This window comes from Bacillota bacterium, from assembly GCA_040754315.1.
Classification (GTDB): domain Bacteria; phylum Bacillota; class Sulfobacillia; order DUSP01; family JBFMCS01; genus JBFMCS01.
Genome location: JBFMCS010000062.1, coordinates 12,081 through 96,227, shown reverse-complemented (window position 1 = coordinate 96,227; position 84,147 = coordinate 12,081). Strand labels below are relative to the sequence as shown.

Here is an 84,147-nt window from a genome sequence, read left to right as displayed (position 1 = left end):
CTCCTGGTGATGTTTGGTTTACTCACCTTTCCATCTACCAGGGAGAGGGTGGCCTTTCCTCCTCACCTTCCTCTCTAGGCCCTTCTACCTCTGATTCCCTTTTTACACCATTCTACCGGACACTACTTTAGCTTTTGTGATCAAAACCACATCACCTTCACCCGGGCAAGGCCCTCTAGGGAAGAATGACAGCTGCTATGTAGAGCAAAAGAACTGGTCCGTTGTGAGAAAGACATTAGGTTATAGCCGCACATCTTCCGCACCCATGATGCCCATCACACGTGAATTCCGACCCATATTCTGTCATCTACTTCAGATAGATATCTTCACTGAACCCGGCCAACCTCAGTGCCTTGAGGACTTCGGGGTTGGTGTTGCTGGGCAGCACCCGGAGTGTACCGTTGCCGGTGTCTACGAGTATCACCTGGAATGACCTGAGCAACTCCAGCAGGGAGGCCACTGTGGGTTTGTTGACCACCCTCTTCCCGGGCAACTTGATGGTGTCATTCCGGGCGGCCAGTGTGACCCTCACCCTGCGTTCCAGGTAGGTGGCGATGAGAAGCGCCAGAAGAAAGACGTAGGCAAGTGCGTATGCCCAGTTCACCGACTTCAGATAGATGCCGTCCACATACGTGGGGTCTTGAGAAAGCGAAACTTGGTTTCTACGGTCCGACCCTGCGACTTGTACTCCGATAGTACCTCCCTGTCGTTCATTTCTTCCCGGGGCACGTTGGTGATCAGTACGAACGTGGATAGTCTCTCATGTGTGCGCTGTACGACTTCTTGCCTTGCCGTGCCCACTGAAAGCACCACCCGGTAGTGGGTCTCAGTCACAGGCTCTATTCCCTTCCTGGGCCTACCCCTGCCGCGTATGATCGTGACCTCGGGCTTTACCTGAAAACCCATTGAGAAGTGCCCGCCATGTTCCTTCTGAAACTCGACCGCCGCCTGTTCAGCGTCGGCCTGACAGTAAAACCCCTTCTTTCCCAGTTCCCTTGCCGCCTTCTCGATCTCCAGCCTCTCCGCTGCAAGCCTCTTTGTCAGCGTCTTCTCCTTCTGGCGGTCAAGACTAGTTGACCCTACCGCTATGAACCTGTACCTTCTCCCGTTTATCTCCTGCTCAAAGGATTGGGCCCTGTATGCTGCCGCATTATATCTCTCGGAAAAGGTACCCATCTCGACCCAGTCGTCCTTTTCCCATGCAATGTCCTTGATGGCCTCCTCCACTCCAAACGTTCCCGGGACCCTGGAAATGAAACGGATACCCTCTTGGGCCATCAGTTCAAGATTCTCCTTGCCTACCAGCGCCGAGTCGGCAACGCACACGATGTCCTTCCCGTGTTTCCTAAAAAGTGCCTCGAGTTCCGTGATGACCTTCCCGTTCCACGTCTTGTCGCTGGTATTGCCGCTGAGCACATCACCCGCCAGGGGTATCCCTTCGGTGTTCACCAGAAGTCCGCATACAAACTGCTGTAAGTCCGGCCTCTTGTCCTTGCTGTGGCCGTGGTTTATCTCGATTATCGCACTGTCATCCTCGTACTCCCCATATACCGAAATCGACGTCGTATCTGCGTGTACGCTCTTTACCTCTATGTCGTCCTTGAGAACACACGAAAGGCTCACACTGGAAAACAGCCCTTTCAGGTCCACCTGAGCCATCCTGTCCAACGTTCGCCCCAAGGCGTCGTCGTTGATGTCCTCCGCCCTGACCCCTTCCCCGAGAACCTTCTCCACGTCCTGCTCCGCATAGAATTCCTCCACCTTGTACAGCGGCTTTCTCCCCGCAGCATTGATAGGTGATTGGACCCGAAAACCCGGGAGCCCTCCGCCGGTTGAGAGGGGGGGAAGCCAGAAGAGCATTGGTGTAATTGTTGCTTGTCTACCCGGAATACGATGAACCTCAAGTCCCACTATCCAGTCTCCGTCCCCTCCGGGTGCGGCATGATCGATGTGTCGAAAGACTGCCGCCGAGCAGGTGGGATATCAAGCCTTAGAGAACGACGCCGCTCGATGCACCGGGAACCCACAAAGTGACCCACCACAAGACTCAGGGGGCGTGGCAGGATCTCCTGGCTACGAGCCTGGGGAGGATGTCAACTGCCCAAGCCTTTATCAAGGCTGCCGGCCTGAGGAGATACGCCGGCTGACCCCATCCAGGTGACGGTAATTGCAGGCTGCCACCAAAGCTAGCGTAGTACTCGGCGGCCTGAACATGGTGCTTCGCTAGCTTAGGCCACGCATTCCTCCCGGCTTTGGCTCCATCAAGAACTGGGCATTGACAAGGGGCGATGGGAAGTGCCTGGGCAGGCGTGATCAGAGAGGTTCCGCGGCCGTAGTCACCGAGGTGTGTTGACACCGGTGACCCGGCCTTGTCGTCTCATCCTTTCCTCTTGGTTGTAGGACAGGGGTTTCTCCAGGCCCTCACCGCTTTAGTCCTTCTTAACCCTCTCCAGTGAGAGTCTCGGGCCTCGTTCTCCCTTCCCGGGCTGCCACAAAGAGCGACAGCCTGCCGGGATCACATGCCAATTCGCGGTGTTCCTTCGTCTGTAACCGGAGGGATAGGGAAGGCGTTGGTGTTGGAGTAGTTTTTAGAGCCAATTTAAAAAATATAAATAGGCGGGAGGAAATTTTAGTTCCATGATGAATACTCAAGCGCAGAATTATATATATGTAAAAAACCTTGATCTGGCGAGGGCATTCACGTCCCTGTTGCTGGCTAAAGTGCCTGGCTGCCCCTGTAGCGGCAGCAATTGGCGAACCTGATTGAGAGGATGCAAGGATCTGGACTGTGAATCCCCATCTTGGCATCCGAGGTTTTTGTCATGGAGCGGAAGGTGAAAAAAATGGGCAGGTACATTGCCAAGAGACTGTTGATCCTGATACCTACCCTGCTTGCCATCATCTTCGTCGTCTTCAGCATTATGAGCCTTACGCCTGGCAACCCGGCACAGGTCATGCTCGGGCAGCAGGCCACACCTGAGGCCATCGCCAAGCTCAACCGGGAGCTGGGATTTGACCGGCCGTTCCTTATCAGGTACGGGGACTATGTGCTAAAGCTCGTCGGCGGAGACATGGGGAAATCGTATACCACCGGCAGGTCGGTGTTCGGCGAGATCATCACCCGCTTCCCGACCACCGTGAAGCTGGCCTCCTTTGCCATCCTGGTATCTGTGATGATTGGCATTCCCCTCGGGATCCTTGCCGCGGTGAAGCAGTACAGCCTGTACGACGTCATGGGTACTGCCGCCGCCATGTTCATGGCGGCTATGCCAGGATTCTGGTTTGGACTAATGGCTATCCTGCTCTTTGCGCTGAAGCTTGGCTGGCTTCCATCCAACGGGAATGATACGTGGATACACTACATACTCCCGGCATTTACGCTGGCGATCCCAGTATCGGCGTCGCTTCTGCGGCTTACCCGCACAACGATGCTGGAGACCGTGAGACAGGACTACGTGCGCACCGCCCGGGCCAAGGGACAGGCAGAGAGGAAGGTCATCTTCCACCACGCCCTGAAAAACGCGCTCTTGCCCGTTATCACCGTAGCAGGAATGGAATTCGGATGGCTTCTCGGTGGCGCGGTGGTCATCGAAACAGTTTTTTCTATCAACGGCATCGGCAAGCTCATCATCGATGCCATCAGGATGAAGGACGTTCCTCAGGTAACCGGCTGTGCCTTGTTCTTGGCCCTCTTCTTCACGATGGTCATGTTGGTTGTGGATATTCTCTACGCCTACATAGATCCGAGGATCAGGGCTCGATACCAACGAGGATAGGCGAGGGGACACGGGATCATGGGCAGCGTGACTAGCGTCTTACCTGTGAAGAGGTGCAAACGGAGGAGCCGGTCCAAAGAGATCTGGACGCGGATGAAAAAGAACAGGATCGCCATGTTCGGAATGGCGATCTTCATTGTGATCCTCTTTTGCACGATCTTTGCCGACCTCATCGTTCCCTACCAGGTAGCATTGGAACAGAACATCGAGATTCGGCTACAGCCCCCCTCGGCTGATCACTGGTTTGGCGCCGACGTGTACGGCAGGGACATCTTCGCCCGCATTATCCACGGCACGCGAAACTCCCTGGTCATGGGGATCGGAGCTGTAATCGTGGGCATCTCCCTCGGCGGCGTCTTCGGCGCGACAGCGGGATACTATGGCGGCAGGATGGATGCGTTGATAATGAGGGTCATGGACACGATAATGTGCATGCCCTTCATGCTCCTGGCCCTCGCTATTGTGGCTGCCCTCGGGCCAGGGCTGATAAACGTGCTGATCGCCCTGATGCTGTCCATGGTCCCGTACTACACCAGGGTGATCCGCGCGGCGATCCTAACGGTCACCGGGCAGGACTTCATCGAAGCTGCCAAGGCATGCGGCACGCCCGACTACTTCATCATTCTGAAGCATATCCTGCCCAACGCCATCGGCCCAATAATCGTCCAGGCTACGATGTCGGTGGGTAGCATGATTATCTGGGCGGCGGCGATGAGCTTCCTCGGCATGGGAATACAGCCGCCCACACCGGAATGGGGCTCAATGCTCTCCGAAGGCAAGGACTACATGCTATACTCACCCCATCTCGTGGTATTTCCAGGGATGGCAATCGTCCTGACCGCCCTCTCAATGAACCTCATGGGTGACGGGCTCAGAGACGCTCTTGACCCAAGGCTAAAGGACTGAGGTGAATGCCATGAGGCTCCTGGTTATAAAGAACCTCAGTGTAGTCTACAAGACGGATGAAGCGATCGTTCATGCCGTCAACAGGATCGGCTTCGATATCAGGCGCGGGGAGACCGTTGGGCTGGTTGGCGAGACTGGAGCCGGAAAGACGACAACCGCCCTGGCCATAATGCAGCTACTACCCGAGAGGACAGGGCGCATCACTGAGGGAGAGATCTATTTTGACGGAGAAAACCTCCTAGACAAGCCCAAGAACGAGATGAGACTGATACGCGGCGCCCGTATAGCTATGGTCTTCCAGGATCCCATGACATCGCTCAACCCCATCGTGACCGTGGGTGATCAGATCAGGGAATCACTGGAGATCCACAATCCCAAGAGCACCAGGAGCGAGATAGAGGCACAGGTGGATGAGCTGCTCATGCTCGTCGGCATACAGCCAAGAAGAAAGGGCGAATATCCTCACCAGTTCTCAGGCGGAATGAAGCAGCGCGTTGTGATAGCGATGTCCCTTGCGTGCAATCCCGAGCTACTCATTGCCGATGAGCCGACCACCGCCCTGGACGTTACGATCCAGGCCCAGGTGCTGGCCCTGATTGAGGAGCTCAGGGAAAAGATGGGAACCTCAATGATCATGATCACTCACGACCTGGGTGTTGTCGCCCAGACCTGCGACAGGGTGGCCATCATGTATGCCGGGGAGATCGTGGAGAAGGGAACCGCCCGCGATGTGTTCGAAGGGCCCAGGCACCACCCCTATACCCTGGGCCTCTTTGGCTCGATACCCGATCTTGAGGTCGAGACCCGCAGGTTGAGCCCCATTGACGGGCTGATGCCCGATCCCACCAACCTGCCCCCAGGCTGCAGGTTTCACCCCAGGTGCAGGTCATCCCTGGAGATATGCAGGCAACAACAACCCGAGCCACGCTGCTTTGGCGAGCACGTGATCGCTTGTCATCTTTGTTGAAGGGAGGTACGAGCCCTGGAGCCATTGGTAAAGACCATTGACCTAAGGAAGTACTTCAAGGTCAACACTGGCCTTCTTCGCGCCGTGGATGGCGTTAGCATTGAGATCAAGAAGGGACAGACCCTCGGCGTTGTCGGGGAGTCCGGTTGCGGCAAGTCGACCCTGGGAAGACTGGTGCTTCGCCTCCTTGAGCCGACCTCCGGCAAGGTGCTGTTTGAAGGACGTGACATATTGAAATACAGCTGGCAGGAGATGAAAAAGGCCAGGCGTCAGATGCAGATTATCTTCCAGGACCCGTTCTCCAGCCTGAACCCCCGAATGTCCGTTTTCGACCTCATCGCGGAGCCGCTGATCATGAATCACGCCTGCAAAAGCAGGCGAGAAATGACGGAAAGGACGCTTGACCTTATGAACACGGTCGGGCTTGCGGAGCGCTTCGTCAACGCCTATCCCCACGAGATGGACGGTGGACGCCGCCAGCGCATTGGGATCGCCCGGGCCCTGGCGTTGAAGCCGCCGTTCATCGTGTGCGATGAACCGGTGTCCGCCTTGGACGTATCGATCCAGGCGCAGATACTGAACCTGGTCATGGACCTGCAGGAGGAAATGGGGCTTACCTACATGTTCATTACCCATGATCTCTCTGTGGTAAAACACATCTCCAATGAGATTGCCGTCATGTACCTGGGGCAGTGCGTTGAGCGGGCCGGAGCCAAAGAGCTCTTCAAGAACCCGCTGCATCCATACACCAAAGCGCTCCTCTCGGCAATCCCAGTTCCGAGGCTCACGGGCACAAGGAACAGGCAGATCATCAGGGGCGAGGTATCGGACCCGATCAATCCCAAGCCGGGCTGCCGATTCGCGTCAAGATGCGACTACTGTGAAAGGAAATGCCTTGGGCAGGACATCCATCTGGAGGATCTAGGCAACGGGCATTTTGTGGCCTGCCGCCTCTATCAAGGTTCTTAACAGCCGCCAGGCTGTGGGATTAGGAAGAGAGACGCAAGAAGCATGAGGGTGAAGGTGGGGGTACTTGTCCGCTATTACGATTGCCGCACTCCTGGCAGGCTGCGGCAAGAAGTAGATGAACCTGCTGCACCAGAGTCACGGCGGGGGATGGTTGTGGCTGTGTCGCAGGTCAATAATAGCTTCGAACCCTATGGATCCTATGCCGAGGATACCCTCGGGCCCATGCAGGTCTATGACACCCTGGTTATCAAGGATGAAGACGGGAAGATCGCCTTATCCATCGCGGAACGATGAGAGACTTTCCCGGAAGGCATGACTTTATACTGGGTATGGATGTTGTAGGCGGATGGAGGCGGGTGAGCCTAAGATCGTCTCCCAGATCAGGATCCTGTCCATCATGGGGGACGGAGATGACCAGCGTGTTTCACCAGGGTCTGAACAGCCGCAAGGCTGCTAGATTAAAAGGGGAGGTTGGGGTCATGAAAAGGAGCATGGTATTATTGCTGTGCCTCGTCACAATCGCGGCTCTTCTCACAGGGTGTGGGCAGAAAAGCGGTGGCACGCCAAGCCAGCCCGATTCCGGTGCGGATGTGGATAGGGAGATGGTTGTAGGCATTCCCAAGATTACGGAGAGCTTTGATTTCTACAACACCACAAACGGTTTTGAGAGTATCAGCATGTCCCAGGTCTACGACACCCTCGTAGTCAAGGACAGTGGTGGAAAGACAGTACCCTCTCTGGCTGAAAGCTATGAGATCTCCCCGGACGGCAAGACCTATACCTTCTATCTCAGAAAGGGCGTCAAGTTCACAAACGGCATCGAGTTTACGGCATCTGACGCCAAGTACTCGATCGAGCAGGCCATGGAATCGCCTTGGACCTCTTGGGCATATGCCTCCGTCGACAGCTGTGAAATTGTCGATGGCTACACGATCAGGATCAACATGAAGACACCCAGTGTGGGATTCCTGGAATACCTGAGCAATATCTACTACAGCGCCATGCTCAGTGAAGAGACCGTCAAGAATTGTGGTGAAGACTACGGCAAAAGCGTCGAAAACACGGTGGGGACGGGCCCCTATATCCTCAAAGAGTGGAAACCCGGGGAGCTGTGCGTGTATGAGGCCAATCCTGACTACTTCAAGGGCGAGCCGGCTGTCAAGAAGGTAAGGCTCAAGACGATAACAGACGTGAACACCGCCGTCATAGCCCTTCAGACGGGGGAGATACACGCCTATTTCAACGATATTCCCGGTATCAGCTATGACGCCGTTGCGAAATCAGAGAAGCTCAACCTGGTATCCTTCCCATCGACCATATTCTTCGAGTGTATCATGAACACCCAGACCGGACCGTTCTCCGATGTGCGTCTGCGCCAGGCTGTGGCTTACGCCGTAGACCGCCAGCAGATGCTCATCGTCGGTGCTGAGGGCCATGGTGCGGTAGCGGACTACCCGGGCAACCGCCAGGGCTATACCGAGGGTGACCCAGGCCTTAAAACATGGTATTCCGTGGACATAGAAAAGGCCAAGGGGTTTGTTAAGGAGGCAGGCATGGAAGGCAAGACCGTCATCATCAAGACCTACGCGACGGACCCCTACCCCAAGCTTGCCACTGTGCTCCAGGACGCCCTCACCAAGATAGGCCTCAAGGCGGAGGTGCAACAGATGGAGAGGGGCGCCTTCATCGACGAGGCGCTGACGAAGGGGCAGTATGAGATCGGTGTCTGCCGCTGGGCCGCCGGCACGAAGGACATGGACGAGATCATGTATGGCAGCCTCGCTACCGCCAGCATTGGCTCCGCTGGCAACTGGAGCTGGTACTCCAACCCCGCCATGGATGAGATCCTGGCCAAGGCTGGGGCCGAGACGGACCCCGAAGTCAGAAAGCGGCTCTACGCCGACGCCATCAGGATCTATACCGAGGACGTGCCCCAGATCCCCTTGTACTACCCGGACGGGAGCCGTGCCTATTCCAGGGACTTGGCAATTCACGAGGGCAACGTTGAGTATGACAGGTTCTTTGACTATGCGTGGAAGAACTAATCTCCTGTAACCCCGGCGCGCTGCATCAGAAGGGCGGGAGGGGGTGACTCGATTGGGACGCAAGGAGGCGAGGCTCCCGCCGTAGAAGAGACAACCTGACCCTTCGTGCGGCCGGGCCCTATCGTGCCATGTTCCCCTGGAGGTCTTGCGCTCACGTGATACCGGACCCCTGCCGGCGGTCAACCGGCGGCCGGCAGGGGGCGGAGGGACTGCCTATCTTCCGCCCGGACGCGAGGCGCATGTTATAGGCTTCGCCACGGAGAGAGGCCAGGACGCGTGACGGCGGCCAAGGCTTGCCCAGAACCCCAATTACCTGCTCCGTCTGCCAAGAAAGCACTCACCGATCGTGAGCTTGACCGGAGCAGCTTCAAGGAAGGGAAGAGATGCAAAAAGAACTGGGTAACAGGATAAAGGAGCTCAGGAAATCCAAGGGGCTGGTATTGAAGGACCTGAGCAAGAAGACCAACCTGTCCATCGGCTTCCTTTCGCTAGTTGAAAGAGGCTTGGCGTCCGCGGGCCTGGCCTCACTGCAGAACATCGCCGAGGCCCTTGAGGTAGACCTGGGTTACCTGTTGAACCCATCCCAGGGCAGCCAAAAGAAGCGGATGGTCATACGCAGTTTCGAACACGAGCATTTCTGCCCGGAAAACTCAAAGTACATATACTTCAGCCTGGCCGGGAGCATAGAGGACAAGAAGATCGACCCCATGATGGTGCTCTTCTTGCCGGGGGAGACACGAGACACAGTGGCACCCTTCATACACAAGGGCGAGGAGTTCATCTACGTGTTGGAGGGTATACTCACCTTCTTCATTGAGGACAAGGAGTACGAACTGTATCCGGGGGATTGCATCCATATCCAGTCGACGGTTCCCCACAACTGGGGCAACTTCACAAACAGACTCGTCAAGGCGCTGTGTGTGGTAACGCCGAGAATCCTCTAGGTGAGGAACATACCTGAGCCCCGGTGATCCGGGAGCTGGCAAGGAGATTGCTTGATTGCCTGTACAATGCGACGATCCGTGTTCCGTGAGTGGAGGTATGTGGGTTCAGATGCAGCCGGCCTATTGCACTAGAAGAGAGAGGCTACTGGAGCGATTGGATTGCCAAGGGATAAAGAGAGCGGTAATAACTGACCCCTTGAACATCCTTTATTTCACTGGCATAAGAGTTGTGCCCTATGAGAGGCTGTACGCCCTTGTCCTGTATCAATCAGGAGACATCTGCCATTTCGTCCTCCCTGTGCTTGACCGGGGCGTTACCGAAGAACCGGGCATCGAGAAGGTCTTATACGAGGATACGATGGACCCGGTCAGGGTACTGGCGGACCTGGTAGGCACGGGTACCGCGTTAGGGGTTGATACGGACTACTTCCCGTTGTCACTGGGCGAGAGGATCAGGGATTTCACTGGACCGGTCCATCTTAAGGACATCAGCGCCGCCATCAGAAGCCTGCGCCTTTACAAGGATGATACGGAGATCCAGCTAATCCGCACGGCTGTCAGCTATGGTGATATGATCTTCGATGAGATACGCCAGGAGATCGTCGCGGGCCGGACAGAAAGGGAGCTACTGTGCGATATCTTCAGGGCAATGTGCAATAAGAAGGGCGTTATCAGCGACACTTACGTCATCCAGATCCTAAGCGGGGAGAGATCCGCAAACCCGCATGGGCATAGCGGGGATAGGCGATTCATAAAGGGCGATACGGTTACCATAGACTTCGGCGTCTGCTACTCTCACTACTGGTCCGACTTGACGAGAACCTTCTTTTTGGGAAACGCCAATTCCCGTCTTGATACGATCTACAAGACCGTGCTGGAGGCTCAGGTCGTGGCAATCGAGAGGGTGAAGCCCGGGGTGCCGGTCCGGGAGGTCGACCTGGCGGCCCGGAACGTGATCAGGAAAGCGGGTTACGGAGACTCTTTCCTTCACCGGACGGGCCATGGGATCGGGCTTGACATACACGAGTACCCCAAGGTTCACAGCGAAAACAACGAAGTGTTGCAGGAGGGTATGGTATTCACTGTGGAGCCCGGGATATACCTGCCTGGGCTGGGCGGGGTGCGCATAGAAGACGACGTAGTGGTCACCAGAAACGGAGCGGCCGTGCTGAGCGGTTTTTCCAAGGGGTATCAAGAGATGGTCATCAGCCCCTAGGAAGTGCAGTGCCGTAGCTGGCCCCTAGCTCGAAGAGCCGCTCAAACGGGCATGCCGTCACTTGACCGCGGTTTTCTGCTGGGGCTTCCAGGGCCCGTCTCGCGCGGCACAGCTAGGCCTGGGGTTTTACGGGAAGGGAGCAACGCTGGTGTGCGTTAGCCAAAGGCCTTTCAGGGTCATCAGTGACAGTGACGTTATGAGGATACACGAGGCCAGCGTCTCGATACTGGCACGATTGGGCGTCAGGGTTGATGACGAGGGCCTGAGAGAGGACCTCCAGAACCACGGCTGCGGCGTAACGAAGGACAGGGTGACCATCCCTTCGGGCTTGATCGACCGGGTGCTGGCTGCGGTCAAGGGCGAGGTCTCTCTGAGAAGCCACACAGGCAGGAGCATATGCATCCGGCAGGGCGGGGTCTGGTCGCACTCCACCGGCGGGATCCCCAGCGTCATCGACCTTGAAACGGGACAGAAACGAAGTGCCACGCTCAAGGATTTCGCCGATGCCGTACGCCTGATGAACAAGCTGGACTGTGACATGCCTTGCGCGCTTTTGTACCCGGTTGATGTCCCTGCTCCCATCAGCCAGGTTGTCCAGTTCGAGTGCCTGCTGCGTTATAGCGAAAAACCGGTCTACGGGCCGGGTGTCTCGTCCCCAGGTGAGGCCAAGTACATTGTGGAGTTGTTCAATGCCTGTGCCTCCGGTGACGGGTTCCTTGGGGTAGTAGGCATCTCTCCGGAAAGCCCCTTGTACTATCCCAAGGTGATCACGGACACAATGAGGATCATCATCTCTGCCCGAATACCTACCGTGATGCTGGTAGCACCACTTGCGGGGATTTCATCCCCCATGACCGTTGCGGGCAGCCTGGCCCAGCTGAACGCCAACATGCTGGCGTTCGCTACCATCTCCCATATCATCAACCCTAAGACACCCCTCATCTACGGGGCACGCATGAACTTCCCCAACATGAAAACCGGGCAGTCGATCTGGGGGCTCCCTGAAGTCGGCGTCGCAGGCGCGATTGCCGTTCAGCTGGCGTCTTCCTACGGCTTTCTCTCCGATGTCTACGGGCTGTCCTGCACATCGTGCACCTTCGATGCCCAGGCCGGCTACGAGAAGGCGACCAATTGCCTGACAGCCATGCTGGCCGGCGCGAACCTCATCTCCGGTCTCGGGAGCCTTGCGAGCCTGACTGTGGCTTCGTATGAACAACTCGTTATCGATGACGAGATCTTCTCTGCCCAAAAGAGGGTAAGACGCGGGGTCGCCGTCAACGAGGACACCCTGGCGCTGGATGTCATCGAAGATGTGATCAAGGGTGGGTCCTTTCTGGAACAGGAGCATACGATAAGGCACTTGAGGGGAGGGGAGGTGTTCATCCCCCGGCTGGGGTTCGACCGGACGTGGACCGAGTGGGATGCTGCCGGCCAGAAGGACATCAGGGAGGTCGCCAGGGAATTCGCCAGGAGGCACCTGGCTGGTAGTGACTGCCAACCCATAGGCGAGCATCTTGACAGGGAGATCAACAAGGTGATGCAGGCAGCGCGCAGGGATCTTGTCAAGGAGCGATAGCCACTCCTCTAGCCCGCTGGCGCTGCCATCCACACCCTGCGCCTCCGGGGGAACCAGGGCTTCCATCCAGGCCAAGGTTTGACAGATCGCAAAGAGCACGGCGCCAGTCTCGCTTGCCTTCTGCCTTCCTTGGCCCACCGGGGCGCCCTAGTCGCGCTGGAAGACCACTTCCCCGTTAACAATGGTGTAGTCAACTCGAGCCTGCCTAAGCCCCTCCATGCCAAAAGGGTTTCCTGACAGCGCCACTATGTCAGCCAGCATCCCAGGGCGCAGGCTCCCCACTTCCTTCTCCCAGTAGCACGAAAACGCGGCCCCTTTAGTATAGGCCTCCAGGGACTCACCCGCGCTGAGGCATTCCTCTGGATACCATGAGGGCTCACCCCGGGTAACCGCCGCCCACATGCCAACCAGGGGATCCGGGATCTCCACGGGGGCGTCAGACCCAAAGGCCAAGACAGCCCCGGAAGCCTTCAGGGAACGGAAGGCATAGGCGTAGCGTGCCCTTGTCCCCCAGTGCTGGTCCGCTAGATGCATGTCCGAGAGCACGTGGGATGGCTGGACGGAGGCGATCACACCCAGGGAGCCAAGGCGCCCGGTGTCCTGGGGAGCCAGGAGTTGCACGTGCTCTATGCGGTGGCGAAGCCCCTTCCGGCTTGACACCTCTGAGAAGCCCTCCAAGACGTCCAGGGTGTTCCTGATGGCCCTGTCCCCGATGGCGTGGATCGCTACGGCGAAACCGTTCTCCACACACTGTCTCACCTGGTCTCGCAGGTCCTCCTTGGTCAGCACCTCCACGCCCGAGTACTCACGGCTGCCCTCATAGGGGTCAAGGAGGAGTGCGGTCCTGCTGGTGAGCGAGCCGTCAACGAAGGTCTTCACTCCGCCAATCCTGAGGAGGGCGTCCCCCTGGCCCATTGCCATGCCCCTGGCCAGGGCTTCGGGCAGGGACTGAACGGGGATGAACTTGAACACCCGGAGTGTCATCTGGCCCCTGCCCTTGAGTCGCTCCAGGGCATCGTAGGTCCCGAGGCCGCTCACATCCCCCAGGCCTGTCACTCCCAGGCTGTGCAGGGCGGCGAAAGCCTGGCGCATGCGGGCATCGATCTCCTCGGGCCCGGTGGGAGGAACGGCGTCCTTCAGGATGGGGAGGGCTGACTCCTTGAATATCCCGGTGAGGCTCCCTCCAGTGGTTCGCTCCGCCACCGCCCCAAAGGGGAGAACCGTGGATTCATCGATCCCGGCCAGCTTGATGGCCACGGAGTTTGCCCAGGCAGCGTGTTCATCCTTGCTGGTCAAGAGCACCGGGTTTTCCGGGGCCACGGCATCCAGCGCCTGGCGGCTAGGCGTCTCCGCCCAGTCGTTGGCTCTCCAGCCCCCGCCGTTGACCCAGGTCCCAGGGGGTGGGGCGGCTATTGACATGTGCCTTCTCACCCTCTCCAGTGCTTCCTCCAGGGATGAGGCCCCGTCCAGGTCTATCTCGGCAAGACGATCCGCGTAATCCATTAGATGCACGTGGGCGTCGATGAACCCTGGGACTATCCACCGCCCCTCCAGGTCAATGACCCTGGTTCCGGCGGGAATGCTGCTAGGCCCGATTTCTTCTATGCGGGGGCCCGTCACCAGGAGGGAGGTGGGTTCGGGGATCATCTTGTCCCAGTCAAAGACCCTGCACCCGGAAAGCAGTAGATTGCCCAATCTTCATCTCTCCCCACGTGTTCGAGTGTGGCTGGTATGGCCAGGCCGCCAGCCTTAGCCGATCCTGCCCGAGCAGAGTGTTCTAGAAGGGACAGGGGATCCCCTCCGAGGCTCCCTCGGGAAAAGGTGCCCCCGGCACAGATTGCCAGGTGGGGGCTTGACAGGTACCAGAACGGGATCTATGATGTTCTTGGATACCCCTGGGGGTATTAAACGGGTGCCAAGACCATGAGGAGGGTTGGCAGTGCCTCTTTACAGCTTCAGGTGTGAAGCCTGTGGAAAGGAATTTGACCGGGTTGCCAGCTGCGGTTGCTCCGAGAAGATATCCTGTCCAGGCTGCGGCTCGGAGAGCGTGAAGAAGGTGTTTTCTCCCTTTTCCTTCCTGAGGCCGAACAGTGGCTCAGCGGAGTCATCCACACCGAGAAGGCGCTACGGGTGAGGGTGCTGAAAGCGGCGGGCCGTGTGCCCACCAGAAGTGGTGACCCGGGGGTGCGTACACCAGCCTCCGGGTCATCGTTCTTAGTGTGTTACATCCTTCCCGCAACACCCGGCGCCTGGCCGCGGGGACGCCCAGGTTGAGGCCATGGTGAAGGATTGGGGTCACCTCCAGTCTACCTTGCGTAGATTATCCTGGTCTCCCGGGCAACCTCACCAGTGGAGATGGCTGCCTCGAAGGTTAATACGTGAAACCCATCCTGCCCGCGAGTAAGAGGCATGCCCGCCCTGGCGGACAGGATCCCGCCCTCATCGCAGGTTGACTCCAGCACACGGCCATCCAGTATGACCCGGTATGAGGGGGCGTGGAGTTCACCTATTCTTTCATCCACCCTGGCTGACAGCACGGGAACGTCCTGGTCAGTGACATGACCCATCTCCGGGCACTGCGTGAAGAACGGAGCCAGGTTCTTGGAGGGTTCGGCCACGGCCTCAACCTCCCGGAGGATCCGCATGGTGTTTCCTCCCAGGATCCTTTCAATGTCGCTCCTCCCGTAACCGCGCCGTGTGAGCTCCTGGGCTATCCTGGGCAGCCCTGAGGCGTCCGCCAGGTCCTCCGGCACGTCGGTGCCGTCGAAGTCCGAGCCAATGCCCGTATGGTCGACGCCCACCAGCCTCACAACGTGGTCTATGTGATGAACAATGCTGGCCACCGTGGCTAATCTGGCGGGTTCCCACAGGAAGTTCCGGGCGAAGGCGACCTGGACTGCCCCGCCGGCCCGAGCCAGGGCGCGGATCTGGTCATCGTCAAGGTTCCGGTCGTGCCGCCGGACGGCACTTATCCCTGTATGGCTGGCGATTACCGGAGCTCTCGAGGCCTCCAGGGCCCCCCAGAAGGTGGCCTTGGATAGGTGGGATACGTCAAGGATGATCCCCAGCCGATTGACTTCCTCTATTACCTCCCTGCCGAAGCCCGTCAGGCCTCCGTCTGAAGGGGTCCCCTCCGGGTAAGTCCTGCTTACGCCCTCACCTAGAGAGTTGGAGTGGTTCCATGTGAGGCTGAGTGCCCGGACTCCCAGGTCATGGAGCTGGCGGAGGATCTCATGCCCATCCTGGGGACGGATGCAGTAGGCTCCCTCAACTGCTGGCACGGCGGCGATGATTCCAAGCGCTGCCAGCCTCTCGATGTCCTGGACCGACTTGGCAACGGCCATGGAACTACCATTTGCCTTCACCGTCCAGTGAAGGGCGTAAAGGAGCGCTAGGGTCCTGCTGAGGTTGCGGTGGTGGGACGGGTAGCCTTGCGAGTAGGCCGCGAAGAAGGGTACATTGAGGCCTCCCCTACGCATCTTGGGGATATCCACGTGAAAGGGTGTATTAGTCCCAATGTCTACCTGTGGCAGCCAGGTTGCGGGGTCAACTACCCTCATCATGGTGTCGTTATGGGTGTCCACCACGATGCATGGGTTCGCCGGCGAAGCCGGGGTTCTCCTGGGTGGGGTTGCCGCTATACACCTGTTCATGATGGACCAACAATACCACGGCCCATGCGAAGACGTAAAGAGACTCCTGCCTTCGCAATATCACCCCCTTTGTCACGGTGAGTGACTGTGAAGGCCAGGCACCACGAACCCTTCCTCGCTGCTCATGGCATCCTGGCCCGTGGGGTGCAGCGTCTCAAGGGGCACCGGGAGATCCCCTCATGGCAAGGCCGCCGGGCGCCGTCATTCGTGTATAGGCCCTGGCTCACTCGCATCTAATGCCCATAAGAGTGCCACGCGGTGTAATCTTGTGTTCACTCTCGCCCAGCGGCAGGTATGGTTCGGCTCTCCAGCGAATAGGCATGGGTGATCAGGCATAAGGGGGGTAGCGGTTGGCCGCACTTGACGGAATCAAGGTACTAGACCTATCCCGGGTACTGGCAGGCCCCTACTGCTCAATGCTCCTGGCAGATATGGGAGCCGAGGTAGTCAAGGTGGAGATGCCCGGCACAGGGGATGACACCAGGGCTTGGGGCCCGCCCTTCCAGGGAGGGGAGGCCGCCTACTACCTCTCGGTCAACCGCAACAAGAAGAGCGTGACCGTGAACATGAAACACCCCGAGGGTCTTGGGGTGATCAGGAGGCTGGCATCATCCTCAGATATCCTCTTGGAGAACTTCAGGCCAGGCACAATGGACCGCCTGGGCCTGGAGTACGATGAGGTCAAGGCGTATAATCCAGGCATCATCTACTGCTCTATCTCCGGCTTCGGCCAGGACGGGCCCTACCGGGACAAGCCCGCCTACGACCTCCTGCTCCAGGCCACGGGAGGGCTCATGGGCATAACCGGTGAAGAGGATGGCTCACCCGTGAGGGTAGGGGTGGCCATCCTGGACATGGGGGCCGGGATGTTCGCCGCCCTGGGGATCATCACGGCACTCCTGGAGAGACAGCGATCAGGGGAGGGCCAGCGCCTGGACTTCTGCCTCCTGGATACCTCGGTGTCATGGCTGTCCTACATGGCCCAGAACTACTTCGCAACGGGGCAAGACCCCAGAAGGCTCGGGTCAGCCCACCCCAGCATAGTCCCTTACCAGGCCTTCCCCGCGAGAGACGGCCATGTGGTGGTAGCCGTGGGGAACGATAGGATATGGGAGAGGTTCTGCCAGGCACTGGGCCTGGACATCGCCCACGACCCCAGGTTCGAGACCAACTCAGCCCGGGTACGCAACCGGGAGGAACTGGTGGACATAATAAGCCGGGTGCTCTCCCAGGGTGGCACGGGGGAATGGGTCAAGACCCTCGAGGCATCCGGAGTGCCCTGCGGTCCGATCAACCTCATGTCCGACATCTTCCGGGACCCCCAGGTGGCCCATCGCAGGATGACTGTGGAGGTTCGCCACCCCAGCGGGCCCCTGACAGTGCTGGGATCACCCATGAAGATGTCCAGGACCCCGGGGGAGGTGCGAACCCCGCCGCCCCTTCTGGGGGAACATACTAATGAGGTTCTCACCGCCCTGGGTTACACCGAGAAGGAGATCCTGGCCCTGCGGGAGAAGGGAGCCATATAGCACCGGGGGCCCAGCCCCCCACCAGCATGGCAACAGGCTGCGAGGTGCCATTCACCAGGAGATCCTGCAGCCATTGATGCACCTGCCTGAAAAGGCGGCAATCACCAGGAGAGGCTTAGAAAGGGAGGCGATCAAGCATTGCTGACAGTAGTGGCAAACAAGGACTTTAAGGTGGAGATCGGCGACGGTAGGCCCACCGTCATCATAGCCGAGCGCATCAACCCCACGGGCCGCAAGGTCCTCAGCGCCCAGCTGGGACAGGGGAGCCTGGAGATGGTCGAGAAGGAAGCGTTGAAGCAGAAGGAGGCCGGGGGACACATCATCGACGTGAACGTCGGGGCTGGAGAGGTTGACGAGATGGTGATGCTGCCCATGGCCGTCAAGAAGGTCTCTGAACTCACCGGGTACCCAGTGAGCATTGACTCCAGCAATGCGGATGCCATCGTTGCGGCGCTCAAGGTGTATGAGGGAAGGGCCCTCATCAACTCCGTCACCGGCGAGGAGAGCCTCATGGAGAAGCTCCTGCCGGTTGCCAAGGAATATGGCGCTGCCATCGTGGGCCTGGCCATGGACGAGAGCGGCATACCCCCCACGGCGGAAGGGCGGCTGCGGGTTGCCGAGAAGATCCTCATGAAGGCCAAGAGCTATGGGCTGTCCGAAGAGGACCTGCTCATTGACCCCCTGACCATGACCGTTGCCACGGATCCTAAGGCAGGGGAGATAACCCTGGAGGCCGTGGAACTGGTTGCCACCAGGCTGGGCATCAACGTGGTACTGGGCGCCAGCAACGTGTCCTTCGGCCTCCCCGAGCGCCCGGTTGTGAACATGGCCTTCCTGGCCATGGCGATAGGGCGGGGGATGACTGCGGTGATCTCCGACCCCACCAAGTCTGATCTGAAAAAGTCCATACTGGCTGCGGACGTTCTCATGGGACGTGACCAGTGGGCACAGCGATACATCTGTAACTACCGCGCCGAGCAAAAGGCCCAGCAGGGATCCTGACTCCAGGAGGTGTGCTTGGGTGGACAGGCGGATCCGGGTTCTCGTGGCCAAGCCCGGGCTGGACGGCCATGACAGGGGTGCCAAGGTGGTTGCCAGGGCTTTGAGGGACGCAGGCATGGAGGTCATCTACACGGGACTCCACCAGACGCCGGATCAGGTGGCGGAGGCCGCCATTCAAGAGGATGTGGATGTCATTGGCATCAGCATCCTGTCGGGTGCCCACAAGACCCTCGTTCCCCGCATTGCCCAGGCCGTCCGGGAGAAGGGGGGCGACGACATCCTCATGCTTGTAGGGGGGATCATCCCCGGCAGCGACGTGGAATTCCTGAGGGAAACCGGCGTGAGGGCAGTCTTCGGCCCTGGGGCCTCCACCGTGGACATCATCCGGTTCATCCAGGAGAACGTGCCAGCATGATCTGGGCCGACCTGGCGGAGCGGGTACTGGGGAAGGATCGCCGCGCCTTGGCCCGGGCCATTTCCTGGGTGGAGGATGGACAGGAGGGTTGCCTGGACTTGCTCCGGGCCCTCTACCCCCACACCGGCAAGGCCCACATCGTGGGCGTTACCGGGTCCCCCGGAGTGGGTAAGAGCACAATGGTAGACGCGCTGGCGGTCCTTTACAGGGCCGCCGGCTCAACTCTTGGCATCATTGCCGTGGATCCCACGAGCCCCTTGACGGGGGGGGCCCTCCTGGGTGACCGCATCCGCATGAACAGGCACGGCACCGATCCCGGCGTGTTCATCAGGAGCCTGGCCAGCCGAGGGCGCCTCGGCGGGCTCTCCCGGGCCACAGGGGATGTCATCAGTCTTATGGAGGCCTTCGGCCTGGACGTGATCGTCGTTGAGACAGTGGGCAGCGGCCAGGCGGAGGTGGACATCATGAGGTACGCCCACACAGTGGTGGTGATCACCGCCCCGGGCCTAGGGGACGAGATCCAGGTTCTCAAGGCAGGTACCATGGAGATCGGAGACATCTTCGTGGTGAACAAGGCAGACCGTGCTGGCGCCGACAGGACCGTGAATGAGATAAGGAGCCTGTGGAAGGGCCACACCCAGGATGGCTGGGTACCCCCGGTCTACCCTGTTGTTGCCAGGGATGGCCAGGGGGTCCAGGAGGTATACCAGGGGGTGCTGGACCACCGCCGTTACCTGGTGGAGGAGGGCGGTCTTGCCGCCCGGGTCACCCGCGGGCTTGAGACCCAGGTGCGTGAGATACTGGAGGAGACTGTGGTCGACTACATGCTCGGGAAGGCAAGGGAACAAGGCCTCCTCCAGGAGCTCCTGGAGGAGGTGGCGGGACGAAGGCTGGATCCCCACGGGGCCGTGGCGAGACTCTGTGACAGGTACGGCTGGCAGCGCCTAAAGCCTGATTAAACCCACAGGGGGGCTGTTCCATGGACTTCCGACTCACCGAGGATCAGGAGGCCATCAGGAAGGCTGTGAGGGATTTAGCCCAGAGGCGCATCGCGCCCAGGGCCGCCCGCTACGATGAGACCGGCGAGTTTCCCTGGGACAACGTCAGGGATATGTCCGAGATGGGGCTCATGGGCCTCACCATCGCGGAGGAGTACGGCGGCGCCGGGCAGGACATGGTGAGCCAGTCCATCTGCATTGAGGAGCTCTCCAGGGCATGTTCCTCCACAGGCGTGATATTCGAAACCCACCTGCACCTCTGCGCATCCACCATCCAAACCTGGGGAAACGAGGACCAGAAGAAACGCTACCTCCCATTGCTGGCCAGCGGCGAGCGGCTGGGGGCCCTGGGTGTCACAGAACCCGATGCCGGGAGCGACGCCGGGTCCATCGCCACCCGGGCGGAGAGGACCCCGTCAGGATACGTCCTCAACGGCCAGAAGCGCTTCATCACCAACGCCCGGGAGGCCTCCATCTACGTCATCATCGCCAGCACAGACCCGGAGAAGAAGGCCAGGGGACTCTCCGCCTTCATCGTAAACAAGGACCAGCCCGGGGTATCCTTCGGCGAGCCCGAGGACAAGATGGGGATCAGGGCCTCCGTTGCCTCGGACATCCTCCTGGAGAACGTGGAGGTCCCCAGGGAGAACCTCCTTGCCCGGGAGGGAGAGGGTTTCAAGGTGGCCATGACAACCCTGAACGGAGGCAGGATAGGCATAGCGGCTCAGGCTGTGGGCATTGGCCAGCATGCCCTGGAACGGGCCTTGACCTACTCCCTGCAACGCCACCAGTTCGACCGCCCCATATCGGACTTCCAGGCAATCCAGTGGATGCTGGCGGAGACAGCCACGGAGATCGAGGCGGCGCGCCTGCTCTACCTGAGGGCGGCCAGCCTGGTGGACCAGGGTCTCAGCTACGCCAAAGAGGCAGCCATGGCCAAGCTCTTCGCCTCGGAGGCGGCTGAACGGGCGACCTCCCGGGCAGTGCAGATCCACGGGGGTTACGGCTACATGAAGGAGTATCATGTGGAACGCCTCATGAGGGATTCAAAGATAACACAGATCTACGAAGGGACATCAGAGGTCATGAAGATGGTGATATCCGGCGCCCTTCTCAAGGAGGCCAAGACGAACCTTGGTGGAAGGTAGGAGGATCCTAGCGGTTGACGTCGGGGCCGGCACCCAGGACATCCTGGTGTACGAGGAGCGCGGACCCGTGGAGAACTCCCCGCGGATGGTGATGCCGTCCCCCACCCTCATGGTGGCCAGGGCAATCCGCAGGGCCACCGTGGAGGGGAGGCCCATCTACTTCCACGGGCACCTCATGGGGGGCGGGCCATGCACCCGGGCCCTGGGCGCGCACCTTGACAGGGGGCTCAGTGCCTACTCCACCCGGGACGCGGCCCTGACCTTCTCGGACAACCTGGAGCAGGTGGCCAGGATGGGGGTCTCCATCCTGGAGGATGGGGAAGCCCCCCCTCCCAAGGCAGTGGCCATCGCCCTGGGCGACCTCGATCTCAAGGGCATCTCCCAGGCCCTGTCCTGCTTCGACGTGGCCATGCCCGGCTCCGTGGCCGTGGCCGTGCAGGACCACGGGCACGGCCCCACTGAATCCAACAGGGTTGTGAGGTTCCGCTACTGGAAGGGCTTCGTGGACGGCTCGGGGAACCTCTGGGACCTGGGGTACCGCGATGTGCCCGCATCCCTCACCAGGATGCGGTCGGTGCAGGACCAGGCCCCCGGGTGCCTGGTCATGGACACAGGCCCCGCCGCAATCCTGGGGATGCTCCAGGATGAAGCGGTGGCCGCCATGGCCCAGGAGGGCTTCATCGGGCTCAACGTGGGCAACGCCCATACCGTCGCCCTACTGATCCTTGGAGAGAGGGTCCTGGGTGTCCTGGAAGAACATACGGGGCTCATGACCACCCGGAAGCTGGCCTCCCGCCTGGAGGCCTTCTCCCGGGGCACGCTGACTCACTCCGAGGTCTACTCCGAGGGTGGCCACGGCTGCCACATACATGGGGACTACCTTGAGGTGTCTCCCTTTGGCCGGGTGGCCATCACCGGGCCCAGGAGGTACCTGGCCCAGGGTATGGGGGTCATGGCCAGCCCCCACGGGGACATGATGCTCACCGGCTGCTTCGGGCTGGTTGCCGCAGCCCTGAAGAAGTGACCTTGACGAAATCCCGGCAATGAAGGTCGAATGGTAGTCCACAGGTGTCGATCCTCCGGCACCCAAACGAGACCAGTGAAGCCTCCCCCAGTGCTGGGGGCTTTTCTTTTTCCCGGAGACCTTCACGGATACCTTGGCACGGCCCTTGCGGAAGTAGGTTGCTAAAGGGTAACAACGAGGAGGGAGACGAGATGAACAAGTGCCCGCACTGGCAAGAGTATCCATCCATAGCAGGCACCATCAGCTACTGCGAGGTCGCAGCCTTCAACAAGCCCGTCCCTCCAAGCGAGCTGGAGAGGGTAGGCTGCACCGAGGAGAGGCGGCGGGAGTGCCTCAGCACCATGAAGTTGAACCTGGGACAGGGCGCGGTACCCGCCACCGTGCCCACAACAACAATGGATGCGCCCAAGGACGTGGTGAAAATTCTCTTGGGCACATGCCAGAAGAAAGCGGAGACGCCCCTTTTACCCTTGGCCCTCCTGGGCATCATGGCCGGCGCCTACATAGCCCTGGGAGGGGAGCTCTCAACGGTGGCCACGGCTGACCTGGCCAAGTACACCGGCGAAGGGCTCACCCGGATCGTAGGGGGCGCCGTCTTCTCGCTGGGGCTCATCCTCGTGGTCATCGGGGTAGGCGAGATCTTCACCGGGAACAACCTGATGGTGGCAGGGGTTCTGGATGGGCGGATCAGCAAGGCCCAGCTCCTGAGGAACTGGGCCGTGGTCTACGCTACCAACTTCCTTGGCGCGATCCTGGTGGTAGCCCTCTTTTACTACTCCGGCCTCTGGAGGGTAGGGGAGGTTGGCCTCAAGACCGTGGCCATCGCCAGTGCCAAGGTGAACCTCTCCTGGGGTGAGGCCCTCGCCCGGGGCATCCTCTGCAACTGGCTGGTGTGCCTGGCCATGTGGATGGCCATGGCCGGGCGTGATGCCCTCAGCAAGATGGCGGCGATCATGTTCCCCGTCATGGCCTTCATTGCCTCCGGTTTCGAGCACAGTATAGCCAACATGTACTTCGTGCCCCTGGGCATAGCGCTGAAGGCCCACCCCGAGATGGCTGCGGCCCTGGAGTCCGCAGGCCTCACCGGCCTGGCCAACCTCGGCTAGGGGTCCTTCCTGTGGGCAAACCTCTTGCCTGTGACCATAGGCAACATAGTGGGCGGGACCCTCTTCGTAGGCTCAGCCTACTGGTATGTGTTCAGGAGGAAGGAGGCCGCTTCCGCCAGGGCCTTCAGTGTGGTGCAAGGCCAGGTTCCCGGCGCTGCCCGGGCGCAAAGCTGAGTGGGGGTGAACACCTTGGTGAATAAGAGGTGCCAGTACTGGACGGAGTACGAATCCACCAGCGGTGTCGTGTTACTGTCACCTGGCGGCGTTCTCCCAGGATGTGGATCCCCGGGACCTCGACCGGGCCGGATGCAGTAATGCCAAGCGGGAGGAGTGCCTGGCCAAGATGATGCTGGCTATCGGGTTCGCGGCGGTGCCCGGGGAGAGGAAGACGCCCCGTGTGATAAAGGCGTAGGACTAAGGGGCAGGGTGAGCCCTAGGCCCCGCCCTCTTCCCTTGCTTGCAGGGTTCCCCAGGGAACGCGACCCCGGTAAAGCACCTTCCATATATCCACCCGGTCTTTCTTGGAGCCCCTAAGCACCAACATTCTCTGTCGCCTCCCTTCAATATGGGGATTTGGCATTGACGCCCCCAATTCCTGGTTACAGTAACTGGCAAGTATTCCAGAGCCTCTAGTCCTCTAGTCCCTGCCTCACTCTTTCACCAGCGGCAATCTCCCGAGTTTTAGGGTTGAGCTATCTAAGTGGGTGGCAGAATATGGACTAATATTTTGATAGACACTCAGGTGCGAAAAGATATGTCATCATGGGTGCGGAATACGGGAATACGTGGTGACATCGGTAGATACACGGTATATACTTGGTTTTAGAGGTGATTCGCATGTATACTACGATTCAAAAATGGGGGAACAGCCAGGCTGTACGGCTGCCAAAAGCAGTATTGGAAAAGGCGGGACTGCAAGAGAATGATCGCGTAGAGATCAGGGTTGAAAAAGGGAATATATTAGTGGTTCCCCTGAAGAAACACCTGGCACTGCAAGAAAGAGCCGCCGGCTACCAGGGAGAATATCAACCCACGGAATGGGATACCGGAAAGCCGGTAGGTAAAGAAGTATGGTAGCGCCCTACATTCCGGTACAGGGTGATATTATTCTGCTCGACTTTAATCCGCAAACCGGGCATGAACAAAAGGGCAGGAGACCGGCCTTTGTGGCCAGCAACAGTACATTCCATAAACTGACTAACCTGGCAATCGTCTGTCCGATAACAAATACAGATAGAGGGTTTCCCCTGCATGTGCCTCTCGACCGAAGGGTGAATACACGGGGTGTAGTCATGTGCGAACAGGCCAAATCTCTCGATCTGTCAGCCAGAAAAGCCACTTTTGTCGAAAACACCCCCAGGGACATTATAGAAGAAGTAATTGATATTCTGAGCGGATCTGTTGAAATACCGGAAGCTTAGATATCACGAACATCCTCCTGCGAGTGACCAGTCTAAACCTCGGTCAAGGTTGATTCTAAGCAAGGAAACCGCCAGAACGCTTTTTGCGGAGTTTTTCGATCCAGTAGCCTCCCTGACTTCTTTCACACCCGGAAGTCCAGCCCCCTGTACCACTTATGATGTACACCTTGAGGAATAATAATCCAGCCCAATAAGGCATGCAGGAGGTTTACCTGCTTAATCCGCGCCAAGGCAACAAGTGGTGTTGAGTTAGAGAACACTTTCATTCTGCAAAAACTCCTTGACGGTCACCAGGTCTTCCTCTAACTCGTCGAGAATGGCGGTAACCTGTCTCACAGGTGTCCGCGCCTTGAACGCCATGAGGCTCATCTCGGAGAACCTCACCGCCGCGACCTCACGGATACGGCCGCAGGAAGGTCAGGGTCTTTAACCCTGGGAGGAATGCGGCCCCCCTTCCCGCATTTGGCATATCTGTGTTGTACTGGAACCATGAACCTGGCGTTCTTTGTCAAACTCCAGCCCACGCCCGAACAGTCCGCCGCCCTCCTGGAGACAGTGGAGAGGTTCAACGCCGCCTGCAACGCAGTTGAAGAAGCAGCCTTCCGGGAGCATTCGGCCAATAAGATCCGCCTTCAGAAACTCGTTTATTACGACATCCGGGAGCAGTTCGGGCTCCCCGCCCAGATGGGGATCCGTGTCATCAGCAAGACCGCTGAGGCCTACAAGCGGGACAAATCCAAGAAGCCCACGTTCAGACCCCACGGCGCCATTGTCTACGACCAGCGGGTGCTGTCCTGGAGGGGCCTTAACCGCGTGTCCATCCTGACGCTTGAAGGCAGGCAGATCATCCCCATCGTTTTGGGAGGATCAAGCGGCGAGACTTGGCCGCATTAGAGGCCAGGCTGATCTTGTCTACAGGGACGGCGTCTTCTATCTCGCCGTAATCGTTGACGTGCCCGGACCTAAAAGCAATGGCCCCCGGGGGTGGCTTGGTGTGGACCTCGGCATTGTCAACATCGCCGCGGATTCGGACGGCGTGACTTACTCCGGCGGGCAGGTCAACGGCCTGCGGAAGCGCCATGCCGAACTGCGGGCGCGCCTGCAGTCCAAAGGCACCGCATCCGCCAAACGTCTCCTTAGGAAACGGCGCCGGAAGACCGCTTTGCCCGTGACGTCAACCACAGCATCTCCAAGCGGCTGGGTCGCGAAGGCCAAAGACACCGGGCGCGGCATCGTCCTTGAAGACTTGAAGGGCATCCGTGAGCGGGTAACGGTTCGCAAGGCTCAGCGTCGCGTCCAGCACTCCTGGGCTTTTCATCAACTTGGCTCCTTCATTGAGTACAAAGCCCGTCTCGCGGGAGTCCCCGTCGCGCTCATCGACCCTCGAAACACCTCCCGCACCTGCCCCGTCTGCAGCCACGTGGCCAAGGCCAACCGCCCTACTCAGGCCTCTTTCCCCTGCGTGTCCTGCGGCTTCGCTGGGCCTGCGGACACCATCGCTGCGGAGAACATCCGCAGGGCTGTCGTCAACCAGGCGGACGCGGGGGCCGCTTATCTAGGGCCACCTGCAAGCCCACCGGCTTTAGCCGTGGGTAGCTGACGCAAGAACATCACCGCCTTGATCCAGGGCGAGACCGGCACTGGCAAGGAGGTGCTGGCTCGCTTCATACACGGCGTGAGCCACAGGGCCGGGGGCCCCTTCGTTGCGGTGAACTGCGGGGCCTTCAGCGAGACACTTCTTGAGTCCGAGCTCTTCGGCCATGAGAAGGGAAGCTTCCGAGGGGCTTTCTCGCAGCGCCGTGGCTTATTCGAACTTGCCCATGACGGCACGCTCTTCCTTGATGAGGTGTCCGCCTCCACCCCTGCCATTCAGGTAAAGCTCCTGGGGGTGCTGGAAACCGGGGAGTTCTACCGTGTGGGAGGAGAGAGGCCCCTGAAGGCCGACGTGAGGCTCATCGCTGTCTGCAATGAGGATCTCAAGGAGGAGGTCTCTCACGGGCGTTTCAGGGAGGACCTGTTCTACCGCCTGGACGTGGCCTCCCTGGTGGTGCCGCCCCTGAGAGAGCGCCGTGAGGACATCCTGGCCCTGGCCCACCACTTCCTGTCCAGGCTCCATCCCGCCAAGAGACTCTCCACTGCCGCCGAGGCCCTACTGGAGGCCTACCCGTGGCCAGGGAACGCAAGACAGCTGGGGAACGTCCTGGCCCAGGCGGTAGCCCTCTCGGATGGCGACACCATCGATGACGTCCACATAGCGGAGAAGCTATCCTTGCGCCATAAGAGCAGCAGTGAGGCCCGGGACCCCCTGGATGGCCTGGCGGACCGGGTCATCCGGGAGGCGGTCTCCCTGGTGGATCTCTCTTGCCCCGTGAACCTGGCATCCATCATGGCCAAGCTCAGGCGTATAGAGGTGGAGACTGCCGCCGGGATTGCCTCGAAGGCCCTCAAGGAGACCGTGGGCAACAGGAAGGAGGCGGCCAGGCTCCTGGGGGTGACCCCGAGGGTGCTGCGCTACGTGCTCACAGAGCGAAAGGCCTATCTGCATTGGTTTCTCCTCGAACTGGGCACAATTTGCCCAGGAGGTGATATTCGTGCGAAGGACTACCAGCTGGGTAGTGGTGGGGGTGGGGGCTGCCGTCACGGCCATCGGCTCAACCCTGCTTGCGGGAAACTTCGGCGCAGGTGTTACTGGCTTTGGCTTGGCCCACATAGTGCTGGGCCTGCTGGATATGGCTCGCCCGGCTGTGAAGACCTGATAAGGCTTCATCAAACTGCCAGAAGACTTGAGGGAGGGAGGGTCGCACCTCCCCCTCATCAATTTCTGGAGGGTGAAGCGCCCGGCCGAAGGATACCCACGCCTCATTCCAGGCGGGAAGCCGTGGAAATACGGAAGTCAAGGATGGAGGCTACGATGCCATAGCCCCTGCGCTCTAGGAGCGTGGAGTCAATGGGATGTCGTGGGCACGCTGCCCCGCTTTTTTCGCCCACCTTCGTGGCACCACCCTGGCCACTGAGGATGACGGGTACCCTGTCGGTTTTGCACGTGGTTTGCTTTCGCCCTCTTACATGTCCTACACTCACTTAGCCGAGGTCCACCCCCACTACCGGCTGAAGGCGCCTCTACAGCGAATTCGTGTCATGGCCAAGGGCTCCGGGCGCTGCTTCGTCATTGCGGGCCGTAGCCCCCATCAAAGAAGTCCCTGGCCTTTCGCCAGAGGATGCGTTTAAGGCGAAACCGGCAGACACCGTTATGGACTGCCTTCCCGTACCCGTGGGCTACGACGGCCCCGGAAAGGACCGGGTGGTGTTCCAAAGAGAGGTCTAGGGAGGACGGTGCAAGTCCCAGATGGCCATTAGCTGGGATCTGTGAAGGGGGGCGTGAGGCCCCCTGCCTTTGCCCGGGAGGAAGTGACGTGCCCAGAGCAGAAAGACTACCTACTGCCCAGTCGTGGCCAAATCGGCCAAACGGCAGCGAGCGGCAATAACGCTTCTCCGGGAGGCAAGTCAAGTGTTACCAGAGCCTGGAGGACGACATTTGTCTAGCCCAGGAGCACGGGGTGGCGAGGTTCGAGAAGCAGAAGGCCAGGGAGCGGTTGCTGGCTAAAATGCTCAAGGACTTCAATGAGGGGCGTTCCAAGAGGTACTACTGCATTGCGGCGGCAGTTCTAAGGGTAGACGAATTGGAGCGCGCCTCGAAAACCGCCCAGGAGAGGTCCCAGGGGTTGGATGCTCGAGCCAGGTCAAGACTGCCTCACTCCATACTGGATGAGATTGCCCAGGACAGGGGCTACTGCCTTAGACTAAGGAAGTCTGAGGAAAACCCGCAATAGGGCGGCTTTGATGGGAAGAGTCGTAGATTCAGCGGGGAGGGGGATCCGCCATGCGAGAGTCGAGGACCGTTTGTACCTTGGACTGTCACCCCCACTGCGGGCTCCTGGCCACCGTGGAGGCAGGCAGGGTGGTCAGGGTGAAGGGTGACCCCCGCCACCCCCTTACCAGAGGGATCACCTGCGGCAAGGCAAGGCGGCACGTAGATAGGGCCAGCGATCCCCGCCGCCTCTTAAGGCCCCTTGAGCGCAGGGACGGTACCTGGAGGGCCATAACCTGGGAACAGGCCCTGGATATCATGTCCGAGAGGCTCCTGGGGATTCGTGACGAGTACGGCAGCCTAGCGGTGCTCCACCACGATGTGTCCGGGTCCGAGGGACTCCTGGGCAACCTGTCAAAGAGGTTCTGTAACGCCTTCGGGGGGGTGACTACCCCCGAGGGCGATGTTTGCTGGGGGAGCGGCTACGCTGCCCAGTCCTACGACTTCGGGGAGCCGGGCATGCACGACTGGGCGGACCTTGAGAACTCCAGGTGTATTATCCTGTGGGGGAGAGACCCGGCGGTTACCCAGGTCCACGTGCTCCCTCACATCATGAAGGCCCGCGCCAGGGGCGCCCGAGTGGTAGCCATAAACCCCGCTGCCGTTCATGTCCCAGGGGGCTTGGACATGCACCTAGCGCCGAGGCCTGGTACCGACGGCGCCCTGGCCCTGTCCATGGCCCACCAGATCGTCGAGGATGGCATGACAGACACAGGCTTCCTCAGGGACCACGTGGTAGGTTTCGAGGCCTTCAGGGATATGGTCCGGGAGTACCCGCCCGAGAGGGCAGCAAGGGTCTGTGACGTGAGCGCCGAGGGGATCAGGGAGGCTGCGAGGCTCTACGGGGAGGGCAGGCCCTCCGCCATACTTCTGGGCTACGGCCTCCAGCGCTACGCCAACGGTGGGCAGACGGTGCGGGCCATCGATGCCCTGTCAGCCATCACCGGGAACACCGGTGTCCCCGGCGGCGGGGCGAGCTACGGGCACAGGGGCTGGAAGGACGTGTTCGGGGACATCACGGGGAAAAGCCTGGCCAGGGGAACCCGGAGGCTGCCCTGGCCGCGCCTGGCCAGCGCCATAATGGATGCTGGGGACCCGCCCATCAAGGCTATAATCGTGACTCGCTCCAACCCGGTGAACCAGCTCGCCGGTACCAGGAGGGTGATAGAGGCCTTCCGGCGTGTGGACTTCGTGGTTGTGGTGGACTTCTACATGACCTGTACAGCCCAGTTGGCCGACCTTGTCCTGCCTGTGGCAAGCCTCTTCGAGCAGGAAGACGTGGTGTTCAATTCCTGGAACCCCTACATAGCCCTGGCCCCCAAACTGGTAGACCCCCCTGGGGATGCCCGTTCAGATGCCAGCATCTTCTGCCAACTGGCAAGGCACATGGGCCTTGACCGCTTCGGGCCCTTCGAGCCCCGGAGGCACCTTGAGGAGGCCCTCAGGCCAGCGGCCCCTCTGGGCATAACGCTGGAGGCCCTGGAGGAGGGCCCGGTAAGGAACCCAAGGGTAAGCCCTGTTGCCTGGGAAGACCGGTGTTTTCCCACCCCTTCAGGCAAGTACGAGCTCTACTCAGAGCGGGCCCTTGCTGGCGGGCTGGACCCGCTCCCGGCCTACAGGGCCCGCAGCGAAGACCCTGACGGGGCGCTGGGCGCGAGGTTCCCGCTCCACTTCATGACATCTCACAGGCGGGAGTGCCTTAACTCCCAGTTCGCGAACTTCCCTGCCGGCCACCGGGGTTGCCAGGGTCTTGCTGTGGAGATCCACCCGGTAGCAGCCCATGCCCGCGGCATCCACCATGGCGACCCGGTGCGCGTGTTCAATGACCGCGGGGGGATAGCGGGTACTGCTATCCTCACCCCAGAACTCCGGGAGGACGTGGTAAGGGCACGCCAGGGTGGCTGGCACCAGGATGGGGAGGGGGTCAACCCCCTCACCGGGGAGCAGGACAGTGACATGGGGCTCGGGGTCCCCTACTTCGACTGCCTGTGCCAGGTGAAGAAGGCCAGGTGAGGCTTCTTTCAAGATAGAGGAAGGATTTCGGAAGGGAGAGGGCTTCAGCGTGGAGGTGCTCAAGGATGCCCGCAGGCAGTCATACCTGCGGCTGGAAGGTGTCGAGCAGGCGGTCAAGGATATCCTTCGCCAGGTGAGAGAGGGAGGTGACACTGCCCTCCTGGAACTCACCCGTCTCCTTGATGGCGTTTCCCTTGACCACATACCAGTAGCCCGGGATGCCATCCGGGAGGCCTACGGGCAGGTCAGCCAGGCAACCCTGGAGAGCCTCCGGTTCGCCGCCGCTCAGGTGGAATTCTTCGCCCGGCAGCAGGCGGCGTGCCTCCAGGAGCTGGAGTGTTCCAGCATCCCCGGGGTCACCCTGGGCCACAGGCTGATCCCGGTGGAGCGCTGCGCCGCCTACGTGCCCGGGGGTAGATATCCCCTGCCATCATCCGCCCTGATGTCCATCATTCCCGCCAATGTGGCGGGGGTGAGGCGGGTGGCTGCCTGTTCGCCCCCGTCCCGGGAACACGGGGGCATCCACCCCGCGGTGCTGGTGGCCATGGACATTGCCGGCGCCGGTGAGGTCTACTGCATGGGAGGGGCCCAGGCGATTGCCGCCTTCACCTATGGGACCGAGAGCGTCCCCCAGGTGGACCTTGTGGTAGGGCCGGGGAACATCTACGTAACTGAGGCCAAGCGGCAGGTAGCCGGCGCCGTGGGCATCGACCTCCTGGCGGGACCCAGCGAGGCCCTGATCATTGCCGATGACAGTGCTCTCCCCGTCTTTGTGGCCGCCGACCTCCTGGCCACCTGCGAGCACGACCCCAACTCCGTGGCGCTGCTGGTGACCCCCAACCGTGACCTAGCCACTAGGGTGCTGGGGGCCCTGGATCAAGCCCTGGAGGGACTCCCCACCGCGGCCCTGGCCCGGGAGGCCTGGGATGCCAATGGCAGGGTCATCCTCGTGGATTCTCTTGAAGAGGCGGTGAGGGTATCAAACGAGATCGCCCCGGAGCACCTCCAGGTCATGACCCTCCGGAACGACGAAATCATCCCGGCCCTTGTGAACTACGGTTCACTCTTCGTGGGGGACTACTCCCCGGTAGCCTTCGGGGACTACTGCTCAGGCACGAATCACACCCTGCCCACCATGGGAAGCGCACGCTTTGCCAGCGGCCTCTGGGTGGGAACCTTCACCAGGGTGGCGCCATACCAGCGGGTCACCAGGGAGGGAGCGAGCAGGCTTGCCAGTGCCTGCACGCACCTGAGCGGGGTGGAGGGGCTCTTCGCACACCAGCGTTCAGCGGATCTCAGGAGGTACTAGGAGGGCAGTGTCTCCGCTTTATGCCCCTCAAGGTGAGGTGGGCGAGTGCCTGCCCTGAGCCCCTGAGCCTTCTCAGGTAAGCCATTCTCTTCCTGGGGGCGGCAAGATGGCGCGCCCGTGATACATGCCGCTGGATCCCCTGGATGCCAGGGTCACATGTTCCCGGCGAGCGCTCCCCTCAGGCGCCGGCAGGCAAGAATGCACGTGGATACAGGATTTGCCCCTACCTGGGGATAGTAGTGATGGGAGGGTCGCGCCACTTTGCGCAGGATTCGAGGCACATGTGTAGAATAGTGGAGGGGTAACTGCCCACAGACACAAGACGCCAGGGGGCACCTCTTAGAGGGGTGTCCTTTTTCCATCGCAGGGGAGGGGAAGCAGGATGGGAGATGAGAACGCCGTAAGGGTCACCGGCGAGGGGCTCACCGTGGAGGATATGGCCCGGGTGGCTGCCGGGGCCGGGGTATGCCTTGATGAAAGGGCCCGGGAGCGGATGGAGGCCAGCCGCCAAGTGGTAATCAGGGCTGTGGAGGAGGGGCGCCCGGTATACGGGGTCACAACTGGCTTTGGCCGGCTGGCCCAGGTCAGCGTTTCCCGGAGTGACCTCGCGAGGCTCCAGGAGAACCTTTTAGCCAGCCACGCCGTGGGGGTGGGAGACCCTCTTCCCCCCGAGGTGGTGCGCGGGGCAATGCTCCTCAGGGCGAACACCCTGGCCAAGGGCCACTCCGGGGCGCGCGCCGTGGTGGTGGACCTCCTCCTCGGCATGCTCAACCGGGACGTGGTACCCATCGTGCCATCCAAGGGCTCCCTGGGGGCCAGCGGCGACCTTGCCCCCCTGGCCCATCTCTCCCTGGTGCTCACGGGGAAGGGAGAGGCATGGTACGAGGGCCGCAGGATGCCCGGGGGGGAGGCCCTGGCCAGTGCTGGTCTAGAGCCCCTGGCCCTGGAACCCAAGGAGGGACTCGCCCTCATCAACGGCACCCAGGTCATGACTGCCCTGGGAGCCCTCCTTTGCGACCGGGCCAGGCGCCTTTCGTTGCTGGCGGATATCACTGGGGCCATGAGCCTGGAGGCCCTCAGGGGTATCCCGTCCGCCTTCGACCCAAGGTTACACCGGCTTCGTCCCCACCCCGGCCAGATGGCCACAGCCAGGAACCTCCTCGGGCTGCTGGAGGGCAGCCAGCTCACCACCAGGAGCGGGGAGGTTAGGGTGCAGGACCCCTACTCCCTCCGCTGCATCCCCCAGGTCCACGGCGCCTCAAAGGATGCCCTGGCCTACGCCAGGAGGGTGGTGGAGGTGGAGATGAACTCAGTCACCGATAACCCCCTGGTGTTCCCGGGGGAGGAGGAAGTGATCTCGGGGGGCAACTTCCACGGGCAGCCTGTGGCCCTGGCCATGGACTTCCTTGGGATCGCCCTGGCGGAGCTAGGCAGCATTTCAGAAAGAAGGGTCGAGCAAATGCTCAATCCCGCCCTCAGCGGTCTCCCGGCCTTCCTGGCTCCGGAGAGCGGGCTTAACTCCGGTTTCATGATAGCCCAGTACACCGCGGCCGCACTGGTCTCGGAGAACAAGGTGCTGGCAGGTCCGGCCAGCATCGACTCCATCCCCACATCGGCGAACCAGGAGGACCACGTGAGCATGGGTACAATAGCTGCGAGGAAGGCCTGGGAGATCGCGGGTAACCTGGAGGCTGTTCTTGCCATCGAGGGCCTGGCAGCCTGCCAGGCCATGGACATGCGCCGACCCCTGGCGCCGGGCGCCGGCACCCGGGAGTCCAGGAGGGTGTTGAGGGAAGGGGTACCCTTCATGGAGAGGGACCGGGAACTCCACAGGGACATTGAGACGGTGAGGGTGATGATGGCCAGTGGTTCACTCTTTGCCGCGGTGGAGGCCGCGGTGGATCTGGAATGTGGGGGGGATGAAGAGTGAAGCGGGGGATAAAGGCCCCTACGGGCACCACCCTCAGCTGCAAGGGGTGGCCCCAGGAGGCTGCGATGAGGATGCTCATGAACAACCTGGACCCCGACGTGGCGGAGAGGCCCGAGGAACTCATCGTCTACGGGGGCACCGGGAGGGCTGCCAGGAGCTGGGAGGCCTACGACGCCATCATCCGGGCACTAAAGGATCTTGAGGGGGACGAGACCCTTCTTGTCCAGTCCGGAAAGCCTGTGGGGGTTTTTCGCACCCACTCCATGGCCCCGCGGGTGCTAATCTCCAATGCCATGCTGGTACCGGCCTGGGCCACCTGGGAAAGCTTCAGGGAACTGGAGAGAAAGGGTCTCACCATGTACGGGCAGATGACCGCCGGCAGCTGGATATACATAGGCACCCAGGGTATCATCCAGGGCACCTACGAGACCCTGGCGGAGGTCTCCCGCCAGCACCTGGGCGGCTCCCTGAGAGGCAGGCTCGTTCTCACAGCCGGGCTGGGTGGCATGGGCGGGGCGCAGCCCCTGGCCGTGACACTGAATGAGGGGGTGGCCCTGGTTGTGGAGGTAGACCCCGCCAGGATACAGCGGCGGGTACGGATGGGCTACTGTGACAGGTGGACCAGGGATATGGATGAGGCCCTAGCCTGTGTGGAAAAGGCCCGGGATAGGAAGGAGCCCCTCTCCGTGGCGCTCCTTGGCAACGCCGCCGAAACCCACCCCGAGCTGGTAAAAAGGGGTGTGATCCCAGATGTGGTCACCGACCAGACCTCGGCGCATGACCCGCTTAACGGCTATGTTCCCGGAGGGATGAGCCTGGAGGACGCGGGTGTCTTGAGGAGGGATAACCCCCGGGAATACCTCAAGCGCTCCGGAGAGTCCATCGCCCGTCATGTCAGGGCGATCCTCGCCATGAAGGAAAAAGGCGCCATCGCCTTTGACTACGGCAACAACCTAAGGCAGGAGGCCCTGAACGCTGGGTTGAAGGAGGCCTTCGACTACCCGGGGTTCGTACCCGCCTACATCAGGCCACTCTTCTGCGAAGGAAAGGGCCCTTTCCGGTGGGCTGCCCTCTCCGGCGACCCCGAGGACATCCTCAAGACCGACAGGGCGCTCCTGGAGCTCTTTCCCCGGGATCCTTCCCTGGGACGCTGGCTTAGGGAGGCTGCCCAGAGGATCCCCTTCCAGGGGCTACCCGCCAGGATATGCTGGCTGGGATATGGGGAGAGGGCAAAGGCAGGGCTCCTCTTTAACGAAATGGTCAGGAGGGGAGACCTCAAGGCGCCGGTGGTAATAGGCAGGGACCACCTGGACAGCGGGTCGGTGGCCTCCCCCAACCGGGAGACCGAAGCCATGCTTGACGGGAGCGACGCCATAGCCGACTGGCCCATCCTGAACGCCCTGGTGAATACTGCCGCGGGGGCTACCTGGGTGTCGGTCCACCACGGTGGGGGGGTGGGCATCGGCTACTCCATCCACGCGGGCATGGTGGTGGTGGCGGACGGCACCCCCGAGGCCAGTGAGAGACTCCAGCGGGTGCTCACCGTGGACCCTGGCACCGGCGTGGCTCGCCATGCAGACGCTGGATACGAGAGGGCCTGGGAGGTAGCCCGGCAAAGAGGCATCAAAATACCGAGGTGAGGGGAAAAGCCATGCGACTCGTGGAGTGTGTCCCCAACTTCAGCGAGGGAAGGGACAAGAGAATCATAGAACAGATCGCCCGGTCCCTCCGGGTGCCCGGGGCAACCCTACTGGACTACTCGTGGGATGAGGACCACAACCGCTCGGTCATGACGGTGGTGGGCGAGGCCGAGGCCGTGGCTGAAGCGGCCTTCCAGGGGGTCAGGACCGCCGTATCCCTCATTGACATGGAGGGTCACCGGGGTGACCATCCCCGGATGGGCGCCGCGGATGTGGTCCCCTTCGTTCCCGTCAGGGGTGTCACCATGGAGGACTGCGTCGGCCTGGCCAAGAGTGTGGGCCAGCGCATAGCCCAGGAGCTGGAGGTGCCTGTGTACCTCTACGGGGAGGCGGCCTCCACTCCGGAGCGGAGGAGCCTGGGCCATGTGAGACGCGGGCAGTATGAGGGGCTCAAGGAGGGGATCCACCTGCCAGAGAGGTGCCCTGATTACGGCCCCACCCGCATGCACCCCTCCGCCGGCGCCACGGCTGTGGGGGCAAGGATGCCCTTGGTTGCCTTCAACATCAACCTGGCCTCAGCCGACCTGGACCTGGCCAAGCGGATATCCCGGCACATAAGGACCTCCTCCGGAGGGCTTCCCCACATCATGGCAACAGCGGTTGCCCTGAGACAACGCGGTGAGGTCCAGGTGTCGATGAACCTCACGGATCCCTCGGTGACGTCCCTTCATAGGGCTTACCAGGCTGTGAGGGAGGAAGCGGAGGCCGCTGGCGTAGCCCTTTCCGGCAGCGAGATCATAGGCCTGGTGCCCCTGGAAGTGCTCCTGGAGTCCTTGAGGCACTTCCTCCAGGCCGGGGACCTTAGCGCCGCCCAGGTCATGGAGGCGCGGCTCCTGGAGGAACTCATGGAGGTGATCCCCGGTGAAGGTTGAGGCCGACCTTGTCCTGTCGGCAGGACAGCTGGTGACCATGGCCCATGGCCCCGCGGGCCCGGTCCTGGAGGAGGGTGCCGTTGCGTGCCTTGAGGGTCGCGTGGTAATGGTGGGATCCCGGGAGGAGGTAGAGGGCTCCACCAGGCTGGTGGGAGGGGCGCTTCGCATTGAAAGGCCCCATTCCGTGGCCACACCCGGCCTCATCGACTGTCACAGCCACCCGGTGTTCGGGGGATGGCGGGCCGAGGAGTTCGAGATGCGCCTCGGGGGTGCTGACTACATGGAGGTCCTCAAGGCTGGCGGCGGGATACTCAACACTGTAAGGGCGACCAGGGCTGCCTCCCCAGAGGAACTCTTCACTCTTGGCAGGGAACGCCTGGACGCCATGCTCAAGTGTGGCACCACCACTTTAGAGGCCAAGTCCGGTTACGGGCTGGACACGGAGAACGAGGTGAAGTGCCTCCGGGTCACCGGGAGGCTCGGTTCCTCCCACCCTGTTGAGGTGCTGCCCACCTTCCTTGGGGCCCATGCCGTCCCCCCGGAGTTCCAGGGAGACCCCGATGGCTACGTGGATCTGGTGTGCCAGGAGATGATACCCAGGGTGGCCCAGGAGAACCTGGCAGTGTACGTGGACGTCTTCTGCGAGGTTGGAGCCTTCAGCCCGGAGCAGAGCCGCCGGGTGCTGGAGTGTGGGATGGAACACGGGATGAAGCCGAGGCTCCACGCGGACGAATTCAGGCCCTCCGGCGGGGCTGAGCTGGCGGCCATGGTAGGGGCGCTCTCCGCGGATCACCTGGTCGCCGCCAGCCGTGAGGGGCTAAGGGCCATGGCCCGGTCAGGGACCGTGGCGGTGCTGCTCCCGGGCACCCCCTTCTTCACCCAGCATGAACCCCCCAACGCCGGGAGGTTCAGGGATGCCGGGGTCCCCATGGCCCTGGCCACAGACTTCAACCCGGGCAGCTGCACGCTGCTATCGCTGCCGCTCACCATGAGCCTGGCCTGCCTCACAGCGGGTATGAGCCCCTGGGAGGCGCTGCAGGGGTGCACCTGCCAGGCTGCCAAGGCCCTGGGGGTCCAGGACCGGCTGGGAACCCTGGAACCCGGCAAGCAGGCAGACATCACCCTCTTTGACGCTCCCAGTTTCCCTCACATACCGTACAGGCTCGGTCACAACCTGGTGGAACTCGTGATCAAGAGGGGACGCATAGTCTTGGGCGGCTAAGGTCCTAATCTAGGCGTCTATGCGCCGGAGCTCGAAGGTGACGCTGCTTTCCCGGTCGGGGCACTGGGTCATGATCTTGTCCTGGTTGCCCCAGTTGGACGGGTCCATTCCGAACCTCAAGGCGCATACCAGCGGGTACATGGCCGTCAGGGCGGTGCAGCAGGCTATGGTGGTTTCCTCGAGGTCAAGGATGGGGCCATTGAAGACCATGCGGTCACCCTCCTTGACCCTGTTGCAGTTGGATTCCACGGCAAGAGCCTCAATGCGGGGGTCTTTCGCCATTATCTTCACCTCCGGTGAACTCTTCGTCACCCCGGCTCCCTCTCCTTCCCAAGCGAGCACAAAGGGGGCTCGCCTCTTCATGAGGAATCCACTGGAGGCTACGCACACATGGAACCAAACGCCGGTTGACCAGCCTGGCAGCGGGATGTTATCATGTAGCCGTAATACACTGACTCTATCGATAGGAGGGCGAGTCATGGATACGGTAACGGTGTCTACCAAGTACCAGGTGGTGATACCACGGCGGGTGCGCAACATGCTGGGCATTAGGCCAGGGCAAAAAATCCAGGTCATTGCATATAATAATCGAATTGAGCTGGTCCCGGTAAGACCCGTACGGGAATCCCGAGGGTTTCTTGATGGTATTGATACCACCGTAGAACGGGAGCCGGACCGGCTATGAACGTTGTTGATTCGTCTGGCTGGCTGGAGTACTTTGCCGGCGGGTCAAACGCTGGTTTCTTCCAGGAGCCAATTGAAGACACAAAGCAGTTGTTCGTACCGTCGATAAGCCTTTACGAGGTCTTCAAGCGTGTTCTGCAGCAGCGGAGTGAAGGTGAAGCGTTGCAGGCTGTTGCTGTCATGCTCCAGGGGAAGGTCGTTGAATTGGACACCAGGCTGGCCTTGAGTGCCGCCGCGCTATCAGTCGACCTGGGATTGCCTATGGCCGACAGTATCATCCTGGCGACAGCACGGACCCACGGTGCCATCCTGTGGACCCAGGATGTTGACTTCAAAGACCTGGACGGTGTCCGGTACATTCAGCGGCGATCTGACTAGGTGGGAGCATGGCAAACCCTAGTGCGCGAAAAACCCCATAGGTAAACTGTCTGTGAGGGTACAGCTCCGGGACTTGCTTAAATGAAGATGACTATCAAGTTGGGTCAGCATAGGTGACAATTTGGCCGGTTATGCAGGCTGAGAGTAGACGGTCAAAGAGTTCTGGTTGCCACCACCTTCGGTTGAATCGGTAAAAATATTCATACAGGTAGGATTGCAGGCGCTTCTTCATGGGCCCGTGATATGTGGATATGAAAGCGCTACAGACCCCACCCGGAGGGAAGGCTTTCCTGAACAAGATTGATAGTCATCTAAATGAATGTGCTTATGGAACATAGCTGAACTACACTACCCCATGCGGGTATCTTGAGGACATTGAACACCTGCCCCCTCTTGCTGGCTCATCCCTTCACGTACCTTCAGCCACCGCCAGGAACCTTCCCACAAGTCCCGCGGTGGTGGCCTGGGCCCGGGGGAGCAGGATGCCCGTGGCCGAGGAGTAGTCCTCAAGGTTTGAGCTGTCGGTCACCAGGGGGAACATCTCCCACGCCACCCCCGCGTTGGCCACGGCCCACTCCTCAGGCCTGTTCCCCAGGTCATATATCCCGCCCTGGGGCAGAACATAAACATCCTTGTTCGCCGCGGCCCACCTCTCGAACCTCCTGTGGCCGTGAAGTACGGTGGCCCTGGCGTGATGGGGCTCGCAGAGGTCCTGTACCAGGTGGACCACCGCCCCAAGCCAGAAGAAGGCCCGCCCTTGGTGCCCGGAGCGCCAGGCGGACAGCGCCTCATCCCAGAAGCCGCCGATCACATCCACTGCGCTGGGCCAGCGCCAGAGGCCCCGCCCGGTCTTCAGGTTAAAGTGGTGGGTGGTGTTCCTGTAGTGATGGTCTGCGCAGTAGGTCCCAGTGTTCCACAGGTCAAAGTACTTCTCGGCAAGACCGGCCCACCTGGTGTGCCCGTCGGCCCGGAGGATATTAATGGCCTGGCTGTTGATGAAGCTATGAGTGGAATGCACAGGGGTTATCCAGCGCTGGAAGGGCAAGGCCATGCACAGCGCCACCTTGCACAGGGTGAGGCTGGTGGTGTCCGCCACCTGGCGGAGTGAGGTCAAGGGCTCCCCTCCTCATTCTTGCCGGTCCGGCTGCTATGGGGTTCTAGTGGCCCTCGTCCAGCATATCAGATAAATCGACAAACCGGGGCAAAATGGGGACCAGTTTTACATAACAATCCGGTAACAAAGCAATCTCCTGAGGTGGGACGCCGGGTTCCACAGCAGGCACCCCCCCACGATTCTTGGAGACTTCCTGTATAGGCTGGAAATGAAAAAGGAATCGCCGCCAAGTCGCTGAATGAACAGAAGGGCTAAGGGTCAAGGAAGGAAAAAGAAGGGGCCATTCTAAAGAGCGGTGCTGTGAAGGTGAGCCGGGCCCCTGGCGCCGGGAGGCTCATGAGATCCGAAGCTGATCATGTGGGGCGCTCGGGACCTAGCCACGTGGTCTTCATGCTCCGCGCCGGGTACCGCCTTGGGGTGACCAGGAGACGCCGCGCAAGGCAACAGGCCAAGACGGGGATGCACATCCCCACGGTAGTGGTCCTAAGTCCCACCGTGCGGTGTAGCTACAACTGCCTTGGCTGTTACTCCCGGGGGCGCTCCACCCAGGATGAACTGTCCACCCTGGAACTGGATTCCCCGTTATCTGAAGCGGAGGACCTGAGTGTCCTGGCCGTATTGGTGACAAGGCGGGGAGCCCTTCACCCGTCCTGGCCTGGTGGGCCTCGTACGAAGCCACCGGCGCCCCCTCTTAGTCATCACCAACGGTTCGCTTGTATTGGGGGGGATGCCCGCCAGCTCCCGAGGAGCGGCAACACCATTTCCCTGGTAAGCATTGAGGGCCAAGAGGACAACACTGACGGGCGTCGCGGGCCCGGTGCCCACGAGGCGGCTTTCCTGGCCATGGGGCGCCTTGCAGACGCCGGAGCCCCCTTCGGTTTTGCCGCCACTACCACCGCCCAGAACAGCGAGGAGCTGGGCCGGGAGGGGTTCGTCGATGAGATGATCCGCAAGGGGTGCTCCCTGGGATTCTCTAGCGAGTACGTTCCCTGTGACCCCTGCCCCAACCCCGGGTGGGTGCTGGAGGAGGACGCAAGGGAACGCTTCCGCAAGCGGGTGCTGGATCTCAGGAGCTAAAAACCCATAGTCTTAGTGCAGTTTCCCCACGATGAGTACGGTGAAGGCAACCGCTGTACCGCGGGGGAGGCTTCGCTCCACCTGCTTCCTCTTTACACCTGGATGAGATCGAGGACCTCGCCCGTGCCGTTGAACTTGGCGGCAACGGTTTAACGACGCGCCCTTGGGGTGAGGGTGGGGGTACCCGGGAAGACCCCACCGGAGAAGGAGGAAACGCCAGTTCGGGGAATACCAAAGATGACCGTGACACTTCTTCTCCGGTCACAGACCACTTGAAGGAAGGGATGGCAAGTGCTGAAGGATAGACTCCAGGATGCTCTCAACGGCCAGGTAAACGCCGAGCTCTACTCCGCCTACCTCTACCTCTCCATGTCGGCCTACCTGCACTCCACGAACCTGGAAGGCTTTGCTCACTGGATGAGGGTGCAGGCCCAGGAGGAACTCATGCACGCCATGAGGTTCTATGATTTCGTTGTGGCCCGCGGAGGCAGGGTTAACCTCAAGCCCATCGCTGGCCCTCCTGCCACGTGGACCTCGCCCCTGGCGGTGTTCGAGGGGGTTATAGAGCATGAGCGCAAGGTTACCGGGCTCATCAACGACCTGGTGGACATGGCCCTAGACGAGCGGGATCACGCCACCTACAGCTTCCTGCAGTGGTTCGTGGACGAGCAGGTCGAGGAGGAATCTACCGCGGAACATCTCCTTGAAAAGATCAAGCTCGTGGGCCAAGACGGCAGTTCTGTCTACCTCCTCGATAAGGAACTGGGCCAGAGGGTCTTCACGCCAGCCCCAAGCGGGACCCCCCGGTAGCCCGCTTCTTGAACACTAAGAACCGAGGCCCGGGCGATACCGGAACACCCGGGCCTTGCGTTGCCCCGCCCGCGAAAATCCCGCCTGGATTCCTCATCTCATGAATACCCTGCATTCCCTGTGGCATCCTATATCTCGGTACAACGTCCAGAAGAAGCCACGAGGAGGTGTAAGCCTGGATGCCAAACCTCAGCCAGACTGAGGCATGGTTCCTCGACGAGTGCATACGAGGGGAGAAGCTCTTACTGCAGAAGGTGTCATCCTGCGTATCGCAGGTGAGGGACCCTCAGTTGAGGCAGATGTGCCAGGAGGTTCACGATTCCCATAGAAGGCACTTCGACATGTTGACCGGGCAGGTAGGATGTTAGCGGAAAGGGGGAATGTTGATGTCCATGATAGGGCCGGGCATCCCTGGGTTAGGGGATCGCGAAATCGCTGAAGACCTGTTGACCTCCGAAAAGTACTTCTCGGATCTTTACAACAAGGCAACGCTGGAGGCCTCTAACCCGCAGGTCCGCAACGTCTTCAAGCAGATCCATGGGGATGTCCAGGAGCATGCCAAGAAGGTGTTCGACTATCTAAGTTCCAAGGGTTGGTACCGGGTTACTGGGGTTGATCCTCAGATGCTCAACAGGCTGAGCAACACTGCGTCGGAGGCAAGTCAAGCCATCAGCGGTGCTCCCGGAGGGGGGCGCCAGAGTCCCACCGCCCAGGGCAACCCGGGTGGCTACTACTCCCAGGTGGGTCAAGACAGCATTTACCAAGCCGGTGGGCCTGCCGCGGGACAGACGGGAGGATATCGAATGAACCCCTATGTACAGCAAGGCATCTACCAAGACCCCTACTCACAGGCTCAGGGCGCCATTTACCAGGACGCCATGTCTGCGGGGAGCATCGGGGGAGGCTACGGTGGCCAGCAGGGGATCTACCAGAGCCCCTACTACACCATGGGCCAGATCCCCAGCTGGACCAGGACTGAGACCTTCGGGCCTCCGGGCACGAGGTACGGCGTAGGGGCTGGCGGTTACGGGTTCCAGCCAAGTCCCCTGCAGCAGCAGGGCATCTACCAGGGCGGGTATGGCATGGGATATGGAGGGTACGCCACAGGGCTTCCCGACTGGGCCAGGACTGAGACCTTCGGGCCTCCGGGCACCCGCTATGGAGTGGGAGCCGGCGGCTACGGTTACCAGCCGGCGCACCCAAGTCCCATGCAGCAGCAGGGCATCTACCAGGGCGGGTATGGCATGGGATATGGAGGGTACGCCACAGGGCTTCCCGACTGGGCCAGGACTGAGACCTTCGGGCCTCCGGGCACCCGCTATGGAGTGGGAGCCGGCGGCTACGGGCAAGGCGTGGGCTTCAGGGCAAGTCCCTATGCCCAGGGTCACATGGCCTACTCGGGACAGGGTGTTTACTAGGCACCTCTCAGAGCCCGAAAGACGCAACTCAGGAGCGGGTGGGAAACCACCCGCTTTCCAATTGCCCTGGCAACCTCCCCTAGATTATCTCATTCAGCCATATTAACATTATTGACAGAACCACGCAGGCTTTCTATAATTCTCTTAGGGACCGGAACGAGGAGTGAAGCGGGAATGGAGGGTATACAGGGACCAGATGAGCCCGTTTACACTATAGGGGTAGCCGCAAGATTGCTGGGGGTGAGCCCTCACATGCTTAGACTCCTTGAGCGCAAGGGCCTTGTGGAGCCCTTGAGGACCCGGAAGAGGGCAAGGCTTTACTCCCAGAACGACCTTAAGATCCTTGGGAGGATATGCCGCCTGATGAAGGTGAACGGGGTTAACGTGGCTGGAGTCAAGGCCATACTCCACATGGAAGCGGTAATGGCAAAAGAAGAAGGGAAGGTGAAGAGCAGTGAGTAAGGTTGTGGGAATAGACCTTGGTACCACGAACTCCGTGATAGCTGTGATGGAAGCGGGCAAGCCCACGGTGATTATCAACTCCGAGGGTTCCCGGCTTACCCCCTCAGTGGTGGCCTTCACGAAGGCCGGGGAACGGCTGGTAGGCCTCTTGGCCAAGCGGCAGGGTGTCCTGAACCCGGAGAATACAGTGTCCTCCATCAAGCGTTTCATGGGCCGGCGGCACGACGAGGTCACCGAGGAGATGAAGATCGTCCCCTACAAGGTGGATCCCGGCCCCAACCAGGGAGTTCGTGTGAATATACCCAGCACGGGGAAGGACTATACCCCGGAAGAGATTTCTGCCATGATCCTCAGGAAGATGAAGGAGGACGCCGAGAAGTACCTGGGAGGGCCAGTCACCAAGGCAGTCATAACGGTACCCGCCTACTTCAACGACGCCCAGAGGCAGGCAACGAAGGACGCGGGCCGCATTGCCGGCCTGGAGGTCCTGCGTATCATCAACGAGCCTACGGCGGCATCCCTGGCCTACGGCCTGGACAAGAAGGCAAGTGAGACCATCCTCGTGTGGGACCTGGGGGGTGGCACCTTCGACGTCTCAATACTGGATGTGGGTGACGGCGTATTCCAGGTGAAGTCCACCAACGGTGACACTCACCTTGGCGGCGACGACTACGATCATGCCCTCCTTGAGTATGTGGCCGGCGAGTTCAAGAAGGACCAGGGGATCGACCTCACCAAGGACCGCCAGGCCCTCCAGCGGCTCCTGGAGGCGGCGGAGAAGGCCAAGACGGAACTGTCTACGGTGTTCGAGACCACTATTAGCCTACCCTTCATCACCGCGGACCAGTCCGGGCCCAAGCACCTTGAGATGAAGATCACCCGGGCCAAGTTCGAGGAGATCACGGCCCACCTCACGGAAAGGACAGTAGGGCCCTTCCGCAAGGCGCTGGCGGACGCCAAGTTGAAGCCCGAGGACCTGGATGAGGTGATCCTGGTGGGCGGCGCTACCCGGATGCCGGTGATCCAGGAGCTGATAAGGAAGCTCACTGGCAAGGAGCCACACCGGGGAGTCAACCCTGACGAAGTGGTGGCCGTGGGGGCAGCCATCCAGGCAGGCGTTCTGGCAGGAGACGTCAAGGATGTTGTGTTGCTGGACGTTACCCCCCTCTCCCTCGGCATCGAAACCCTTGGGGGCGTCACTACTCACCTCATCGAGAGGAACACCACAATACCCACGGAGAAGAGCCAGGTATTCACAACGGCTGCGGATAACCAGACAATGGTGGAGATCCACGTGCTCCAGGGTGAATTCGGCGAGGCCAGGAGGAACAGGACCCTGGGCCGCTTCCACCTGGTGGGGATCCCGCCTGCCCCCAGGGGTATACCCCAGATCGAGGTGAAGTTCGACATCGACGCCAACGGCATCCTGAAGGTCACTGCCAAGGATAAAGCCACGGGCAAGGAGCAGAAGATCACCATCACCGCCTCGACCCAGCTCAACAGGGAACAGGTGGAGTCCATGGTGAAGGAAGCAAGCATCCACGCGGAGGAGGACAAGGCCTTTAAGGAAGCGGCGGAGGTCAGGAACGCTGCTGACAGCCTGGTCTACAGCACGGAAAAGACCCTGAAGGAACAGGGTGACAAGGTGTCACCGGAAACCAAGACCAAGGTTGAGGGGCTCGTGCAGGACCTCAAGTCGGCCCTGGAGGGCAAGGATGCAAACCTCGTTAAGACCAAGACCGAAGAACTGAAGGCAGCAACGTACCAGCTGGCGGAGGAACTCTACAAGGCCACGGACCAGCCCCAGGCAGGGCCTGAGACAGGGCCTGCCGGCGGCGAAGAGCGCAAGCAGGAGTCCGGCGACAACGTGATCGATGCCGAGTTCAAGGAGGAGGACGAGGATAAGTAGTTCCCAAGGCAGGTGACATGAATTGGACGAGAACCAGGACAAGATGAAGTGCGACACCAAAGATGCCCAGGAGCCTGGGGAAGGCAAGGGTGACCGGAACGAGTTCGAGGAACTAAGGCTCAAGGCTGAGGAGAACTGGCAGCTCTTCCTAAAGGCCCGGGCGGAGATGGAGAACTACCGGCGTCGCTCAGAACGAGACCTGGGGCGCATGATCCTTCGGGGCAAAAGGGACCTCCTCCTGAAGATCCTGGGCGTTGTTGACAACCTGGAGAGAGCCATCGGCCAAGAGGAAACCGGCGGGGTGTCCTTCTTGGAGGGGGTCAAGATGATCCACCGGCAGATGCAGGAGCTGCTCATAGCCGAGGGAGTGTGCGCCTTCGAGTGCGAAGGAAAGGGGTTCGACCCCGCGGTTCACGAGTGCGTTGTAGTCCTCGACAGTAGCGGGGTAGACGAGGAGACTGTGTGCGAGGAACTGGAGAAGGGCTACACCTTCCACGACGAGGTCCTCAGGCCGGCAAAGGTCAAGGTGGCAAGGCCGGCCAAGTAGGGGAAAAGAAGGGGTATCGAGGCTGGGGCACGCGGGGTGCGTGCCCCGGTTCCCGCCTTGCCCGGAGCGCATGCTCCGGGCTCTCTGCCGGTCCCCCCCACCGTGCCTTTGCCAGAAGCCCAACCCACAACCCCACCCGTTTGGCTCGGGCTCCGCTTCCCCGCTACCCCTGGCATGCGTTACTCTCCTCTCTTTGCCAGACTGCTTTCCCTGGTGTAAACAGGCAGTCCCATTTCAGGGAGCCGCTGGATTATAGGCTGGGCGTCAAACTGCTCTGGGCAGAAGACACCATGGCCCTGGATGCACCCTCGGCGATCATCTCGGCGATCACCACGGGGGGTATGCCCGTCTGGTATGCGGTGGCGTTTACCCCGAGGCGCTGGTAGGCCTCATCATGGCTGCTCATAGTGTACACGTAGTACTCCTTTTCCACCCCGGCCTTGGCACCACGGATGACCGGGCCTACGCAGGACCACCCCTTTATCTTCCCACCCAGGTCGATGAACCTGGGAAGAAGGGCCGTCACCACGTCCCTGGGCACCACCTCGACCCCCTTCACGCTCACCGGATCAGGCCTGTCCAGCCCCAGGAGATTTAGTACCTTGAGAACCTCCACCAGATGGTCATCCAGGGCGTACTTGAAATCGCAGTAACGCAAGCCCTTCTTGATGTTCCTGGGGAGCGTCTCCACCTCTTCATGGGCAACGCTGTATACCCTTGAATTGACGCAGCAAAGCCAGCCCGCTGCCGGTGGGCCAGCCGTATCTGGAGGAATGTTCCCGTCTCCCACCACCCTGGTCCTCACGTATTCCCGCAAGGCTCGCGGTGCGGACCGGTCCTCTGGCGGCAATTACAAGCAAGAAGTGTGCCGTTGTGTAGAGAGTCACCACCACAGGGCCAGAGTGTTTTCCCGTGCGCCCCTTATCACATCGATAATAGACGCAGGCTCCGCAAGTGGCTCACGCGCTGGAGAAATCCCGGTGCATGCGGCAGTTTTGCTGACTCACCCTGGCGCATGGGTATGGTTCTCAGCCGTGCTACCCGTCTCAAGAATGCGACTGAGGCGGCCATTGGGAAGGGGGCATTCTCACGGCTGCGATGCGGCGGCATGTGGCCCAGACCCACCCTTGGGCTCTATGGGCCTGCTCCGGACCACTATGAGTGCCTTCTTGGTATCCTGTCTGGCGAGGGGTGCGTTCGCATTGGCCAGAAGCCAGCGGGGGACACCGGTGAAGGAGAGGTGATCACCGTCGAGCCCCCTGGTGAGAGCGATCTTGACCGTGACGAGATAGAAACGCTGGAGAGGGTCTAGGAAGAGGTCGGAAAGTACACCGCGAAGCGCCTCTCCAGCAGGTCACACCAGGAAAGGGCCTGGATCGAATTAAACGGTGGAGATCCCATTCCCTACTCCTACGCTGTTTACATGAGTGACTGAGACATCAGGCCAAGCCGCCCGGCGCTGTAGATGCAGGTAGGCCGGGCGCCCTGTCACGGGGACTTCAGGGAGATCACGCTCCCCAGAAGGCCTGAGACCAGTCCCAGGCATAACAGGAGAGGGCCGAGCCTCCAGAAGATCCCTGTCCATTCCAAGAGCGGCAGGAAGGGCAGGGAACTCCCAACGAGACCATAGGCGCCGGGCCACAGTATGGCCACAGCTGCCAGGGACAACAACCCGCCTAGGGCCCCTATGGCTACCCCTTCCAAGAGGAAGGGGGCTGCGAGGAACCACTCCGAGGCCCCCATGAGCCTGAGGGTCTCCATATCCTGCCTGCGGGCAGCGATGCCCAGGCGCACCATGTGCGACACCAGGGCAAGGACGGCCGTAACCACTGCCAGGGAGGCGACGGTCCCGATCCACCGGACCGCCCGGGTTAACCTGGCCAGGGGTTGCAGTATCTCTTCGTTATCCCTTACCGCATCCACCCCCCTGAGGTTCCGGGCGAAGGCGGCAATCTCCCGCGCCCTCTCGGGAAGAACGCTCACCTCCACGGAGGGAGGAAACGGGTTATAGCCCTCCAGAATCCCAGCCATGTCAATGCCGGACCCCAGCATGGCCTGGATCCGGGAGAGAGATTCCTCTCCGGTGACCACCCGCGTGCCATGGACACCGGGACCTTCGGCCAGGATGCCCGCCAGGGCGAGGGCGTCCTCCTCCGCGGTGCCCTCGTAGAGGTAAACCACTATCTGGGACTCTGCCCCGGCAACCTCCAGGAGATGCTCCAGGTTCCACCAGGCCCCCAGGAAGAAGCTGAGGGTCAGGAGGGCCAGGGTCACGCAGGCCACCGATACGAGGTTGGCCACCGCATGGAGCCTGAGGGCCCTGAGGGTTTCCCCAGTGAAGTAGCCCAGGTGCCTCACCTGGCCATCCCCCCTTCAAAATGCCCTGCAGCATCTTGAACAACCCTTCCTTCCGCCAGGGTAATCACCCGGTGACCCGGCCTCTCCAGCATGCGGGAGGCATGGGTGGCCACCAGGACGGTAGCCCCGCGGTCTCGCGCCGCCATGAGCAGTGCCAGCACCCGGTCGGAGGAGGCGTCGTCCAGGTTGCCGGTGGGCTCGTCCGCCAGGACTATCTCCGGCTCTCGGGCCAGTGCCCTGGCTATCACTACCCTCTGCTGTTCCCCCCAGGAGAGGAGGTCCACGTAGGTGCCGGCCTTGGAGGCCATGCCGAGGAACTCCAGGTACTCCCCAGCCCTCTGCCGCATCTGGCGGCCGGTGACACCAAGCACCCTGAGGCCCATCTCCACGTTCTCCCGGGCGGTTCTGCCCTTGATCAGGCGGAAGTCCTGGAATACCACACCCATCTTCCTCCTGAGGTTCCTTAGAGTGCGGGCATCCGCGCCCTTCATGTCAAGGCTGCCCAGTCGAAGGGAGCCTGATGAGGGCTGTTCAACCCCCATCAGCAGCCGGAGGAGGGTGGTCTTCCCGGCCCCGCTGGGCCCCCTGATGAATAGCATCTCACCTGTGTTCACAGTAAGGTCAAGACCCGTCAGGGCCGCGCTGCCGTTGGGATATACCTTGGAGAGGCCTCTAGCCTCTATCACCCCCAAAACCCCCTTCCGTTCATCTTGAGCCGCCCAGGCTGACTGTCATCTCTATGAAGTCCTGGTCCATGCTGATGCTCTGGGGTACCATGCCCTGGAGGGAAGGCCCCAGGTCCAGGGAGAGGCTAGACACTGGCTCGAGCACAGGGTCGCTGCGGATAGTAAGGCCTGAGAATTCCACCTGGGATACGCTGAAGGCTAAAAGCCCCTGGGGGGTCACGGAGAGGCTCCCGTGGAGCGTGAGGTCCAGGGAGGGGACCTTGAGCCGCGCTCCCCCGGGCTCGAACTCGAAGGCCGCGTCCTTGAGGCCCGCTTCCTCTGCCAGGACCGCATTGAGCCCGGACTCCGGTATCTTCACCCTCACGCTGAAGAGGGAGGGCGTGATGGTGACCCCCTCGGGCATGATCCCCTTCTCCATGAGAGCCGAGAGTCGTTCGGGGAGCCTCAGCAGGTAGGGCTTGGCCTGGCTGTTCCAGGCGCCCTGAAGGCGATCCATCTCAGTGAACACTGAGGGCGCACGGGGGCCCAGGGAGGCTGCAAGGCCCTCCTTACCCCTCTCGTATTCCTGGCCTGCCGTGGCCAGTGCGCTCCTTTCCTCCTCCAGGACACTAAGGCGATCCCGGGCCGCATCCAGGTCCTCCCGGGTGGAGGCAAAGGACCTTTTCTCTTCCTGGACCTCCGCCAGGACCCTGAGGGCCCCCTTGGCCGCGGATGACACCAGGTTCACCCTGACCAGGAAGTCCCTGAGTGAGGATGCTCCAAGGAGGACCTCCAGGTAGGAGGTGGGGCCCATCCGGTGCAGCCAGCGCAGGGCGGTGCCCGTCTTGGCGCGGGCCTCACGGTACCTGGCCTCTGTCTCCTCCAGCAACTCTTCCAGCCTGTGAATGTCCTCCTGGACAACCCCTATCTCCACATCCAGTTCATCCATGCGTGCCCTGGACCGCTCCATCTTCAGAAGCAGGAGGAACAGGTTGGAGAGGGCATCACGCTCCGCGGGCTCCAGGGACAGGATGGGGGAGGGAGAGGCGAAACCGGCCCATGAGAAGAGGGCGTACGCAAGGGACAGGATTACCAGGAACAGGCACCTCTGTCGCCAGCGGCTCAAGGCAGAACCCCTTTCTAGGGATGGCGGTCTTGGCCAGTAGAGGATGGATTCGACAGCGAGGGGCAGTCACCCTGCCGGGGGCTTCTAAAGGAGAGGGCCGGGAGGTCTCGCCTCCCCGGGCCCCCCGGGCATCCTTGTTCTAGAAGGTTAGTATGGCGTCGGCCTCCAGCGCCAGGTCATTCAAGGTGGCCGCCCCGGCGATGATGGCCTCCTCCATGATGTCCTCAGGCTTCACGCTGCCGCCGAACAACTGCATGCTCTGCTGGCAGGCCACGATCCTCACCCCCTTGGCGGCGGTGTCCTTGAGCACCTCCGCAACAGTGGGAAAGGCCCCAACCCTGATCCTCTCAGCCTCGCCCTTCACCAGGAGCTTAAGGCCAAGGCCCAAGAAGTAGATGGTAGGCTCAATGTCCATGGCCAGTGCCGTCTGGGCCAGGATGAGAGGGGAATAGAGTCTCTCGGGGGTTTCCGGCCCGCTAGTCTGCACGTAGAGGATCTTCTTCACCGCTCACTCCTCCTTGTTCTCGCCCTTTCTTATCAAGAAGTGTATCTCACTCCCGTCCTTCCACATGTTCACCACGGTGTGGCCTGCCCTCTTGGCCCAGCGGGGAATGTCCTCCTCCGCCGCAGGGTCATCAGCGATGATCTCTAGGATCTCCCCGGGAAACATGCGGTCCATCTCCTCCCGTGATCTCATCACCGGCACGGGGCAGTACAGCCCGGCACAGTCCAGCACCTGGCTATATTTCTCCTTATCCCCGGGCACTTGACCCCCTCCTTCTGACTGCCTGGCGTTCTAGTTTTTTCCATGTTCCTTAAGGTAGTTGTGGTAAAGGGGCGACATCTGCCTCAGGAGGTTGGCCACCCGGGCCAGCTCCTCTACGACGTAGGGGATGTCCTCCCTGGTGTTATCCTGCCCCAAAGTGAAGAGCAAAGAGCCCTGGGCGAGTTCGGGGGCCAGGCCCACGGCGCCCAGCACGTGAGAGGACTTCAGTGCCTGGGAGGTACAGGAGGAACCGCTGGATACCCTGATGCCTGCCATGTCCAGGTGGAGAAGGAGGGCCTCTCCCTCCACGAACTCCACGGATACGTGGAGGTTGTCAGGGAGGCGTCTCTCGGGGTGCCCGTTCAGGTGAAGGTGGGGGATCCGGGAAAAGAGGCCATCCCTGAGCTCGTCCCTGAGACCGGAAAGGCACCTTGCCCTTTCCCCCATTGTCTCGGCCGCCAGGCGAGCGGCCTTGCCCAGGCCCACGATGGCAGGGACGTTCTCCGTACCCGCCCGGATGCCCCTCTCCTGGATTCCCCCCTCTAGGAGGGGAAGGAGGCGGGTCCTGCGGCGCACATAGAGGGCGCCGCTGCCCTTTGGGCCCCGTAGCTGGTCCCCCGCCAGTGTCAGGAGGTCGAACCCCACCCCGGCGTCCAGCGGCACCCGGCCTGCGGCGGCACAGGCATCTGTATGAAACAGGATCCCTCTCTCCCGGGTCACCGCCGCCAGGTCCTCCAGGGGCTCCACTGTGCCGATCTCCGGGTTGGCGGCCATTACGGACACCAGGATGGTCCCGGGCGTGATGGCCGAGGCCAGGTCGCCCGGGTTCACAAGGCCATAGCGGTCCACCGGGAGCAGGGTTACCCGGAAACCCTCCTTCTCCAGGGTCTTGAGGGGGTTTAGCACTGAGAAGTGCTCTATGGATGAGGCGATGATGTGGTTTCCCTGGGGCCCCCTAGCGGCGGCGATCCCCTTGATGGCCATGTTGTTGGCCTCGGAGGCGCAGGATGTGAACACGACTTCCTCAGGGGTCGCCCCGATGAGCGCGGCCACGTTCTCCCTGGCCTCGGAGATTGCCCTTCTGGGTCCCGCTCCCAGGCTGTGCCCGCTGGAGGGGTTTCCGAAGTGCTCGAGGAAGAAGGGCTTCATTGCCTCCCACACTGCAGGGTGTAGAGGGGTTGCGGCACCGTGGTCCATGTTGACTCTCTTCACAGGGGTTCGCCCCTTCCTAGGGTAAACAGTTGTACATTCCTAATCTTATAATAATCATTCTATATATACAATGCAGACCTGGCAGGTACGCACAATTTATCCTCATAGCCAACCTCCTGGGAGTAACAGGCGGCGTACAAGTCCAATGTCCGGGTCGAGTTGCCTGGGCACTAAGATACTGAAGTGCCGGGTAGGAAGATTCAAGATGGCCCCCCCGCATCACCCGGAAGGGCCAGATCCAATGTCTTGCCGGAGTCTCTAAGCGCCCTTTGAGGATCCCAGGGCTGACTGTACCAGTTCCGATGCCTTATCCAGGCAATAGAGTAAGCGATTGACCTTCCTCACGGCGGCCACTTGGTACAGCAGGTATCCGTCAGAACCCGGTTCATTAGTCAGCATGGCCCTCACTGCGTCTAGCATTGGCACTGGGCCTCTTGGCAGAGCGTCATCATGTTCAAAGGGGTCCCCGCTTGTCACGGTGCATGGGACCAGTAGCTTCCCCAACTCCATTAGACAGGGATTCAGGTAGGTACTGTTGTTCTCCGGGTGTTCTAACTCTATGAGAAGGCCTAGCAGTTTCTCTGCTAGGATTTCCACTGCATTGAATGGCTCAAAGTGTTGGCCATCCAAATTCCTAATCTGCGCAAGCAACCATCGAATTAGGGATGAATACCTAAGGGGGATTACCAAATCCATGCAGAAACGCATTACTACGCCTAGGTATATGGAGGTGTCTCTAACCAGATTGTTGCTGTCGATCTTGTCTATTAGGTCCTCTGTCGTGTGCCACCACCAACCCAGTCCACCTCCACGATAACCGCCTTGCGGTCCCATCAAGAGGGAAAAGCCCTTGCTGGCTGCACTTTCATCTAATGGCTGTTCGGAAACGTTAATAAACAGGGAAGGAATCCCGAGTCCCCAGAATGACTGGTCCCCAGCTCGTCCGATCAGTTTGAAGCGAAGATCCGCACCAGTGATAGCACCAATTACTTCCCTGGCGACATCATAGGTTTGGGGCATGACTGGTGCTTCATCGGTGATACTGGCCCCGGCTCCTCCCGTAGAATCAACATTGACATGGACCACACAGTTCTTGTGGAGGTCGAGCCAGTTATTGTCGGCATACCACGTAGAGCCCGCATATCGACCATGCGAGTGGCCAGACCAGAAGGCCAGGCGCAAGTTCCGTCTCATCAGACCTTTCCGGCCAGATAGGATTCTGGCTACTTCCAGCATAGTTGCGTTGGCGGCCGCATTGTCCATGGCTCCAAAATGCCACGAATCAATGTGGCCAGACAGCAAGGCGTATTGGGAACCTCCCGAAGTGCATTGGATATCCGCAGTCATTAGCGGTATGTCTCGCCATTCAGTGTCCACCATGGTTGATAGCCGCACTGTAAGTGGGTTATGAGTCTTCACGATTTCTCTGATCCTGGCTCCCACTTGTGAGGTAACAGAGACGACAGGAAAGGAGGGGAGATCCTCCATTCTATCAGGGGAAGGGCTACCCCAAACCGTAGAGACTATCATTTCGTGAGTGTGCTCGTCATTTATGTATATCTGGCCGATAGCGCCGAGCGTCTTGGCATGATGGACTTTCACCGGCATGGCTATGCCTTCCTGAAGCACAATCTTCCCTTCCAGATTCACCACAGGGCCTGCCGGGGGCTCACCTGCGGTGTCCAGGTAGAACAGCTCACCTTCCAGGCCTTGGCACGATCCGGAGAAAGAATGAGTGATGCAGGGAATCGTTAACTGGAGCGCTGGAAAACAGATGGCCGCGGACCCCGGCAAGCTGATAAGCGCCTTGTGGAAACGAAGCACCGGCTGGAGGCCCATTGACTTCAATTCCGACTGTACGTAGTGGAATGCCCTGATCTCTTCGCTGCTTCCTGACAACCTGACTTCGCTGGATACTCTCCTCGTATGTTCCATGAGTTCCTCGGCTGAAATCTCTTCCAATGCGTCAAGAATGTCTTGGTTGAGGCTAAACATTCTTCCACCTCGCGAATTGGAGTTCTTCTTCCAAACAACCTACGGCTACTTCCCAAGCCGTACGGAAGCATCCTCCCTGCTCCTGGATGTACGTCAGGAGTTCATGTAGCATGTCGAGGCGGCTGGGCCTTCCTATGAGCTGGGGATGCATGGTAAGAACCAGCGGGAGGCCACGCTTGTGGAGGCTGTCAAACTCCTTGCGCCAGATATCGCGCACAGAGTCAGGGGAAGCGATCTGGCGGCCTGGAAGGTTCAAGCCGTACAGGAAGAAGGGAGCGTCATCACAAACCCAGCTCACGGGGATCTCAACGAGATTCCCACCTGAAGGCAAGTGATGACAATATGGCTTGATTGAATCCATGAAGTTGCTGGAGTAAAGGAAGCCTTGCTCGATGAGGAATCCCATGGTACTTGTACTTAACTCCCACGCCGGTGCCCTGTAGCCAGAGGGAGACACAGCCAGGATATCCTGAAGCGCCTTTAGTCCCCTGAAGAACACCGCGCGCTCCTGCTCGGGAGACAGGGTATGGGGCCATTCGTGCATGTAGCCGTGGAAAGCTATCTCGTGGCCCTTTTCCATGACGCTCTTGACGGTCGTTGTGTGTTTTTCTGCAATCCATCCTGGTACGAAGAATGTGGCCTTAATCTCGTGAGAATTGAGTAGGTCAAGAATGAGAGGGACTCCGACCTTGGGCCCGAAGGCGCCCTGGGATAGTGTAACAGGGCGGTGGGCGTTTTCCGGGTCCCGGGCCAGCCACAGCGTCTCTCCGTCCAAGTCAAAGGTTAGGACGACTTCACTCAATCTCTTCCCCTCCAAGAAGTTGCCTTACGATATCAGCATAGATGTCCACAGACTTCACGACCTTGTCAAACAAGACCTTCTCACCGACCACGTGGCTCTCCTCAGGCTCACCTGGCCCAAAAAGTATTGAGGGTATGCCAGCCATATGATACAGATGAGAACAGTCAGTTGCGCCTCCCTTACACCTGACCTCCGGTTTCTGACCCAGAATCCTCTCACACGAGCCACATGCAACCGCTAGTAGGGGATGGCAAGGATCCAGATAGTATGGCTCCCATGCTGTCTTGACGTAACAGTGAGCCTTGGCTCTATTCCCAACCGTATTGCGGACCGCCTCCCGGATCGTGTCCGTGGCCCTGGCCACGTTTTCCCCGGGAAGCAGCCGGCGATCCAGGGTCATTGTGCAAGTCTGTGGTACAACATTGTCTGCTATCCCTGCAGATATGCGGGTTACTGTCAGGCTGGGAGTGGGTACCTCGAATTCACTATTCCTAACATCAAATCTGTCACGTGACAGAACCTCTATCAACTCTGCAGCTATGGTAATGGGGTTCTGGCCAACATGAGATCGACCTGCGTGACAGGCGACTCCTTCGATCACCAGTTCCATCCATATGACTCCCCTATTGCCGTGCTCGACGTTGAGCCCGGTTGGCTCTCCTACCACTGCCCACTCAACGTTCTCGAACACGCCTGATTCTATCAGGAACCGAGTACCGCACGAGCTACCTGTCTCCTCATCTGCAACGGCAGTGTACAGGATATTGCCAGAGAGGTTCATTCCTGAGCGAGCCATCAGTATCATGGAGTATGCCATGGCAATGGCCCCTGATTTCATGTCTGAAGCGCCCCGGGCCACCACCCAGTTATCCAACACAGCCGGCTCGAAGGGGTCACACGTCCATCCCTCACCAGGGGGGACGACGTCGATATGCCCGTTGAGGGCCACGGTTGATCCCCTCTTAGAATTAACCAATCTAGCTACCACATTGGCCTTTCCCGGTTCCTTCTCCAGTAGTTCCGAGGTTATTCCTTCTCGTCGGAATGCTTGATGGATTATCTCCGCGACTTCCCTGGTATATGCTGGAGGGTTCACGCTGGGAGCTCTTAATACCTCCAAGAACAACTCAAGCAATTCATCCTTGCTACCGCACCTATCCATCAGCAACAGGGCAGCACCTCTTTCTTCCATTCACAGGGGGGAGGGGAGAGTGAACCCTCTCCCCTGTGCTGGAACTAGTGTCTATGTATCCTCCCTGCTTTGTTCAAGGTACTGCCATGTGCCCACGGCAAGTATCCCGAACATGTAAACAACGGCAAGAAATGCTGTAGGCACCCTTGCACTAAACAAGAAGATGGTCATCATTATGGCGCCGAATAGTCCTATGGCCATGAAGCCTATCAGCCACAGTGGAAACAAATCTCCGCCCTTCATCTTCTTTTCACTCCTTTTTCGGAGGCTTTGTGGCACATTAGCTGGATATGGTCTTCCGGGGCGGCATGAAGAGCCTGACCTGCTCATCCTCGGGCGGAGCAGTTGCCAGGGAAACCACTATGAGGGCTATCCACCCCAAGAGCATGGTGGGAATTACTGGACTCAATCCGAATGGTTCGTTGTAGTAGGAGTATATGAGTGTTACCAAGCCCACCGCCAGGCTTGCGACTCCCCCGGCCGGCGTTGCCCTCCTCCACAGGAAGGCGGCAAGGAAGGCTGGGCTTACAACCCCCGCCATGATACTGTAGGCGATCCTCAGGCCCGCCAACACTCCTGGTAACGCAAACGCCAAGACAAGTCCGTAGATGGCCCATACGACGACGAATACCCGAGAGAGAAAGACTAGTCTTTGTTCGCTGGCCTTGGGGTTGATGAGCCGCTTGTAAATGTCGTTAATGATCAGTGTGGAGCATATATTCAGTGCCGAGTCGGCCGTAGACATCACTGTGGCGACCACAGCCACCATCAAGGGTACGCCCACTATCGCGGGGAGAAGGTAACGGGCCAACCAGAGCAGTGTATATTCCGGGTTTGGAATATCGGGGAAGAGCACCCGGGCCATGAGAGCAGCGATGGGGATTAAAGTGTAGAAGAAGATGGGCATGAACAGCGCCGCGTACGCCGCTTTTCTGGCCGACCGGTCACTTTCACAGGCAAGAAGCCTCTGGTGGGTAGTGGGGTCACAGACTGCAAGTCCAAACAGCATTAAAAAGAAACCTATTGCGGTTAGGAAGCCCACGCCAAAAGGGTTGAAAAGATTACTGTCGACCGCGGTGATGGCTGCAGTAGCCGCTGCGACTCCTCCGATCTTGGAGAGAGCGACCGGCACCATCAAGGTAATACCCACAATCATTACCATTGCCTGTATGAAGTCTGTCCAGACCACGGCATACAAGCCGCCTGCCACAGTATAAATCAGCACAATTCCGAAGCCCAGAATGAAACCCCATGGTACGGGCGGAATGCCCAGTGCCACATCCAAGATCCAGCCGATGGCGATAATTTGGTAGCCTATGTATGTTGACCATGTGCCAAGGACTCCCACCAGCCCAAGATACCTAGCGGCTGGTCCGTACCGTGCCTCGAGAATGTCTGGTACGGTTATGAGTTTGGTGCGGTTAACTCGTGGGGCTAGAGTAATCACGATGAAGTAGCCAAGGCTTGCACCCATCAACCACATGAAAGGTGTTGTCATGCCGGACCGGAACGCCAGGGATGGTAGCCCTGATACAGTACCAGCACCGTACCAACTAGCGGAAATCGTTGCTACTATCAGCCAAGGCTTTACCCGGCGACCCATCAAGGCAAAATCTTCGAAGGTCTTCACGAACTTTGTACAGATAAACCCGATAACCAGCAATGCTACCAGGTAGACTCCGATGCCGATTGAGTATGCGTCCAAGATGTCACCCCCTGTTAATGGTGTTGCGCCATTACTAGTACTTGGGGATTCCTAGACAATAGCCGCCGTCAATCACTATAGATGACCCAACTGCATAGCTCGCACTCGGTGAGAGCAGATACATGACAGCGCCGACGATTTCGTCTACAGTACCCCACCTACCTAGCGGAATGCGATTGAGTTTTGCCTGGTTCTCCTCCTCCCCTTGTTGAGTCTTGGCTAGCCTCTCCACGATTTCCGTTCCGATTACCCCAGGGCAAACCGCATTTACCAGAATTCCGTAGGGAGCTAGTTCGAGAGCCAGCACCCTGGTAAACATGATCATTCCGGCCTTCGATGCTGCATAGTGAGCACATCCCGGCCTAGCTATGATACTAGAGGTGGAACTGACGTTCACAATCCTTCCAGGGATTCCGTGGTCAATCATAATCCTTGCAGCTGCCCGGGAGCACAGGTATGCGCTTTTCAAGTTCGTATCTAGGACCCTGTCCCACTCCTTCTCTTCCATCTCGAGCACGGGGAGGACTGGGAATATGCCAGCATTGTTTACCAGGAAGTCAATGGAACCGAAGGTATCTACGACAGTAGCCACCATGTTGTTGACATCTGCACCCAAGGTGACATCAGCCTTTACCGGTAGTGCCGTTCCTCCCTTCCCCTCAATACGCGCAGCATTCTCTTTCAGCTTCGTTTCACTCCGAGCAGCCAGGGCAACCTGGGCTCCTCCCAGGGCAAGAGATTCTGCCAGTGCACTCCCGATACCGGAAGAGGCCCCAGTGACAATTGCTGTCTTGCCCTTCAGCCAACTCGTATCCAATAGCATCAACCCCCTGGTGCAGTATTGTTGACAAGGCAAACACCGCGTCTTCAGACCCCTGGACTCGCACGACGGGTTAAATGCAGAATAGCCTATCGCAAGTATCGTACCCAAGCAACCTGCTAGCTCTTGTGTGCGGCATGCTGGGAGGCTTCGGGGACTTTCTGGTAGCAAGTGGCGCTATTGGGAGGCCAGATACCACCAATTATACCCTATTGACTCAGGTGGGGCTAAGGCCCGCGGTGGACTATGCTCCTACTTGTGGTAGTGCAAAACACTCATGGTTAGTGCCGTCTCAGCCAACGAAGGAACCCTTCTCCTCGTTCCGTAATCCGTGTTGCCTGCCGGCCCAGTCCCGTAACAACGCAACCTTGAGCCCGCAGGGCATCCAAACGCGAGCGCATCATGTTGCCGGTGACCCTGAGATCGTGGGACTGGCATCTTTTCACCAAGCTCTCCCTGCCAGCCCGTAGCCCCTCCTCTTTTGCGATCAGGAGTTCCTGGAGTATGGCGGTGTACTCATCACGAGATCCCCTTGCCTCAATGACCTCGAGAACTTCCAGCCACTCCTCTTCCGTTCGCTCATTAGTGTCGCCCTCGAGCATCTCATCCAGGAGAATATACACTTCATCGTCGTCCCCGTCAGTTGTGTTGCAGATATAGCGGATCACCCCCTCAAGCTGGCGAACGTTCCCCGGCCAATCGTACCGAGTGAGGCAGGTGAGCAACCGCTCCGAAAGAGGTGCGCTGGTGGGGCCGAATTTCGTGAAGAAGTGCGCGGCCAGAAGCGGGATATCCTCTTTTCTACTCCGGAGAGGTGGTACCATAAGGCGTGATTCGCACAGCCGGTAGTAAAGGTCAGCGCGGAACGAGCCTTGCCTTACGCTTTTCAAGAGGTCCTTGTTGGTTGCTGCTAAGATGCGGACATCAATGGGAATGATGCTAGTTCCACCTATTCTCATTACTTCCTTCTCCTCGAGGACTCGAAGAAGTTTCACTTGAGTGTTTAACGGCAGGTCACCGATTTCGTCCAAGAAGATGGTTCCCGGATGCGCTTGCTCGAACAAACCCGGTTTGCCGCCCTTTCGAGCCCCGGTGAAGGCACCTTCCTCGTATCCGAAGAGTTCGCTCTCAATCAAGGTCTCCGGTAGGGAGGCCAAGTTGACGGGGACAAAGGGTTGCCCCTTTCTCCTGGAGAGATTGTGCAAGGCGTGAGCCACCAGCTCCTTGCCAGTTCCATGCTCCCCCATAATGAGAACCGTCAGGTTCGTAGGGCCGATCTTTCTCATTACGGTCTTGGTCCGGCGGATGTCCGTAGAGTCCCCGAGAATGTCATCAATGGAATACTTGGTCTTATACGCTTTACGCCTTATTTGCCGCGAGAGGTCCCGAGAGGCACGGTGCAACTCGGTGACTTCCTTGAGTATGACAACTACCGCTGCAGTCTTGTCCTTGCTGAATACGGGGGTTTTTGTAACCAGGAGCTGTCGACCGTTCAGATGCATGAGCCGGTTAATATCGGCCTTTCCCGTCTTCAGCAGATCCTCCAGTTCTTTGGCCAGCTGGGGTTGGTGCAGCCTTCCACCGGGACCAGAGTTGCTCTTGGTTATCTCGCTTGCCACAGAGTTCATCACGATTATCCTGAGTTGATCATCAACGGCTATGACGCCGTCATTAACAGAGTTCAGAATGGCCTCCAAGTACTTGGTGAGCGCGTTGATTTCCACCAGCATCTGTGCCTGCTCGCTAATGAGGGCCACCATCCGCTTGTTGTACCTGGCTCCTAGAATGTTGGCCTTGTCAAGAGGCAAGCCAAGCCTAACACCCACTTCAACAAGCGTGGAAACATCAAGGGGCCTTACACCGATGTCAACAACTTGAAGTCCGGGGGGTACCAAGCCCACTATCCCTGGAGTGATGGCCACCCTGACTTCATATGGTGGGAGAGGGGCCCCAGGGTAGTACGGGATCATCTCAAGATGGCTAATGCCTATGCCCAGTAGCAGTTCAACGGCTTCTTCCGCCGCCTCTCGCATGTTGCTGACCACCAGTGCCTTCCCGGCAGGCACAGACATTACTTCGGCAATACGTCCCATGTCAAGAGATCGCCGTGCAACAACCACTGGACTATCGGGAGGCAGTGGCGGCAGGCTCGATTTCAGGGAGGCCTGGGATACGAGCACAATGTCAGAATCGCTACGGAACGCCCCACTTTCCTCGAAGCAGACTGTATGTACGTCCAGCGAGGCTCCGAAGAACTCCCGGACCTGAGAGACAAATATCTCTTTTGTCAGTTTGCTTACACTTACTACGGTCACCCTGGGAGTATTCGCCACCCCTATCACTCCTCGGGGCTTGCTATGCTTGCGGTATTCTGAACCCTCTAAATGGTGCCCACCCTGAGGTGCCCACCCTCCAGCACCACTTGGCCATCCAGTTCCAGTACGGGCTCGAACACTACCCCATCAAGGTGCACGCTGGCATCCACTCTCCCTCCCAGGGACAGGCTGTTGCCCATGGCCACGTGCGCCGTGCCTAGTACCTTCTCGTCTTCCAGGAGTATCCCTGTGATCCTGGCCCTGTCATTCGTGCCCACTCCCAGCTCGGCAATATTCCGGCCGGCAGGACCAGCGGCGTCCAGGTTCTCCCGGAGCCAGGAGGCCGCCTTGCCCCCGGATACCTCCTTTACAATGCCTGCTTCCACCACTAGTGTTATGGGTTCCTCCAGGCTTCCCCAGCCTGCCAGGGTACCATCCAGCACGATAACGCCCTGGGTTAGACCCTCAAGGGGCGCGATACAGGCCTCCCCTGCGGGCAGGTTTCCCCACCTGCCGGGCTCCCGCAGGATGCCGGTATCGGCCATGCCCTGCCGGCCCTCCAGGGAAAGGGTGACAAGGGTGCCTCCGGGGGATGTGAGCCGGGCCTCCTTGGCCTCTGTGAGCATGCGGGCCAGGGCCTCCGAGCGGCGGGCCAGGGCCGCGTAGTCCAGCCTCAGGGCCCTGGCGGCCATATCCTGGGTTATGCCGGGCATGCTCGCAACCCGGGCGCCGGCCAGGCAGGCCTCCCTTCGCGCCCGGGTGTGGGAGAGGGAGCGGGATGCGGCGACTAGCACCACGCTCGCTTCCTTCATGGCTGCCGCCACCGAGGCGGGGGGCTCCTCACCATTCCTGGCCCTCTGCGGGAACACCACCATGGAGTAGTCCCTGGCCATCTCCCCAGCAGCCGCGTAGAATGCCTCCGCCACCTCAAGGTTGACACCGTCAGTAACTATAAGGACACTCTCGTGGGGTTCCAGTCCCATGCACTGTGATAGCGCTATGGCTACCGCTTCCTGGAGATCGCCCATGTTCTTCCCCCCGTTTCTTTACCGTCACTAACCAAATTTCCTACCTAGCCTATTCACCCCCGGGCAGGCTCTTCCTCCAAGGCAGGCCAACCCAGCGGGAGGAGAAGAAGGCCTGGCGAAGAAATAGGTGTCTATGTCGCCATTAACGGTTGAGGGGGGCCTTGATGAGTGCCATGGGCAGTACCGTATGGATGGATCTTGACTGCCAGGAGGCTGTGACTACCCACGAGGAAGAACAGGTCTACCGGCGGTTTCTCGGGGGCCGCGGCGTCAACTCCTGGCATCTCCTGGAGCGGCAGGTGCCCGGGGCAGACCCCCTGGGTCCCGAGAACCTCCTGTGCTTCAGCTGTGGGCTTCTCACGGGTACGGAGGCGCCTTCCTCCGCCAGGCTCCACGTGAGTGCCCGCTCTCCCCTGACGGGACTCCTCGGGAGTTCCAACGTTGGGGGAGGCTTCGGCGCCCGCCTGCGCCTGGCCGGCGTGCAGAGCCTGGTCGTCCGTGGGCAGGCGCCCCGGCCCTCCCTCCTCCTGGTGGAGGACGGGCGGGTGGAGGTGCTGGACGCCAGCGACTGGTGGGGCCAGGATACCAGGTCCGTCGCAAGCGGCTTGGCCTCCCGGTTTGGGCCTAGCTCGGAGGTCCTCGTGATAGGGGTGGGAGGGGAGAACCTGGTTCCCTTCGCCTGCATGGTCACGGGAACACAGCACGCCGCGGGAAGGACGGGCATGGGAGCGGTCATGGGGTCCAAGCGCCTCAAGGCCATCGTTGTCCGGGCCAAGAGGGAGAGGACCACGCATCCCGGTTCCCAGGAATCCGTCAGGGAGTACATCTTTGCTATAAGGTCCTCATCCCGGTACGAGATGTACTCCCGCTACAGCAACAGCGCCTTTGTGAACTGGGCCAACGATATGGGGATCCTGGGAACCCGCAACTACCAGGGTGTCAGGTTTGAGGGGGCTGGCCAGATCGACGGCTCCCGTCTCATAGACTACGTCACCCGGCGGCACACCTGCCACCGCTGCCCCGTGGGGTGCAAGGCCTCCTTTGAGATACGCCAGGGGCCCTACGCTGGCACCCGTGGCGAGAGGCCGGACATCGAACCTATAATGAACCTTGGGGCCAAGTGCGGCCTGGATGACCCTGAGGCCCTGTTGCACCTCCACGCCCTAGCAGGGACCCTGGGGATAGACGTGATCTCCGCCGGCGGTGTGCTGGCCTTTGCCATGGAGATCTACGAAAGGGGCATCATCACCCGGGATGATACCGGTGGGATCGAGCTCACCTGGGGGAACGCCACTGCCATGGCGGCCATGATGGACCTCATGGCGCGGAGGGAGGGCTTCGGGGCTGTCCTCTCTCACGGTGTCCGGGGGGCTGCCCAGCTGGTAGGGCGGGGCTCCGAGGCCTACGCCCACCACTCGAAGGGGCTGGAGCTAACGGGCTACGACCCCCGGGGAGCCCTGGGCACCGCCCTGGGATATGCCGTTTCCACCAGGGGCGGGGACTTCACCAGCGTCTACCCGACCCCTGAGTACCGGTGGAAGCCGGAGCAGGGCAAAGAGGCCTTCGGCACGGAGTGTTCCGTGGACCGTCTCTCCCACGAAGGCAAGGGAGATCTGGTGAAGAGGACCATGACGGTGTGCGCTGTCCTGGATGGCCTGGGTATCTGCAAGGTTCCCGCCCTCTCCCTCATAGGGGACTTCGACCTTGACAAGGAGGCTCGCCTTGCCTCGGCGGTCACCGGGTGGCATTTCACCGCGGGGGACCTCTTCACCGCGGGTGAGCGCATCATCAACTCGGAACGCCTCTTCAACCTGGTGCATGGCGCCCACGGTACTGAAGACACCCTGCCCGAGCACTTCCAGGCAGTACCCGTGCCTGACCCGGGACCCACCCAGGGGACCACTGTGAGGGTCAGGGCACTGGTGGATGACTTCTACCGGGCAATGGGGTGGGATCATGATGGAACACCCCCCAGGGCCACCATGGAGGCCCTGGGACTAGAGGGGCTGTGGGACAGGAAACTGTCCTCAAGACCGGGCGTCCAGGCGCCCAGTGCGCGGCCAGAGTCCCCCCTGTAACCTCAAGGGCGAGATCCCCCTGGGCACCGACTTGTACAATCTTACGGTTGTAGACTTTTGTTGCGAAAATACCGTAATATTTCATGGGTATTCCGCAATCAGGACCAAAGGGAAAGCATCGCCGGGCGCCTAACATAACGGGATATTAGCTGCAGCAGGGAGGGAGGCAGGCGCCTTGGAGGATCTCATTGCCAGGGTAACTGAGGCGGTGGTGAACGGCAGCAAGGCCGAGACCCTCAAGTGGGTTAAAGCCGCCGTTGATCAGGGTATAGACCCGGTAGCCATCATCGAACAGGGACTGACCAAGGGTATCCAGAAGGTAGGGGACAGGTTCGAGTGCGGCGAGTACTACCTGCCGGACATGATGTTGTCCGCAGAGGCCATGGGCAATTCCGTGGAGATGCTAGAGCCACTGATGAAAGGGGGCGCGTCATCCCTAAGGAAACTGGGCAAGGTGGTTCTGGGCACTGTGGAAGGGGACCTTCACGAGATCGGCAAGAACATCGTAGCCATGATGCTGAAAGCCTCCGGCTTCGAAGTGGTAGACCTGGGAGTCAATGTGACCTCTGGGGACTTCGCCAGGGCTGTGGGGGAACACAAGGCCGACATCCTGGGGATTTCCGCGTTGATGACCACCACCCAGACCAAGCAGGCAGACATAGTCTCACAACTTGAGAGGGACGGCATCCGGAAAGGGGTCAGAGTACTGGTGGGCGGGGCGCCCATAACCGCCGAGTGGGCCCGAAAGATCGGTGCGGACGGTTACGCCCCTGATGCCATCAGCGCTGTGAAGATGGCCAAAGAGATGCTGGGAGTTTCCTAGAACAGGCCCAGAAAGGGCCAGGCGAAAGTGAATAAGAGGAGGGGTGTTTCAAGTGAGAAGATTCCTGGCTTTTCTCCTGGTGATGTCCGTGGTGGCTGCCCTGGCAGCCGGCTGCGGAGGGCAAACCCAATCGCCCCCGCCGGAGGAGGATGAAGAAACGGCGGAGGAACCCGCCGGGGGACCCAAGGCTGGAGGAACGGTGGTGTGGGCCCACGGCCACGATGCCGCCTACATAGACCCTGGCTACGCCTACACCGGTGAGGATATCGACCCCACGATGCTGGTCTTCGAGACCTTGCTCAACTACGAGTTTTCGCCGGACGGGGGCGTCACCTACTCATCGAACCTGGCCACTGAGTGGTCCCACTCCGATGACGGGCTGGAGTGGACCTTCAATCTACGCGATGGCGTGAAGTTCCACGATGGCACGGACTTCAACGCCGATGCCGTGGTGTTCTCCTTTAAGCGCCTCTATGATGAAACCCACCCCTACTTCATCGAGGGTCGCTGGTCGTACTTCGATGACCTCTTGGGAGACGTCCTGGAGGACGTCATTGCCGAGGACGAGAACACGGTGAAGATCGTATTGAAGCGGCCCTTCGCGCCGCTCCTCACCTACCTGGGATACTACTCAGAGTCTATCGTGAGCCCTGCGGCTGTGGAGAAGTACGGTGAGGACTTCTTCAAGAACCCCGTGGGTACAGGCCCCTTCAAGCTGGAGGAGTGGAGGAAGGACGACCGCATCGTCCTGGTGCCCTTCGAGGGCTACTGGGGTGACAAACCCTACCTGGAAAGGGTCATCCTCAGGGTGGTGCCCGAGGTCTCCACGAGGCTGGCCGAGATGGAGACGGGGGGCGTCCATATCTTCCAGAGCCCTCCCTCAGAGCAGATCCCCAGGATCAAGGCTAACCCCCAGCTGGAGGTGGGCAGCTTCCCCGCCGCCCAGCTGGCTTACGTTGCCATCAACAACGATACCGTCACTGATGTGCGGCTAAGGCAGGCAATAGCCCATGCCGTGGACTGGGATAAGATCGTTGAGGTAATCTGGGGCGAGCTGGGCTATCGTGCCAGCAGCATCCTGCCCGGGGGAGTCCTGGGCTCCCATTCAGACCTGAAGCCCTACGAGTTTGACCAGGAGAAGGCCAAGGACCTCCTGGCCCAGGCCGGGATCCCCCAGGGCTACCAGCTCACTATGATAGCCCCTAACGCGCCCCGCTGGTCCCACCCGGATCCCATAACTGGCTTGGAAATGGTGCAGAACGACCTCAAGGCAGTGGGCATCGACGTGGTGGCGAAGCCCTTGGAGATGGGCGCCTGGTCAGCCGCGACCACTGCCGGGGAGTATGACCTGGCATGGGCGGGCTGGATGGATGTCCCAGACCCCAACAACTTCCTCCACACCCTCCTGGTGGTGTACGGAGGGACCCGCTGGAGATACCAAAACGAAGAAGTAACGGACCTGGCTATCAAGGGTGCTTCAACCTACGATAACAGCGAGCGGGCCGGCTACTACGAGCAGCTGCAGGAGATCGTCTACAGTGAGGTTCCCGCTATACCTGTGGCCTACGGCAATGCGGTGTACGCGTACGTGGCCAACCTGAAGGGGTTCAATGTAGGCGCAGACGGCATTCTCAGGCTGCACCGGGCGTACTTGGAGTAGCAAGGCACCCGGGGGCCCTGGCCAATGCCCGGGCCCCCGGCTTCGTCAAAGGAGTGAGTCGATTGGCTTTCCAGCCCCTTACACGGGAAGACATCCTGAAAATACACGAGGCGTCCCTCAGGGTAATGGAGGAAATAGGGGTCACGTTCGAGGGGGAGAGGGCCCGCAAGGCGCTAATGGACGCGGGTTGCCAGCCCAAGGACAAGAGGCTGCTCTTCCCCAGGGCCTTAGTAGAGCGGATGCTCAAGAACCCGGCGCCAATAGTCTTGACGGGCCGGGACGGCGCCCACACCCTTGACCTCACAGTGGGCCAGGGCTTCACCCACAACTTCGGCTCCGTGTCTGTCCTCCTGGACATGGAGAAGGACGCCGTCAGGGGTGCCACCTCCAAGGATCAGGAGGACTTTGCCCGGCTCTCGGACTACCTTCCCCACCTCAAGAAGGTGGTTCCCAGCCTGAGGCCTGAGGATGTGCCATCAGAGATCGCGCCCCTGGCCATGACAGTAATCTGCCTGAAGAATACGACGAAGCCCGTGTCCATAGGGGCGGCGTCCGACGCGTGGGAAACCAAGTACATGATAAAGGCGGCGAGCCTGGTGGCGGGCGGGTCAGACCGGCTTAAGGCTCAGCCCATGGGGACCCTCTCCATATCCCCCATAAGCCCGCTGCATTTTCCCAAGGACATCACTGAGGCCATCATTGAGGGCGCCCTGTCGGGGGTGCCCATGACCATGCTGCCCTGCCCAGGCCGGGGCCTCACATCCCCGGTGACCCTGGCGGGAGGCCTCATGCAGCAGAACGTGGAGGAACTGGCCTACCTGGTCCTGGCCAAGCTCTTCAACCCCGAGTGCCCCCTGATATACGCCTGCCGCCTGTTCTCTGCAAACATGAGGACAGGACTGGTCGTGGGGAACGACCCTGACGTGGGGTACGCCGGGGCGTGCGCCTCTCAGCTGGCCGCCTTCTACGGCCTTCCCTCGGACGTGTACGGATTTGACACTGGCTCCCCCCGGCTCAACCTGCAGGCGGGCTGGGAGAGGGCGGTCAACGCCTTGTGGCCTGTGATGGCGGGTGCCACCTTCATCTCAGGCTTCGGGTCACTGAACGGCGGGCTCCTTGCCAGCATCGAGCAGCTCTACATTGACGACGAGATATTTGCCTTCCTAACCCACCGCCGGGAGGGCCTGGTAGTGAATGACACAACGCTGGGCGTGGACGTCATCGCCAGCGTCATGGAGGGAGGCAACTTCCTGGCACAGGAGCACACCCGGGACTTCATAAGGGCCGGCGAGCTCTGGATGCCCGGGCTGAGCTGCGGCATAGGCTTCGAGGAGTGGGCCGCCAAGGGCAGCCAGGACTTGGTACAAGGGGCGAGGCAGGCCATACGAGAAGTGATGTCGAAGCATGAAGTGCCGCCCTTGGATGACGGCCTCCAGCGAGAGCTGGATGAGTTGCTGCAGGCTGCGGGCCGGGAGAAGGGCTGCCGGTAACTAGAAGGGGCTACGCACATGATGCGCCAGTACATCCTGAAGAGGCTTCTGCTTTTCATACCGACGCTCCTTGGTCTGAGCGTGCTGGTGTTCCTCATCATCCACATGGTCCCGGGGGATCCCGTGGAGATTATGCTCTACCCCAAGGCCTCCCCCGAGGCCATTGAGAGACTGAGGGCCCAGCTGGGACTCGACCAGCCCGTCCTGGTCCAGTACTGGATGTGGCTTAGCCGTGCCGCCAGGTTTGATCTGGGCACCTCCGTGACAACACTGGAGCCTGTGATGACCCAGCTAGCCCGGCGGGTTCCCTCCACTGTGGAGCTGAGCCTCATGGGGATGATCCTGGGGGTGGCCTTGGGTCTCCCCCTGGGCGTGATCTCAGCTATCAACAAGGGCAGGCTCCCGGACTACCTCAGTTCCATAGTGGCCCTAACCGGGGTGTCCATGCCCGTGTTCTGGCTAGGACTGATGCTGATATGGGCCTTCTCCGTATCCCTGGGCTGGCTCCCCATATCAGGCCGTTCGGGCCTGGAATCGCAGTTCGTGCCCGCCAGCGGGTTCTTCTTGGCGGAATCCCTCCTCAGGGGCGAGTACGCCGCATTCTGGGATGCCCTGAGGCACATCATACTGCCGGCGGCGTGCATTGCCACCTGGCCGCTGGCCCTGGTCACCAGGGTCACCCGCTCCAGCATGCTGGAGGTGTTGAACGAGGATTACGTCCGCACCGCCCGGGCCAAAGGGCTGCCCTACCTGGCGGTGGTAATGAAGCATGCCCTGAGGAACGCGCTAATCCCTGTGGTCACCGTTACTGGCCTGGCCTTCGGCTCCCTCCTCTCCGGTGCCGTGCTCACGGAGACGGTGTTTGCCTGGCCAGGGGTGGGCTCCCTCATAGTCAGGGCCATCTACTCTAGGGACTACCCCATGATCCAGGGGGCGGTGTTCCTGGTGGCGTTCATGTTTGTCAGCGTGAACCTGATCGTCGACATCCTCTATGTGGCGATAGACCCTCGGATACGCTACGATTAGGAGGCAGGCATCTTTGAAAGCCCAGTCAGCGGGCGCTCTAGGGTGGTACCTGAGACGGTTTTCCCACCACAAGATGGCTCTCACAGGTGTGGTGATCATGGCCGCTCTTGTGGCCGTTTCCGTCCTGGCCCCCCTCATAGCGCCCCATGACCCCTACGAGCAGGACATAGATCACCGCCTGGAGCCAGGCTTCTGGGCTGGCAACTGGGAGTATCCCCTGGGGGTTGACAGGGTCGGGCGGTGCATTTTCAGCCGCATCGTCTATGGCGGGAGACTCACCCTCACCATGGGGATCATCTCCATCGGCCTCGCGGGTGCCCTCGGCACGGCCATAGGCGTGATGAGCGGTTTTTCCGGCGGTACGGTAGACCTGGTAACCATGCGGGTTGTGGACATAGTGCTGAACTTCCCCACCCTCATCCTGGCCCTGGCCATCAGCGCCGCCCTGGGCGCGGGCATAGACAAGGCCATGCTGGCTGTGGGGATAGCCTACACCCCGCTGGTGGCCAGGGTAGTCAGGGGCTCGGTACTGTCGGTGAAGGAGAGGACCTTCATCGACGCGGCCAGGGTGGCTGGCACATCCAACTCCAGGATCGTCCTGAGACACATACTCCCGAATATAGCGGGTCCCACCGTGGTCTACCTCTCCCTATGCCTGGCCGATGGGATACTCTACGCGGCCTCCCTGGGCTTCCTGGGACTTGGGGCTCAGCCCCCCCAGGCGGAGTGGGGGACCATGCTGGGGCAAGGCCGGGACTTCCTCCTCCTCGGCGTGTGGTGGATGGTGATGTTCCCGGGCCTTGCCATTCTTGTGACGGTACTCTGCCTGAACGCCATAGGTGATGGCCTCAGGGATGCCATCGATCCCACCACGGTGATGCAGTGAGCGGGAGGAAGACATGCAGCACAAGGACTTCCCGGACTTCCTGAAAGAGAACGGGCCCAACCTGGCCCTCATGCTAGCGGCCTTCACCGAGGCCACCGGCATCCTCGCCCAGATTGTGGACCGCTCGGGGTACCCCCGGGTTGGTGCCCGGGAGGAGAGGCACCCCCGTTTCTGCCAGGTCGTGCGGGCCAGCGGCCGCGCCAAGGAGAAGTGCGCGGGCTGCTACGCCCGGGCGGGCGACCAGGCGTTCCAGATCGCCCAGCCCTACATCTTCCGGTGCCACGCCGGCCTGATCCTCTGGGCTGCCGCCGTGGTCCACAGTGAGCAGCACGTGGCCACGGTAATATGCGGGCAGGTGCTCATGTGGGAACCGGAGGAGTTCTTCTGGACGGAGATCGCCCGCATGACCAGGGACCTGGATGTGAGCGTGCCTGACTTGGTGGAGGCAGCCATGAGCCTCCCGGTGATGTCCCCTCGCAAGGTCCAGGCTGCAGCGGACCTCCTGTTCCTGGTGACCAATAGCGTCATGACCAGCGGCCTCACAGTGATGGAACAGAAGCGCAAACTGGCTGAGCAGGAGGCTATGATGGGGGAATCCCCGGTGCCCGGCGAGTTCGGGGGGAGACCCTACAGGGACTGGGCCCCGGTGTACCTGGTTACCGAACGGGACCTCTTCAGGGCCATTGTCAAAGGAAACGAGGGGGATGCCCTGGCAACCCTGGGCAGCCTCTTCCGGGATATTGCCAGCCAGAACGCCAGCATCGAAGAGGTACGCAGGCGGGCGTTAGAGGTCCTCCTGCTCCTGTCCCGGGCCGCCCAGGATTTCGGCGTCGCCGTGGACTCCCCGGCAATATGCAGGGCGTCCCAGGGGATCATGGGCTCACCCGACCCGGACGAGGTGGCAGGCCAGGCCGAGCGGGCCTCGTCAGCCCTGGTCATCGACATGCTGGCCAGCCGTGGAGTGGCAGGGGACCCGGTGCAGCGGGCCATCTGGTACATCCGGCAAAACTTCAGCAAGGCCCTGGAGCTGGAGGATATCGCAACCTTCGTTCACCTTAGCCCCGGGCATCTTTGCCACCTGTTCAAGGCCAAGACGGGCTGCACCATCCTCGAGTACACCGCCGGGGTGCGGATGGAGAGGAGCAAGCAGCTCCTGGAATCCAGCAGCCTCTCAGTGGCGGAGATAGGGGCCAGCGTCGGATACAGGGAGCCCGGCTACTTCAGCAGGACCTTCAAGAGGAACGTTGGGATGAACCCCAGCGCCTACCGGCGGAGGTTCTTGGGCTCGCTCCCGGCTGAGGGTGCGCTGTCATGAGGGAGAAACGGGTTCTCAAGGACCTCTACGAGTGTGTCGTCAGGGGCAACGCCTCCCTGGCCAAGGTCCTGACAGAACAGGCGCTGATGGCGGGGGCCGACCCCCTCGAGGTCATAGACAAGGCGCTCATGGCAGCCCTGAACCGTGTAAACGGCATGTTCCGGGACGGGCGCTGCGTGATACCCGATGTTCTCCTGTCGTCCAGGGCGGTTCACGCCTCCCTGCACCTTCTGGAGACCCATAACAAAGCGCCCAGGCAGCCAAGCATAGGAACGGTGGTTATCGGAACCGTCGCGAGCGACCTTCACGACATCGGGAAGAAGATAGTGGTGATGATGCTGGAGACCGAGAACATGGAGGTCATTGACCTTGGGATCGACGTTCCCTCTGAGGACTTCCTGGCGGCTGTCCGGCGGTATTCCCCGGACATCCTGGCCATGTCGGCGCTCCTCACCACAACGCTGCCCTCCATCCAGAAGACCGTGGAGAGCCTTAAACGCGAGGGGCTCAGGGACTCCGTCCTGGTGGCCGTGGGGGGGCGCCCAGTGAGTGAGGCCTTTGCCTCCGGGGTCGGGGCAGACATCTATGCATACGACGCCGTCCAGGCCGCCAGGGCTTGCAGGGAGAGGCTCCTAAGACCAGGGGTCTTTCCAAGTGGGGAGTGAGGTTATGGGACTTCTTGAGGTTCAGGGACTACAGGCATACTTCTATACACCTGAGGGTGTGGTGCCTGCCGTTGATGACGTTTCCTTCAGCGTTGGGCGGGGTGAGACCGTGGGCATGGTGGGGGAGTCAGGATGCGGCAAGAGCGTGACCTCCCTCTGCATCATGCGCCTGCTCCCACACCCCGGGCGGATCATCGCCGGCAGCATGACCCTGGAGGGTGAGGACCTGCTCTCAAAGAGCGAGAAGGCGATGCAGCGGATCCGGGGCAGCCGGGTTTCCATGGTGTTCCAGGAGCCCATGACATCGCTGAACCCTGTCATGACCGTGGGGAGCCAGATCATGGAGGTTCTCCGGCTCCATACCCGCATTGACCGGAAGAACGGGCTTAAGCAGTGTGAGGAGCTCCTGGACATGGTGGGCATATCCGCCCCCCGGCAGCGGCTGGGGGAGTACCCGCACCAGCTCTCCGGGGGAATGCGCCAGAGGGTGATGATCGCCATGGCACTGGCCTGCAAGCCCCGGCTTCTCATCGCCGATGAGCCCACCACGGCGCTGGACGTGACCATACAGGCGCAGATCCTGGAACTCATGAAGCGCCTCAAGGAAGAGCTGGGCATGGCGTTGCTTCTCATAACCCATGACCTCGGCATTGTGGCGGAGATGGCTGAGAGGGTTGCTGTTATGTACGCAGGCAAGGTGGTGGAGTCCGCCCCTGTGGGTCCGGTTTTCCGGGAGCCGGCCCATCCCTACACCCAAGGACTCCTGGCTTCGCTGCCCAAGATCGGTGCCCGCCAGGATCGCCTCCCCTCCATACCCGGAGGGGTGCCTAACCCCCTGGAGTTCCCACTGGGCTGCCGCTTTCATCCCCGGTGTGTGAAAGTCATGGAGAGGTGCAGGGCTGATGAACCCCCTGTCACAACCCTGGGCGAGGACCGGGTCGTCCGCTGCTGGCTGTATGCCTGATATACGGGAGGTAGGAGCATTGGCTGACCCCATACTGAGCATCGAAGGCCTGGTCAAGTACTTTCCCATCAAGAGCGGGGTGTTCTCCCGGGTTGTAGGCCACGTGAAGGCCGTGGACGGCGTGAGCTTCTCCGTGGCAAGGGGAGAGACATTCGGGCTGGTGGGGGAGTCCGGGTGCGGCAAGACCACCCTGGGGCGGCTTGTGCTCAGGCTCCTTAGGCCCACGGCAGGGGAGATCCGGTTCGAGGGTCGTGACATTGTTGGCCTCCGTGGCCAGGACCTTCACGAGCTCAGGAGGGATCTCCAGCTGGTGTTCCAGGACCCCTACGCCTCGCTGAACCCACGCCTTACTATAGGTGAGAGTGTCTCCGAACCCTTGACCGCCCACGGGATTGGATCCAGGGCCGCCCGGAAGAAGCGGGTGCTGGATCTCTTTGAGGTTGTCGGGCTCAGCGCCAACCTGTATGACCGTTATCCCCACCAGCTCTCCGGGGGCCAGCGCCAGCGGGTGGGCATAGCCAGGGCTCTGGCCCTGGAGCCCAAGCTGGTGGTGTGCGACGAGCCTGTGTCTGCCCTGGATGTGTCCATAAGGAGCCAGGTCATAAACCTCCTCTCCGAGCTCCAGGAGGATATGGGATTAACCTATGTGTTCATATCCCATGACCTCTCCGTCATAGAGCATGTTTCCTCCAGGATAGGTGTAATGTACCTGGGCAAGGTGGTTGAGGTGGCCTCCAAGACGGAGCTGTTTACAAAGGCCCTCCACCCCTACACTGAGGCCCTGCTCTCCGCCATACCCGTGGCGGATCCCGGCGTGGAGGTGAAAAGAAGGGTCCTGGAGGGGGATGTGGGGAACCCGGCCAACCCTCCCCCGGGCTGCCGTTTCCACTCACGGTGCTGGCTTTGCATGGATATATGCCGGGTTGAGGAGCCGGGGGTCACCCAGGTCTCGTGTTCCCACTGGGTGGCATGTCACGCCCGGGCTGGCATGGGAGGTCAATAAGCGGGCTAGCCCAGGGTGCCTGCCTCCGCCACACGAACCTCTCCGGGAAAAGAGGCCTCATCACAAAGCCCCGCAGTCACTTGTGCCTGCCTCAGCCATTACCCCTAGTGGGAGGATCTCCATGGATTCCCGGTGAATTCCTGCAGGGTATAAGTGGCTGGAATTCCCGGAAAACAGGCCTACCGGTGAAAGCTCAAGGCCCAGGGTCTCTTTCACGACAGCAAGAAGGGGGTCAGGATTGTGACTCAGGACATTTCCCGGCTCAATCTGGCCGAGGCAGCCTCACTGGTGGCCAGGGGAGAGGTATCTCCTGTCCAGCTGGTGGATGCTGCCCTAGAGCGAATCCAGGAGCACCAGGAGCGGCTCAATGCCTTCATAACGGTGTTCCCTGAGGAGGCAAGGCAGCAGGCCAGGGAGCTCCAAGAGGAACTTCTCAAGGGGTCCCGGGGGCCACTGCACGGCATACCTGTGGCCCTGAAGGACCTCTACTACACCAGGGAGGGACCCACCACCGCTGGCTCAAAGATCCTGGCGGATTTCAGGCCAGGGTATGACTCTACTGTGGCGGAGAGGCTGAGGCGGTCCGGGGCGATAATCACCGGCAAGACCAATACCCACGAGTTCGCCTTTGGTCCCACAACGGAGAACTCCTACTTCGGTCCCACCCGGAACCCCTGGGACCCTTCGAGGATCTCAGGCGGGTCCAGTGGAGGGTCAGCCGTGGCCGTGGCCACAGGAATGAGCTATATGGCCATGGGCACCGATACCGGGGGGTCCGTGCGCATCCCGGCGAGTCTCTGCGGTGTTGTGGGTTTCAAGCCAACCCTGGGCAGGGTGAGCCTCTCCGGGGTGATCCCCCTCAGTTGCAGCTTCGATCACGCAGGGCCCCTGGCCAGGAGTGTCAGGGATACGGCGCTGGCCATGGATGCCATTGCCGGCCTTGATCCCCGGGACCCCCGGACTTGGGGGGAGCAACTGGCCTTTGAGGAGGCGCTGGCGCCTGCGGGGGACATGCCTCTCGCTGGCCTCACCGTGGGAGTCCCGGCCAACTTCTACTTCGACAAGGTGGAGCCGGAGATAGAGACACTGGTGAGGGCCGCCATCGAGGCCCTGGGGGATCTTGGCGCCAGGCTCAGGGAGGTCACCATCCCCGGGCTGGACGATGTACCAAGGATCACCAGCACCCTGATGTATGCTGAGGCTGCCCACTATCACAGGGAGAACCTGGCAGTAAGGCCAGGCGACTACGAACCTGACGTCCTGGGCCGCCTGGAGGCGGGCCTGCGGGTCACTGCGGTGGAGTACATCGAGGCCCTCAGGGAAATGGAGAGGGTCGGGGCCTCCTTTGGCGAGGCCATGAATGAGGTAAGCGTGCTTGCCATGCCCACCCTCCCTGTGCCTGCCTACCCCATTGGCTCAAGGACCATCCAGGTGAGGGGGCTGGAGGAACCCGCCAGGGAGATGCTGGTGAGGCATACCCGCCTGGGTAACCTTACAGGCGGGCCTGCCCTGAGCGTTCCCTGTGGCTTCACAGGGGAGGGTCTCCCCGCTGGGCTCCAGGTGATGGGGAGGAGAGGGGATGATCTCACCGTGCTCCGGGTTGGCCATTTTTACGAGGAGGCAAGGTCACTCGATCGCGTTATGGCGGGATGAGGCTGGGCGGTAGCGGCAGGAGACTGGTGATTCATCTTCGGCAGGTGCGGGAATTGGGCGAAGGCGCCTGCCAAGCCCTTCACCCTGCGGGGCGTCTCCCCTTCGCGCCAGAGGTTATTGGACCTTTGTCGATGAAGGCTTTGCTTGCACTAAGATGGAAAGACCGTCAGTCTTTGGGGAAAATGACCATATGGCTCACGTTGACCTTAACGTGTACTCTGGTGCCGGCGGGAGTCAGCTCTTCAGATGGTTTGACGGCATGTAAGGCCCTGCCGTCGGCAAACTGCAACCGGTACAGCACCGACGCCCCGAGGAAACGCGACTCGGTGATAACAGCCTGACCTGTAGCATCGGGGGCGAAATCGACATCGTCAGGCCTGACCATCAGTTCTACCTTTGTCCCTAACTCCCGGACATCGTCAAGCGGGAAAGAGCCGAAGGGGGAATGAACCGTTTTGCCCTCGACGGTGCCGTCAATGAAATCGGCCTTACCTACAAAATCGGCGACAAATCTGCTGCGAGGCCAGTGATATATTTCCGACGGGCTGCCCAGTTGCTCCAGCGTGCCGCTCCGCAGTACGCCGACCCTGTCGGAAAGGGAGAAGGCTTCCTCCTGGTCATGGGTAACCAGAATTGTGGTTGCGCCCTGCTCTTTAAGGATGCCCTTCGTTTCCCTGCGCAGTTCTTCCCTGAGGTCGGCATCAAGGTTGGAAAAAGGCTCGTCAAGCAGAATAACGCGGGGGCGCGGAGCCAAAGAGCGGGCTAGCGCCACCCTTTGCCGCTGACCGCCGGAAAGCTCGTGCGGGTACCTCGCGGCAAGATCTGCCAGCCCTGTCAGCGCGAGTAGTTCTTTCACTCTGTCCCTGGCCTTTCCCCGCCCGTACCCTTTCAGTCCGAAGACCACGTTTTGTGCCACAGACATATGGGGAAACAGGGCATAATCCTGAAAGACAATGCCAATGCCTCTTTTTTCAGGTGGAATCCAGGTGTCGAGCGAAGCCGCCACTTCTCCATCGATGATAATAGTGCCTTCGTCAGGACGCTCCAGGCCTGCAATCAACCGCAAAGTGGTTGTCTTCCCACAGCCTGACGGGCCGAGCAAAGAAAAAAACTCTCCTTTGCCTATGCCGACTGCCAGGTGGGAAACTGCTTTGGTGGTCGCATAAAACTTCGAGACATTGTCCAGAAGGACATAAGCAGGCCTGTCTTTCAGCTGACATGCTCCAGATGAGTTTGGCGTCAATGACATTGTTGCCACCTCACTTAGTAACTGCGGGAGGCTGCCCGCATTAAGAAGACTACCGGTATCAGTCCGGTCAGCACGATGGCCAGTGCTGGCAGTGACGCGCCGCCCCAGGCGGATTCGGCGGCCATCTGCCAGACCCACACGGCCAGTGTATCATAGCCAAAGGGACGTAGCATCAACGTTATCGGCAGCTCCTTCATGACATCGACAAAAATAAGGATCGCTCCAGCCAGCATACCGGGTGCCACCAGCGGCAGGTGGATGTGCCGGAGCAGGCGCCACGGGCCTGCTCCAAGGATACGAGCCGCCGCCGTAACATTTGGCGTAATCTTCTCCAGGCTGGCATCGACACTACTAAAGCCAATAGACATGAAGCGGACAACGTATGCGTAAACCAGGCCAATCACAGACCCGGTCAACAAAAGCCCCACACCGGTTCCCCGCCACGCCTGCAGGAGATTATTCAGTGCGTGGTCAAAGGCGGACAGGGGACCGATAATGCCAACTGCAATGACCGCCCCCGGCATGGCGTAGCCGCTGGTCGCCAGCCTGGCGAGGATAAAGGCGGCTTTATTCCCGCTTGTCCGGACACCGCTGGCTAGCAGCAGTGCTGTGATTGAGGCAAAAAGCGCCGCAAGCAAGGACAGGAGGATGCTGTTCTGGGCAAGCCGCGCATAGACTTCCAGTGCCCCGGCGGGCTGACTGAGCAGTTCCTTCAGCGCCCATGAAAGCAGCTGCGCCACCGGCAAAGCAAAGGCTATCCCCACTACCAGCAGGCAGGCAGCCGACGCCAGGTAACCGCGCCAGCCCCGCAGCCCGGATAACGCAATCCCGGGCGCCTTGCCGCCCACCTGGAAGTAACGGCTGCGACCGCGCAGAGCGTACTCCAGCAGGAGAATGGCCAAAGCCACCACCGCCAGGAGTCCGGCCAGTTCAGAAGCGGCGCGCAGGTTCATCATCCCGTACCAGACACGGATTACGCCGTCAGACAAGGTTGGAAAATTAAGAAAACGGACTGTGGCAAAATCAGCGAGCGCTTCCATGACAGCCAGCGCCAGGCCGGCGGCGATGGAAGGCCTGGCCAGCGGCAGGATAACCCTGAAAAAGATAGCTGTCGGGCCGTATCCCATTACTCGGGCGGCTTCCAGCAACACGCCGCTCTGTTCCCGGAAAGCGGCTCTGGCTAACAGGTAAACATAAGGGTATAAGACCAGGGTCATTACCAGGATGGCGCCTGCTCCCGACCGGATTTCTGGAAGCCAGGCAATACCGGGAAAGTGCAGGCGCAGGAAGCTCTGAACCGGCCCGGCAAAATCAAGAGTGGCCATATAAACAAAGGCCTGCACGTAGGTAGGCATGGCCATGGGCAGCACCAACAGCCATTCCAGCATGCCATGGCCCGGAAAACGGTAAGCCGACACCAGCCAGGCAAGGCTGACGCCCAGCAGCAGCGTGCCAGCACCTACGCCCACCAGCAGCATCAGCGTGTTGCGGCTCATCTCCGGCAACAGCGTCCGTCCCAGGTGAAGCCAGACTTCCCTGGTGGGTGTTAAGAGAGCAGAACTGACCACCAGCACCGGCAGCCCCACCAGCAGCGCGAGGGAAAGCGGCAGCACGGGCAGGCTGCGCCAGCTCCACCCGTGCCTGACTAACCCAGGGAAACGTTTTGTCTTGAGTGTATTGAGCGGTCTCACCTATATCCGGCCTCATCTAGCAGTTTGATAGCTTCCACCTGCAGGCGTCCGTACTCCGATTTGTCGATTGGATCGGTGATAAAGGTACCAAACCCGGCGATGATAGGATGCGGCTCCACATTGGGATTGGCAGGAAACTCATGGTTGGAGTCGGCAAACAATTTCTGGCCGCCCGGGCTGCTCAGCCACTCCAGCAGCTTAACGGCGCTGTCACGGTTTGTCGCGTGGGTGGTAACGCCGGCGCCGCTGATGTTGGCGTGAGCACCCCGCCCGCCATCACCCTGGTTGGCCCAGAAGACACGGACAGGGAAGCCGGGGTTGGCATCCAGCAGCCTTCCCAGGTAGTAATGATTGGCGATGGCGACATCAGCGCCGCCGGCAGCCAGTGTCTCCAGGATCCGCGTATCGCTGTCAATCAGCGTGGGTGAGTTGGCTACCCAGCCGCGCACGATTTCACCGGTCTGCTCCCGGCCATGTATTGCTATCAGGTTGGCGACCAGCGACTGGGTATAGGAGTGAGTGGCCGGCCGCATCGCCAGGCGCCCGCGCCATTTGGGGTCGGCCAATGCCTCATAGGTGGATAATTCTTCCGGGCTGACCCGGTCAGGATGATACATAATGGTGCGGACGCGCTTGGTCAGGCCAAACCAGCGGTTTTCCGTGTCCCGCAGATTTTCCGGGATGTTGGCGGCAAGCACCTCGCTCACCACCGGCGAGAGCAAGCCGTCCTGGGCGGCCAGCCAGAGGTTGCCGGCATCCACGGCTATGTAGACATCGGCAGGCGTATACTTATCCTCGGCCTTAATTCGCTCGCGCAAGACGGCATCGCTTCCCGTAGTAAAGCGGACGGCAATGCCAGTTTCCCTGGTAAATTCAGCGAAAGCTTCCTCCACCCCGTAATGACGGGCGGTGTAAACGTTAACTACACTGTTTACCGGTGCGGTTTTTTGTGCCTGCCGCGATTCGGCAATAATCATGCCCAGGATAAAAGACAGCAAAACAAGACCACTGATGATCAAGAACCCGGTTTTCTTAGACATTTTCCTGCCTCCCATTCAGTACTTGTTCTACCTGCAAGGAATGCTAGCCAACATTGATATTGAAAGTCATTCTCATATGGCATTCTAGCATTATCACATTTCACTGGCAAGCCACCTATAGCCGGATCTATCCTCAATATCACTGCAATTCCTATTGTTTTCTCGAGTTTTGGCCTCTTATCTTCATATTTCTAAACTGTTGTTTATAGGGACGGCGATAATGATTCCGCCTGCCCTGGGGTACCTGCCAGCAAGAAACGCAACCGGGGCTGGGGAAGCATGTGTTCATAAACAGTGATCCCCTGATGTGGCAGCGGATCTACCAGCGATGTTTAGGTGGCAAAGGCAGGCTTAAACTGGTGCCCGTAACTCAGGCGTTCTGCTTCTACCACTGCCCGCAGCGCCACAGCGCAAGTCGTGAAGTCCCTGGAGATTTGCCTTCCCCTCCTTCAGCCTCTACCTGACGGGAGGGGAGTGGAGGCCAGGTCGCCGCTATCTACATGGGCGCGGCCCAGCTCACGGCCGTGCTGGCCGGGCCAGGCCTGGGGGCCTGGTGTCGGCCTCGGCGCCAGTGCTGCTGTGGCCTGTGGAGGTCAAGGCCCAGGCAGGCTCAGGCCTTCCTGGGAGGGTGGGTAGTCACACTGAGCACGAATCCAGGGCCCTGGAGGCCCTGGGTGACACGCGCCAGGCCAAGCCGAGGCCAGCTGCCCAGCAGCCCTGCCCGGTGGACCAGCAGCCTCCCCGTCCTTCTCCAGTAACTTTCGGACAATGCGATAGGGGGGCGCCAAATCGACCCCCCGGTTTCCCTCCTGTTCTCAGAACATCCCCAGGTAGGCCTTCTTCACCGTCTCCGACTCGAGGATCTCCCGGCTGGCGCCGCTAGCCAGGAGTTCACCGCTCTGGATCACGTAGGCCCTGTGGGAGATCTCCAGGGCCTCCACGACATTCTGCTCGACCAGGAGAATGGTGGTGCCGAACTGCCCGTTGATCTCGGCAATACTGGTGAGGATCCTCTCAACCAGAGCGGGAGCGATGCCAAGGGAGGGCTCGTCAAGCATCCGGAGCCTCGGCCTCAGCATGAGGCCGCGGCCGATCGCCACCATCTGCTGCTCGCCACCGCTCATGGTTCCGGCCCTCTGCTGGCTCCGTTCCTTCAGTACCGGGAAGAGCTCGTACACCATCTCCAGGCCCGAAGCCACATCCCCCCGGTCCCCCAAGGCGTGGGCGCCCAGGAGGAGGTTATCCTTGACACTGAGCCTGCTGAACAGTCTCCTGCCCTCGGGTACGTGGGCTATCCCCAGCGCGGTTATATCGTGGGGCTCCATCCTGTCCAGGCGAACCCCCTGGAACTCCAGTGTGCCCGAGACAGGCTTGAGGAGCCCGGACACCGTCCGGAGGATGGTGCTCTTCCCAGCGCCGTTGGCTCCCACGATGCACACGATCTCCCCCTGGCGCACCTCGAAGGAAATGCCATGTATCGCCATCATGTCCCCGTATCCTACCGTGATGTCACACGCTCTTAGCACGGTACTTCGCCCCCAGATAAGCAGTGAGAACCTCCTGGTTCCTGGATACCTCCTGCGGGGTCCCCTCGGCGATCTTGTTGCCATAGTTAAGTACAACGATGCGGTCGGAGATGGGCATGATCACGTCCATGACGTGCTCGATGAGGAACACCGTGACTCCGGAATCCCTGATGCGTTCTATGAGTCTCACAGCTTCCTTTCGCTCTGAGGGATTTAGCCCGGCCATGGCCTCATCCAGCATCAGCAGCTTGGGCGATGTGGCAAGGGCCCTGGCCACCTCCAGCCTCTTCTTGTCGGCTATGGTGAGCTCGTTGACCTGCTGGGCCCTCTTCTCGTGCAAAGCGCAGAACTCCAGCACCTCCTGGGCCTTCTCCTGGGCCTGCCCCGAGTTGCTGGTGTTTTTGAAGGCCCCCACCATCACGTTCTCCAGGACGGTCATTCCCAAAAAGCTCCTGACGATCTGGAAGGTCCTCGCCAGGCCCTGGCGGCAGATGTAGTTGGAGGGTTTGCCGGTGATCTCCTTCCCCATGAAGAACACCTTGCCAAAGGTGGGAGGGTAAAAGCCCGAGAGGCAGTTGAACAGGGTGGTCTTGCCCGCGCCGTTGGGGCCGATGAGGCCCACAGTCTCACCCTCGTCAACATGCATGTCCACGTCCCTGACCGCCACCAAGCCGCTGAATCTCTTAGTGACCTTCTCGGCCTCAAGCAGCCTCAACCCGGCCACCTCCCGCTGCCAGCCTGCGGCTGAGCCTGCTTAATAGCCCCAGGATGCCCTTGGGCTCGAACATGACGATGATCACGATAAGTGCAGCGTAAACCATGAGGTCCACGCCGCCACCCCCCCCGCCCAGCTGGGACCGGGTGAACTCGGAAAGGGGGATAATGACCAGGGCCCCGAGGAAGGGGCCCCAGAGGGTGCCAACACCTCCCAGAACCGCGACGAGCATGAACATGATGGAAAGGTCCATCTTGAGGGTGTTAAAGGGGTCCACCACCAGGACGTAGTTGGCGTAGAAGGCTCCCACCATCGCGGTAATCCAGGCGGAGATCCCGGCGGCTATCATCTTGTAGCGCCTCACAGGGATTCCCAGGCTCTGGGCGGCATCCTGGTCGGCCTTGATGGCCCTCCAGTAGTACCCCATGCGGGTCTTCTCCAGGGAGGCCGTGACTATGAAGGCGAAGGCCATTATTCCCAGGGCAATGTAGTAGTAGGGTTCCTTCGTCCGGTGGAACTGGAGCCACCACACGCTGTCATGGACGATGGGGATGTAGCGCCCCACGGCTCGCCCCGTGAGTCCCCAGTTCAGGGCTATGAGCTGCCCTATCTCCCCAATGCCCAGGGTGGCGATGGCAAAGTAGCGGCCAACCAAGCCAAATGTGGGGTAGCCCAGGGCCATGGACAGGAGCACCGCCAGGAAGCAGCCCAGCAGCATCCCTATCCACGGGCCTATATTATAGTCGATCATGAGTATTGCCGCGGTGTAGGCGCCCGTCCCGAAGAAGACGGCCTGGCCTAGGTTAGTCTGCCCTGTGTACCCCCCCAGGATGTTCCACGCCTGGGCGACGCTGGCGAAGACAAAGGTTCTGATGGGCACGTGGATGTAGAAGGGTTTGTCCGTTAACAGGGGATACACCAGCAGCCCCACGACAAGGAGGCTCAACGGCAAGTGCCGCTTCAGGCCCGGCCTCTTCAGTGTCGCCATCATGCGTAGCGCCTTCAGCGTTGCCCCCCCCTCTCCATCAGTAGGTGCCGAAAAAGCCTTGTGGCCTTACCAGGAGGACTATGACGAATACCAGGTAGACCACGGCGGCCTTGAAGGCGGGCAGTATGTACACGCCCGCGAGGTTCTCGATGAGGCCGATGGCTATCCCCCCCAGGAGGGCCCCGGTCAGGGACCCGAATCCGCCGATGGTCACGGCCACGAAGGAGAACAGCACAAACCTGGTTCCCACGTCAGGGAAGATGGGGAAGAAGGAGGCAACCATTGTGCCGGCCACACCCACCACGGCAAGGCCGATGCCCCATCCAAGGGTGAACACCTTGTCCGTGTTGATCCCCATGAGCTTGGCGGCCTGTTTGTCTTCGCTCACCGCTTGGATGATCCGTCCAAGGCTGGTGCGGTTGACCAGGTAGTAGAGGGCGCCGAAGGCCAGGAGACAGACGAGGCTGCTCACCAGCTGGGGCATCCCTATGTATGCCCCCAGCAACTCTACCCTCCCGCTGAGCCCTGTGTCATAGACAGTGCGGAAGTCCGCCCTCCACATGAAGAGCGCCAGGTTTACCAGGAACACAGAGACCCCAAAGGTGAGAACCGCCTGCATCAGGAAGGGGGCATCCAGCATCCTCCTGATGAGGCCACGGTAAAGACCCATGCCTACAAGGAACATGAGGCTGGCAGTCAAGGGCACTGCCGCGAGAGGCTTAAGCCCAGAATAGGTGTTGATCCAGAAGGCGCTGTACATGGAGAGCATCAGCAGCGCGCCATGGGCGAAGTTAATAAGACCCATAACACCGTATATAAAACTCAGGCCCGCTGCTACCAGGGCGTAGATGAAACCCATGAGAACGCCGCTGACAATGGCCTGTATAAGATCCATTGTGTGTCCCCCTCGCCGCCCCATTTTTTTAAAGGGATAAAGGTGGCGGGCAGGTCTCCCGAGCGGGGGGAAGACCCGCCCGCGCCAGCCCCTAGAACCTCTACGGCGGGAAGCCCAGCTACGCCTCTCTTTGGCCTAGTGAGGCTCAGCCCGCCGTGCTCGATGCCTGGGTCTCACGAAGCCCAAGGGCCAAGGGGCGGGGCTACTTCCATGCCGGCATCGGGTAGATCACTTCTGTGGTGGCCACACCGAAGGGCCATATGGGTCTGTACTTGCCTCCCTGGAGCTGGAGCAAGACTGCATCCACCAGGGTGTTCTGGCCGGTCTCGTCGAACTTCACTCCCCTCCAGGGCATGATCAGGTTGTCCGGGGAGATGTTGGTCTCCCGGAGCGCTTGGCGGATCTTCTCAGGCTCGGTGCTTCCCGCCCTGTTGATGGCCTCGCACAACACCCAGAAGCCCGTGAAGGATCTGGCGGTTACACCGTCG

General features: G+C 60.4%; 82 protein-coding genes and 2 pseudogenes. 52 read left to right on the top strand and 32 right to left on the bottom strand.

Translation table 11 applies throughout. The features are described 5' to 3' along the window. Positions 1-307 precede the first annotated feature (307 nt). The gene (locus tag AB1576_14275) at positions 308-628 is read right to left on the bottom strand and encodes a hypothetical protein (protein ID MEW6082891.1); all 321 of its coding nucleotides are present in this window, start codon (positions 626-628) and stop codon (positions 308-310) included. Continuing rightward, positions 610-1,860: an IS1634 family transposase gene (locus AB1576_14270; GenBank protein MEW6082890.1), complete on the bottom strand. Its 1,251-nt coding sequence runs from the start codon at positions 1,858-1,860 to the stop codon at positions 610-612. Before AB1576_14270 ends, AB1576_14275 begins: the two co-directional genes overlap by 19 nt. A gap of 983 nt (positions 1,861-2,843) precedes the next feature. Here AB1576_14270 and AB1576_14265 point away from each other — a divergent pair. From AB1576_14265 to AB1576_14225, 9 genes are all read left to right on the top strand, one after another. Next, positions 2,844-3,776: an ABC transporter permease gene (locus tag AB1576_14265; GenBank protein MEW6082889.1), complete on the top strand. Its 933-nt coding sequence runs from the start codon at positions 2,844-2,846 to the stop codon at positions 3,774-3,776. A gap of 18 nt (positions 3,777-3,794) precedes the next feature. Then, positions 3,795-4,682, top strand: coding sequence for an ABC transporter permease (locus tag AB1576_14260; GenBank protein MEW6082888.1), 888 nt, complete (start codon positions 3,795-3,797; stop codon positions 4,680-4,682). 10 nt (positions 4,683-4,692) lie between these two features. Then, complete coding sequence (locus AB1576_14255; protein ID MEW6082887.1) at positions 4,693-5,649, top strand: ABC transporter ATP-binding protein; 957 nt, start codon at positions 4,693-4,695, stop codon at positions 5,647-5,649. 15 nt (positions 5,650-5,664) lie between these two features. Beyond that, the gene (locus AB1576_14250; protein ID MEW6082886.1) at positions 5,665-6,618 is read left to right on the top strand and encodes an oligopeptide/dipeptide ABC transporter ATP-binding protein; all 954 of its coding nucleotides are present in this window, start codon (positions 5,665-5,667) and stop codon (positions 6,616-6,618) included. A gap of 42 nt (positions 6,619-6,660) precedes the next feature. Further along, the gene (locus AB1576_14245; GenBank protein ID MEW6082885.1) at positions 6,661-6,912 is read left to right on the top strand and encodes a hypothetical protein; all 252 of its coding nucleotides are present in this window, start codon (positions 6,661-6,663) and stop codon (positions 6,910-6,912) included. A 185-nt stretch (positions 6,913-7,097) separates the two neighbouring features. Next, complete coding sequence (locus AB1576_14240; GenBank protein MEW6082884.1) at positions 7,098-8,663, top strand: ABC transporter substrate-binding protein; 1,566 nt, start codon at positions 7,098-7,100, stop codon at positions 8,661-8,663. 383 nt (positions 8,664-9,046) lie between these two features. Then, complete coding sequence (locus tag AB1576_14235) at positions 9,047-9,607, top strand: XRE family transcriptional regulator (GenBank protein ID MEW6082883.1); 561 nt, start codon at positions 9,047-9,049, stop codon at positions 9,605-9,607. A gap of 97 nt (positions 9,608-9,704) precedes the next feature. Continuing rightward, complete coding sequence (locus tag AB1576_14230) at positions 9,705-10,823, top strand: Xaa-Pro peptidase family protein (GenBank protein ID MEW6082882.1); 1,119 nt, start codon at positions 9,705-9,707, stop codon at positions 10,821-10,823. A gap of 148 nt (positions 10,824-10,971) precedes the next feature. Continuing rightward, a complete protein-coding gene (locus AB1576_14225) occupies positions 10,972-12,399 on the top strand; it encodes a trimethylamine methyltransferase family protein (GenBank protein MEW6082881.1) in 1,428 nt (475 codons plus the stop codon). A 147-nt stretch (positions 12,400-12,546) separates the two neighbouring features. Here the strand turns inward: AB1576_14225 and AB1576_14220 are convergent, their stop codons facing one another. After that, positions 12,547-14,094 carry an amidohydrolase gene (locus tag AB1576_14220; GenBank protein MEW6082880.1) on the bottom strand — a complete coding sequence of 516 codons (1,548 nt, stop codon included), beginning with the start codon at positions 14,092-14,094 and terminating at the stop codon, positions 12,547-12,549. 244 nt (positions 14,095-14,338) lie between these two features. Between AB1576_14220 and AB1576_14215 the strand changes: the two genes are divergently transcribed. Continuing rightward, positions 14,339-14,533, top strand: a complete 195-nt coding sequence (locus tag AB1576_14215; GenBank protein MEW6082879.1) for a zinc ribbon domain-containing protein — start codon at positions 14,339-14,341, stop codon at positions 14,531-14,533. Between the two features lie 172 nt (positions 14,534-14,705). Here AB1576_14215 and AB1576_14210 read toward each other — a convergent pair whose 3' ends face one another. Next, a complete protein-coding gene (locus AB1576_14210; protein MEW6082878.1) occupies positions 14,706-16,052 on the bottom strand; it encodes a dipeptidase in 1,347 nt (448 codons plus the stop codon). A gap of 350 nt (positions 16,053-16,402) precedes the next feature. Between AB1576_14210 and AB1576_14205 the strand changes: the two genes are divergently transcribed. The 11 genes from AB1576_14205 (at position 16,403) to AB1576_14155 (ending at position 24,695) form a co-directional block, all read left to right on the top strand. After that, entirely contained in the window at positions 16,403-17,581 is a 1,179-nt protein-coding gene (locus AB1576_14205; protein ID MEW6082877.1) for a CaiB/BaiF CoA-transferase family protein, read from the top strand. A gap of 138 nt (positions 17,582-17,719) precedes the next feature. Then, on the top strand, positions 17,720-18,583 hold the full coding sequence (locus AB1576_14200; GenBank protein MEW6082876.1) for a dihydropteroate synthase: 864 nt from the start codon (positions 17,720-17,722) through the stop codon (positions 18,581-18,583). 19 nt (positions 18,584-18,602) lie between these two features. Next, on the top strand, positions 18,603-18,998 hold the full coding sequence (locus AB1576_14195; GenBank protein ID MEW6082875.1) for a cobalamin B12-binding domain-containing protein: 396 nt from the start codon (positions 18,603-18,605) through the stop codon (positions 18,996-18,998). After that, a complete protein-coding gene (gene meaB / locus AB1576_14190; GenBank protein ID MEW6082874.1) occupies positions 18,995-19,957 on the top strand; it encodes a methylmalonyl Co-A mutase-associated GTPase MeaB in 963 nt (320 codons plus the stop codon). The genes AB1576_14195 and meaB overlap by 4 nt, the downstream gene beginning before the upstream one ends. A 20-nt stretch (positions 19,958-19,977) precedes the next feature. After that, positions 19,978-21,144 (top strand): acyl-CoA dehydrogenase family protein, encoded by a 1,167-nt coding sequence (locus AB1576_14185; protein MEW6082873.1) that lies wholly within the window; start codon positions 19,978-19,980, stop codon positions 21,142-21,144. Next, positions 21,134-22,168 carry a DUF1786 domain-containing protein gene (locus AB1576_14180; GenBank protein MEW6082872.1) on the top strand — a complete coding sequence of 345 codons (1,035 nt, stop codon included), beginning with the start codon at positions 21,134-21,136 and terminating at the stop codon, positions 22,166-22,168. Before AB1576_14185 ends, AB1576_14180 begins: the two co-directional genes overlap by 11 nt. Before the next feature lie 191 nt (positions 22,169-22,359). Beyond that, positions 22,360-23,274 (top strand): formate/nitrite transporter family protein, encoded by a 915-nt coding sequence (locus AB1576_14175; protein ID MEW6082871.1) that lies wholly within the window; start codon positions 22,360-22,362, stop codon positions 23,272-23,274. Positions 23,275-23,298: 24 nt separating this feature from the next. Further along, the gene (locus tag AB1576_14170; GenBank protein ID MEW6082870.1) at positions 23,299-23,448 is read left to right on the top strand and encodes a hypothetical protein; all 150 of its coding nucleotides are present in this window, start codon (positions 23,299-23,301) and stop codon (positions 23,446-23,448) included. Positions 23,449-23,512: 64 nt separating this feature from the next. Further along, positions 23,513-23,686 (top strand): hypothetical protein, encoded by a 174-nt coding sequence (locus AB1576_14165; protein ID MEW6082869.1) that lies wholly within the window; start codon positions 23,513-23,515, stop codon positions 23,684-23,686. Positions 23,687-24,111: 425 nt separating this feature from the next. Further along, positions 24,112-24,351: an AbrB/MazE/SpoVT family DNA-binding domain-containing protein gene (locus AB1576_14160; GenBank protein ID MEW6082868.1), complete on the top strand. Its 240-nt coding sequence runs from the start codon at positions 24,112-24,114 to the stop codon at positions 24,349-24,351. Next, a complete protein-coding gene (locus tag AB1576_14155) occupies positions 24,345-24,695 on the top strand; it encodes a type II toxin-antitoxin system PemK/MazF family toxin (protein MEW6082867.1) in 351 nt (116 codons plus the stop codon). The genes AB1576_14160 and AB1576_14155 overlap by 7 nt, the downstream gene beginning before the upstream one ends. Positions 24,696-24,944: 249 nt before the next feature. Here AB1576_14155 and AB1576_14150 read toward each other — a convergent pair whose 3' ends face one another. Then, positions 24,945-25,079: a hypothetical protein gene (locus tag AB1576_14150; GenBank protein MEW6082866.1), complete on the bottom strand. Its 135-nt coding sequence runs from the start codon at positions 25,077-25,079 to the stop codon at positions 24,945-24,947. Between the two features lie 105 nt (positions 25,080-25,184). Between AB1576_14150 and AB1576_14145 the strand changes: the two genes are divergently transcribed. The 3 genes and pseudogenes from AB1576_14145 (at position 25,185) to AB1576_14135 (ending at position 27,198) form a co-directional block, all read left to right on the top strand. Further along, a complete protein-coding gene (locus tag AB1576_14145) occupies positions 25,185-25,589 on the top strand; it encodes a hypothetical protein (protein ID MEW6082865.1) in 405 nt (134 codons plus the stop codon). A gap of 58 nt (positions 25,590-25,647) precedes the next feature. Continuing rightward, the gene (locus tag AB1576_14140; protein MEW6082864.1) at positions 25,648-26,295 is read left to right on the top strand and encodes a transposase; all 648 of its coding nucleotides are present in this window, start codon (positions 25,648-25,650) and stop codon (positions 26,293-26,295) included. A gap of 9 nt (positions 26,296-26,304) precedes the next feature. Further along, positions 26,305-27,198 (top strand): annotated as a pseudogene (locus AB1576_14135) (sigma-54 dependent transcriptional regulator). Positions 27,199-27,554: 356 nt separating this feature from the next. On the opposite strand, the gene AB1576_14130 reads toward AB1576_14135, so the two are convergent. Next, the gene (locus tag AB1576_14130; GenBank protein MEW6082863.1) at positions 27,555-27,776 is read right to left on the bottom strand and encodes a hypothetical protein; all 222 of its coding nucleotides are present in this window, start codon (positions 27,774-27,776) and stop codon (positions 27,555-27,557) included. A gap of 476 nt (positions 27,777-28,252) precedes the next feature. Here AB1576_14130 and AB1576_14125 point away from each other — a divergent pair, with 476 nt between their 5' ends. From AB1576_14125 to hutI, 7 genes are all read left to right on the top strand, one after another. Further along, positions 28,253-28,525: a hypothetical protein gene (locus tag AB1576_14125; GenBank protein ID MEW6082862.1), complete on the top strand. Its 273-nt coding sequence runs from the start codon at positions 28,253-28,255 to the stop codon at positions 28,523-28,525. A gap of 50 nt (positions 28,526-28,575) precedes the next feature. Continuing rightward, positions 28,576-30,576 (top strand): molybdopterin-dependent oxidoreductase, encoded by a 2,001-nt coding sequence (locus tag AB1576_14120; protein MEW6082861.1) that lies wholly within the window; start codon positions 28,576-28,578, stop codon positions 30,574-30,576. 49 nt (positions 30,577-30,625) lie between these two features. After that, entirely contained in the window at positions 30,626-31,885 is a 1,260-nt protein-coding gene (hisD, locus tag AB1576_14115; GenBank protein MEW6082860.1) for a histidinol dehydrogenase, read from the top strand. Positions 31,886-32,267: 382 nt separating this feature from the next. Further along, the gene (hutH, locus tag AB1576_14110; GenBank protein MEW6082859.1) at positions 32,268-33,815 is read left to right on the top strand and encodes a histidine ammonia-lyase; all 1,548 of its coding nucleotides are present in this window, start codon (positions 32,268-32,270) and stop codon (positions 33,813-33,815) included. Further along, entirely contained in the window at positions 33,812-35,455 is a 1,644-nt protein-coding gene (gene hutU / locus AB1576_14105; GenBank protein MEW6082858.1) for a urocanate hydratase, read from the top strand. The genes hutH and hutU overlap by 4 nt, the downstream gene beginning before the upstream one ends. A gap of 11 nt (positions 35,456-35,466) precedes the next feature. Continuing rightward, positions 35,467-36,387 (top strand): glutamate formimidoyltransferase, encoded by a 921-nt coding sequence (gene ftcD / locus AB1576_14100; protein MEW6082857.1) that lies wholly within the window; start codon positions 35,467-35,469, stop codon positions 36,385-36,387. Then, positions 36,377-37,609, top strand: a complete 1,233-nt coding sequence (gene hutI, locus AB1576_14095) for an imidazolonepropionase (GenBank protein MEW6082856.1) — start codon at positions 36,377-36,379, stop codon at positions 37,607-37,609. The genes ftcD and hutI overlap by 11 nt, the downstream gene beginning before the upstream one ends. 9 nt (positions 37,610-37,618) lie before the next feature. On the opposite strand, the gene AB1576_14090 is transcribed toward hutI, so the two are convergent. Next, a complete protein-coding gene (locus AB1576_14090) occupies positions 37,619-37,921 on the bottom strand; it encodes a TIGR04076 family protein (protein MEW6082855.1) in 303 nt (100 codons plus the stop codon). A 166-nt stretch (positions 37,922-38,087) separates the two neighbouring features. On the opposite strand from AB1576_14090, the gene AB1576_14085 reads away from it, so the two are divergent. Continuing rightward, positions 38,088-38,294, top strand: coding sequence for an AbrB/MazE/SpoVT family DNA-binding domain-containing protein (locus AB1576_14085; protein ID MEW6082854.1), 207 nt, complete (start codon positions 38,088-38,090; stop codon positions 38,292-38,294). After that, the gene (locus tag AB1576_14080) at positions 38,291-38,671 is read left to right on the top strand and encodes a type II toxin-antitoxin system VapC family toxin (protein MEW6082853.1); all 381 of its coding nucleotides are present in this window, start codon (positions 38,291-38,293) and stop codon (positions 38,669-38,671) included. Before AB1576_14085 ends, AB1576_14080 begins: the two co-directional genes overlap by 4 nt. Positions 38,672-38,765: 94 nt before the next feature. Here AB1576_14080 and AB1576_14075 read toward each other — a convergent pair. Both AB1576_14075 and AB1576_14070 read right to left on the bottom strand, forming a co-directional pair. After that, positions 38,766-38,924 (bottom strand): annotated as a pseudogene (locus AB1576_14075) (IS1595 family transposase). 156 nt (positions 38,925-39,080) lie between these two features. After that, complete coding sequence (locus tag AB1576_14070) at positions 39,081-39,785, bottom strand: zinc dependent phospholipase C family protein (GenBank protein ID MEW6082852.1); 705 nt, start codon at positions 39,783-39,785, stop codon at positions 39,081-39,083. Positions 39,786-40,121: 336 nt separating this feature from the next. Here AB1576_14070 and AB1576_14065 point away from each other — a divergent pair, with 336 nt between their 5' ends. From AB1576_14065 to AB1576_14035, 7 genes are all read left to right on the top strand, one after another. Continuing rightward, on the top strand, positions 40,122-40,862 hold the full coding sequence (locus AB1576_14065; GenBank protein ID MEW6082851.1) for a hypothetical protein: 741 nt from the start codon (positions 40,122-40,124) through the stop codon (positions 40,860-40,862). Between the two features lie 291 nt (positions 40,863-41,153). Continuing rightward, a complete protein-coding gene (locus AB1576_14060) occupies positions 41,154-41,672 on the top strand; it encodes a ferritin (GenBank protein ID MEW6082850.1) in 519 nt (172 codons plus the stop codon). A gap of 179 nt (positions 41,673-41,851) precedes the next feature. Next, positions 41,852-42,040 (top strand): hypothetical protein, encoded by a 189-nt coding sequence (locus AB1576_14055; protein MEW6082849.1) that lies wholly within the window; start codon positions 41,852-41,854, stop codon positions 42,038-42,040. A gap of 18 nt (positions 42,041-42,058) precedes the next feature. Further along, entirely contained in the window at positions 42,059-43,090 is a 1,032-nt protein-coding gene (locus AB1576_14050; GenBank protein MEW6082848.1) for a spore coat protein, read from the top strand. Between the two features lie 174 nt (positions 43,091-43,264). Beyond that, positions 43,265-43,552, top strand: coding sequence for a MerR family transcriptional regulator (locus AB1576_14045; GenBank protein ID MEW6082847.1), 288 nt, complete (start codon positions 43,265-43,267; stop codon positions 43,550-43,552). After that, a complete protein-coding gene (gene dnaK, locus AB1576_14040; GenBank protein ID MEW6082846.1) occupies positions 43,545-45,461 on the top strand; it encodes a molecular chaperone DnaK in 1,917 nt (638 codons plus the stop codon). The genes AB1576_14045 and dnaK overlap by 8 nt, the downstream gene beginning before the upstream one ends. 22 nt (positions 45,462-45,483) lie before the next feature. Beyond that, the gene (locus AB1576_14035) at positions 45,484-46,008 is read left to right on the top strand and encodes a nucleotide exchange factor GrpE (GenBank protein ID MEW6082845.1); all 525 of its coding nucleotides are present in this window, start codon (positions 45,484-45,486) and stop codon (positions 46,006-46,008) included. 250 nt (positions 46,009-46,258) lie between these two features. Here the strand turns inward: AB1576_14035 and AB1576_14030 are convergent, their stop codons facing one another. After that, on the bottom strand, positions 46,259-46,798 hold the full coding sequence (locus tag AB1576_14030; GenBank protein ID MEW6082844.1) for a saccharopine dehydrogenase C-terminal domain-containing protein: 540 nt from the start codon (positions 46,796-46,798) through the stop codon (positions 46,259-46,261). A 318-nt stretch (positions 46,799-47,116) separates the two neighbouring features. Here AB1576_14030 and AB1576_14025 point away from each other — a divergent pair, with 318 nt between their 5' ends. Further along, on the top strand, positions 47,117-47,320 hold the full coding sequence (locus AB1576_14025; GenBank protein ID MEW6082843.1) for a hypothetical protein: 204 nt from the start codon (positions 47,117-47,119) through the stop codon (positions 47,318-47,320). 176 nt (positions 47,321-47,496) lie between these two features. Here the strand turns inward: AB1576_14025 and AB1576_14020 are convergent, their stop codons facing one another. The 14 genes from AB1576_14020 to AB1576_13955 all read right to left on the bottom strand — a co-directional run bounded on the left by AB1576_14020 (position 47,497) and on the right by AB1576_13955 (position 61,992). Next, positions 47,497-48,366 (bottom strand): ABC transporter permease, encoded by an 870-nt coding sequence (locus AB1576_14020; protein ID MEW6082842.1) that lies wholly within the window; start codon positions 48,364-48,366, stop codon positions 47,497-47,499. Beyond that, on the bottom strand, positions 48,363-49,052 hold the full coding sequence (locus tag AB1576_14015) for an ABC transporter ATP-binding protein (protein ID MEW6082841.1): 690 nt from the start codon (positions 49,050-49,052) through the stop codon (positions 48,363-48,365). Before AB1576_14015 ends, AB1576_14020 begins: the two co-directional genes overlap by 4 nt. 19 nt (positions 49,053-49,071) lie before the next feature. Further along, on the bottom strand, positions 49,072-50,157 hold the full coding sequence (locus AB1576_14010; GenBank protein ID MEW6082840.1) for a hypothetical protein: 1,086 nt from the start codon (positions 50,155-50,157) through the stop codon (positions 49,072-49,074). Between the two features lie 139 nt (positions 50,158-50,296). Further along, positions 50,297-50,662, bottom strand: a complete 366-nt coding sequence (locus AB1576_14005; GenBank protein ID MEW6082839.1) for a DsrE family protein — start codon at positions 50,660-50,662, stop codon at positions 50,297-50,299. A gap of 3 nt (positions 50,663-50,665) precedes the next feature. Next, complete coding sequence (locus AB1576_14000; GenBank protein MEW6082838.1) at positions 50,666-50,923, bottom strand: sulfurtransferase TusA family protein; 258 nt, start codon at positions 50,921-50,923, stop codon at positions 50,666-50,668. Between the two features lie 30 nt (positions 50,924-50,953). Further along, positions 50,954-52,135, bottom strand: a complete 1,182-nt coding sequence (locus tag AB1576_13995) for an aminotransferase class V-fold PLP-dependent enzyme (GenBank protein ID MEW6082837.1) — start codon at positions 52,133-52,135, stop codon at positions 50,954-50,956. Positions 52,136-52,393: 258 nt separating this feature from the next. Next, positions 52,394-54,130, bottom strand: a complete 1,737-nt coding sequence (locus AB1576_13990; GenBank protein MEW6082836.1) for a M28 family peptidase — start codon at positions 54,128-54,130, stop codon at positions 52,394-52,396. Further along, a complete protein-coding gene (locus AB1576_13985; GenBank protein MEW6082835.1) occupies positions 54,123-54,932 on the bottom strand; it encodes a polysaccharide deacetylase in 810 nt (269 codons plus the stop codon). The genes AB1576_13990 and AB1576_13985 overlap by 8 nt, the downstream gene beginning before the upstream one ends. Continuing rightward, a complete protein-coding gene (locus tag AB1576_13980) occupies positions 54,925-56,094 on the bottom strand; it encodes a M20 family metallopeptidase (GenBank protein MEW6082834.1) in 1,170 nt (389 codons plus the stop codon). Before AB1576_13980 ends, AB1576_13985 begins: the two co-directional genes overlap by 8 nt. Positions 56,095-56,175: 81 nt before the next feature. Continuing rightward, complete coding sequence (locus tag AB1576_13975) at positions 56,176-56,367, bottom strand: hypothetical protein (GenBank protein ID MEW6082833.1); 192 nt, start codon at positions 56,365-56,367, stop codon at positions 56,176-56,178. A gap of 37 nt (positions 56,368-56,404) precedes the next feature. Then, positions 56,405-57,829 carry a sodium:solute symporter family protein gene (locus AB1576_13970; protein MEW6082832.1) on the bottom strand — a complete coding sequence of 475 codons (1,425 nt, stop codon included), beginning with the start codon at positions 57,827-57,829 and terminating at the stop codon, positions 56,405-56,407. A 34-nt stretch (positions 57,830-57,863) separates the two neighbouring features. After that, on the bottom strand, positions 57,864-58,646 hold the full coding sequence (locus AB1576_13965; protein ID MEW6082831.1) for an SDR family NAD(P)-dependent oxidoreductase: 783 nt from the start codon (positions 58,644-58,646) through the stop codon (positions 57,864-57,866). A gap of 284 nt (positions 58,647-58,930) precedes the next feature. Continuing rightward, positions 58,931-60,982: a sigma 54-interacting transcriptional regulator gene (locus AB1576_13960; GenBank protein MEW6082830.1), complete on the bottom strand. Its 2,052-nt coding sequence runs from the start codon at positions 60,980-60,982 to the stop codon at positions 58,931-58,933. A 47-nt stretch (positions 60,983-61,029) separates the two neighbouring features. Beyond that, a complete protein-coding gene (locus tag AB1576_13955) occupies positions 61,030-61,992 on the bottom strand; it encodes an aminopeptidase (protein ID MEW6082829.1) in 963 nt (320 codons plus the stop codon). A 164-nt stretch (positions 61,993-62,156) separates the two neighbouring features. On the opposite strand from AB1576_13955, the gene AB1576_13950 reads away from it, so the two are divergent. The 11 genes from AB1576_13950 to AB1576_13900 all read left to right on the top strand — a co-directional run bounded on the left by AB1576_13950 (position 62,157) and on the right by AB1576_13900 (position 75,555). Beyond that, positions 62,157-64,070, top strand: coding sequence for an aldehyde ferredoxin oxidoreductase family protein (locus AB1576_13950; protein MEW6082828.1), 1,914 nt, complete (start codon positions 62,157-62,159; stop codon positions 64,068-64,070). 175 nt (positions 64,071-64,245) lie between these two features. Beyond that, on the top strand, positions 64,246-64,893 hold the full coding sequence (locus AB1576_13945) for a corrinoid protein (GenBank protein ID MEW6082827.1): 648 nt from the start codon (positions 64,246-64,248) through the stop codon (positions 64,891-64,893). Positions 64,894-64,945: 52 nt separating this feature from the next. Then, entirely contained in the window at positions 64,946-66,553 is a 1,608-nt protein-coding gene (locus AB1576_13940) for an ABC transporter substrate-binding protein (protein ID MEW6082826.1), read from the top strand. A gap of 62 nt (positions 66,554-66,615) precedes the next feature. Further along, positions 66,616-68,043 (top strand): trimethylamine methyltransferase family protein, encoded by a 1,428-nt coding sequence (locus AB1576_13935; GenBank protein ID MEW6082825.1) that lies wholly within the window; start codon positions 66,616-66,618, stop codon positions 68,041-68,043. 18 nt (positions 68,044-68,061) lie between these two features. Beyond that, positions 68,062-69,069, top strand: coding sequence for an ABC transporter permease (locus AB1576_13930; GenBank protein MEW6082824.1), 1,008 nt, complete (start codon positions 68,062-68,064; stop codon positions 69,067-69,069). Positions 69,070-69,082: 13 nt separating this feature from the next. Next, positions 69,083-69,955 (top strand): ABC transporter permease, encoded by an 873-nt coding sequence (locus AB1576_13925; GenBank protein ID MEW6082823.1) that lies wholly within the window; start codon positions 69,083-69,085, stop codon positions 69,953-69,955. Between the two features lie 13 nt (positions 69,956-69,968). After that, positions 69,969-71,270, top strand: coding sequence for a PocR ligand-binding domain-containing protein (locus AB1576_13920; GenBank protein ID MEW6082822.1), 1,302 nt, complete (start codon positions 69,969-69,971; stop codon positions 71,268-71,270). Beyond that, positions 71,267-71,935: a corrinoid protein gene (locus tag AB1576_13915; protein MEW6082821.1), complete on the top strand. Its 669-nt coding sequence runs from the start codon at positions 71,267-71,269 to the stop codon at positions 71,933-71,935. Before AB1576_13920 ends, AB1576_13915 begins: the two co-directional genes overlap by 4 nt. A 4-nt stretch (positions 71,936-71,939) precedes the next feature. Next, positions 71,940-72,899 (top strand): ABC transporter ATP-binding protein, encoded by a 960-nt coding sequence (locus AB1576_13910; GenBank protein MEW6082820.1) that lies wholly within the window; start codon positions 71,940-71,942, stop codon positions 72,897-72,899. A 19-nt stretch (positions 72,900-72,918) separates the two neighbouring features. Beyond that, positions 72,919-73,902 carry an oligopeptide/dipeptide ABC transporter ATP-binding protein gene (locus AB1576_13905; GenBank protein ID MEW6082819.1) on the top strand — a complete coding sequence of 328 codons (984 nt, stop codon included), beginning with the start codon at positions 72,919-72,921 and terminating at the stop codon, positions 73,900-73,902. A gap of 240 nt (positions 73,903-74,142) precedes the next feature. Next, on the top strand, positions 74,143-75,555 hold the full coding sequence (locus AB1576_13900; protein MEW6082818.1) for an amidase: 1,413 nt from the start codon (positions 74,143-74,145) through the stop codon (positions 75,553-75,555). 166 nt (positions 75,556-75,721) lie between these two features. Here the strand turns inward: AB1576_13900 and AB1576_13895 are convergent, their stop codons facing one another. From AB1576_13895 to AB1576_13860, 8 genes are all read right to left on the bottom strand, one after another. Continuing rightward, complete coding sequence (locus AB1576_13895; protein MEW6082817.1) at positions 75,722-76,804, bottom strand: ABC transporter ATP-binding protein; 1,083 nt, start codon at positions 76,802-76,804, stop codon at positions 75,722-75,724. Between the two features lie 14 nt (positions 76,805-76,818). Continuing rightward, positions 76,819-78,495: an iron ABC transporter permease gene (locus AB1576_13890; protein MEW6082816.1), complete on the bottom strand. Its 1,677-nt coding sequence runs from the start codon at positions 78,493-78,495 to the stop codon at positions 76,819-76,821. Next, positions 78,492-79,535, bottom strand: a complete 1,044-nt coding sequence (locus AB1576_13885) for an extracellular solute-binding protein (GenBank protein ID MEW6082815.1) — start codon at positions 79,533-79,535, stop codon at positions 78,492-78,494. Before AB1576_13885 ends, AB1576_13890 begins: the two co-directional genes overlap by 4 nt. Before the next feature lie 815 nt (positions 79,536-80,350). Further along, positions 80,351-81,061: an ABC transporter ATP-binding protein gene (locus AB1576_13880; protein ID MEW6082814.1), complete on the bottom strand. Its 711-nt coding sequence runs from the start codon at positions 81,059-81,061 to the stop codon at positions 80,351-80,353. After that, complete coding sequence (locus AB1576_13875; protein MEW6082813.1) at positions 81,045-81,776, bottom strand: ABC transporter ATP-binding protein; 732 nt, start codon at positions 81,774-81,776, stop codon at positions 81,045-81,047. Before AB1576_13875 ends, AB1576_13880 begins: the two co-directional genes overlap by 17 nt. Further along, positions 81,763-82,767: a branched-chain amino acid ABC transporter permease gene (locus tag AB1576_13870; GenBank protein MEW6082812.1), complete on the bottom strand. Its 1,005-nt coding sequence runs from the start codon at positions 82,765-82,767 to the stop codon at positions 81,763-81,765. The genes AB1576_13875 and AB1576_13870 overlap by 14 nt, the downstream gene beginning before the upstream one ends. Before the next feature lie 34 nt (positions 82,768-82,801). Continuing rightward, entirely contained in the window at positions 82,802-83,659 is an 858-nt protein-coding gene (locus AB1576_13865; GenBank protein MEW6082811.1) for a branched-chain amino acid ABC transporter permease, read from the bottom strand. A 202-nt stretch (positions 83,660-83,861) separates the two neighbouring features. Next, positions 83,862-84,147 (bottom strand): branched-chain amino acid ABC transporter substrate-binding protein (locus tag AB1576_13860; protein MEW6082810.1); only part of this gene is annotated, 286 nt, incomplete at its 5' end.

What these genes read in the sequence shown, in the direction of transcription:
- AB1576_14230 (MEW6082882.1), top strand. Translation starts at nt 9,705, where the DNA reads ATGTGGGTTCAGATGCAGCCGGCCTATTGCACTAGAAGAGAGAGGCTA.
- meaB (MEW6082874.1), top strand. Translation starts at nt 18,995, where the DNA reads ATGATCTGGGCCGACCTGGCGGAGCGGGTACTGGGGAAGGATCGCCGC.
- AB1576_13950 (MEW6082828.1), top strand. Translation starts at nt 62,157, where the DNA reads ATGAGTGCCATGGGCAGTACCGTATGGATGGATCTTGACTGCCAGGAG.
- AB1576_14185 (MEW6082873.1), top strand. Translation starts at nt 19,978, where the DNA reads ATGGACTTCCGACTCACCGAGGATCAGGAGGCCATCAGGAAGGCTGTG.
- AB1576_14255 (MEW6082887.1), top strand. Translation starts at nt 4,693, where the DNA reads ATGAGGCTCCTGGTTATAAAGAACCTCAGTGTAGTCTACAAGACGGAT.
- AB1576_14085 (MEW6082854.1), top strand. Translation starts at nt 38,088, where the DNA reads ATGGATACGGTAACGGTGTCTACCAAGTACCAGGTGGTGATACCACGG.
- AB1576_14120 (MEW6082861.1), top strand. Translation starts at nt 28,576, where the DNA reads ATGCGAGAGTCGAGGACCGTTTGTACCTTGGACTGTCACCCCCACTGC.
- AB1576_13865 (MEW6082811.1), bottom strand. Translation starts at nt 83,659, where the DNA reads ATGGATCTTATACAGGCCATTGTCAGCGGCGTTCTCATGGGTTTCATC.
- AB1576_13975 (MEW6082833.1), bottom strand. Translation starts at nt 56,367, where the DNA reads ATGAAGGGCGGAGATTTGTTTCCACTGTGGCTGATAGGCTTCATGGCC.
- AB1576_13920 (MEW6082822.1), top strand. Translation starts at nt 69,969, where the DNA reads ATGCAGCACAAGGACTTCCCGGACTTCCTGAAAGAGAACGGGCCCAAC.
- AB1576_14260 (MEW6082888.1), top strand. Translation starts at nt 3,795, where the DNA reads ATGGGCAGCGTGACTAGCGTCTTACCTGTGAAGAGGTGCAAACGGAGG.
- AB1576_14025 (MEW6082843.1), top strand. Translation starts at nt 47,117, where the DNA reads ATGTGGCCCAGACCCACCCTTGGGCTCTATGGGCCTGCTCCGGACCAC.
- AB1576_14145 (MEW6082865.1), top strand. Translation starts at nt 25,185, where the DNA reads ATGAACCTGGCGTTCTTTGTCAAACTCCAGCCCACGCCCGAACAGTCC.
- AB1576_13910 (MEW6082820.1), top strand. Translation starts at nt 71,940, where the DNA reads ATGGGACTTCTTGAGGTTCAGGGACTACAGGCATACTTCTATACACCT.
- AB1576_14270 (MEW6082890.1), bottom strand. Translation starts at nt 1,860, where the DNA reads ATGCTCTTCTGGCTTCCCCCCCTCTCAACCGGCGGAGGGCTCCCGGGT.
- AB1576_13990 (MEW6082836.1), bottom strand. Translation starts at nt 54,130, where the DNA reads ATGTTTAGCCTCAACCAAGACATTCTTGACGCATTGGAAGAGATTTCA.
- AB1576_14160 (MEW6082868.1), top strand. Translation starts at nt 24,112, where the DNA reads ATGTATACTACGATTCAAAAATGGGGGAACAGCCAGGCTGTACGGCTG.
- AB1576_13980 (MEW6082834.1), bottom strand. Translation starts at nt 56,094, where the DNA reads ATGGATAGGTGCGGTAGCAAGGATGAATTGCTTGAGTTGTTCTTGGAG.
- AB1576_13885 (MEW6082815.1), bottom strand. Translation starts at nt 79,535, where the DNA reads ATGTCTAAGAAAACCGGGTTCTTGATCATCAGTGGTCTTGTTTTGCTG.
- AB1576_14210 (MEW6082878.1), bottom strand. Translation starts at nt 16,052, where the DNA reads ATGAACAGGTGTATAGCGGCAACCCCACCCAGGAGAACCCCGGCTTCG.
- AB1576_14080 (MEW6082853.1), top strand. Translation starts at nt 38,291, where the DNA reads ATGAACGTTGTTGATTCGTCTGGCTGGCTGGAGTACTTTGCCGGCGGG.
- AB1576_14240 (MEW6082884.1), top strand. Translation starts at nt 7,098, where the DNA reads ATGAAAAGGAGCATGGTATTATTGCTGTGCCTCGTCACAATCGCGGCT.
- AB1576_13915 (MEW6082821.1), top strand. Translation starts at nt 71,267, where the DNA reads ATGAGGGAGAAACGGGTTCTCAAGGACCTCTACGAGTGTGTCGTCAGG.
- AB1576_13895 (MEW6082817.1), bottom strand. Translation starts at nt 76,804, where the DNA reads ATGTCATTGACGCCAAACTCATCTGGAGCATGTCAGCTGAAAGACAGG.
- AB1576_14050 (MEW6082848.1), top strand. Translation starts at nt 42,059, where the DNA reads ATGTCCATGATAGGGCCGGGCATCCCTGGGTTAGGGGATCGCGAAATC.
- AB1576_14065 (MEW6082851.1), top strand. Translation starts at nt 40,122, where the DNA reads ATGAGATCCGAAGCTGATCATGTGGGGCGCTCGGGACCTAGCCACGTG.
- AB1576_14045 (MEW6082847.1), top strand. Translation starts at nt 43,265, where the DNA reads ATGGAGGGTATACAGGGACCAGATGAGCCCGTTTACACTATAGGGGTA.
- AB1576_14245 (MEW6082885.1), top strand. Translation starts at nt 6,661, where the DNA reads ATGAGGGTGAAGGTGGGGGTACTTGTCCGCTATTACGATTGCCGCACT.
- AB1576_14055 (MEW6082849.1), top strand. Translation starts at nt 41,852, where the DNA reads ATGCCAAACCTCAGCCAGACTGAGGCATGGTTCCTCGACGAGTGCATA.
- AB1576_14265 (MEW6082889.1), top strand. Translation starts at nt 2,844, where the DNA reads ATGGGCAGGTACATTGCCAAGAGACTGTTGATCCTGATACCTACCCTG.
- ftcD (MEW6082857.1), top strand. Translation starts at nt 35,467, where the DNA reads ATGCGACTCGTGGAGTGTGTCCCCAACTTCAGCGAGGGAAGGGACAAG.
- AB1576_14155 (MEW6082867.1), top strand. Translation starts at nt 24,345, where the DNA reads ATGGTAGCGCCCTACATTCCGGTACAGGGTGATATTATTCTGCTCGAC.
- hutH (MEW6082859.1), top strand. Translation starts at nt 32,268, where the DNA reads ATGGGAGATGAGAACGCCGTAAGGGTCACCGGCGAGGGGCTCACCGTG.
- AB1576_14235 (MEW6082883.1), top strand. Translation starts at nt 9,047, where the DNA reads ATGCAAAAAGAACTGGGTAACAGGATAAAGGAGCTCAGGAAATCCAAG.
- AB1576_14175 (MEW6082871.1), top strand. Translation starts at nt 22,360, where the DNA reads ATGAACAAGTGCCCGCACTGGCAAGAGTATCCATCCATAGCAGGCACC.
- AB1576_13955 (MEW6082829.1), bottom strand. Translation starts at nt 61,992, where the DNA reads ATGGGCGATCTCCAGGAAGCGGTAGCCATAGCGCTATCACAGTGCATG.
- AB1576_13870 (MEW6082812.1), bottom strand. Translation starts at nt 82,767, where the DNA reads ATGATGGCGACACTGAAGAGGCCGGGCCTGAAGCGGCACTTGCCGTTG.
- AB1576_13930 (MEW6082824.1), top strand. Translation starts at nt 68,062, where the DNA reads ATGATGCGCCAGTACATCCTGAAGAGGCTTCTGCTTTTCATACCGACG.